Below are 113,435 nucleotides of genomic sequence, written 5' to 3' on the forward strand. Positions count from 1 at the left end.
GCTGATAGGCGCTCGGAGGGAGGTCTCGATCACACTGGCGGACTACCACAAGCGCCATGCCTTCGTCTGGAGTATCCAAGACGAGGCACGCGAGCGGTGTGGCGCCCAGATTCTCGACCCCTTGCCCTATCTGTGCGACAACGAGCTCTGCCATGGCAGCAAGGATGGGCTCCCGCTCTATGCGGACGACGATCACTTGAACGAGTTCGGCAACCGGCTGCTGATGCCGATGTTCGCCAAGGCTTTCGCATCCATGCAGGACGCCGGCGAGGCCTTGGCGCATCGGCGGGAGGAGGCGACCAGGTAAGGGCACTGGTGTGCCCTCGGTGAGTGGCGTCCGGGCGGAGCTTCCTCCTGGGAGCTCCTCTCAGCCTACCGCCCCGCTGCGCCGCGGGGCCGGCCTGGCGAGGTTCTGCTCGGGGGCGTCCCACAGGGCCTGCCAGTCGCGCCAACTGATCCGCTCGTCGCGCACCACCCAGCCGTCCTGCGGGGCGAAGCTTTCGGCCAGCCACAGGTCGCGGGTGTCGACCGGATGCAGGACACCCTGCTGCAGGGTGTAGAGCTCGTCCGCCGGGCGCCGGTCCTGGTCGAAGGGCAGCAGGTAGAGGTCCGGGCTGTCGTGGTCGATGCGGGCGATCAGGGTGCCTTCCTCCAGGCATTCGTCGGCGTGCAGCAGGCTGAGCTGGCGCAGGTTCCCCGGCATCTCCAGGCGCATGTCGTAGACCAGCTGCAGCGAAGCGGTGGGCAGGTGCACGTAGGCCCGCGGACGCTCCAGCAGGGGCATGCTGCCGCAGGACACCGGGCGCGCCGCGCCGGACAGCGGGCTCAGGCGGAAGGAGGTGTTGTCGCAGTAGTGCAGGACGTTCTCGTAGGGCGCCGGCAGCCAGGTGTCGCCGAAGCGCCCGGTCAGCCAGCACTGCGGGGTCTGCAGCAGGCATTCCTCGGCGACTTCCTGGATCGCCGTGAGCAGCGGCAGGTTCAGCTCGTGGGCCGGCACGTAGCCGGAGATCGGCTTGAGCACCACGTCGCCGCGGTCCTGGCGCTGCTGGCGTACCAGCAGCCAGTAGTCGCGGCCCTGCCAGGTCAGGGTCAGGCGCACGGAGACGCCCAGGTTGGCCAGTTCCAGGGCGAAGCGCTGGCTGTCGGCGACCTCGACCGGGCGACGCCGTTCGAGCATCTGGCTGAAGTTCAGCGGCTGGCCGAGAGCCTGGTAGCTGAGGCCTTCGGGGGAAGCTTCCACGAACAGGGGAAGGGTCTTGAAGGCGCGCGGATTGCGCTTGGCGATGATGGTCGACATGGCGGCTCCTTGGTCCTGGCCTGCCGCAGAAGCGGCAGGTCCTTATTGTCTTTGTTGGCGGATGACGGCTGCAGCTGCCGAGACATTATGCGACAGATGCAGCGGGTTGATGGTTCCGACGATCGCGCTGCCGACACCGGGGTGGTGGAACAGCAGCTCGAAGCTGGCGCGAACCGGGTCGATGCCGCTGTCCAGGCAGGCATGGCCGCTGGCCAGGGCCTTCTTGATCAGGATGCCCTTGCCGTGGGCGGCGGCGTAGTCGGCCACCGGCAGCTCGCGCTGGTCGTTGAGATTCAGGGTGATCATGGCGCAGTCGCCTTGCTCGAGGGCCAGCAGGCCGCCTTCGGCAGTCTTGCCGGAGAAGCCGAAGGCGTTGATCTTGCCCTCGCGCTTGAGTTCGGCGAGGGTCGGATAGACGCCGCTGTCCCGCAGGATGGCGACGTCGTTGCCGTCCGAGTGCACCAGGACCAGGTCGATATGGTCGGTTTCCAGGCGCTTGAGGCTGCGCTCGACGGAGAAGCGGGTGTGCGCCGAGGAGAAATCGAAGCGCGACTGGCCATGCTCGAACTCCTCGCCGACCTTGCTGACGATCACCCAGGCGTCGCGCTGGCCGCGCAGCAGCGGGCCGAGGCGCTCCTCGCTGACCCCGTAGGCCGGCGCGGTGTCGATCAGGTTGATGCCCAGTTCGCGGGCCAGGGCGAGCAGTTGGCGGGCCTCGGCGTCGTCCGGGATGCGAAAGCCGGTCGGGTACTTCACGCCCTGGTCGCGGCCGAGCTTGACGGTGCCCAGGCCCAGCGGCGAGACGGTCAGGCCGCTACTGCCCAGCGGGCGGTGCAGGTCGTGGAGGGTGGCGAGGCTCACGGCAGCAGCTCCTCCCAGGCCGGCCGCGCCAGCGGCGGGCGGGGCAGAGCGGGCAGCGGCGGATGCGTCGCCGGGCGCACGGCGTCCCGCTCGAGGGCGGCGAAGACCCGGTCGGTCAGATCCGGGGCCAGGGCCAGCTTGGTCGGCCAGCCGACCAGCAGGTGGCCCTGCTCGGCGAGAAAGGCGTTGTCCGGGCGTGCCAGGGCCGACTGCGCCGGCTCGGCGCGGTCCACCCGCAGGGTCGCCCAGCGCGCCTGGGCCAGATCGATCCAGGGCAGCAGTTCGTTCAGTTCACGGCGAGCCGTGGCGATTTGCTGCGCCTCGTCGCGGGCCACGCCTTCGGCCTCGGCCAGGTCGCCGCCCAGGTACCAGACCCACTGGCCGTCGGCGGCCGGATGGCTGGTGACGGTCAGCCGCGGCTTCGGCCCGCCGCCCAGGCAGTGGGCGTAGAGCGGCTTGAGGGTCGGCGCCTTGAGCATGACCATGTGCAGCGGGCGTCGCTGCATGGCCGGCTGGCTCAGGCCGAGCGTAGCCAGCAGTTCGGCATTGCCGGCGCCGGCGCAGAAGACGATGCGCTGGGCGCGGATCGCCCGACCGTCGACGCTCAGCCCGACCAGCTCGCCGGCCTCGCGCAGCGGGGCGATCTCCCGCGCGGCCAGCAGGCCCGGGCCTGCCAGCTCGGCGAGGCGCTCGATCAGGCCGGGCACGTCCAGCACCAGCTCGTCCAGGCGATAGACGCTGCCGCGAAAGTCCGCATGCTGCAGCGCCGCGGGCAGGGCCTCGCCCTTCACCGGCTCGACCCGCGCGCGCACCGCCTTGCTGGCGAAGAAGCTGGTGAGCTTGCCGGTCAGGGTGCCGGGCGACCACAGATAGTGGGCGTCGGACAGCCGGCGCACCCCGGAGAGGTCCAGCTCGCCGCTGCCGGCCAGCGCCTCGCGCCAGCGCCGTGGCATGTCGGCGATCGCCTCGGAGGCGCCGCTCAGCGCGCCGTGCAGGGCGTACTTGGTGCCGCCGTGGATGATCCCCTGCGACTTGACGCTCTGTCCGCCGCCCAGGCTGGCGCTTTCCACCAGCAGGGTGGCGTAGCCGGACTGGCGCAGACGGGCGTTCAGCCAGAGGCCGGCGATACCGCCGCCAACGATCAGGACGTCCGTGCTGAGGGCTGGGAACATGGCTGCTCTCGTTGAGTAAAAGAGTCGGATTATAGCGGCTGACTCGAGGTCGTGGGTTCCGGTTATCCGACGGGCTCGGACTGGGACCATAGGAGATAAGGCATAGCCAGTTTATTGATCCCGGTCAGCATGAAGCGTGCCATTCGTCAGTCTTTTATTGGCGAGTCGGTCACGACCTTGGTCGTGTAGGCGGGGCGCCGCCACCAACCCTGCAGCCGCCGGGCGCCTTGTTTTGTTAAGCTGCGCGGCCATGAATCGGACCTTCTATACCCTGCTGCTGCATCTCGCCCTCCCGCTGATCCTCCTGCGCCTGGCCTGGCGAGCCTGGCGCGCGCCGGCCTATGCGCGGCGCGTCGGCGAGCGCTTCGCCCTCGGCCTGCCGGAATTGCGCCCGGGCGGCATCTGGGTGCATGCGGTGTCGGTGGGTGAGAGCATCGCCGCCGCGCCGCTGATTCGCGCCCTGCAGGCGCGCCATCCGGAGCTGCCGCTCACCGTCACCTGCATGACGCCGACCGGTTCCGAGCGCATCCGCGCGCTGTTCGGCGACCGCGTGCAGCACTGCTACCTGCCCTACGACCTGCCGTGGGCGGCGGCGCGCTTTCTCGACCGCCTGCAGCCGCGCCTGGCGGTGATCATGGAAACCGAGCTGTGGCCCAACCATGTGCACCAGTGCGCGCGGCGCGGTATTCCGGTGGCGCTGGCCAACGGCCGGCTGTCGGCGCGTTCGGCGCGCGGCTACGGGCGCTTTGCCCGGCTCACCGGCCCGATGCTCGCCGAGATGCGCTGGCTGGCGGTGCAGAGCGAGGCCGAGGCCGAGCGTTTCCGCGCGCTGGGCGCCGGCGGCGAGGCGGTGACGGTGACCGGCTCGATCAAGTTCGACCTGGCCGTCGACCCGCAGTTGCCGGAGCGGGCGGCGGCGCTGCGCGCCCACTGGGGCGCGGCGGATCGCCCGGTATGGATCGCCGCCAGCACCCATGCCGGCGAGGACGAGATCGTCCTCGCTGCCCACCGCCAGTTGCTGGCGGGCTGTCCCGAGGCGCTCTTGATCCTGGTGCCGCGCCATCCCGAACGGTTCGCCCAGGTCTTCGAGCTGTGCCGCCGCGAGGGCTTGGCCACCGTGCGTCGCTCCGCCGGCGAGGCGGTCGAGGCCGGAACCGCGGTGCTGCTCGGCGACACCATGGGCGAGCTGCTGTTCCTCTACGCCCTGGCCGACTGCGCCTTCGTCGGCGGCAGCCTGGTCTCCAGCGGCGGGCACAACCTGCTGGAGCCGGCGGCGCTGGGCAAGCCGCTGCTCAGCGGACCGCACCTGTTCAACTTCCTCGAGATCGCCGCGCGGCTCGACGAGGCCGGCGCCCTGCGCCAGGTGAGCGATGCCGGCTCGCTGGCCGCGGCGGTCGGCGCCTTCTGGAGCGAGCCGGCGGGCGCCGCCCGGGCTGGCGCGGCCGGAAAGGCGGTGCTCGAAGCCAACCAGGGCGCACTGGAGCGGCTGCTGGAAGGGCTAGAGCGGCTGCTGATTAGGCCCTGACCGCCTTTTCCGACGAGGAGGCCTTTGCCGGTTGGTGTTCTTCGCCGGGCTTGTTTAGACTCAGCCGGTACTTGTCGGGGTGCCCCAGCGGGGGCTGAGATCGGCGCAGGCCGGATCCCGTTGAACCTGATCAGGGTGAAACCTGCGTAGGGAACAAGACGTCCTCGCCGTTCGGCGGGGGCCTCTCGATGCTTCGGCATGCCCGCGTCCGCCCCGATCGACTCCGACAATCCATGCCCCGGACGAAGTGGAGTGCCTTGATGAGCGTGACAGAACAACAGAAGAACCTGAGCGAGTCAGCCCAGGTCGACCAGCAGTCCGTACAGCCCTTCCCGCGTTCGCGGAAGATCTACGTCCCCGGCTCGCGCCCGGACATCCGCGTGCCGATGCGCGAGATCAGCCTGGACGTGACCCCCACCGCCTTCGGCGGCGAGATCAACGCCCCGGTGCTGGTCTACGACACCTCCGGCCCCTACACCGACCCCGACGTGCAGATCGACGTGCGCCAGGGCCTGGCGGACGTGCGTTCGGCCTGGATCGCCGACCGCGGCGACACCGAACTGCTCGCCGGGCTCAGCTCGCGCTTCGGCCAGGAGCGCCTGGCCGATCCGGAGCTGACCGCCATGCGCTTCGCCCACGTGCGCCACCCGCGCCGTGCCAAGGCAGGCGCCAACGTCAGCCAGATGCACTACGCGAAGAAAGGCATCATCACTCCGGAGATGGAATACGTCGCCATCCGCGAGAACATGAAGCTCGCCGAAGCGCGCGCCGCCGGCCTGCTCACTGCGCAGCATCCGGGGCAGAGCTTCGGGGCGAACATCCCCAAGGAAATCACCCCCGAGTTCGTCCGCGAGGAAATCGCCCGCGGCCGCGCGATCATCCCGGCGAACATCAACCACACCGAGCTGGAGCCGATGATCATCGGCCGCAACTTCCTGGTGAAGATCAACGGCAACATCGGCAACTCGGCGCTGGGTTCCTCCATCGAGGAAGAAGTGGCCAAGCTGACCTGGGGCATCCGCTGGGGCTCTGACACGGTCATGGACCTGTCCACCGGCAAGCACATCCACGAGACCCGCGAGTGGATCATCCGCAACTCCCCGGTGCCGATCGGCACCGTGCCGATCTACCAGGCGCTGGAGAAGGTCGGCGGCATCGCCGAGGACCTGACCTGGGAGCTGTTCCGCGACACGCTGATCGAGCAGGCCGAGCAGGGCGTGGACTACTTCACCATCCACGCCGGCGTGCTGCTGCGCTACGTGCCGCTGACCGCCAAGCGGGTCACCGGCATCGTTTCCCGCGGCGGCTCGATCATGGCCAAGTGGTGCCTGGCGCATCACCAAGAGAATTTCCTCTACACCCACTTCGAGGAAATCTGCGAGATCATGAAGGCCTACGACGTCGCCTTCTCGCTGGGCGACGGCCTGCGTCCGGGCTCGATCGCGGATGCCAACGACGCCGCGCAGTTCGGCGAGCTGGAAACCCTCGGCGAGCTGACCAAGATCGCCTGGAAGCACGACGTGCAGACCATGATCGAAGGCCCCGGCCACGTGCCGATGCACATGATCAAGGAGAACATGGACAAGCAGCTCGAATGCTGCGACGAGGCGCCGTTCTACACCCTCGGCCCGCTGACCACCGACATCGCGCCGGGCTACGACCACATCACCTCCGGCATCGGCGCGGCGATGATCGGCTGGTTCGGCTGCGCCATGCTCTGCTACGTGACGCCCAAGGAGCACCTCGGCCTGCCGAACAAGGACGACGTGAAGACCGGCATCATCACCTACAAGATCGCCGCCCACGCCGCCGACCTCGCCAAGGGCCATCCCGGTGCACAGATTCGCGACAATGCACTGTCCAAGGCGCGCTTCGAGTTCCGCTGGGAGGACCAGTTCAACCTCGGCCTCGACCCGGACACCGCGCGCAGCTTCCACGACGAGACCCTGCCCAAGGACTCGGCCAAGGTGGCGCACTTCTGCTCGATGTGCGGGCCGAAGTTCTGCTCGATGAAGATCACCCAGGAAGTGCGCGACTATGCCGCCGAGCACGGGCTGTCCGAGGAAAGCCAGGCCGTCGAGGCCGGTTTCCGGGAGCAGGCCGAGCGCTTCAAGGAAGAAGGCTCGGTGATCTACAAGCAGGTGTGAAGCGCCGCCCGGCTCTTCCCGGGGTCGGGCACGCGGTTCGCAGGGGTAGCCCGCTTGCTGGCCCTGCAGGCGGTAGGGTGGATGGCTTCGGCCATCCACCCTACCGCCTCATGCCTACCTCATCGGGGCGTGTCCCCCTGGCTCCTACTTCCTGCTGCGCGGGAAGAACTCCGGCTTGAGGATGCCGTTGAGCTGCGGGTAGGGCACCACCAGCAGCGGATGGCCCATGGCGTAGGGGGCGATGCGGTAGGTGTCGTACATCAGCAGCACGCCGACCTTCGCCAGGGCGATGTGGCGGGTCTGCTGGAACGGCCAGGTGGCGATGAACTCCGCATCCTCGCCGACGCCCTGGGCCGCCAGCCAGCGCTGGTGGGCCTGTCCGGCCTTCGCCCAGAAGGCCTCCTCCTGACCAGGCAGCAGCAGGTCGCGCAGCTCCAGGGCCTTCTGCCGGCGGCGATCGAAGTCGATGAAGGCGCGCCGCGGCATGCCGTGGGCGCCGCCGGTGAAGCGGTAGCTCGACAGCTCGACGAGAATGCGCCCATTGTTCTGCTCGAGCACCTTGGCTTGCAGGTAGCTGCTCCAGCCCGGTTTGGCGCCGGCCAGAAAGTCCCGCTCGTGGCTCTCCAGCGAGGCCGGCAGCGGCATGCCTTCGGCTTCGCGGGTCAGCTCCAGCAGGCCCTGGTCGATCAGCCGGTTCAGCGCCGGCTCGTCGGCGAAATGCACGGTGTCGATGTTCACCAGCGGGCACTCGCGCCCTTGGCATCCGGCTTGCAAATGTTCCCAGGCCGTGCGCTTGTAGACGGCCGGCGGGTTCGAGGGAGAGAGGCTCTGGCAGGCTCCCAGGAGCAGGGCGAGAGCGGCGAGGGCGAGCGATTTCATGGGGGTCACAGCGTTCATCTGGGCTTTCGGCGTCGTTGAGGAATACCTCGCCAGGCGCCCGGATCGGCGCGCTGGCGGACTGGCTAGGGTCGCAGGTCCTCGGCCGTCTGCAAAGGGGCTGCGCCGCTCGATAGGGCAGGTTAGGATGGCAGCCGACTTCGGTTCACTAGACAAGTGAGTGTGCAGGATGAGCGAATTCTTCAAGCCGGATGCGGATGCCGTGGAAATCGTGCGGCGCGAGCCCTGTTTCAGCGGTTTCTACCGACTCGAGCGCGTGCACCTGCGCCATCGCCAGTTTTCCGGCGAGATGGGCCCGGTGCTCAGCCGCGAGCTGTTCGTGCGCCACGATGCGGTCTGCGTGCTGCCCTACGATCCCGTGCGCGACTGCGTGGTGCTGAACGAGCAGTTCCGCGTCGGGGCGATGGACAAGTCGGAGAATCCCTGGATGCTCGAGATGGTCGCCGGGCTGATCGACAAGGACGAGGAGCCCGAGGAGGTCGCCCACCGCGAGGCCCTCGAGGAGGCGGGCCTCAAGCTCGAGGCGCTGTGGCCGGTGACCGTCTACTACCCGTCGCCCGGCGGCAGCAACGAGAAGGTCTACCTTTATGTCGGGCGCTGCGACAGCCTGGGGGCCGGCGGCGTTTATGGATTGCCCGAGGAGGGGGAGGACATCCGCGTGCACGTGCTGTCTTTCGAGGACGCGCTGCAGGCGGTCAGGGACGGCAAGATCAACAATGCCGCCAGCATCATTGCCCTGCAGTGGCTGGCGCTGAACCGTGTCGAGGTACGAGGACTGTGGGCGTAAGTCTGATGCGCGAGCGTTACCGGGTCGACCTGGTCGACCTGCAGGCGACCTGCGAGGCCAACTATGCGCGGCTGATGCGCCTGCTGCCGGAGATGCGCAGCACGCCCGCGGCGGCGCGCAGGGTGGGGGTGAGCCAGGGCGAGCGGCTGCTCGGCGTGCTGGCCCTGGAGGTGCTCGAGGACTGTCCCTACACCACCACCCTGAAGGTCTGCCAGGAGCACAGCCTGCCCTGGCTGCCGGCACCGCGGATGGAGGTGCGGGTCTACCACGACGCGCGCATGGCCGAGGTGGTCTGTGCGGAACAGGCCCGGCGCCTGCGCAGCCGCTATGTCTACCCCAACGCGGCGATGCACCAGCCGGACGAGAAGAGCCAGCTCAACCTGTTCCTCGGCGAATGGCTGAGCCACTGCCTGTCCTGCGGCCACGAGGTAGAACCGGTCGTCTGAGGCGGCGTCGGCCGGCAGCACCGAGCCGCCGGCGCTCACCCCGGGAAGCTGCTCTCTGCGAAAGACCCTTTGCGCCACTCCCCACTGCCGCCCGGCCCGTCCCGGCAGGCTTCGTGCGGCTACCGAACACCCTGGCCCATCATGCGATCGGCCAAGGGTGAAAATGTGCGTTCGCTCATATAATTCGTAGCCTCTATGGCGGCGACTCCAGGCGAAGGCGTGAATGGTGGGGGTGGATTGGCGCGCGCGGCGCGGGTACTGGGCCAGGTTGCTGGCGGTGGGCGGGCTTGGGGCGCTGATCTCGGTGGTCGCCTACCTGTACAGCTCCGCGCTGGAGCGGCGCGTGCAGGCTGGGGAGTTCCAGCGCCTGGCGCATGTCCAGTTCAACAATGTCCAGAATCTGCTCGATCATTCCCCCCAGGTCCTGCTGGCCTTCCGCGGCCTCTTCATCTCGGCCGAGACAGTCGAGCCTGCGGAGTTCGCGAGCTTCGCCCGCGAAGTGCTGCCGAGCTATCCGGAAATCCTGGCCGTGCACTGGGCGCCGCGGGTCCTGCACGGCGAGCGCGGCGAGTTCGAGCGCGTTCTGCTGCCGTTCCAGGAACGGCGCCTCGGCATCTTCGACGTAGCCGCCGATGCCCGGTTTCCCGTGTCGGCCCCCACCCGCGAAGAGTATCTGCCGATCCGCTACGCCGAGCCGTTCGAGATGAATCGCCAGGTGCTCGGGCTCGACGTCCTGGCGCGTCCCTATAACCGGGAGGTGGCGCGCACTGCGGCCCGCCTGGGCGTGCAGCGGACCACGCCGGTCTTTCCGTTGCTGCAGGACCCGAACGGGCCGCCGGCGGTCGCCATCTATCAGCCGGTATACCGCAAGGGCATGCCGGTGGCGGGCGCCGAGCAGCGCTGGCAGGCCCTCGAGGGCCATCTGGTCCTGATGCTGCGGCCCAGCGTGCTGCTCAAGAGTCTGTCGTTCGGGCCGCAGAGGGTGGAAGTGCGCCTCTACGACCTGGTTGACGGGCAGCCGGTCGCCATCCATCCGCGCGGCGCCGTCCCGCAGGAGCCCGGGGATGGCGTGGTCCAGCACCGGCTGAGCATCCCCGGGCGGCAGTGGCTCATCGAGTTCGTCGCACCGCAGGACTTCGGCGGTTTTCCGGTCAGCATCCTGCCCCTGCTGCTGATGTTCTCGCTGCTGGCGCTGACCCTCGTCCTGCTGCTCCTGCTCGACCGTTCCCATCGCGGCGCCATCGCCCTGGAACGGCTCAACGGCGAGCTGCTGAGCCGGCAGAAGGAGCTCGACGGCCTGGCCTACTACGATGCCCTGACCGGCCTGCCCAACCGTCTGCTGCTGTTCGACCGCATCAACATGGCGCTCGGCCTGCAGCATCGCGAGGGCGGCCGGCTGGCGGTCTGCGTGCTCGACCTGGACGGCTTCAAGGCGGTCAACGACCACTTCGGCCACCAGGCCGGCGATCTGCTCCTGAAGGAAGTCGCGCAGCGTATGCAGGCCGTGCTGCGGCCCTCCGACACCGTCGCCCGGCTCGGCGGGGACGAGTTCGTGGTGGTGCTGCCGGGGGCGAACGATCAGCCGGCGCTGGACAGCATTCTGCAGCGGCTGATCGAGCAGGTGAGCCGGCCCGTCGCCCTGAGTGCCGGACAGCTGGCGGTCGCCGTTTCCGCGAGCATCGGCGTGGCCTTCGCCGGCGCGTCCAGCGACGCCAACAGCCTGGTCCGCGAGGCCGACCTCGCCATGTACGAGGCCAAGCACGCCGGCAAGGCCTGCTACCGGATCTTCGGGGCGGGGCAGGCGACCAGCGTCTGAGTTCGGTTGGCGGTCGCTTCAGGCGGCACGCTTGAACAACTCCTTGATCCGCCGGGAGAGCTGCCTGAGCGGCCGGCGTTCGTCGATGACCACGATGAAGACCTTGCGGTAATGGCCCGGCGGGCAGCTGAGTTCGCGCACGCCGTGCCAGGAGTTGCCGCGTCGGCAGAACAGGAAGCTGTAGTTGCCGAGCGCCCGGGATTCGATGGTGCGGTCGAAGTCCTCGAAGGCCGGCGCGCTCTTGCTGTCGAAGCGGCCGTTATCGTCGAGCACCAAGGTCTGCCCGCCCCACTCGGCTTGCCAGTCGTCTTCCGTATTGAAGTAGAAGATATGCGATCCCAGCTTGTCGCGGGCATCGCAGTGCGGCGAGACCGAGCAGCCGGCCGGCGTGTAGTGCCAGTGAAAGCGCAGCCGGAAGGCGCGCGTGCCGAGCATGCGGGCCATGAAGCGCCGGTAGTGCGGACCGGTCAGCTCGTTCATGAACGCCTGCCAGTGTGGTGAGAGCGCCAGCTCCGGCGAATATTCCAGTGCCAGGCGGTCATGGGACTGCTGGCCATAACGGCGCACCTTGCCGTATACCTCGGTGAACTGCTCCATGGGGGGCAGGCTTTCGCGCAGCGCCGCATAGCCTTCAGGGGTCAGCAGGCCGGCCGGATTGGCCCAGGGGTAGGGGTGCTGTTCCTGGAACGCCCTGGCGTCCATGCGTTCCAGGGCCCCGAAATCCAGATAGCGCATGTCACGCTCCTCATTGCTGGTTCGTAGGGGGTGAGTTCGTGCCGGGTCAGGTCGCCAGCGGACGGGGTGTGCGCAGGAAGCGCAGGAACGCCGCCGGCAGGCGCCGGGCCAGCGGCGAACGCAGCAGGCGCAGATAGGCGACCGGCCCGAGCTGGCGGCGCGCCTGCAGGGACAGCTGTACCCAGCGCTCGGTCATCACGCGCAGGAGCGCTTCGGGCACATAGCGCTGCGTGCGCCGGTTGGCGGCATCGAGCCGGGCCAGCCACTGTTCGGTCCAGTCGAGATAGTCCCGGTTCAGGTCGGCGCCGAGTTTCTGCGGGCGCGACAGGGCGTAGTGGCGGTCGAGGTCGTCCTCGCTCGGCTCGATGCCGAGTTCGAGCAGCGCCCGCCGGCAGATCTCGCGCTTGCGGTCGAGGCCCAGCGCCTGGTTGTTCCGGGTGAAGCGGCCGGGGTGTTCGCGCCCGCAGACCAGCACATCGGCGAGATTGGCCATGCGCCAGGTCCGCGCCAGACGCTGGTGCAATTCGTAGTCCTCGCAGCTCGGGAAGTCCTCGCTGTAGCGGTATTCGCGCAGGATGGCGGTGCGTCCCATGATCGTGCGGTTGGTCAGCGCGCAGTAGAACGCCAGGCTGGCATCCACCTCGTCGGGGGCCAGCGGGCGGCGGCGGACCCGGTCGAGGCGCCGGCCCTCGGCGTCCATGAAATCGCAGGCGCTGCCGATCTGCACCAGCTCGGGATGCCGGTCGAGTACCTCGACCTGGCGGGCGAGGCGGTTCGGCCAGGCCTTGTCGTCGCTGTCGAGCAGCGCGATGTATTCGCCGCGGGCCAGCTCCAGGCCCCGGTTGCGGGTCCCCGGCAGGCCCAGGTTGCGCGGGTTGCATTCCACGCGCAGGCGCGGGTCCCGGTAGTGCGACAGCACCTCGAGGGTGGCGTCGGTCGAGCCATCGTCGACGACCAGCAGCTCGAAGTCCTCGAAGGTCTGCGCCAGGATGCTGTCGACGGCGGTGGCGATGTAGCGCTGACGGTTGTGTACCGGAATGAAGACGGTCACACGTGGTATTCGAGACATGGCGAGGTTTCCCGGGCGAATGGGCCGGCGCCGAAGCCGCGGGCTGCAGCGCAAACCTCGCCAGATTAACGCAACGGGGCGACGAAGTGGCCTTTGGCGACATATCCTTCGACCGCATTCATGGCATCGGAGTGAAGTGAATGAGGTTGCATGCAGAGCGCTTCGGTGCAGGCTGGCCAAGGCCGCACTTTCTCACCGCCCGGTTCGCCGGTCCGCTGGCGTTTTCCGGCTCGGGGTGGCGCTGGTGGCTGGCTGACGAAGGCGCGCAGCTACCGGCCCGGTTGATCGATCGCTACCTGCAGGACGGCGATCCGGCGGGGGTCACGCTGCTCCGCGAGCGGGCAGAGAAGGACAAGTCGCGGCGCATCTACCGGCTGGTGCCGCCGGAGCAGCCGGACTCGCCCGGCTATTTCGTCAAGCAGATGAGCCTGATCCCGCGCAAGCGTCTCGGCGCGCTGCTGGGCTGCAGCAGCCCGCTGGTGGGCATGAGCCACGGCACCGCCGAGCTGGCGCACAACCTGGCGTTGAGCGAGCGCACCGCGCACGGGGTCCGGACCTTCGCCTTCGGCGAGTACTTCCGCTGCGGTCTGCCGGTGCGGCAGGTGCTGCTGCAGGAGTATCTGGCCGGCTGGCAGGGGTTCAGCGACGTCTGGCTGCAGCACGAAGACGATGCCGCGCGCCGCCGGGCGCTGCTCTGGCAGTTGATGGACGTGCTGGCGGCGCTGCGCGAGGCCGGCATCTGCCATCTCGACCTGCATCCCGGCAATGTCATGGTGTCGCCCGATCCCCGGGCACCGCTGCGGGTGATCGACTGCGGGCAGATGTGCATGGACGCCGATCCCGCCGTCTCGGCGGCGCTGCACCTGGGCGTGTTCCTGCACGAGCTCAACGGCAAGCGCACCTCGCCGTCGCCGCGGCTGGCGCAGGCGGCATGCCAGCTGCTGCAGCGCCTGGCAGGCAGCGATGCCGGCCTGGACGGCGCCGGGCGGCTGCTGCCGCTGCTGGTGGGCTATTCGACCAAGAAGCCGTTCTCCAGGCGTCGTCTGCTGGGGCGGGATGGCCTCGACCCCGTCGCCCTCGAAAAGCGTCTGCAGACGCTGGCGCAGGAGCGGCCTCCCTCCCATCGGGCCAGCGACGCGCCGGCCCTCGGCGAGCAACGGGAGCGGCGGCTGATCGCGTCCATCGAGGACATGCTGGCGACGCCGCGCTGAGGGGGCCGGGCAGCCCTCGCTCAGCGGGGCGGCCAGTGCAGGTCGAAATGCCCGCCGAGCACGAAGCGGCCGGCCGGCGGGTGGTAGTCCCAGCGCTCGACCCATGCCTGTTTGTCCTGCGCCTTGCCCAGGTGCAGCCGGTTGAACGAGTTCGGCAGGCGGCCGCGTAGCCGCGAGGACAGCGCGGTGCCGGCCTGCACCGTCCAGATCTCCCGCGCCAGCTCGGGATACTGGCCAGTCAGCGGCAGCACATAGGGCAGGTGGATGTGCCCGCCCATCACAATGTCCAGACCCGCCTCGGCCCAGCGCGTCAGCGCCGCCTGCGCGCCATGCTGCAGGTTGCGCAGGTCCGAGGGCACTATCGAGCCGAACGGCTGATGGGCCACCACGATGCGCAGCTTCGCCGGGTCGCAGCGGCGCAGCTGCGTGCAGACCGCGCGCACCTGGGCGTCGGTCACCCGGCCGTCCTTGCGCCGCCTCGGATGGGTGGTGTTCAGGCCGATGACCAGCAGCTCGTCGTTCTCGAAGGCCGGCTCCAGCTCCGCGCCGAAATAGCGCCGGTAGTTGCGGTAGGGAGACAGGAAGCGCGCCAGCAGGTTGTGCAGCGGCAGGTCGTGGTTGCCGGGAATCACCAGGCTCTGCGGGATGCCATAGCCTTCCAGGCGCCGGACGAAGGCCTGGGCCGCATCGAACTGGGCGCGACGCGCACGCTGGGTGATGTCTCCCGACAACACCAGCAGGTCGGCGCCCTGTTCGCGCACATGCGACTCCAGGGCCTCTACCACGGGTTGCTGCTCTGTGCCGAAATGGGTATCGGAAATGTGTAAGATGCGCGTCATGGTGCCGGGAGCCGCCTGAGTGCGGAGGAAATACGCGCGCACCTGCCGGGAAGATGGCCGTGCTCCGCGAGGGGCGCCCGGACCATTGCCGCCTGTGCGCGCAATGGGCGAACTATATATTCAGCGGGGTCAGCCAGGCCAAGGCTCTGCCGCCGTACTCGCAAGGGATGAGAGGACGCATGACCTTCTTTGCACTGAAAATCAACGCGGCAGTGCGGAAACTCCTGACTTTCCACCAGCAGTCGCCAGCCTCCCGCACGCAACCGGTCGACTCCCGGCCGGGCTCCGCCGCCGCGCGCGATGGCACCGACGAGTCGCTGGCGGTGCCGAGCATCGTTCCCGTCGTGCTGGAGGCCCGGCCCGGCGCGCCAGAAGCGCCGGCGGTGCGGATCTTCCTCGGCACCCAGCCGGCGCAGCACCGCGCCGAGCGCATCTTCTTCTATTCCCTCGAGCGGGTGCGCAATCCGCTGCGGCGCTACGAGGTCTACCGCATGACCGGCCTGCCGGGGTTCGACCGGCAGGGCTGGCGCACCGGCTTCACCAATTACCGCTTCGCCATCCCGGACCTCGCCGGACGCCAGGGCCGGGCGATCTACAACGACGTCGACCAGATCTTCACCGCCGATCCCGCGGAGCTGTTCGACCAGCCCATGGGCGAGCATGGCTACCTGGCGCTGCTGCCCGAGGACACGGCGGTGATGCTGATCGACTGCGAGCGGATGGCCCGCTGCTGGACCTTCGCCAAGGCCTGCCGCGAACCCAAGAAGGCCCTGTGCGCCGAGGCGGCCGCCGAGCCGGGGCGCTGGGGCGCGCTCGATCCCTGCTGGCATGCCCGGGACTTCGAGTTCCGGCCGGGCGAGACCAAGCTGCTGCACTACACGGCCCTGCACCTGCAGCCCTGGCGGCCCACGCCCGAGCAGTACTCGTACCAGATCCATCCGCTTGCCGAGCACTTTCTCAGCCTCGAGCAGGCGGCCGAGCGGGAAGGCTATGAAATCTACACGGCGGCGCATCCCAGCCCCGGTTTCGCTACGGGCTGCGAGCAGGCGGCGCGGATGCCGGCGGAGTCATCGGCGAACTTCCGTCGCCAGGCGCAGGCGGCCGGCGTCGCGCAGTTGGCGCTGGTCGGCGCCTGGGGCGATGCCGATGCCGGCGATCCGTCCCAGGTGCGCTGGCCGCTGGAGGCGCTCGGCCGCGACGCCCTGCCGGCGCAGGAGGCGATCGCCGCGAACGGCCTCGAACGGCTGCCGGTGGAGGATCTGCCCTGGCTGGTGGACCGGCTGTTCCGGCTCGGCCGCCAGTGGGTCTTCGTCAGGGCGGAGCTGGGCGCCGAGGAGTCGATGATCGGCAGCCTGGACGGCTGGCGGACGCTGCTGCGCCGGGTGGCGCAGCGTTATCCGGACCGCTGCTGGCAGCTCGACTGCCAGGATCGCCAGGGACGCACCCACCGCTTCCGGGCGGACTTCGCGCAGCGGACCAGGGGCGGGCAGGATCTGCCGAGGGTCTGGGTGCTGCAGGGCGGGCGTGCCGGCGACAATGCGCAGCTGACGGACATCGCCGAGGCCCTCGGCTGGCCCTACGAAATCAAGCGCCCGGAGAGCCTGGCAAGCGCAGGCGCTACCGACGCCTGGCCGGACCTGGTGCTCAGCGCGGGCCGGCACACGGCCGTCGTGGCCCGCCGGATACGGCGCCAGTCGCAGGGCCATGCACGCCTGGTGGTGCTGGGCCGGCCGCGCGCGCCGCTGGCCGACTTCGACCGGGTGGTGACGACCCCGCAATACGGCCTGCCGCTGCGCCAGAACGTCGTCGACCTGCCGGCCCCCTTCATCGGCGAGCATCCCCTCGACGAGGCGACGCTGGAAGCCTGGCGGCAGCGTTTCGCCCATCTGCCGCGGCCGTGGATCGCGCTGCTGGTGGGCGGCGACAGCATCCCCTACCGGCTCGACGCACAGACCGCCGCGGCGCTGGGCCGGGAGGCCGGCGCCGCGGCCAGGGCCCGCGGCGGCTCGCTGCTGGTGTCGAGCAGTCCGCGCACGTCGGCAGGCGCGACCGACGCCCTGCTGGCGGCCATCGATGCGCCGCTGTGGAGCTACCGCTTCGGCAGCCAGGGCGACAATCCCTACCGGGCGCTGCTGGCGCTGGCCGATGCCTTCGTCGTGACCGGCGAAAGCGTCTCGATGCTGACCGAGGCCTGCATGAGCGGCCGGCCGGTGGCGGTGTTCCCCCTGCCGGTGCAGCGGCACCGCAAGGCGCGGCTGCACCATGAACTCGAACGGCGGCTGGGCGTCATCGAACGGGTCGCCGGCAGCCGCGGCGTGCCGAGGCAGCAGAACCGGCTCGGGCGCCTCTACGACGAACTGGTCGCGGCGGGCTGGATCAAGCGCGAGCGCTGCGTCGAGCAGGTGCACCAGGCCCTGGGGGTGGCGCCCCTGCCGGAAGGGCTGGATCATCCGCCGGGACTTTCTCCGGCGCTGCTTGCCGCCTCCCGCGAGCGCGCCCTCCAGGCGATCCGCGAGGTCATGCAAGCGGAGCGCCCCATTTCTTGAGCGGCAGGCGCCCGAGGCGGTTTCTGCCCGGGCGCCGCCGCTGCCCGACCGCCCACAGCCTGCAATCAGGACATCTGCATGAGTGAAATGGCTTCAGCCGAGGTAGTGAAAGACAAGGTCAAGCGCAGTGCCTTGTACCGGACCGGCAAGAAACTGCGGCCGCTGATCAACCGCTTTCTGGCGCGCAATTCCCTGGTGGGGGATCCACCGTTCTTCGACAAGCAGCTGTTCCCCTGGGTCGCGGAGCTGGAGGCCGCCTGGCCGGTCATCCGCGCCGAGCTCGACCAGTTGCTCGAGCAGCGCACGCCGATCCCGGCCCTGCGCGATATTTCCCCGGACCACCGGCGCATCGCTACCTGCAATGCCTGGCAGTCGTACTTTCTCTGGGGCTACGGCTACCGGATCGACAGCGGCTGCCAGCAGTGCCCGGAGACGGCGCGGATTCTCTCGGCCGTGCCCGGGCTCAACAGCGCCTTCTTCTCGATCCTGGGTCCCGGCGCCCATATCCCGCGGCATACCGGGGTGACCAAGCGCATCCTGACCTGCCATCTCGCGCTGGTGACGCCGACGCCCGCCGAGCGCTGCCGCATCCAGGTCGCCGAGCAGACCGCCAGCTGGCGGGAAGGCGAGTGCCTGGTCTTCGACGACACCTATCCCCACGAAGTCTGGAACGACACGGAAGAGACCCGCGTGGTGCTGCTGATCCAGTTCAAGCGCCCCTTGCGCCTGCCCGGACGACTGCTTGGCGACCTGTTTCTCGGCGCGGTGCGCCGCAGCCCCTTCGTCCAGGAGGCGCGACGCAATCTGTCGGCCTGGGAGCAGGCGCACAAGCGGCTGGACGACTGAGCCCTGCGGTTTTCCCCTTCTCCCCGGCGGGGAGGAGGGGGCAATCCGGCAAGGCGTTCTAGCGCTCCAGCCCCTGCTCCCAGGCGCGATGGTTGCGCCGCGCATCCTGGATGAAGGGCGACCAGCGAATGAGCCGGAGCACCACCTTGTTGAGCAGCCTGCCCGGCCAGGCCAGCGGCCGCTGCACGTCCAGGAACAGCACGACGCGGGTGCCGTCGGTCTCGTTCCACACCTGATGCCGGTAGGTGTCGTCGAAGATCATGCACTTGCCGGGCTCCCAGGAGCGGATCTGGTCGCCCACCCGGATCCGGCAGTTTTCCCGGGGTTCCGGCACGAGCAGGCCCAGGTGCGCCCGCAGCAGGCCGTTATAGGGGCCGCGGTGCTCGCGAATGGTCTTGCCGGGTTCGAGGATCGAGAAGAAGGCGGTGAACATCCCCGGGATCGACTCGACCAGCCTGGTCGTCTCCGGGCAGCGCTCGCAGTTGCCCTCCATCTTGTAGCCGTAGCCGTAGAGAAAGAAGGTCTTCCAGCGGTCGTCCTGGGTGAGGCTGCGCTGGTCCCTGGAGATGTCCTGGAAGTTCGGGAGGCGTTCGCGATGTTGCAGAACCTGCTCGAGTTCCTGGCGGATGGTCTCCCAGTTGGCCTCCAGCGCGGGGACCCAGGGGAACTGCCGGGTATCGAAGAACGGCGGGTTGCCCAGGATCGAATAGCGCCTGATCACATTCTCCAGGCGCTTGATGATCCAGAAGCCGATGGCCACGCTGGGACGATGCTTTCGTTTGCGTTTGGGCTCCACGGCGATCTCTTCTTTGACCTGTCCCACGTAGTACCTCCCTTCCAGGATGAATTAAGCCGAGCCGGCGATAGGTGAAGCGTTGGAGCAAGTATGCGGCAGTTAGCGCAGGCGCCGCTCCCGCAGCAGCCGCCAGAGCAGCGGCCAGCCGAAGATCAGCGGATGGCGGCGCAGGCGCGGGCTGATCTCGATGGGCTCGCCCAGATGCCGCTGCAGTTTCCAGACGACGTAGTCGACGCCCTGCTCGAAGGTGAAGGAGGCCTTCACCAGACGGACCACGTTCAACAGCCGTCCCTGCAGGCGCCGCAGTCGCCAGCGCCGGCGGCCCTGCCGGCAGGCAGCGGCAGGCAGGCGGTTGCGATAGCGGTCGGTCTCGCCGGCAATGGCTTCCAGGCCGGCCAGCGCCGGGGCGGCGGCCAGGGTCAGGCGCCGGTAATGCTCGCGGTCGTGCCGCACCAGTTGGACCGGACGGTCGGCGGCCTCCGGGCGCAGCTCGCAGCCATAGCTCAGCGCCAGCGCCTGCTGCCAGAGGCTTTCGCTGTCGAACTGCTCCGGCTGGCAGGGCAGGGCCTGCTCCAGCAGGCTCAGGACGGCCCGCGCCAGCGCCGCCTGCACCCGCCGTTCGACCTGCGCGTCCCGGCAATGGACCAGTCGCGACGGCTGGGCGAAGCGTCCCCACAGATAGCTCTGGAACCAGCAGGCGGTGCCTCGTTCGAGATCCTGCAACGACAGCACCGCGCATTTCGCCTGCAGCAGCCGGCCATCCGCCGTGTGCGTCCGCAGCAGCAGGACGTTGGGCGGCAGCCAGGCATTCGCCAGTTGCAGCAGGCGGCTGGGATGGGCGCGGGAATAGTCGTCGACGATCGCATAGAGATCGACCAGACCTTCGCCCGGGTCGCCACTGCGCAGGCAGGAGCCGTAGAACAGCAGCGCCACCAGGGCATCGCCGAAGCGGGCACGTACCTCGTCGCAAAGCTGCTGCAACTCCCCGGCGACGGGCTGGGCGCATTGGCTGGCGACTTCGGCGAGCAGGGCCGCTGGCGGTGCCGGCAGGGGGTAAGCGTCGGGTATCGGCATCGGCTGCCTCAAAAGGTCAAAAAGCGCAGCGGGGGCGTGCTGGACAGGCGAATGGGCTCGCGGGCCTGGAACAGTTCGCCATCGAGCAGGAAGTCCGCGGGGCCGCTCAGCTGCAGCGCCTCGAGATTGCGGCTGAGGTAGCCGTCGTGCTCGCGGGCGACGGCCGCACCGCGCCCGCACAGCAGGGCGGGCAGCACCCGGAGCAGACGGCGCGGGCGATGCGCGACGGCGGTGAAATGCACGGGGGCCGGTTCCGCGCCCCAGTAGGGGCGGCAGCCGACCAGCAGCCGGTCCAGGGTCGAGGCCAGCACCAGCAGCCAGTCGTTCTGCCAGTCGGCTCCTTCCGTGCTCAGCCGGGCCGGCATCGCCGGCAGCAGCGGATGCGGCCGGTTGCGCAGCAGCGAGAGCAGCATGCGGCCGAAGGCCAGCGCGGGTCCGAGCGCCCCGCGCACGCCGGTCGGCCGGATGTGCCGGTGGAAGTAGCGCACGCCGCCGAGGATGGCGCCGGCCCCGAAGAACATGCCGAACTGCGGTCCCCGGTCCGTCTCGCCGTCGACCCGCAGCACCGCCCGCTCCACCAGCCTCGGCGCCGGTCCGGGGCCCTGCAGCCAGGCGCACAGGGCGCGCAGCGCGGCCTCGGGTTTCCGGCGTGCGCCCAGGTCGGCCGCGCTCATGTTGGTGGTTCCCCCCGGCACCACCAGCAGCCCGGGCAGGCCGGCGGCCGGCTCCCGGAGGAGGGCGGTCAGGGTGGCCTGCAGGGTGCCGTCGCCGCCGAGGACCACCAGCAGGTCCTGCGGCCCGGCCTGCCAGAGCCGCAGCGCCTGCTCGATCTCCCGGGGACCGGAGACCTCCTGCAGCAGGGCGTCGGGCAGCGCGGCGGCGATCCGGCGCAGCGCCGGCAACTGCCGGCGGACGCGCCCGCTGCCGGGGTTCAGCAGGATGCCGACGCGCGCCGGCGGCGTCCGGACCTCAGGCATCGCTCAGTCCGGAGCGGGGCGCGAACAGGCGGACGATCGGGCGATGGCCCTCGGCGCGCAGGTCGATCTGGCTCAGCCAGGGCTGCAGATCCGCGCCGCGCCGGCGCAGGAGCAGCGCCCAGACCACCCGTGCGCCGAGCACCAGGGTGGACAGCACCGTCCAGAGCGCGACCAGCAGCAGGCCGACGTCGTCGGCGCCCAGCCCCCAGGCCAGGGTCAGGAGCAGCAGGTTGGGGTTGCGGCGGGCGGTCACCAGGCGATTGAGGGAGTCGAAGGGCCGCCAGAGGAACAGGGAGAAGGGCGCGGCGAACTTGAAGGCGCCTTCGCACAGGCGGCCGGCGACGTAGCCGATGAAGATGGCCCAGAGCACCGCGTCCAGGGGCATGTCGAAGCCCCAGGCCGCCCCCAGCCCCATCCCCCAGGCGATGTACCAGATCGGCGGATGCACCAGGTCCAGCGCATGGTCGAAGATGTTGCCGAAGCGGGTCGAGGTGACCGTGACGCGCGCCAGCTTGCCGTCCACCGTGTCGAGGAAGGTCATGATCCAGCCGGCGATCAGGCCCAGGCCGTACTGTCCCTGCCAGAACCAGTAGCCGGCGAGGATCGCCAGGACATAGCTCGCGGTGGTGACATGGTTGGGGCTCAGCCCCATCCGCACGCACCAGCCGGTGACCCAGCGCGCCGGCACCGGCCAGACGCAGCGCGTGACGAAGTCGGTGACGCCCTTGTAGGCGCCGTTGAACAGGGACTTTTCCAGGTGCTGGCGCTCGCTCTCGGTGATGCGGATGACCCACGGCGGGTCGAACTTGCGCAACTGCGCCTGCAGGCCCGAGGCCACCGTATCCGGGCGAACCTGGCGCAGCCTCTCGATCGCCGGGCCTTCGAGCCGGAGCGTTCCCGCCAGCTCCTCGACCGCCAGGTGGGCCGCGACGATGGTCCCGTCACGCGGGTCCTGCAGGGCGACGTCCTCCGCGTCCAGAAGCCCGCGCAGCACCCGGGGGTCGTACAGGTAGTCCTCGCGCAGGAGCAGCACGCTGCCGGTCTGCGGCAGGGGCTCGTCCGGCCCGCACAGGCGGGCCTTGGGGTTCTTGCGGAGCATTCGCTCGAGCCTTTCCCGGGAGCTCAATCCCCACAGGGGTACGTTGCAGCTGCCCACCAGATGGACGCATATCGTCATGTTTTTGCCTTGAGCGGATAATCGCGATGTGTCGACTTCATGAAAGCATGTCCGGAGCCTGAACGGCGTCCGCCGTCAGGGCCTGCTCCGATCGAACCGGCGCACCAGGGCCAGGGCCATGCCGAGCAGGACCAGTGCCGGCATCACCCCGACCAGCAGGGCGTTCAGCTTGAACAACTGGCCCAGGCTGACCAGGATCTCGTTGCTGATATAGACCAGCAGCCCCATGACCGCGCCGAGCGCCAGCCTGCTGCCGAGCCCGCTCGAACGCACCGGCTCGAAGCTGAAGGGGACCGCGAACAGGATCATCGCCAGGGTCAGGATTGGCACGCCGAGCTTCTGCCACAGGGCGATCTCGAACTGGATCGCCGGCTGACCGGTATTTTGCAGGAAGTGCACGTAGCCGCGCAGTTGCCGGGCCGAAAGGCTCTCGGGCGGAAGGGTAACCTCGTCCAGGGGGGTGTCGGGCAGAATGGCGCGCCAGGGTAGCTGCTCGAGCTGCTGGACGCTTTCCGAGTCGCCGTCCCAGCGTTTCTGCTGGACGTTGTACAGCTGCCAGATTCCGCCGGGCTGGATCTCGGCGCGCTCGGCGAGGATGTATTCCTGCAACTGGTTCCGTTCGTCGAACTGGAAGATTTCCAGGTGGTTGGGCACGCGCCCGGTACCCAGACTGCCGATGCGGACGACCTGCCCGTCCTTGCGCGCCCAGATGCCCTTGTCCTTGTCGTTGTCCGGCTTGGCGTGTGCGCGCATCTGCACGGCCTTCTGCTGCAGGGGCGAGGCCAGGAGCTCGTCGAGCGCGCCCAGCGCGCCGGCCAGCAGCGCGCCGGCGAGCAGGGTGGTGAGGCCGATCCGGGTGGCGGAGATGCCCGCCGCCCGCATGATGCTGAGTTCTTGCGACAGGGCGAGCTGGCCGAGGGCCGCGATTCCTCCCAGCAGGGCGATGAAGGGGCCCAGCTCCACGGCGCGGCGCGGCATGATCATCAGCACGACCTGGAGCGCCTGGGCCAGCCGATAGCCCTCGTCGTTGATGTCGTCGAGTTCGCCGACCAGGTCCAGGGTGCTGAACAGCGGCAGCAGCAGGGCTGCCGCGGCGATGAAGCCGAGGAAGACGTTGCGCAGGATGTACAGGTCGAGAATCTTCATGCGGTCTTCACCCGGACGATGGCCCGCTCGCGGACGATCAGGCCCATCAGCACGAGTCCCATGGCCAGGGGCACCAGCCAGAGTCCGGGCGTCGCGGGCAGCGAGCCGTTCGCCACCATGCTCTTGCAGATGGTGCCTGCATAGAAGATCACCGCATAGACGGCCGTCACCGGCAGCAGAGTGGCGAAGCGGCCCCGCCGGGGAGCGGTCCGGCTGAGCGGAATGGCCAGCAGGGCCAGGATGAAGGTGCTGACGCCGCGGGATTCGCGCCATTGCAGCTCCGCTCGCTCGGGAAGCGCCGGAGAGGCTGCGAGCTCCTGCCAGGGGGCGGCCTTCCTGCGGAATTCCTCGGTCGTTTCGAGGGGGTTGAGGTGGATGCTCATCCGCTTGAACAGGATCCGCTTGTCCTGGATACCGCTGTGCTGCAGCGAATAGGCCGTGCCATGCGTCATCTCGATGGCCGGATCGTAGGGGTCGGGGTTGGCGATCCAGGCTTCCTGGGAGCGGTACAGGCGGGTTTTCCGCTCGCCGCCATCGAAGATCAGGACGTCCTGCAGCCGGCCGCTCTGGTGATCGATGCGTTCCGCCAGGATCATCCGGCCGTTTTCCGCATTGACGTTGAAGCGCTCCGCCAGCAGGTGGTGGACGTCCAGCTCGCTCTTCGACTCCTGCTCGAGCCGGTAGGCATTGGCATAGGCCCAGGGTCGCCCATACAGCGACAGTGCGGCCACGGCCACGGCGATCGGGAGCGCCAGGATGGCCACCGCCTTGTAGATCCGCAGCGGACTCATGCCCGCGGCGGCTACGGCGGTTATTTCCGAGTCGTGATACAGGCGGCCCAGACTGAGGACCACCGATACATACAGGGCCACCGGAATCAGCACTTCCAGGGCGATCAAAACCTTGTATACGACGATGTCGAAAACCACCCTGAGAGCCAGGGTGCCATTGGCGGCTTCTGCCAGATAGCGCTCGGCGGAATAGGCCGCGAAGATGAAGACCAGAATCCCCAACATGACCAACAGCGGCCGGCGTGTCTCGGTAATGACGTAGCGCTCGATCAGCAGCATGAGTACTCGAACCTTCTCCTTGCCGGTCGTGCCATGCGTCCGGTCATGCAAGATAGGCTATCCTGAATGCCTTGGTCTATTCGAGGGGGATAACCTTGTTGTCCGAACGGAGTGGGCCGGGTTTTAGCACAATGACTGGAGATGGCATGAATCTTTTCAAGCGGAATGAGCTCCGTCGGGCCGTTATTCTGAGCGCCGGCCAGGGACGTCGCCTCCTTCCCTTCACCGAAAACAGCCCCAAGTGCCTGCTCGATATCGCCGGGCGCAGCGTCATCGAGTGGCAGATCGATGCGCTGCTGGCCGCCGGCATCGGACATGTCACGGTGGTCGTGGGATACGGTGCGGAGCAGGTCGAGCGCGTGCTGCACGACCGCTATGGGGCAGGCAGCATCACGACGCTGTACAACCCCTTCTTCGAGGTGGCGGACAACCTGGCCAGCTGCTGGATGGCCCGGCAGGCCATGCAGGACGAGTTCCTCCTCCTGAACGGCGACACCCTGTTCGAACTGGCGGTCCTGGAGCGCCTGCTGGAGGCGCCGCCGCGGCCCATCACTCTCGCCATCGACCGGAAGGCCGGCTATGACAGCGACGACATGAAGGTCTGCCTGGACGGCGAGCGGCTGACGCGGGTCGGCAAGACGTTGCCGCTGGCCCACATCGATGGCGAGTCCATCGGCATGATGTATTTCCAGCCGCAGGGCGCGGCGCTGTTCCGCCAGATCCTCGACGAGCAGATGCGCCGCCCGGAGGCGCTGCAACGCTGGTATCTCAGCATCATCGACCAGCTGGCGCAGGACACGGGCCAGGTGTTCGTGCAGTCCATCGAGGGGCTGAGCTGGGGAGAGCTGGACTTCCCGGCGGATCTGGAGGCGGTCAGGGCCAAGGCCTGCCACTGGAACATACCGATGGCCGTGGCTCAGGGCTGAACGCACTTTTCCGTGCTCCGCTGCGCCAGAATCCGTTCGACCAGGTCAAGATCCGCCCTGGAATCGACGTCGATGGCGGCTTCGGCGAAGGGCAGCACGACGGCGCCTATCTTCACGCCGAGCTTGCGCGACAGCTGCGCCAGGGCCTGTTCCAGGGTCAGGCGGCCGAGCAGGTAGCGAAGGGTGGCCGCCGGGCCCAGCGCGCCGGCGATCACCCGCCAGGGACGCTTGCGCTCCTGTTCGACCCGGCGCCAGAAGGTCGCCAGCTCGCGGCCCCGCCCGCTGGTGAAGGCGAACAGGTTGCAGCCGCAATACGGCCCGCCGCGCAGCCGGATGGCGGTGCGCCGGGTGTCGGGATAGCGCGCCTGCACGGTGTCCAGGCGGGCCACGCCGACGACGAAGTCGCAGTCGCTGGCCAGCGCCTGCTCGAGAAAGTGATCGACGATGGCCGGGCTCAGCAGGGCATGATCGGCGGTGGTCAGCAGCACTGGCTGTCCGGGGGCGGCGCCTTCCAGGGCGCGCGCCGCGCTGGCGCTCGGCGAGCTGGCGTTTTCCAGCCAGCCCAGGCTGCCGTCGGCCAGGCTGTGCTCGAGTTCGGCATCCCGGCGCAGCAGGTCGCGGGCCGGGCCGACCAGGCTGATCCGGCCGACCAGACGGCTCGTCCGCAGGCTCCGGATGACCCGGTGGACCATCGGCACGCCGCCGACCGGCGCCAGGGCCTTGCAGGCGGCGCCGGTCGCCGTCGCCACGGCGTCGTCCGCATGCCGGTCGGCCGCCAGCACCAGCGCGGCGCAGCGTCCTGCCTCAGATTCGCTTTTCATAGACCCGATACCTTTTGTAGGGATACGCCCCGATATGTTCGAGGATGTTCCGCATGCCGCGGTTGCTTTCCAGAATCCATGACATCTCCAGCGCCTCGAGCCCGCGCCGGACGAAGGGCGGCTTGAGCGCCTCGATCAGATACAGGGCCAGCACGGAGCCCAGACGGCTGCGCTGATGCGCCCGGCGCACGCCCATCAGCGGGACGCGGGCGGTGCGCAGGCCGCGGACCTTCAGCCGCCACAGCAGGCGGAGCCAGCCGAAAGGCAGCAGGCGCCCGTGCAGGGGCGCGATCGCCTCGTTGAGGTTGGGGAGGGCGACGATGAAGGCGCTGGGTTCGCCGTCGACCTCGGCGATGTACAGCAGGTCGTCTGGCACCAGCAGCTTGAGGTGATTGCCCACGGCCTCGAATTCCGCCTCGGTGAAGGGGACGAAGCCCCAATTCTCCGCCCAGGCGTCGTTGAAGATGTCGCGCAGCAGCCGGATCTCCTCCGCGAAGCGCCGTCGATCCAGCGGGCGGATGCGCACGCGGTCGCGCCAGCGCTCCATCAGCTGTCGCAGCGGGGGCGGGAAGTTCAGCTCGTCCGTGCGCATCCAGTAGGCCAGCAGGTCCGCGGCCGGGCGGTAGCCCAGGGCTTCGACCCGGGCGCCGTAGTAGGGCTGGCCGTGACCCATCATGACGGCGGGCGGCCGGTCGAAGCCCTCGACCAGCAGGCCGCTTTCCTCATTGATGGTCAGGTTGAACGGACCGGTTATCCGCCGTGCGCCGCGCTCGAGCAGCCAGTGCTCGGCGGTCGCCATCAGGGCCTGGAAGACGGCGGGATCGTCGACCGCCGCCAGCATGCCGAAATGGCCCGTATCCGGGCCGTGCAGCTGGCGATGCAGCCTGTCCACCTGCGCGCTGATGCGTCCTACGGGTTCGCTTCCCGACCAGGCGATCCAGGCCTGCCATTCGAGATGGGCGAAGACGGGGTTCTTCGGCGAAAGCTGGTCGCGACGTTCGGCGTGAAGGGGTTCCACCCAGTGCGGGTCGTTGCGGTGGAGCCTGCCCGGCAGGCCGATGAAGGTAGCGAGATCGGTCTTGTCCAGCACCGGTCTGGTAACGAGCGGTCCATGCCCTCTGAAGGGAGGTTGATTCAAACCGGGGCTCCTCTGGCTCGACTGGCCATTCCTGGCCGTTTGCCGACCGGCTGCGAAGGCGTGGTTCGGCGGCGCATGGCTTTTTCCATGTCCTCTGGAATGGTTATTTGGGGGCGCTTTGGGTAAAAGGAGGGAAGTGTAGTCGAAGTTGGGTTATATAGAGCGCCCTAACCGGGCCGGGAGGGGTAACCTCCCCGTCATCTTTTGTCTAGCCTACGGTTTGAGCGGTCGGAATGGACTACTCTGGTCTGATCGTGTTCAATCGCGCTTTGTTGATTTTTATGATTCCAGATGCTGCCGGCCTCGCTGAGCGATCCGCTGCAGGGAACGGTTGTTGCGCTGAAAAATGCCAGGACTGGAATGATGGCCAAACCCGCTATGTCTGCAACTCCTACGCAAAACGCCCTGGCTCCGCGCCTGGCAGACTTCTCGACACTGGCAGAGGCCCTCGATTACGCGGCGCTGGGGCATACCGGCCTGAATTTCTATGACGGGCGCTGCCGCCTGACGGCTGTGGTTCCCTATGCCGAGGTGAGGCGGGAGGCGCGGGCCCTGGCCAGGCGCCTGCATGGGCTCGGGTTGCGCCGGGGTGACCGGGTAGCCTTGATCGCCGACACTGAGCCGGGATTCATGGAGGCCTTCTATGGCTGCCAATATGCCGGATTCATTCCGGTGCCGCTGCCCATTCCGTCCGGGCTGGGCAGTCATGCCGCCTATGTCGAGAAACTTGCCACGCTGCTGAAGAGCTGCGAGCCCTCCGCCGTCCTGGCGCCTGCCGCCTGGCTGCCGTTCGCGCAGGAGGCGGCCGCGTCTTTCCGCACGATCTTCGTCGGCTCGGTCGAGGAGATGAAGGGGCGGGCGGTTCCGCCGGTGGAACTGGAGCCTTCCCGGCCGGACGAGGTGGCCTATCTGCAGTACACCTCGGGGAGCACCCGCTTCCCGCGCGGCGTGGTGGTGACGCAACAGGCGGCCATGGCCAACCTGCAAGGCATGATCCGCGAGGGGCTGGGCGTCCGTCCCGACGATCGCTGCGTTTCCTGGCTGCCGTTCTATCACGACATGGGGCTGGTGGGCTTCGTGCTGGGCCCGATGGCCTCGCAGTTGTCGGTGGACTACCTGCGTACCCAGGATTTCGCCATGCGGCCCCGGCAATGGCTCAACCTGATCAGCCAGAACCGCGGCACCCTCTCGTTCGCGCCGCCCTTCGGCTATGACCTGTGCGCCCGTCGCGTTCGGGAGGGCGAGGCGGCCCAGTTCGACCTCTCCAGCTGGCGCATTGCCGGTACCGGCGCGGAGCCGATTCGCGCGGAGGTGCTGGAGCGCTTCGCCGAGCAGTTCGCCCCGGCGGGCTTCGCGCGGACGGCCTTCCTGCCCTGCTATGGCCTGGCGGAGTGCACCCTGGGCGCCAGCTTCGGCCGTCGTGGCGCGGGGGTTGTGGTGGACCGCATCGAGCGCCATGCCCTGGAGTACCAGTCGATGGCCGTACCCTTCGGCGGCGAGGAAAGCCAGGCCAGCACCTTCGTCAACTGTGGTGCCGTGCTTCCCGGGCACCGCCTGGAAATCCGTGACGAGGCCGGACGCTCCCTGCCGGAGCGTCGAGTCGGGCGGGTGATGCTGCAGGGGCCGAGCGTGATGTCGGGGTATTTCCGCGACGAGGAATCCACGCAGGCGGCTCTGGACGGCGGCTGGCTGGATACCGGCGATCTTGGCTATCTGAGCGCTGGCGAGTTGTTCATCACCGGCCGGCAGAAGGATCTCCTGATCGTGCGCGGCCGGAACATCTGGCCGCAGGACGTCGAGTATCTGGTCGAGTCCCAGTCCGAGGTGCGGCCGGGCGACGTGATCGCCTTCCTCGTTCCCGCGGTTCCCGATCCCCAGGTCGTGGTGCAGGTCCAGTGCCGGGTCAGCGACCCGGAAAAGCGCGAGCAGCTGGTGCGCGCCCTGGCCGGGCTGATCAGCAGCGAATTCGGCTTCATCGCTCTCGTGGAGCTGGTTCCGCCCCATTCCCTGCCACGCACCTCGTCGGGCAAGCCCTCGCGGGCCGAAGCGCGCAAGCGTTTCCTGGTTCAGGCACAGTCTGCGTCCGGGCTGTCCATGGTCTGCGGGTAGCGGCTCATGGCACGGATCGTTGCCCTGACGGGGGCGACCGGCTTCATCGGCGGTGTCCTGCGCCGGCAGCTGATGCAGGCGGGCGTGCCGCTGCGCGCCTTGAACCGTCAGCGAGACGGTTTCGAGGACGGCACCGAATGGATACGCGGAACCCTTGAGGACGAAGACGCCCTGGCCAGGCTGGTCGCCGGGGCGGATACGCTCATCCATTGCGCCGGCGCGGTGCGCGGCGGCACGCCCGAGCATTTCAACCGGATCAATATCGACGGCAGCCTGCGCCTGATCGAGGCCGCCCGGAACGGTGGTTGCTGCGAGCGCTTCCTGTTGATGTCGTCGCTGGCGGCACGTCATCCCGAGCTGTCCTGGTACGCTCATTCGAAGTTCGAGGCGGAGCGCCGGGTCAGGCAGGCGGCCGGGGACATCGCCGTGACGGTGTTCCGGCCCACGGCGGTGTACGGGCCGGGCGACCGGGAAATGCGTCCCCTGTTCGACTGGCTGCTGCGCGGCTGGCTGTTCACGCTGGGGCAGGGCGATGCACGGCTCAGCTTTCTGCACGTCGAGGATCTGGCGCGCGCCGTGCGACAATGGGTGGATTCGCCGCAGGCGCCTGCCGCCACCTACGAACTGAATGATTGCCAGCCGGGCGGTTATGATTGGAACAGCATCGCCGCCATCGCCGCAGAGATTCGTCAGGGTCCGGTGCGCCGGATCGCGGTTCCGGCGCCGCTCCTGAAGGGGCTCGCCCGAGCCAATCTGCTCGTTTCGCAGCTGAGCGGCCATGCGCCCATGCTGACGCCGGCGAAGGTGGGGGAGTTGACGCATCCCGACTGGTCCTGCAGCAATGAGCCCATTCGCAGCGCCCTGGGCTGGGAGCCACGGATAGTGCTGAGAAACGCCTTGCGGGAGCGGTGGTTCTAGTCAGGCAAGAAGCATCTCCAGAATCGATAGAGGACCGACCATGATTTCCCAGGAACAAATACTGGAGCGGCTTTTGGCCTATCTCAGGCCTTTGGCGCCGCCCGGAACGCTGCTGCACCCGGATATCGACCTGAAACAGGAACTTGGCCTGGACTCCGTCAAGGTCATGGACCTGCTGATGGAGCTCGAGGACGAGTTCGATATCTCCATTCCCCTGAACGTATTGGCAGACGTGCACACTCCCGCCGAACTGGCACGGGCTGTCTTCTCGCTGACGGAGCATGCCGATGGCCTTGTTCGATAGGTTCGCGAAGCTGGCACAGGCGCGTGCCGATCTGGTGCAGGGCCGCCTCAATCCGTTCGGCACGCGCATCGACGAGATCCTTTCCCCCACCGAAGGGCGTATCGGCGAGCACCGGGTGATCCTGGCCGGCACCAACAACTACCTGGGGCTGACCTTCGAGCCCGCCTGCATCCAGGCGGCGCAGCAGGCGCTGGAGCAGCAGGGAACCGGGACCACCGGTTCGCGCATGGCCAAGCAGCTATGGCAGCCACATGGCCCTAGAGGCCGAGCTGGCCGATTTCTTCGCGCGCCGTTCGGCGATCGTCTTCTCCACCGGCTACATGGGGAACCTCGGCGTCATCGCCTCCCTGGCCGGTCCGGACGACATCGTGCTGCTCGATGCGGACTGCCATGCCAGCATCTACGATGCCTGCAAGCTGGGCGGCGCCCAGGTCATCCGCTTTCGCCACAACGATGCGGCCGACCTGGAGCGGCGCATGCGCCGGCTCGGTGAGCGCGCGCGCAATGCCCTGATCCTGGTGGAAGGCATCTACAGCATGCTGGGCGACCAGGCGCCCCTGCGCGAGATCGTCGAGATCAAGCAGCGCCTGGGCGGCTATCTGCTGGTCGACGAGGCCCATTCGGTCGGCGTGCTGGGCGCCCATGGTCGTGGCCTGGCCGAGGAACTGGGCGTCGAGGCGGAGGTGGACATCGTCACGGGCACCTTCAGCAAGAGCCTGGGGGCGATCGGTGGCTTCGCGGCCAGCCATCATCAGGACATGGATCTGCTGCGTTATGCGAGTCGCCCGTACATCTTCACCGCCTCGCCGTCGCCGTCCGCCATCGCCTCGGTGCGTGCCGCCCTGCAGACGATGCGCAGCCGGCCGGAGCTGCGCGAGCGGCTCTGGTCCAATGCACGGCGGCTGTACCGGGGGCTGGATGCTCTGGGATACCGGCTCGGCCCGCAGCCGAGTCCGATCGTTCCCGTGCTGCTGGGCTCGCCCGAGGAGGGCGTGGCCTTCTGGGAGAACCTCATCGAACGGGGCGTGTACGTGAACCTGGTACCTCCGCTGGCGACCCCCGGCGGCCAGGCGCTGGTGCGCTGCAGTGTCAGTGCCGCACACACGCCCGAACAGATCGAGCGCATCATCCAGGCCTTCGCCGCGCTGCGCACCTCTGCCGGCAAGGCCCTTGCCGGTGCCTGAAGGGCCCGGCCGGCCTTGCCGGCCGCTGGCTTTTTCCGCGGATGCCGGCTGTCTGTTGTCCAGCCGGGATGCCTTTTTTTCCTGAAGGATGACCATGCGTATTCTGCTTGCCTTTGGTCGGACCTATCCCGAGCGTACAGCGCTCATGCTGATCAGCCTGTTCCTGGCCGGCCTTGCCGAAGGCGTCGGCCTGACCACCCTGCTGCCCCTGCTGTCGGTGGCGCTGGGCGATGAGACGCACTCGGAGTTCTCCCTCGAGGTCATCGCGATCCTGCAGATGTTCGGCCTGGAGCCGACCGTCATGACTATGATCACCGTGATGGTGCTGGGCATGATCGTCAGCAGCGCACTGGTCCTGCTGGGCAATCGCCAGGTCGGCTATACCGTGGCGCATGTCGCCACCGACCTGCGCGTCGCCCTGATCCGTGCCCTGCTGGGCAGCCGCTGGGAGTACTACCTGCGCCAGCCGACGGGGGCGCTGGCCAACTCCGTCGCCACCGAGGCCTTCCGCGCCTCCACCGCCTACGAGCACGCCGCCAACGCCCTGGCCCTGTTCATTCAGGCCATGGTCTACGTGGTCATCGCCCTGTTCGTGTCCTGGCAGGCGGCCGTCCTCTCCCTGATTCTGGGCGTCTTCCTGCTGCTGGCCCTGCAGAAACTGGTGAAGACCTCGCGTCACGCCGGCAAGAGCCAGACCCGCCTGATGCGCGAGCTGCTGGCGCACCTGACCGACACCCTGGGCTCGGTCAAGCCGCTCAAGGCCATGGCCCGCGAGGATATCGCCGACTCGCTGCTGCGGCACCGGGCCGACGAGCTCAACCACGCCATGGAGCGCGAGGTCATGAGCCGCGAGGCGCTCAGGGCGCTGCAGGGGCCGATGCTGGCGACTCTCGCGGCGGGAGGACTCTATGCGGGGCTGGTCGTGCTGAAGCTGCCCCTGTCGTCGGTGATGGTGCTGATCTTCCTGGTGGTGCGGATCCTGAGCCTGCTGCACAAGGCCCAGCAGCGCTACCAGCGCGTCGCCTCCCAGGAAAGCGCCTACTGGGCGCTGCAGAAAGCGATCGAAACCGCGCAGGCCGATGCCGAGCCCGGCGGCGGCAACCGGGCTCCCAGCCTGCAGGACGCCATCGTCTTCGAGCACGTGTCCTTCAGCTACGGCGACCGGCCGATTCTCGATGGCCTCGACCTGACGATCCCCGTCGGCGCCTTCACCAGCCTGGTCGGGCCCTCCGGCGCCGGGAAAACCACGCTCCTCGACCTGCTCTGCGTGCTGCTGGCCCCGCAGTCCGGCAGCATCCGGGTCGACGGCGTCCCCCTGGAGGAGCTGGACCGCCAGCGCTGGCGGCGGCTGATCGGCTACGTGCCCCAGGAAACCCTGCTGCTCCACGACAGCATTCTGGCCAACGTGACCTTGGGCGATCCGGCGCTGACGGTCGCGGATGCGGAGCGGGCGCTGAGGCAGGCCGGCGCCTGGGAGTTCGTGGAGAGGTCTCCGGAGGGCATGCAGACGGTCGTCGGCGAGCGCGGCGGCAAGCTGTCCGGCGGCCAGCGCCAGCGCATCGTCATCGCCCGGGCGCTGGCCCACCGGCCCCGGCTGCTGATCCTGGACGAGGCGACCAGCGCCCTGGACCCCGAGTCGGAAGAGGCGATCTGCCGGACCATGAAGCAGCTGACCCCGGAGATCACCGTCATCGCCGTCTCGCACCGGCCGGCGCTGATCGAGGTCGCCGACCAGGTCTGGCGCCTGCAGGAGGGGCGGCTGGTGCGCATCAAGGGACCCCGCGAGACCTGCCGGCGTTTCGGCGAGCGGGCCCCGATCGGGCCGGAAGGCGGCGCACCCACGGCCTGAGGGGCAGGCAGGCGACTGCGGAGAGAGGGCCTCTCCCGCGCGAGGGGAGAGGGGGATTGCTCTCAGGCCGCTCAGGGCCGGTTGCGGAAGGGTGTGTCAGGATCGATCGGCCGGTCGCCGGCGGTTGGCCGGGTTTTGCGGATGTCGCTGTCCCTCTCGATGTCCACGTCGGTACGCCGCACCGTGTCGTGCACGGTTTCCTCGTGCTGGGTGGTTTCCTTGCCGACCATGACCTCCTCGACCACCCGGGCGGTCTTGGAGACCACGGGCTCTTCGGCAGTTTCCTGGATCTCGATGGTGCCCTCGCGGAAGGTGGACAGCTCTTCCTGCGAGGCCGGGCGATCGACCGGGCGGCGCTCGACCACGGCGTGCTGCTCGGTCAGGCTCACCGTCTCCTCGACCGGGCGCTCGGTCATCCGCGACACGATGCGGACGCGCCCCAGGGCGTTCTCCCGCTTGCCGACCTTGAGCTGCTCCTCCATGATCGGAATGGCCGTGCGCTCGGCCGTCCCGCTGGTGGTCGTGGCGGTTTCGGCCGAGCCGAGCTGTTCCGTATGCTGCAGACCCCAGCCGGCGCTGCGCTCGTCGATGTCGATGGCGCCGTTGTGCTCCATGATCTCCTCGACGACGCTAACCTGGTCGTCGTCGTTGACGGTGACGGTCACCACGGTGGAGCCGTGGCGTACCGCCTCGGCATAACGCTGGCTAGTGGCGTCCTCGTCGCTGAAGATCGAATGGAAGAACTCGCTGATCCTGTCGCCCAGGGACTGGTCCTCCCGGCGCGTGTCGTAGGTGGTGTCGGTGCGCAGTGCCGTGTCCTCGCTCATGCTGATGTCGTTCGAGGCAGCCAGCTGAATATCGGTTTGCGACACGCCGCTACTCATCAGCTCGCGCTTGACCTGTTCGGCTTCGTCGTAGTGGTCGAATGCGCCAATCAGAATGTGTTGCATGGTCCACCTCTATAAATTCGGCAGCCTGGGCTGCAAGGCGATAGCGGTGTTGCGGTAGATGTCTACCGGGTTTGGGAGGGCGGGACTTCCGCGGGGGTGCGCTCGACCGTCACCTGCTCGCGCCGCAGCGTGACGGGCACGCTGTGAGGCTCCTCGTGCACGACTCGCCGGACACGCAGCTCTTCCTTGAGTACCAGCCGTTTCTCCACGACCAGCACTTCCTCGAGCACGGGAATGACGGTGACGTCGCCCTCCTGGCGAACCTGCGGGGGATGGGCCGGATCGACGTCCGTCCCGCAGGAAACCCGCTCGACCTGTACCTCGTCGTGGAGCAGGGACTCCTCCAGGAGACAGTCCTCGGTTTCCACCGACTTGGTGATCCGCACGCGGCCGGACTCGACCTGGCGCTTGTGCAGGACGGCCTCCTCGACCATCACCGGAATCGTCTCGCTTTCCAGTCTCTTGGGTTCGTCTGCAGGCATCGTCTCCCATCCTTCGCTCGGCCGAGCGTTTCACGCCCTCCTGGGAACTAGAGTTCGCCACGGCTTTGTTGGTTCAGGAAACTTTGCAGTCGATCCGACAGGCTGTCGGATTGGCGGTGACGAATGAACGAACAGCAGAAATCGCCTGTTTCGAAGTTGCCGCCACAGGCAGGCTGAAGTTCCGCCGGACAGCGGCCCGCCTGCCTGCCGGCCACTTTCCGCACAACTTGCCTGTTGTGCAGGGACTCATTGTTTTTGATCGTTGAATACCGCCCTGACGCGGCGAAAGAGCAAGGATGGATAACGGGAAAGTTCCGGGAGACGAGTCTTGCATGGCAAGTGCAAGACCTGGAATACCCACTTTCCGGCCTGTTCTCCGAAAGGAAATTCTGCCGGGGATTCCTCAATCGTCCCGGGTCAGCACTTCCAGCAGCTCGATCTCGAAGATCAGGTTCGAATTCGGCTTGATGTGCGCGCCGATCTGCCGCTCGCCGTAGGCGAGGTGCGCCGGCACGAAGAGCCTGCGCTTGCCGCCGACCTTCATGCCCATCAGCCCCTGGTCCCAGCCCTTGATCACCCGCCCGGTACCGATGACGCACTGGAACGGCTTGCCTTTATCGTAGGAGGAATCGAACCGGGTGCCGTCCTCCAGAAAGCCGTTGTACTGGGTGGTGATCAGGGCGCCCTTGACCACGGCCTTGCCGTCGCCCAACTGGATGTCCTCAACCTGCAATTCGTCGCTCATCGCTCGCTCCGTTCAGTCGGCAGCCCGTGGGGGATGCCTGGATGGGCAGCGTTTTTCTCAGGAATTGCATGGCCTGGCAACCGTGGGGGGATGGGTGTCGGACGTTGCCAGCACTTCAGGAGCGTCTGCCTGGGAGCAACTCCGCAATCCAGATGGTGTGCCGGGTGCCCTTGTTGCCGTGGGCGAAGACCTGAACCTCTTCCGCCCGGAAGCCGGCCCTGGCAAGCCGTCCGGAAAAGGCCCGGTCGGCGGTGGCCGACCAGACGGCCAGCACGCCCCTGGGCCGCAGGGCCTGCGCGCAGGCGTTCAGGCCGTCCAGCGAGTAGAGCCAGCTGTTCACTTTCTGCGTCAGCCCCTCGGGCCCGTTGTCGACATCCAGCATGATCGCGTCATACCCCCCGGGCTCGCGCGCGAGGACTGCCGCGACGTCCTCGTTGAGCAGGGTGGTGCGCGGGTCGCGCAGCGGATGACCGGCCTTCTCGCCCAAGGGGCCGCGGTTCCACTCGATCACGCCGGGCACCAGCTCCGCCACCTGCACTTCGGCATCGGCACCCAGCGCCTTGAGCGCCGCCGCCAGGGTGAAGCCCATCCCCAGTCCCCCGACCAGCACGCGCGCCTGCGGGTTTGACGCGACTTTGCGGCAGGGGATCTGGCCAAGGGCGTCCTCCGATCCGTGCATGCGGGTATTCATCAGCTGATTGCCGCTGCCGCCCTGGATCTTGATGACGAAATCCTCGCCATATTCGTACAGGCACAGCGCACCGCCGTTTTCCGGGATGGGGGCCGTGCCGATCAGGACGAAACGTTTCATGGGCATCTCTACAGGGAGGGCGGCAGTGAGCCGGAGAGCGGGGCATTCAACGCCGCCGCGAAGAGCGTCGCCAGGATGCGGGGCGGAGGCGACGGGGGCGGCAGCTTGTCATGGACGGCTGGCGGCCTCAAGGAGAAACCGGCCCGTCCCGGCCCCGATCCGGCCTTGCAGGTTCAGGCTTTGCGCGCATGTCTGCGCTGGGCCATGAGTCCAATCATTTGTTGATTGAATGGATGGACTGCGTAGGCTCCTGCTCGGCGGCCAAAAGCTGGGGAGATCTGCAATGCCGGCTTTCGACCCGTACCGGTCTTTCACGCCCATTGATCGGCGCGGCTCAACTCAGCAGAAAGCGGCCAGTCGCACAGCTCCATCAATTGTTGATCAGCGAGGCTGACCCCCGATATGGCTGCTGCGATTCAGCACCTACGAGCAATCTCTCGAACCAATCATCGAAAAGAATAACTGCGCCTATGCGTATCAGCCCGGCTACAGGAGTTTTCGGGCATCGGCGTCTAAGCTAATAATTCATCAAGGAGCCAGAGATGCGAGTCCTATGCGATTTCGATGCATAGCATTATATGTAGTAGCGGTGTTTGCGACTCTTCCCGCCATCACCTTGGCCCAATCAGCATGTCCTGGCATTCACGTGAAGATTCTGAACATTAGAAACAGCACTGGAGTCATAGCTTGCGCGCTTTTTGAATCACCCGTCGGCTTCCCTACAGAGTTCCTGCGCTCCGCCATCAATATCATGGTGATTAAAATCAAGCATACACAGGCACGCTGTGACTTTGAGGAAATTCCGCAGGGAACGTATGCACTTGCCGTCATCCATGATGAAAATATGAACGGCAAGCTTGACACTAACCGGCTTGGGGCTCCGACAGAGGGCTACGGCTTTTCAAATAACGCAAAAGCCTTCTTGAAAGCTCCTTCGTTTGGCGCCGCCCGCTTTCCGTACGGCGGGCAAAATGTAGCCTTAACGATCAGCTTAAGTTACTGAGTGCTCGTTATATAAACATTGAAGAGTTCTATCTATCTATTTTGTTTGATCCAGCACGCCTATTCAGGGGCGCTGCGCCTAACAAGGCATATGGACTCCCCCCGCAAGTGACGAAAAGCGTGCGGCTGAGTTTGAGTGTTAAGTGTTAAATGTCCGCTATCCGGCATTCGCTAGCTGAACTCATTCTAAAGTAAATGACTGCACTTGGCCGATTTCTGCCACGCATTTCGCTGAGGTTGTTCAATGCTCAGTGAAATACCAGATACATCTTGATTCTGTCGGGTTCCACGCTCCTGCGTGGAACCCTGACTGATCGACGCTCTGCGTCCCCGGCAGCGACCTACGCAGGAGCACAGATACGATCAGTTGTTCCACCGTCCCCATCTGGCCGACGCCTGCCACCCCTTTTCACAAAGGCTCTCCGCCTCTCAGCGCAGCCCCAGATGCACCAGCAATCCCGCCAGCGCACAGCCCGCCAGCACTTCGATCACCCCGCGCCTGAAGCGGAACAGGGCGATGGCGGCAGCCAGGGCGATCAGCGCCGAGGGCCAGTCGAAGCGGCCGGCGAAGCCTTCGGGCCAGAGCACGTGGTAGCCGAAGAACAGCGCCAGGTTGAGGATCACCCCGACCACTGCGGCGGTGACCCCGGTCAGCGGGGCGGTGAACTTCAGCTCGCCATGGGTGGATTCCACCAGCGGGCCGCCGGCGAGGACGAAGAGGAACGACGGCAGGAAGGTGAACCAGGTGACCAGGCAGGCGGCCAGCGTGCCGGCAAGGAAGGCCTGCTCGGCGCCGAACAGGGGGTGGACGTAGCCGCCGACGAAGCCGACGAAGGCCACCACCATGATCAGCGGCCCCGGGGTGGTCTCGCCGAGGGCCAGGCCGTCGATCATCTGCGTCGGGGTCAGCCAGCCGTAGTGGCCGACCGCCCCCTGGTAGACGTAGGGCAGCACCGCGTAGGCGCCGCCGAAGGTGAGCAGCGCGGCCTTGGTGAAGAACCAGCCCATCTGCGTCAGGGTGCCTTGCCAGCCGAACAGCGCGGTCAGAAGGCCCATCGGCAGCAGCCAGAGCAGGGCGCCGACCAGCAGCAGCCGCGCCAGCCGCGCGCGGCTGAAGCGCGCATGGGCGGGCGGCGGGGTGTGGTCGTCGATCAGCGCCGGGCCGAAGCCCGGCTTCGCCGCCGCATGGCCGCCGGCGCCGCCGAAGCGGTCCGGCGCCAGGCGCCCGCCGAGGTAGCCGAGCAGCGCCGCACCGAGCACGATCAGCGGGAAGGGTACCTGGAGGGCGAAGATCGCCACGAAGGCGGCTGCGGCGATCGCCCACAGCCAGGCGTTGCGCAGGGTGCGCGAGCCGATGCGGTGGGCGGCGTGGACGACGATGGCGGTCACCGCCGGCTTGATCCCGTAGAACAGCCCGGCGACCAGCGGCACGTCGCCGAAGGCGAGGTAGACCCAGGACAGGGCGATCAGGATAAACAGCGAGGGCAGCACGAACAGCACCCCGGCGATCACCCCGCCGCGGGTGCCGTGCAGCAGCCAGCCGAGGTAGGTGGCGAGCTGCTGGGCCTCGGGGCCGGGCAGCAGCATGCAGAAGTTCAGGGCATGCAGGAAACGGCGCTCGGAGATCCAGCGGCGCCGCTCGACCAGTTCCTGATGGAGGATCGAGATCTGTCCGGCCGGGCCGCCGAAGCTGATGAAACCGAGCTTGAGCCAGAACAGCAGGGCCTGGCGCAGGCTGGCGGACGCATGGTCCGGGTGGGGCTGGTGCGGGTGCGTTTCGGACATCGGGATGCTCTTTGCCGGGGTGTTTGCGCTCGGAGGACCGCCGCCGGGGCCGAGTCACCGGTTTCCGGCGACGGCTGCGCAGGCGTCGCGTGGCGCATCATAGCCTGCGTTGATTGCGTGTGTCCGAGCGCCGCCCGGCTGGGAGTCGGTCGGATCGACGGGGCGACCCGCCGGCCGCTCGCCGGCGGCGTGCGGCGCTTGTTCACCAGCAGCTCGCCGATGCGGATCAGCTGTGCGCGGCGGCCTGCGGAGCTGAGCTGGCTGCGATTGGCGGCAACAGCAGAAGCATCGCGAATGAGTTCGCTCCCTTGGCCTGTTCGCCAATGGGCAAGTGCAAGACCTTGAAAGGCTGGCTCTGAAGCGTGGCGCAAGGATCCTGGAATCGTGCCCGGTCTGCGGCGCATGACCCGGTCGGGAAGGCGGGCGCCGAAGAGCCGGCGTGGCGGAGCACGCCAGCCCTGTCCGCGGGTTTTCGGCGTGTTAGTCGGCCACCATCAGGGCATCGGCGGAAACGTCTTTCACGCCCTTGATGCTCCTGGTCTTCTGGATGGCCAGCTCCTTCTCGGCCTCGGAGCTGACCGTGCCGGACAGTGACACCACACCCTGGGTGGTTTCCACCTTGATGTCCATGCCATCGAGGTCGCTGTCGGCCAGGAAGGTGGACTTCACCTTGCTGGTGATCCAGGTATCGGAAACCGCATCTCCGGCCTTTTCCATTGTTTCGCTAGCGAGAAGCATGGGTTGGGCCTGACTCTGCCGGCCATCATCGGCCGCAACGCCACCGGCCATCATCAGGCCGAGAGCGGCCGTGGCGGTAATGGCGATATAAGTCCAGGGATGCTTTTTCATGGTGTTCACTCCTGTTCTTCTTGGGGAATTACAGCGTGTCGACATAACCATGGACTTCCCCGGGGCAGGGTAAGTTCTATGCGGCAGCGGGAGGGGAGAGTGCGGCGTTCCTCTTTGTGGCGCTGTTGCAAGGGATTTGCCTGGCGCGGGAATCGGGAAAAATGCCCTGCTTGCTCCGTTCGGGAATGTGCGATGTGCGTCGGGATACCGGCCTCCCGTGACATCCGCCTGCAATCCGGCCGGGCAACAATGATGCGTTTCACAGCCGGGTATCCGGCGCGGACATTCTGTGAACCATGCCCGATGTACGGGCTTACCAGGCCGGTTTTCTGCGCCGATAATTGACCTGCTTCCGTTCCAGGAGAAGGTCTTGCCGAGCCCATCCCCTTCCGTTGCCGATTCCTCCCTGTTGCTGGTGCAGCTGACCGACAGTCACCTGTTCGCCGACATGGAGGCGCGGCTGCTCGGCATGCAGACCGAGGACAGCCTGCAGCGGGTGATCGAGCTGGTGCGCCGTGAGCAGCCGCGGATCGATCTGCTGGTGGCCAGCGGCGACATCTCCCAGGATGGCTCGGACGAGTCCTATGCCCGGTTCCGCCAGCTCTGCGCGCCGATCGCCGCACCGCTGCGCTGGACTCCCGGCAACCACGACACGCGCGAGGCGCTGAGCCGGGCCAGTGCCGGCAGCGAATGCCGCCAGCCGATCGTCGACCTGGGCAACTGGCGTATCGTGCTGCTCGACTCGGCCCTTCCCCATGCGGTGCCCGGCTTTCTCGAGCCGAGCGAGCTGGCCCTGCTCGAGCGGGCCCTTGCGGAGGCGCCCGAGCGTCATCATCTGATCTGCCTGCACCACCATCCGGTATCGATCGGCTGCCACTGGATGGAATCGATCGGCCTGCGCAACGCCGAGGCGCTGTTCGCCGTGCTGGACCGCTTCCCGCAGGTGCGCGCGCTGCTCTGGGGGCACGTGCACCAGGAGTTCGATCGGATGCGCCGCGGCGTGCGCCTGCTCGCCTCGCCTTCGACCTGCGTGCAGTTCACCCCCGGCAGCGAGGACTTTTCGGTCAGCGACCAAGCGCCCGGCTACCGCTGGCTGCGCCTGCAGGCCGACGGCCGCCTGGAAACCGGCGTGTCGCGGTTGACCGACTACCGCTTCCAGATCGACTACGGCAAGGGCGGCTACTGAGTCCGGCGGGGCGTTGCGATCCGCCGCACGGCAGCAAATGCGCCGGCCGACTTGAGACTGGCGCGCGCGGCTTGTAGCCTTCCTTCTTCCGTCACTGTTGTCCGAGATTCATGCCCAGCGCCGCGCCGTCCATCCTCTATATCCACGGCTTCAACAGCTCGTCCGCCTCCCTCAAGGCGCAGCAGCTGATCCGCGCCATGCAGGCCCTTGGCCTAGGCGCGCGCCTGCGGGTGCCCGATCTGCATCACCATCCGCGCCAGGCGATCGCCCAGCTCGAGACGGCGCTCGCCGAGCTGGGGCGGCCCATGCTGGTCGGCAGCTCCCTCGGCGGCTACTATGCGACCCATCTGGCCGAGCGGCATGGTCTGCCGGCCGTGCTGATCAATCCCGCGGTGCGCCCGCACCGGCTGTTCAACGGCCGTCTGGGGCCGCAGCTCAACCATTACAGCGGCGAGACCTGGGAGCTGACCGCCGACCATCTGGCGGCCCTCGCCGCCCTGGAGGTGCCGCCGCCGCAGGACCCGGTGCGTTACCGGGTATGGCTGCAGACCGGCGACGAGACGCTCGACTGGCGGGATGCCGCAACCTACTACCGGCACTGCGCGCCCTCCGTCGAGACGGGCGGCGATCATGCCTTCCAAGGCTTTGCCGGGCGCCTGCCGGAACTGCTCGCCTTCGCCGGCTTCGCCGCCGGGCTGTGGCGCGATTTCGATTTTTCCGAACTCTGAACTAAGGCAACCATGGCTCAGACCTACAACGCGGACGCCATCGAGGTCCTTTCCGGACTCGACCCGGTGCGCAAGCGCCCGGGCATGTATACCGACACCACGCGTCCCAACCACCTGGCCCAGGAAGTGATCGACAACAGCGTCGACGAGGCCCTGGCCGGCCACGCGAAATCCGTGCAGGTGATCCTCCATGAGGACAATTCGCTGGAAGTGATTGACGACGGCCGCGGCATGCCGGTGGACATCCATCCGGAGGAGGGCGTGCCGGGGGTCGAGCTGATCCTCACCAAGCTGCACGCCGGCGGCAAGTTCTCCAACAAGAACTACCAGTTCTCCGGCGGCCTGCACGGCGTCGGCATCTCGGTGGTCAACGCGCTGTCGACCTGCGTCGAGGTGCGCGTCAAGCGCGACGGCAACGAGTACCGCATGGCCTTCGCCGACGGCTTCAAGGCCAGCGAGCTGGAGATCGTCGGCAGCGTGGGCAGGCGCAACACCGGCACCAGCGTGCACTTCTGGCCGGACGCCCAGTACTTCGATTCGCCGAAGTTCTCCGTCAGCCGCCTGAAGCACGTGCTCAAGGCCAAGGCGGTGCTCTGTCCGGGCCTTTTGGTGAGCTTCGAGGACAGGGCCGCCGGCGAGAAGGTCGAGTGGCACTACGAGGACGGCCTGCGCTCCTACCTGGCGGATGCCGTCGACGGCTTCGCCCGCCTGCCCGAGGAGCCCTTCACCGGCAGCTTCGCCGCCAGCCGCGAGGCGGTGGACTGGGCGCTGCTGTGGCTGCCCGAGGGTGGCGAGAGCGTGCAGGAGAGCTACGTCAACCTGATCCCCACCGCCCAGGGCGGCACCCACGTCAACGGCCTGCGCCAGGGCCTGCTGGACGCCATGCGCGAGTTCTGCGAGTTCAGGAGTCTCTTGCCGCGCGGCGTCAAGCTGGCGCCGGAGGATGTCTGGGAACGCATCGCCTTCGTCCTCTCGATGAAGCTCGCCGAGCCGCAGTTCTCCGGGCAGACCAAGGAGCGCCTGTCCTCGCGCGAGGCGGCGGCCTTCGTCTCCGGTGTGGTCAAGGATGCCTTCAGCCTGTGGCTCAACGAGCACCCCGAGCTGGGCCTGCAACTGGCCGAGCAGGCCATCGGCAACGCCGGGCGCCGCCTCAAGGCGGGCAAGAAGGTCGAGCGCAAGAAGATCACCCAGGGCCCGGCGCTGCCCGGCAAGCTGGCCGACTGCGCCGGCCAGGATCCGCTGCGCGCCGAGCTGTTCCTGGTCGAGGGCGACTCCGCCGGCGGCAGCGCCAAGCAGGCGCGCGACAAGGAGTTCCAGGCGATCATGCCGCTGCGCGGGAAGATCCTCAACACCTGGGAGGTGGACGGCGGCGAGGTGCTGGCCAGCCAGGAGGTGCACGACATCGCCGTGGCCATCGGCATCGACCCCGGCTCGGCGGATCTCTCGCAGCTGCGCTACGGCAAGGTCTGCATCCTCGCCGACGCCGACTCCGACGGCCTGCACATCGCCACCCTGCTGTGCGCACTGTTCGTCCGCCACTTCCGCCCGCTGGTGGAGGCCGGCCACGTGCACGTCGCGATGCCGCCGCTGTACCGCATCGACCTCGGCAAGGAAGTCCACTACGCCCTCGACGAGGCCGAGCGCGACGGCATCCTCGAGCGCCTGGCCGCCGAGAAGAAGCGCGGCAAGCCGCAGGTCACCCGCTTCAAGGGCCTCGGCGAGATGAACCCGCTGCAGCTGCGCGAGACCACCATGGACCCCAACACCCGCCGCCTGGTCCAGCTGACCCTCGACGACTTCGACGCCACCCGCGAGGTCATGGACATGCTGCTGGCCAAGAAGCGCGCCGGCGACCGCAAGGCCTGGCTGGAAACCAAGGGCAACCTGGCCGAGGTGCTGGTCTGATGCGCCGCTGGCTGTTGGGCCTGGGCCTGCTGCTCAGCCCGGCGCTGCACGCCTCGCTGCCGGTGGAGCCACTGCGCCTGCTCGGCGAGCACCCGCTCGACGGCATGCCGAGCGGCAACTTCTCCGGGCTGGCGCGCTGCGGCGATGCGCTGTGGGCGGTTTCCGACCGCGACGACGATCGCCTCTACCGCCTGCAGCCCGGCGAGACGGCCTGGCAGGCCGAGGCGCAGACCTTCGTCGTGCCGCCGCTGCCCGACAGCGGGCTGCCCTGGGGGCTGCGGGCGCGGACCAGGCTGATGGGCACGCTGCGCGGCGGCGAGATGGATCTTGAGGGGCTGAGCTGCGACGCCCGGGGCAACCGCTATCTGGTCAGCGAGGCGCATGCCGCGGTGCTGCAGCTGCCGGAGATCGGTCAGCCGCAGTGGCTGGCGCTGCCGCCGGCGCTGCTGCGCCAGGCGCGGGCCAGCGGCATGCTGCTGAAATTCAACGCCATGTTCGAGGGCATCGCCGTCGATCCGGCTGGCGAGCGCCTGTGGCTGGCCGCCGAGCGGGAACGCCGCGGGCTGCTGGTGGCGCACCGCGTCCAGAGCGTCTGGCAGTGCAGCGGCAGCTGCGTGCTGCGCAGCGAGGACGGCCCGGCGCTGCCGCCGGCCCAGCTGAAAACCTCGCGCAGCTGGGCGAAGAGCTTCGCCGACCTGGCCTTTCACGGCGACAAGCTGTTCAGCCTGGAGCGTCTGGCGCACCAGATCTGCCGGCACAGCCCGAGCACCGGCGAGGTCGAGCGCTGCTGGTCGTTTGCCGACGCGCTGCTCACCGACGCCCGCCGCTACGCGCAGCCCTGGGGCAGCGCCGAGGCGCTGTGGATCGACGCCGAGGGCGCCTGGATCGGCACCGACAACGGCACGCTGCCCCGCGGCGACGGCGAAACCCGGCCGATGCTCTGGCATTTCGCCGCGCCGGCCGAAGGCTGGAACGGCGCGCCTTGAAGCCTGGTCACGATACCGCATTCAACTTCTTCCGGCGCCGGCTGCCTGCCGCCGCGCCGCAACCCTGGGACTGACCCATGAACGAATCCTTCGATCCCGGCCTGGACGGCGTGGAGCGCCGCTCCCTCGCGGAGTTCACCGAGCAGGCCTATCTCAACTATTCCATGTACGTGATCATGGACCGCGCCCTGCCGCACATCGGCGATGGCCTCAAGCCCGTGCAGCGGCGCATCGTCTACGCGATGAGCGAGCTGGGGCTGGATGCCGACGCCAAGCACAAGAAGTCGGCGCGCACCGTCGGCGACGTGCTCGGCAAGTTCCACCCCCACGGCGACTCGGCCTGCTACGAGGCCATGGTGCTGATGGCCCAGCCGTTTTCCTACCGCTACACCCTGGTGGATGGCCAGGGCAACTGGGGCGCGCCGGACGATCCCAAGTCGTTCGCCGCCATGCGCTACACCGAGGCGCGCCTGTCGCGCTATTCGGAAGTGCTGCTCGCCGAGCTGGGGCAGGGCACCGCCGACTGGGTGCCGAACTTCGACGGCACCCTGGACGAGCCGGCGGTGCTGCCGGCGCGGCTGCCCAACCTGCTGCTCAACGGCACCACCGGCATCGCCGTGGGCATGGCCACCGACGTGCCGCCGCACAACCTGCGCGAGGTGGCGAGCGCCTGCGTGCGCCTGCTGGACGAGCCGCAGGCGACGGTGGCGCAGCTCTGCGAGCACATTCCGGGGCCGGACTTTCCCACCGAGGCGGAGATCGTCACCCCGCGCGCCGAGCTGCTGAAGACCTACGAGACCGGCCGCGGCTCGGTGCGCATGCGCGCGCTGTACCGGGTCGAGGACGGCGACGTGGTGATCACCGCGCTGCCGCACCAGGTTTCCGGGGCCAAGGTGCTGGAGCAGATCGCCGCGCAGATGCAGGCCAAGAAGCTGCCCATGGTCGCCGACCTGCGCGACGAATCGGACCACGAGAACCCCTGCCGCATCGTCATCATCCCGCGCTCCAACCGGGTCGACGTGGAGGGGCTGATGCAGCATCTGTTCGCCACCACCGACCTGGAGTCCAGCTACCGGGTCAACCTCAACATCATCGGCCTGGACGGCAAGCCGCAGGTGAAGGACCTGCGCACGCTGCTCACCGAGTGGCTGGCGTTTCGCGTGCAGACGGTGCGCCGCCGCCTGCAGTTCCGCCTGGACAAGGTGGAGCGTCGTCTGCACTTGTTGGAAGGTTTGCTGATCGCCTTCCTCAACCTCGACGAGGTGATCCATATCATCCGCACCGAAGACCAGCCCAGGCCGGTGCTGATGGCGCGCTTCGGGCTGACCGAGGTGCAGGCCGACTACATCCTCGATACCCGTCTGCGCCAGCTGGCGCGGCTCGAGGAGATGAAGATCCGCGGCGAACAGGACGAGCTGGCCAGGGAACGCGACAAGCTGCTGGCCCTGCTCGGCAGCGAGGCCAGGTTGAAGAAGCTGGTGCGCAAGGAGCTCCTGGCGGACGCCGAGACCTACGGCGACGCGCGCCGCTCGCCGATCGTCGAGCGCGCCGAGGCCCGGGCGTTGTCGGAAACCGAGCTGCTGCCCACCGAGCCGGTGACCGTGGTGCTCTCCGAGAAGGGCTGGGTGCGCTGCGCCAAGGGCCACGACATCGACCCGGCGGCGCTTTCCTACAAATCCGGTGACAATTTCAAGGCGGCGGCCCAGGGGCGCTCCAACCAATACGCCGTGTTCATCGACTCCAGCGGGCGCAGCTATTCCCTGGCGGCCCATTCGCTGCCCTCGGCGCGCGGCCAGGGCGAGCCCCTGACCGGGCGCCTGGCGCCGCCGCCGGGGGCGAGCTTCGACTGTGTGCTGCTGCCGGAGGACGAGGTGCTCTATATCATCGCCTCCGATGCCGGCTATGGCTTCGTGGTCAAGGGCGAGGACCTGCAGGCGAAGAACAAGGCCGGCAAGGCGCTGCTGACCCTGCCGGCCGGTGCCCGAGTCATGGCGCCGCGCCCGTTGGGCGATCCGCAGAACGACTGGCTGGCGGCGGTGACCACGGAAGGGCGCCTGCTGCTGTTCCGGGTGGCCGAGCTGCCGCAGCTGGCCAAGGGCAAGGGCAACAAGCTCATCGCCATCCCCGGCGAGCGGGTCGCCAGCCGCGAGGAGTACCTCGGCGACTTCGTCGTGCTCTCCGCCCGGGCGACCCTGGTGCTGCAGGCCGGCAAGCGCACCCTGTCGCTGAAGCCGGGCGATCTGGAGTATTACCAGGGAGAGCGCGGCCGGCGCGGCAACAAGTTGCCGCGCGGTTTTCAACGGGTGGATGCGCTCTTGGTCGAGGAGCCGGCCTGATGGCAGAATGTCGCGCGAGCGCGTTGGAGGGTGCAACTACCTGCAATTAGCTGTCCGCGGCTTCCAAGACGATCACAACGGCCGGCCTGCAAGGGATTGACGGATTGGCCATATCCAAGCCGGCCTTGCCCCGGGGCCTTGCAGCTGCCCCGGTGGATGGATCCTGCCCACCCCGGGCATGGCCGTTTGAGCCACCCGGCGTGCCCTGCCAGTGCAGCGCGCCGGGCCGTGGTTTTTGAAGATGGACTATGGCTGCCTGCCGGCAGCCTACTGGGTGAACATCGATGAGATTCCCGCGCTTTCGTTTGCTGGTCCTGCTGGCTGCCCTGTCGTTGCTGGGCGCCTGTTCCTTTCGCCCGACGACCACCCTTTATCGGCTGGACGGCGGCGACCCCGCGACTCCCGAACGCAATGGCATGGCCGTGCTGCTCGGCCCGGTGACCCTGGCCGACTATCTGCAAAAGGATGCCGTCCTGGTACAGCGTCACGAGGATGGCAGCCTGAGCACGGCCCGCGATGCCCGCTGGGCCGGCGACCTGAAGGCCGATATCGACCAGCTGCTGCTGCGCCAGCTGGCCTGGCGTCTGGACAGCCACCGCCTGGTGCCCGAGCCGGGCGCGCCCGGCTTCAAGCCGGACGTGCAGGTCCAGCTGAACATCACCCGCCTGGATTCGGGACCGAAGCAGCCCGCCGTGCTGGAGGCTCAATGGCGTCTGCTGGATCGCCAGGGACGCCTCAGAGAGAGTCGCCTGATCCGTCTGGAGGAGCCGCATCAGAACTCCAGTGCCGATCAGGTGCGGGCGCAGAGCCTGGTGCTGCAACGCCTGGCCGAACAGCTGGCGGCGGCGATCCGGCCGCTGGCCAAGCAGCAGGCATCGGCTCCGGCGCCGGAGCCACGCAAGAGTCCGCGGGCGGCAGCGCCCAAAGTGGAGAAAAAACCGCCGCAGGCGCCGGATATCCCCATCGCCAGCCCGACCCGGGACGTCGAGGTGTTCCGCTTCTGAGCGGGCTGGCAGTTCAGGGCAGGTCGAACAGCAGCGCCTCGGCTCTGTCGCCGGCCTCCAGCGCGATCCCCTGCTCGCCGGTCAGCGTGGCGCCGTCGCCGGCCTTGAGGGGCACGCCATTGACTTCCAGGCTGCCACTGGCGACGTGCAGGTAGTAGGTGCGCTCGGCGCGAGTCGGCTGGCTGACCTGTTGGTGTTCTTCCAGGCGGACCAGGTACAGGCAGGCATCCTGGTGGATCGGCAGCGATCCCTCGCGACCGTCCGGCGAAACCAGCAGGCCGATTCCCTGCACGGCGGAGAAGTCCTTCTGGGCATAGCGTGGCGGCACGTGGCTCTGCTGCGGCTGGATCCAGATCTGCAGGAGGTGCAGCGGCTCGCTGGCCGAAGGGTTGTACTCGCTGTGCACGATGCCGCTGCCGGCGCTCATCACCTGGACTTCTCCGGCCTTCAGCTGACTGTTGTTACCCATGCTGTCCTTGTGCTCGACGGTTCCCTTCAGCACATAGGTGATGATCTCCATGTCGCGGTGCGGATGGGCGTCGAAGCCGCTCCGTGGCGCGACACGATCGTCGTTGATCACCCGCAGCCGCGAGACACCCATGTGGCGCGGGTCGTAGTAGTCGGCGAAGGAAAAACTGTGGCGGCTGTCCAGCCAGTCCAGGCTGGCATGGCCGCGTTCGGCGGCCGGGCGCAGGATGATCATCGGGTTTCTCCGGAAGGTTGAAGGGGCATGGCTGTCAGCAAGGCTAGTCTTCACCGGACTGGAAGAAAAACGCGGTTTTCGAAAGGAATTTATCGAAATTATGGTTGCTTTAGTGGGGGCGACCGGGAGCCGTTATTGCTCGACGGGGCTGGCCGCCCCCAAGTGCCTTGCGCCGGTCCGAGGGCCGTGAACCCGTGGCACTGGTATTTGCTCCCGCAGGGATACACGGCGGGGAAGGATAGGCAGCGACAAGGGAGACAGTCGGAAACAAGAAAGCCCGCGCGAGGCGGGCTTTTCAGGGGTGTTTCGGGTCATGTGGGAACATGTCGAAACGTTCATTTGGTGGAGCCGGGGGGATTTGAACCCCCGTCCGCCAGCTCTCTGCTATCGGTTCTACATGCTTAGCCAGTTCTACTGAGTTAACTCCGCGCCGCCCGAGTGGCAGGGTGCTTGGAGCGAGCTGTATGGGTTTTAGCCGTTACGTCTACAGCGAACTTGGCGGCGATCCTGTTCTATCTGACGATCACTTCGGGTTTACAGGCATCCCCTGATGATCGCTGGCGCCGAAGCGACCAGATGAAGGTTAGGCGGCTAGCGCGTACCCTTCGAAGTTGTCATCGTTGGCAACTATAGGTTTGCAACAGTGGATTTACGAGTTCTGTTACCAACTCGGCATGCCCCTCAAGTTTCGTTACCGGCGTCGAATCCTAATCGGCCCCAAAACCTTAGGTGTCAAGTCAAGTTTACGGCAAATAGCTCGGCACGTCGACTGTCGAGGCTGGCGAAATTCGCCGGCGGGCTGCTATATGATGCCTTTTTTGACGTCGCTGGGTGACGGGACTTTTCTATGCCTCGGGCAATGCGATACCCCTTGCGCCGGTGGATCTGGCGTGCATTCGTTCAGTGCGCATTGATTCCGTTGATATTAGTGGAATCCGTACTGATCGGCGCCTATCTGCTGAGCAATGCCGCCACACGCGATGCCCAGCTTGGACATCTCGAAGAGCGGGCGCGGCAGAGCCTGGAAAGTGATGCGCAGCGCGAGGCCGAGGTCGTCGACTGGCGCTTGTGGAGCGTCGAGAAGCAGACGCGGATCTTCCGCGAAGCCGTCGTCCATGCGCTGCAGAACGAGCGCTTCCAGCCGGATGAGGTGGAGCGGGCGCGGCATGTGCTCGGTCCGAAAGGGAGCTTCTACAGCCGCAGCGACAATGGTCGCGCGGCTTCCTTCTATGCGGAAAGCATACCGCCGGAGCGGCAGGATCGGGCCAAGGCACTGCGTCTGTCGCAGCTCGATCCCCTGATGCGCTCGATCAAGGAGGCCGACCCGCTGGTGGTTGCGGTCTATTTCCGCAGTTGGGACCACTACACCCGGTACTTCCCGTTCTTCGACGTGCTGCAGAAGGATCTCGGCGACAGGCCGTCTTCCGGGTACAACTTCTATTCCCGGGCCGCCGAGAGTCAAAACCCCGAGCGCGAGCCGGTCTGGACCTCGCCCTATCTCGACGCCTCCGGACGCTGGCGAATGGCGACGGTCGCCCCCGTATACCGCGGCAATTTCCTGGAGGGGGTGGTCGGTCTGGAGATCGACCTCGAGAGGATGCTGGCCGGAATCGGCGCCTTGGAGGTGCCGTGGCAGGGGTATGGCCTGTTGATCGACGAGGAAGGGAGTGCCATGAGTCTGCCGCGGGGGGGCGGGATGCCGAGCGCTTTCGCCGTCAATGCTCCGGAGCATCGGCGCGAGGCCGAGCATCTGCTGCAGGCGACCGGCGCCGAAGGGGAGGTGCAGACGGCGATGTTCGACGGCCACGAGCATCTGCTGGTCTGGCGGCGGATTCCCCTGACCGGCTGGCGTCTGCTGCTGGTCGTGGACAAGGACAGGATCTTCCAGCCGACCCGGGCCTTGGCGGCCCACTACCAGAAGATCGGCTACCTGTTGATCGCCGCTCTGCTGCTGCTCCATGTGCTGCTCTTGGTGCTCTGGTGGCGGCGCTCGCAGCGTCTGAGCCGCGAACTGGGGCAGCCGATCAGCGGCATCGTCGACATGCTGCGCTATCTGGGCAAGGGCCAGTGGCGTGCGGGGAGCGATCGGCCGTTGCCGCTGCAGGACAGCCGGATCGAGGAGCTGAATGCGATGGCCGATGCGGTGTACAGCAGCGACCGGCAGCTGCAGGCCAGCGAGGCCGAGCGTTCCCGGGCCCAGCGCCTGCTGGAGGTGGTGATGGAGAACACCACCGAGAGTCTCTGGGAAATCATGGCGGACAAGAGCCAGATCCGGGTGAGCAGCCGCTTTGCCAGGCGTTTCGCCCTGGACGCCGAGAACGTGACCATCGAGGAGTTCAACCGGCTGGTTCACCCGGACGACATGGAGCGTCTCAGGCAGCGGCGCGACAGCTTCTTCAGCGGAGCCGACGGCGTCTACGAGGTGGAGTATCGCTGTGTCGACCGTGCCGGCCAGTACGTCTGGCTGCTGTCCCGTGGCCAGGCGCTGGAGTGGGATGCCAGTGGCAGGGTGCTGCACTCGGCGGGTACCCATGTGGACATTTCGCGGCTGAAGGCGGTGCAGGAAGACCTGCGTCGCGCCACCCTGGAGGCTCAGGATGCGAGCCGCGCGAAGAGCCGCTTCCTGTCCAGCATGAGCCACGAGCTGCGTACGCCGCTGAACGCGGTGCAGGGCTTCGCCCAACTGATCGAACTGGAGGTGGAGGGCCGGCCCGAGGCGAACCCGATTGGCGAGTATGCCCAGGAAATCGTCAAGGCCAGTCGGCATCTCACCGCGCTGGTGGACGACATCCTCGACCTTTCCACCCTGGAAGGGCGCCGCCAGCAATTGCATGTCCGGCCGGTCGAGGTCGGCGTCATGCTGGCCAGTTGCGCCGAACTGGTGCAGCCGCAGGTCCGCGAGCGCCAGCTGCAGCTGCAGCTGATACCCATGTGCATGCCCCTCTACGTGCAGGCCGACTCCCGCCGTCTGCGGCAGATCCTGCTGAACCTCTTGTCCAATGCGATCAAGTACAACCGTCCGCAGGGCCGGGTCACGCTCGGCTACGAGGTGCGTTCGGACTGCGTGCGTCTCTGGGTCAAGGACACCGGACCGGGGCTTGATGCCGAGCAGCAGAGCCAGCTGTTCCAGCCTTTCCAGCGCCTCGGCCGGGAGAGTTCCAACATTCCCGGCTCCGGCATCGGCCTGGTGCTGTGCCATGAACTGGTCGCCATGATGAACGGCAGCATGGGCTTTTACAGCGAGCCGGGGCACGGCTGCTGCTTCTGGATCGATCTGCCGGGAGCGGCGGCACCCGAGGAGGGGCAGGCATCGTCCGACGACGCGCCGTCGGCCGGACAGGTCGAGCGGGTCAAGGGCGACTCCTGAAGGGCGGCCGGCCGGCGGGGCATCCCTGCCCCCGGCGGGATCAGGCCGGGCGGACCTTGGCACGGCTGACCCGGTCGACCAGGTAGACCAGTCCGTGGTAGTCGAGGCCGCTGTGCCGGCTGAGGCCGATCTCGCAGGTACGGCTGGTGGAGATGCCTTCCTCGCAGTACTGCACTGCATCCTTCAGGTTGCGCAGGGCGTTGGCGTTCAGCTCGGGGCTGGTGAAGCCCTTGTCGCCAGCGAAGCCGCAGCAGTGGATGCCTTCCGGGACCACCACCTCCCTGGCGCAGCGCCGGGCGATGTCGATCAGCGCCTCGGCTTCGCCGAGGTGCTGGGTGCTACAGGTAACATGCACGGCGACCGGCGTGTCCTGCGGCTCGAAGTCCAGCCGCTCGAGCAGGAAGGTGCGGATGAATTTCACCGGATCGAAGATCTGCAGGCGCGCGTCCGTCAGCTCCTTGACCAGCCGCAGGGTGCAGGGGCTGGTGTCGCAGTAGATCGGATCGAGCCCGCCGCGGCTGGCCTCGAGCAGGGCGTCGAGGGTTTCCCGGCACTTGTGCCCGGCCTGTTCGGCATAGCCCTTGGAGGCGAACGGCTGGCCGCAGCAGAGCTTGTCCAGACCTTCCGGGAAGATCACCTGGTAGCCGGCCTTCTCCAGCAGGGCGCGGGTCTTGTCGATCAGCGGCGCCTGTTCCTTGTCGTCACAGGCCGGGCCCATGGCGCGCGACACGCAGGCGGCGAGATAGACCACCCGCGGGCGCTCGTCGGGCTGCGGCGCGGCGGTCTGCTGGAGGCGCACCGGCTGCGGCATGGCCGGCGTCCACTGCGGCAGGTGCCCGCCGCTGATTCGGTGCAGGGCGGCGCTGAGCTTCGCCAGGCGCGGCGCGCCGAGCAGGCGGCGGGCGCCGTCGGCGGCGACCAGCACCAGGCGCGAGGCGCGCACGCTGGCGGCGAAGTGTTCGGCCAGCCAGTCGGCGGTGCCGCTATGGCCGGCTTCCAGGCCGCGCAGCTTGCGCACCAGATCGCCGGTGTTGATCCCCACCGGGCAGCGCTGGGCACAGAGGCCGGTGGCCGCACAGGTGTCGATGCCCTGGTAGCGGTAGGCTTTTTCCAGGGCTTCGCTGGCCGTGCCGCTGCGCCGTCTGGCCTGAATGTCGCGCCACATGACGATGCGCTGGCGCGGCGTCAGGGTCAGTCCGCGGGACGGGCAGACCGGCTCGCAGAAGCCGCATTCGATGCACTTGTCGACGATCTCGTCGGCGGCCGGCAGCAGCTTGAGGTTCTTCAGGTGGATCTCGGGGTCTTCCGAGAGCACCACGTCGGGGTTGAGGATGCCCTGGGGATCGAGCAGGCGCTTGATCTTCCACATCAGCTGGTAGGCGTCATGGCCCCATTCCAGCTCGACGAAGGGCGCCATGTTGCGCCCGGTGCCGTGCTCGGCCTTCAGCGAGCCGCCGAACTCCACCGCTACCAGTTGCGCGACCTCCTGCATGAAGGCCTCGTAGCGGGCGACCTGGGCCGGCTCGTCGAAGCCCTGGGTGAAGACGAAGTGCAGGTTGCCCTCCAAGGCGTGGCCGAACAGGATCGCCTCGTCGTAATGATGTTTTTCCAGCAACTCGATCAGCCGGTTGACGCCCTCGGCCAGGCGCTCGATCGGGAAGGTGACGTCCTCGATGATCACCGTGGTGCCGGTTCTGCGCACCGCGCCGACCGCCGGGAAGGTGTCCTTGCGGATCTTCCACAGCTGGTTGTAGACGGCCGGGTCGCTGCTGAAGTCGACCTGTTTCTCCACCGGGAAGCCGGCGATGGACGCCGTGATCCGCTCGATCTGCTCTTCCAGCAGCGAGGGGCCGGAGGCGCGGGTCTCGATCAGCAGGGCGCAGGCGGTGGCGGACAGGCTCTTCACCCAGTCCGGCATGCCTTTCATGTTCTCCACCGAGCGCAGGCTGCGCCGGTCGAGCAGTTCCACCGCCGAGACCGGCTGCTGCTTGAGCACCGGCACGGCGTTGCAGCAGGTCTCCACGTCGGGGAAGACGATCAGCGCGCTGGCCTTGTGCGGATGCTCGGGCACGGTGTCGTAGGTCACTGCGCTGATGAAGCCCAGGGTGCCCTCGGAGCCGACCATCAGGTGGGTGAGGATATCCAGCGGCTGGTCGTAGTCGACCAGGGCATTGAGCGACAGGCCGGTGGTGTTCTTCAGCCGGTACTTGTGGCGGATCTTCGCCGCCAGCGCCTCGTCGGCGCGGGTCTGCCGGCCCAGCTCGGCAAGCTGTTCGAGCAGCTCGCCGTGGCTGACCTCGAAGCTCGCCACGCTGAGCGGGTCCTCGGTGTCCAGCACGCTGCCATCGGCCAGCACCAGGCGCAGGGCGGCGAGGGTGTGGTAGCTGTTCTGCGCGGTGCCGCAGCACATGCCGCTGGAGTTGTTGGCGACGATGCCGCCGATCTTCGCCGCGTTGATCGAGGCCGGGTCCGGGCCGATCTTGCGCCCCAGCGGGGCCAGCACGGCGTTGGCGTGGGCGCCGATGACGCCGGGCTGCAGGCGGATCTGCGCGCCGCCGTTGCGGATGTCGCGGCCGTTCCAGTGTTCGCCGAGGACGATCAGCACCGAATCGGTGACTGCCTGGCCGGAGAGGCTGGTGCCGGCGGCGCGGAAGGTCACCGGCACGCGGGAGGCAGAGGCCAGACGCAGCAGTTTGACCACCTCGGCCTCGGACTCGACGCGCACGACCAGCTTGGGGATCAGCCGGTAGAAGCTGGCGTCGGTGCCGAAGGCCAGGGTGGAGAGCGGGTCGTCGAAACGCCGTTCGCGGGGGATCAGCCGCTCGACGGCGGCGAGAAAGGCAGCGGGCAGGGTCATGCGTCCTCCAGGATCAACACGATCAGATCCTTGGGTCCGTGGGCGCCATAGGCGAGCACCTGCTCGATGTCGGCGGTCTTCGAGGGGCCGGACACCAGCAGGGCGTTGGTCGGCATGCCGGCGGCCCACTGCTGCTTCTGCTGCACCTCGAGGAAGTTGTCGTGGATCTCGCTGGCCTTGAGCAGGGCGAAGTGCACCGGCGGCACCAGGCTCATCAGTCGAGGCTCCTCGCGGGTCGGCCAGAGGATCAGGCTGCCGGTGGCGGCGATCGCGCCGAGGGTGCCGGTCAGGCTCGCCGGGGTGTCGTCGAACAGCTCGGCCTTCCACTCCTCGACCGGCCGGTCGTAGGCCTTGAGCTGCGGCAGGCCCTCGCGCCCGGCGAAGTGCGCGGCGAGCTGCGCGCCGTGGGCGGTGGCCGGGGCGATCAGCAGGCTGGGCAGCTGTTTGTCGGCCAGCAGCTTTTCCAGCAGTTCCGGCCATTCGGCCGTGGTGGTCAGGTGGGTTTCGGTGTGCACCGCTTCCATCAGCTGGCGCAGGCGGGCGATGCGCTCACCGGCCGGGTAGCTCCAGGGCCGGGTCACCAGAGCCACGTCGTAGTCGTCGGCGACCGGCGCGGTGCCTTCGAGGCTCTTTCTCAGCTTGGCGAGGATATTGGCTTTGGCCGACATCATTTGCCCTCCAGGTGCTTGCGGGCCAGCTCGTGCAGCGAGCGGGCGGCCGGTTTCGGTGCGCCGTGGTTCTGCGTCCAGGGGCCGAGGTTGCCCGGCGTCAGGCCGCGCAGACGGGTGGCGAAGAAGCCGAAGGCGCGGTACAGCCACGGCGAGGTGTTGAGCAGGCGCCAGCCCTTCCACAGCAGGCGCTCGCCGGCTGAGTACTTGCTGCCCTGGCCGCGCATCACCGGGTTGGGTGCATCCGGCTTCTTGATGTTCTCCTCGCGCAGGCGGCGCAGCAGCGAGGGGATCGGGATCTTCACCGGGCAGACTTCGCCGCAGGCACCGCACAGCGAGGAGGCGGACGGGTGGTCCGGGGTATTCTCCAGGCCCATCAGGTGCGGCGAGATGATCTTGCCGATCGGCCCGGGATACACGGTGCCGTAGGCCTGGCCGCCGATCCGGGTGTAGACCGGGCAGTGGTTCATGCAGGCGCCGCAGCGGATGCAGTTGAGGGTCTGGCGCAGCTCGCCGTCGGCGAAGGCCTGGCTGCGGCCGTTGTCCAGCAGCACTAGGTGGACTTCCTGGGGGCCGTCCAGTTCGTCGGCCTTGCGCGGCCCGGAGATCAGGTTGACGTAGGTGGTGATGCCCTGGCCGAGCGCCGAGCGGGTCAAGAGCGACAACAGCGGCACCACGTCGCGCAGGTTTTCCACCACCTTCTCGATGCCGGTCACCGCGATGTGCACCGGTGGCACCGTGGTCGACATGCGGCCGTTGCCCTCGTTTTCCACCAAGAGCAGGGTGCCGGTCTCGGCCACCGCGAAGTTGACCCCGGAGACGCCGATGTCGGCTTCGAAGAACTTCCGGCGCAGGATGCGCCGGCCGGTCTGGATCAGCTGGTCGACGTCCTCGGTGTAGGCTTCGCCGAGCTTGTCGTGGAACAGCGTGGCAACCTGGCGGGCGTTCTTGTGGATCGCCGGCATGATGATGTGGGTGGGCTTCTCGTGGTCGAGCTGGATGATGTACTCGCCCATGTCGGATTCCAGGGCCTCGATGCCGTGGCCTTCGAGGAAATGGTTCATCTCCATTTCCTCGCTGACCATCGACTTGCCCTTGATCACCTGTTTGGCCCGGTGGGCCTCGGCGATCTGCAGGACGATGGCGTTGGCTTCATCCACCGTTTCCGCCCAGTGCACCTTCACGCCGTTGCGGGTCAGGTTGGCTTCCAGCCGTTCGAGCAGCTCGGGCAGCTGGGAGAGGGCGCGGGCGCGCACATGGTTGCCCATCTCGCGCAGGTGCTCGCGTTCGTAGTCGTCCGGCATCGCGGCCAGGCGCTTGGCCATCAGCGAGTCCATGGCCTTGCGCATGTTGCCGCGCAGTTGCGTATCGCCGAGGGCGTTGTGGGCGTTGTGCTTGAGGTCGCGGCTGGACAGCTCCACCGCCGGGATGCGGGCCTGGCTGTTCATCGGGCGCCTCCGGTGCGTTTCCAGAGGAAGCTGGCCAGGTGCTGGCCGCGCAGCGGTGCGTGCTGCTTCTCCAGCGCGCCGTTGATGTTGAGCAGACAGCCGCAGTCGGCGCTGACCACTTCGGCGGCGCCGGATTCCTGCAGGGCACGGGTCTTGTCGGCGACCATGGCGCCGGAGATGTCCGGCATGCGCACGCTGAAGGTGCCGCCGAAGCCGCAGCATTCGCTCTCGTGGTCATGCTCGACGCGCTCGATCTTCTCCAGTTGGGCGAGCAGGGCGCGGCCGTGCAGGTGGGTGTTCATCTCGCGGCGTGCCGAGCAGGAGGTGTGCAGGGCGACCTTTTGCTGGGAACCCTGGTCCTTGAACTCGACCTTGCAGACGTGGAGGAGGAACTCGGCCAGCTCGAAGGTGCGCGCGGCTAGGGCCTGCACCTGGCGCAGGGTGGCCGGCTCGTCCTTGAACAGCTCGGCGTAGTGATGGCGGATCATCCCGGCGCAGGAGCCGGACGGCACCACCAGCGGCCAGTCCTCGGCGAACAGCGCCAGCTGGGCGCGGGCGACCTCACGCGCTTCGTCGGTGTAGCCCGAGGTGTAGGCCGGCTGGCCGCAGCAGCTCTGCTCCTGCGGGAAATGCACCTGAATGCCTTCGCGCTCGAGCAGGCGGATGGCGTCGAGGCCGGCCTCGGGGAAGAACAGGTCGAGCACGCAGGTGCCGAACAGGTAGGCGTGGCCCGGTTTCTGCGCTGGGTACTGGCGCGGCTCGGGCAGGGGCGGCGCCACGCGGGTGGCGTTGGGCGCGGCGTTGTAGAAGGGTTCGCTCATCAGGCATGCCTCCGGGTTGGCCCGGTTATCGGATGGCAGGCGCCGGGGAGTCCCCGGCGCTGCATGGCTTACGCAACAGCTTGTTCAGTGCACCAGCATGCCGGTGAACACGTAGGCCTGGGCTAGGGTGATCAGGCCGACGAAGGCGGCGAAGATCAGGCTGTGCTTGAGGGTGAAACGGAACAGGTCCGACTCCTTGCCGACCAGGCCGGTGGCGGCGCAGGCCACGGCGATCGATTGCGGCGAAATCATCTTGCCGGTCACGCCGCCGCTGGTGTTGGCCGCCACCAGCAGGGTGTCGTTGACGCCGATCTGGTGCGCGGTGGTGGCCTGCAGCGAGCTGAACAGGGCGTTGGCCGAGGTATCCGAGCCGGTGAGGAACACACCCAGCCAGCCCAGGAAAGGTGAGAAGAACGGGAACAGCGCACCGGTTCCGGCCAGTACCAGCGCCATGGTTGCTGACATGCCGGAATAGTTGGTGACGAAGGCGAATCCCAGCACCATGCCGATGGACAGGATGGGCCATTTCAGCTCCAGCAAAGTCTCCTTGAAGCTGGTCAGACCAATTTTCGGAGCGATTTTCAGTACTGCCATGGAAATCAGGGCGGAGAAGAAGATCGCCGTGCCGGTGGCCGAGATCGGATCGAACTTGAACACCGCCGCCATGGGCGCCGGTGCGGTGACGATCGGAGTCATCTTGATCACCAGCTGATCTAGGTGCGGAATGGGCAGCAGCAGGACCAGGCTGTCCAGCGCTCCGCCCGGTACGAACAGGGCCTTGAAGGGTTTCAAGGTCCAGAGGGTCACCAGGGCGGTGAGGATCAGGAACGGCGACCAGGCCTTGAAGATCTGGCTCAGGGTGTAGGGGGATGGCTCGGTGGGACGGCTGCCGCCGAAACCTCCCATCACTGCCGCACCTCCGGCGGAAATGCCGACCACTTCGGTTTCTTCGGCAGACTTGGGTTGCCAGACCTTGAGGAACAGGGTCAGGCACACCAGGCTGACCAGTGCTGAAGTGATATCGGGCAATTCCGGGCCGATGTAGTTGGAGGTGAAGTACTGAGTGATGGCGAAACTGGCGCCTGCCATCAATGCGGCCGGCCAGGTCTCCTTGATGCCGCGCCAGCCGTCCATCATCGCCACCAGCCAGAACGGCACGATGATCGACAGGAAGGGCAATTGGCGCCCGGCCATGGCACCGATGTCAAAGGCATCGATGCCGGTGACTTGGCCGGCGACGATGATTGGGATGCCGAGGGCGCCAAAGGCTACCGGTGCGGTGTTGGCGATCAGGCACAGGCCGGCGGCATACAGCGGATTGAGGCCGAGGCCGACCAGCAGGGCGGCGGTGATCGCCACCGGCGCGCCGAAGCCTGCCGCGCCCTCAAGGAAGGCGCCGAAGGAGAAGCCGATCAGCAGTACCTGCAGGCGCTGGTCGCCGGTGATCGAGAGCACCGAACTGCGGATGATCTCAAACTGACCGCTTTTCACTGTCAGCTTGTAGAGAAAGACGGCGGCGACGATGATCCAGGCGATCGGCCACAGACCATAGGCGAAGCCATAGCCGGCGGCGGCTAGGGCCATGTCGGTCGGCATGCCGTAGGCGAAGATGGCGACCAGGATGGACAGTGCCAGGGTGATGCTGCCTGCCACGTGCCCCTTGAGGCGGAACACGGCCAGGGCGAGGAAGAAGAAGATGATCGGGATAAGGGCGGCCAGTGCCGATAGGCCGAGGCTGCCAAGTGGCGTGTAGAGCTGTTGCCAGGCTTGCATAGGGTTTCCCCCTTGATTGTTTTTGGATGGGATCGACGATTCGGGTTGTTGCGGCTTGACTAAATTGGTAATACCAATTTACATTGTCGCCGGACAAGATTAGTTTTTGAGCAGGTGCTGTGTCAATTTGTCTTATGGTGGCTTTCATCGTGAGCCTGCGCCAATTCTTGGTATTGCTGGCACCAGGCTAGCTGGTTAGGCTTGGCGGAAGAGCTGGGCGGGTCGCGGCAGTTGGGCTGTGGGCTGGTCAAGCCAGTGGAGAGAGCAATGGGATTCGGTCCGGTTCGGCAGCGTCGCCTGTCGGATGACATCGTCGAGCGGCTCGAGGCGATGATCCTCGAGGGTTCGCTCAAGGCCGGCGAGCGCCTGCCGCCGGAGCGTGCGCTGGCCGAGCAGTTCGGCGTATCACGCCCCTCGCTGCGCGAGGCGATCCAGAAACTGGCGGCACGCGGCCTGCTGGTCAGTCGCCAGGGCGGCGGCACCTATGTGGTCGAGGCGCTGGGCTCGACCTTCAGCGATCCGCTGTTGCAATTGCTGGAAGGCAGTGCCGAGGCTCAGCGCGACCTGCTGGAGTTCCGGCACACCCTGGAGGGCGCCTGTGCCTTCTATGCGGCGCAGCGCGCCACGCCGCTGGATCACGAGCGCCTGCGCGCTGCCTTCGAGCGGCTGCAGCGATGTTACGAGGCTTCGCTGCCCGGTGGCGGCCCCGAGGAGGGGCTGGCCGATGCGCATTTCCACCTGGCGATCGCCGAGGCCAGCCACAACGCCGTGCTGCTGCACACCATCAAGGGGCTGTTCGACCTGCTCCGGCGCAACGTGGTGACCAATATCGGCGGCATGTATGCGCAGCGCGGCGAAACCCGCGACATGCTGATGCAGCAGCACCGCGAACTGTACGAGGCGATCATCGAGGGGCGGGCCGAGGAAGCGCGGGCGATTGCCAGTCGGCACATCCACTACGTGCAGGAGGTGCTGGCCGAGGTGCAGCAGGAGGCGCAGCGCGAGGCGCGGGCGCGGCGGCGTCAGGGGCTGGCCGAGGGCTGACCGGGAGGGGCGGCGTCATGGATGGCACCGCCGCGGGCTCAGTCTTCCTTGCCCTTGCTGCGTATGGCGCGCTGGATTTCCCGGTCGGAGTCGCGGACCTTCTCGGTGTCGCGCTTGTCGTATTCCTTCTTGCCCTTGGCCAGGGCGATCTCGCACTTGATCAGATGTTTCTTCCAGTACAGTGACAGGGCGACGCAGGCGTAGCCCTTCTGCTGGACGGCACCGAACAGCTTGCCGAGCTCGCGCTTGTGCAGCAGCAGCTTGCGGGTGCGGGTCGGATCGGCAATCACATGGGTGCTGGCTGTCGTCAGGGGCGTGATGTGGCTGCCGAGCAGCCAGGCCTCGCCATCCTTCAGCAGCACGTAGCTGTCGACCAGTTGTGCCTTGCCGGCACGCAGGCTCTTCACCTCCCAGCCAGCCAAGGCCAGACCGGCCTCGAACTTCTGTTCGATGAAATAGTCGTGCAGCGCCTTCTTGTTTTGCGCGATGTTGCCCTGAGGGTGTTTTTTTTGCTTAGCCATAGGGCGCGCATTATAGGCAGTTGCAAGCGAGCTGGCGACACCGAGCTTGAGGGGTGGCTGCTAATTTCGGACAATGCCCGATCGCTTTTGCATGCAGCTGTGGCCAGGGTGCACTGGTTTCGTCGACCGTGTCCTTGCCTGAGCCCCCGGCATCCCTTCGCAGGGGGTTGTGGGCGCCAGGCGTGCTGCCGTGTTTGCCGGCGAATTGACGAAGTAACCGAGAGTTCATTGAATGGCGACTCGCATACACCGCTCGGCACTGCTGCCCTTTCCGGCGCGTGCTCTTTATGATCTGGTCAACGACGTGGCGCACTATCCGGATTTTCTTCCCTGGTGCAGCGCCGCCGAGGTGCTGGAGGCCAGCGAGACGCATATGCGTGCCAGGCTGGAAGTGGCCAAGGGGGGCTTGAGTCAGCGCTTTCTCACCCGCAACAGCCTGCAGCCGGGGCAGAGCATCGAGATGAACCTGGAGGAGGGACCCTTCGCCCACCTGCATGGGCTCTGGGAGTTCAAGGCGCTCGGCGAGAAGGCCTGCAAGATCAGTCTCGACCTGACCTTCGACTACTCCGGGCCGCTGGTCAAGGCGACCCTCGGGCCGCTGTTCAACCAGGCGGCCAATACCCTGGTGGATGCCTTCTGCGAACGGGCCAAGCAGCTGTATGGATAGGCAGATCATTGCCGTGGAGGTGGTCTATGCCCTGGCGGACCGGCAGAGGCTGGTCGGCCTGAGTGTGCCGCGTGGCACCACGGTGCGCGAGGCGGCGTTGCGTTCCGGGCTCGATCGGGACTTCCCCGATCTGGATCTGGCGAACAGTCCCCTGGGGATTTTCGGCAAGGTGGTGGCCAGGCCGGAGGAGCGCGTGCTGGAGGAGGGCGAGCGGGTGGAGATCTATCGTCCGCTGATCGCCGATCCGAAGGAGGTTCGTCGGCAGCGGGCCGCCAAGGCTGCCAGGGCCAAGGCGGGCGAAGAGTCGCCCGAGCCCGAGTAGGGCTGGCGCCCTCTCTTCTGTGCGGCGGGCGGCAGGTTTACAGTGGGGCGGGTTACAGGGGCTCGACCGTCGGTACGGGCATGCTTTCCGCCTCGTCCACTTCGCGCTGGATCTCATCGAGCAGGGAGCCGGGTTTGGCCGGTTCTTCGCCTTCCTCGGTTGGCGCTCTTTTGATGACGGTGCCGCCGCTGCGGCCCATGATCTCTTCTTCGCGCGTGGTGCCGGGGAGGAAGTCGCCGGCCAGGCCGACCAGCAGATCGTTGCTGTCGAACACCAGGCTGACCCGCTCCTGCAGCCGCTGGCCGCCACCGGGCTTGATGCTGTACAGATAATCCCAGCGATCAGGGTGGAAAGTGTCGGTGATCAGTGGGCTGCCCATGACAAACCGGACTTGCCGGCGGGTCATTCCGGGACGCAACTGGTCTATCATGTCCTGCGTCACGACATTGCCCTGCTGAATGTCGATTTTGTACACCCCGGGAATCGTGCAGCCGGCAAGAGCGAGCAGGCCCACGAGGGGTAGACTGGTCAGCATGAGCTTGGTGTTTTGCATTGCTGGGAGAGTTCCGCTATCTGCTGGGGCAACTAATCCCTGATAATACCTGCATTGAAGGAGGCTGCGAAGCAGCAGCACGAAAGCCGACCATGGTTGAAAATAACGAACTGCGTAAAGCCGGTCTGAAGGTTACCCTGCCGCGCGTCAAGATCCTGCAGATGCTCGACTCTGCCGGACACCGTCACATGAGCGCGGAGGATGTCTACAAGTCGCTGATGGAGGCCGGGGAGGACGTGGGGCTGGCGACGGTCTATCGGGTGCTGACCCAGTTCGAGGCGGCTGGGCTGGTGGTCCGACACAACTTCGATGGCGGACATGCGGTGTTCGAGCTGGCCGACAGTGGTCATCATGACCACATGGTCTGCGTGGACTCCGGCGAGGTGATCGAGTTCTACGATCCGGACATCGAGAAGCTGCAGCGCGAGATCGTCAAGCGGCACGGCTTCGAGCTGGTCGATCACAATCTGGTGCTCTACGTGCGCAAGAAGTCCTGAGGCTCGGGGCAAGTCATCGCGCAACACAGAGAAGGCGACCGAAAGGTCGCCTTCTTGGTTTTGGCCGACAGTGTCGCTCAGACCTGGACGCTGCCGATCATTCGGCGGGCGTGGGCCAGGGACTCCTCGGTCAGCTCGAGCCCGCCAAGCATGCGGGCGAGCTCCTCAATGCGCGGATCGCCTTCCAGGCGGGTGACTGCCGTGCGGGTTTCGTCGACTCCGCGCGCCTTGTGCACGAAGAGGTGGCGATGCCCTTGGGCGGCCACCTGGGGCAGGTGGGTGACGGTCAGCACCTGGCCGTGCCGGCCGAGCTGGCGCAGGAGCTGGCCGACCACTTCGGCGGTCGGGCCGCCGATGCCCACATCGACCTCGTCGAAGACCAGGGTCGGGGTGCGCGAAGTCTGTACGGTGATCACCTGGATCGCCAGGCTGATGCGCGACAGTTCGCCGCCCGAGGCCACCTTGGCCAGGGGCTTCAGCGGCTGGCCGGGGTTGGCGCTGACCAGAAACTCGAGCTGTTCGAGTCCCTGGGGATGAGGCTCGCTCGAGGCGGAGGGATGCAGTTCGATGGCGAAGCGCCCGCCGGGCATGCCGAGGCGCTGCATCTGCTGCTCCACGGCCATGCTCAGGCGCTCGGCGGCCTGGCGCCGCAGGCCGCCGAGCTCTTCGGCCTTTTCCTGGTAATGCCGTGCGTAGGCCGCCAGCTCCCGGTCGAGGCGCTCGAGCGTTTCGTCGTCCGCGCTCAGTCCGGTCAGCTCGTCCAGCAGCCGCTGTTGCAGGGGGATCAGCTCGTGCGGCTGGACCCGGTGCTTGCGCGCCAGGCTGTAGATGGCATCGAGACGTTCCTCGATACTCTGCTGGCGCTGCGGGTCGACATCGAAGTGGTCGAGAAAGCGGTTCAGTTCGCCGACGGCTTCCTCGACCTGGATCTGTGCGCTGGCCAGCAGGCCGATCGCCTCGCCGAGCGGGCCGGGCTGCGCCTGCAGGCTGGTCAGGCGCTGCAGGCTGGCGGTCAGGGCGGAAAGTACGTTGCCGGCATCGCTCTCGCTGCACAGGTCGATGACCTGGCGGCAGTTGCCGAGCAGGTGTTCGGCGTTGGCCAGGGCCTTGTGTTCCTCCTCCAGTTCCTCCAGTTCATGGTCGCCGAGGGCGAGATTCTCCAGCTCTTCCAGCTGGTAGCTGAGCAACTGCTGGCGGGCGCGCTGTTCGTCGCCGGCGCTGCAGCGCCTTTCCAGCTCCTGGCGGGTCTGCCGCCAGCGCTGTGCGGCCAGTCGCACCTGGCGGGCCAGGTCGCTGGCACCGGCATATTCGTCGAGCAGGCGTCGCTGGGTGTCGTTCTTCAGCAGGGACTGGTGTTCGTGCTGGCTGTGGACGTCGATCAGCAGTTCGCCGAGCGCCCGGAGATCGGCTTGGGGGCAGGGCGCACCGTTGATGTAGGCGCGCGAACGGCCTTCGGCGGTGATCACCCGGCGCAGGATGCACGGGCCCTCGCGTTCCAGGTCGCGCGCGGCGAGCCAGGCCTGTGCCTCGGGGATCGCCGTCAGGTCGAAACTGGCGAGGATGTCCGCCTTGTCCGCGCCCGGTCGCACGGCGCTGCTGTCGGCCCGGTCGCCCAGCGCCAGGCCGAGGGCGTCGAGCATGATCGACTTGCCGGCGCCGGTTTCGCCGGTGATGACGGTCATGCCCGCATCCAGCTCGAGGTCCAGGTGTTCGACGATGGCGTAATTGTGGATCGACAGGTGCGCCAGCATGGCGAGGCTCCCGGAATGCGTTTTCTGTGCGTATATACAGTAGCCGGTTTTGTGCCGACAACCTGCTGGCGTGCGAAATGCCGATGGGCTGCGCAGTTCCTCTTGAAGCGCTGAATTGCATCCCCATATAGGGCGGCAGAAACACGAGCCGCGCCCGTGGCCGCTTTTTGAAAGGAGAGATGCATGGCTGACGAACAGAACCTCGATAACCAGACGCCCGAGGCGACCCCGGCCGCCGAAGGTGCCCCTGCCGGCGAGGACCTGGTTGCTCGCGTGCAGGCGCTGGAGGAGCAGCTGGCTGCCGCCCAGGATCAGTCCCTGCGTGCCGCGGCGGAGTTGCAGAACGTGCGTCGGCGCGCCGAGCAGGATGTGGAGAAGGCGCACAAGTTCGCCCTCGAGCGCTTTGCCCAGGACCTGCTGGGAGTGGTCGACAGCCTCGAGCGGGGAATCGAGCTGTCCGATCCGGCCGACGAGTCGATCCGGCCGATGCGCGAAGGCATGGAGCTGACCCTGAAGATGTTCCATGACGTGCTCAAGCGTTACCAGCTCGAGCAGCTCGATCCCCATGGCGAGCCCTTCAATCCCGAGCACCACCAGGCGATGGCCATGGAGGAAAGCACCAGTGCCGAGCCGGGCAGCGTGCTCAAGGTGTTCCAGAAGGGCTATCTGCTCAGCGGCCGCCTGCTGCGTCCGGCGATGGTGGTGGTCAGCAAGGCGCCGACGCCCTCGAGCGACGGGCAGGCTTGAAATGGGGCGGCCCGCCCCCATCTGTAAGGGCATGCATTTATAGGCTTTCGCGCCTGGCCCTGCGAGGTCGGCGACAGGCCAGTGGAAGGGTTAGCGCAGGGGTTTTCAACGGCCTGCTGAATCAAAGTTTCGGAGAATGAATATGGGCAAAATCATCGGTATCGACCTGGGCACCACCAACTCCTGCGTATCCGTGCTGGAAAACGGCGTGGCCAAGGTCATCGAGAACGCGGAAGGTGCGCGCACCACGCCGTCGATCATCGCCTACAGCAACGACGGCGAAACCCTGGTCGGCCAGAGCGCCAAGCGCCAGGCGGTGACCAACCCGCAGAACACCCTCTATGCGGTCAAGCGCCTGATCGGTCGCCGCTTCGAAGAAGACGTGGTGCAGAAGGACATCAAGCTGGTGCCCTACAAGATCGTCAAGGCCGACAACGGTGACGCCTGGGTCGAGGTGAAGGGTCAGAAGATGGCCCCGCCGCAGATCAGCGCCGAAGTGCTGAAGAAGATGAAGAAGACCGCCGAGGACTACCTGGGCGAGCCGGTCACCGAGGCGGTGATCACCGTGCCGGCCTACTTCAACGACAGCCAGCGCCAGGCCACCAAGGATGCCGGCCGCATCGCCGGTCTGGACGTCAAGCGGATCATCAACGAGCCGACCGCCGCGGCGCTGGCCTACGGTATGGACAAGGCCAAGGGTGACCACACCGTCATCGTCTACGACCTGGGCGGTGGTACCTTCGACGTGTCGGTGATCGAGATCGCCGAGGTCGACGGCGAGCACCAGTTCGAGGTGCTGGCCACCAACGGCGACACCTTCCTGGGTGGCGAGGACTTCGATATCCGCCTGATCGACTACCTGGTCGACGAGTTCAAGAAGGAAAGCGGTATCGACCTCAAGGGTGATCCGCTGGCCATGCAGCGCCTGAAGGAGGCCGCCGAGAAGGCCAAGATCGAGCTGTCCTCCAGCCAGCAGACTGATGTCAACCTGCCGTACATCACGGCCGATCAGACCGGTCCGAAGCACCTCAACGTGAAGATTTCCCGCGCCAAGCTGGAGGCCCTGGTCGAGGAGCTGGTGCAGCGCACCATCGAGCCGTGCCGCATCGCCCTGAAGGACGCCGGTATCGATGTAGGCAAGATCGACGAGGTGATCCTGGTCGGTGGCCAGACCCGTATGCCGCTGGTGCAGCAGAAGGTCGCCGAGTTCTTCGGGAGGGAGGCGCGCAAGGACGTCAACCCGGACGAGGCCGTGGCGATGGGCGCTGCCATCCAGGGCGCCGTGCTGGCCGGCGACGTCAAGGATGTGCTGCTGCTCGACGTGTCCCCGCTGACCCTGGGTATTGAGACCCTGGGCGGCGTGATGACCGCGCTGATCGAGAAGAACACCACCATCCCGACCAAGAAGTCCCAGGTGTTCTCCACCGCCGACGACAACCAGAATGCCGTGACCATCCACGTCCTGCAGGGCGAGCGCAAGCAGGCGGCGCAGAACAAGTCGCTGGGTCGCTTCGACCTGGCCGACATTCCGCCGGCGCCGCGCGGTGTGCCGCAGATCGAGGTCACCTTCGACATCGACGCCAACGGCATCCTGCACGTGTCCGCCAAGGACAAGGCCACCGGCAAGCACCAGTCCATCGTGATCAAGGCCAACTCCGGCCTGTCCGAGGAAGAGATCCAGCAGATGGTGCGCGATGCCGAGGCCAACGCCGAGGAAGACCGCAAGTTCGAGGAGCTGGTTTCCGTGCGCAACCAGGGCGACCAGCTGGTGCATGCCACCCGCAAGATGATTTCCGAGGCGGGTGACAAGGTCGGTGCGGACGAGAAGGTCGCCATCGAGAAGGCGGTCGCCGATCTGGAGGCCGCGCTCAAGGGTGACGACAAGGCCCAGATCGAGTCCCAGATGAACGCCCTGTCCCAAGCTACTGCGCCGCTGGCGCAGAAGATGTATGCCGAGCAGGCGGAGTCCGGCGAGGCTGCCCAGGGCGGCGAGAAGGCCAAGGCCGGGGACGACGTGGTGGACGCCGAGTTCGAAGAGGTCAAGGACAGCAAGGGCAACAAGTAAGCATCACGCTTGCTTCCGTCCCGGCCCATCGCCTGCGATGGGCCTGAACCGCCGCGCGGGAGCTTGCTCCCGCGTCGGCGTGTCTGGGGCAGACGAATCCGGAGTTCATGAGATTTATGGCAAAGCGTGACTATTACGAGGTGCTGGGGGTCGAGCGGGGCGCCGACGAGGCGGAGCTGAAGAAGGCCTACCGCCGTCTGGCCATGAAGTACCACCCCGACCGCAATCCCGACGACAAGTCGGCCGAGGAGAAATTCAAGGAGGCCAACGAGGCCTACGAGGTGCTCTCCGATGCCGGCAAGCGGACGGCCTACGACCAGTACGGGCATGCCGGGGTCGACCAGAGCATGGGCGGCGGTGCGGGTTTCGGCGCCGGCGGGGCTAATTTCTCCGACATCTTCGGCGATGTATTCAGCGATTTCTTCGGCGGTGGACGCGGCGGTGCCCGTGGCGGGCCGCAGCGCGGCAGCGATCTGCGCTACACCCTGGAGCTCAACCTGGAGGAGGCGGTTCGCGGCACGACGGTGACCATTCGTGTGCCGACCCTGGTGCACTGCAAGACCTGCGATGGCAGCGGTGCGAAGAGGGGCACCGCGCCGGTCACCTGCACGACCTGCGGCGGCATTGGTCAGGTGCGCATGCAGCAGGGCTTCTTCTCGGTGCAGCAGACCTGCCCGCGTTGTCACGGCAGCGGCAAGATGATTGCCGACCCCTGCCCGGACTGTCACGGCCAGGGGCGCGTCGAGGAGCACAAGACCCTGTCGGTGAAGGTGCCGGCCGGGGTCGACAGCGGCGACCGCATCCGCCTGGCCGGCGAGGGCGAGGCGGGTACCCTGGGCGGGCCGCCCGGCGATCTCTATGTGGTGGTCAGTGTCCGCGAGCACCCGATCTTCCAGCGCGACGGCAAGCATCTGTACTGCGAGGTGCCGATCAGCTTCGCCGATGCGGCGCTCGGCGGCGAGCTGGAGGTGCCGACCCTGGATGGCCGGGTCAAGCTGAAGATTCCGGAAGGCACCCAGACCGGCAAGCTGTTCCGCCTGCGCGGCAAAGGCGTGGCCCCGGTGCGTGGCGGTGCGGCGGGCGACCTGATGTGCCGGGTGGTGGTGGAAACACCGGTCAACCTGAGCAAGCGCCAGCGCGAACTGCTCGAAGAGTTTCGCAGCAGTCTGCAGGGCAACAGCAGTCACTCGCCCAAGGCCAGCGGCTGGTTCGAGGGCATGAAGCGCTTCTTCGACGATCTTTAACCGAACAGGACGGCGGCGTGGCATGGCCCGCCCGCCTTCCGGAGCAGAGTTATGCGACGTATTGCAGTGATGGGCGCCGCCGGGCGCATGGGCAAGGCTCTGGTCGAGGCGGCGCGGCAGGCGCCGGGAGCCTGTCTGACGGCGGCCGTCGGGCGGCCGGACAGCACGCTGGTGGGGGCCGATGTCGGCGAGCTGGTCGGTCTGGGGCGTACCGGAGTGCCCTTGTCGGGCAATCTGGAGGCGGTGCTGGACGCATTCGATGTGCTGATCGATTTCACCCATCCGACCGTGACCTTGAAGAATCTGGAAATCTGCCGCCAGGCCGGCAAGGCCATGGTGATCGGCACCACCGGCTTTTCGGTCGACGAGCGGCAACTGCTGAGCGAGGCGGCCTGGGAGATTCCGATCGTTTTTGCCGCCAACTTCAGCGTCGGCGTCAACCTGTGCCTGAAGCTGCTGGATACCGCAGCGCGGGTGCTTGGCGACGAGGTCGACATCGAGATCATCGAGGCGCATCACCGGCACAAGGTCGACGCGCCGTCCGGCACCGCCCTGCGCATGGGCGAGGTGGTGGCCAGTGCCCTGGGGCGCGACCTGCAGAAGGTGGCGGTATACGGCCGCGAAGGCCAGACCGGGGCGCGGGCGCGGGAAACCATCGGCTTCGCCACCGTGCGCGCCGGCGATGTGGTGGGGGATCACACCGTGCTGTTCGCCGCCGAAGGCGAGCGGGTCGAGATCACCCACAAGGCTTCCAGTCGCATGACCTTCGCCAAGGGGGCGGTGCGTGCCGCGCTCTGGCTGGAGGGGCGTGCTCCGGCACTGTACGACATGCAGGACGTGCTTGCGCTGCGTTGAAAGACCGAGTGAAATAGTCGGTTGCTAGACCGGGAGGGCCTTTTCCTGTAGCCTAGCAATCCAATGTGTCTACCTAAAAGCACGCAGACAATCTGAAAAAGAGCGGGATGATGTGTCTACACGTCATTCCGCTTTTTTACAACCTGCGTATGCCCTATCAGGCTTGATTTACGGGAGGTCTTCTTGACTAAGCCAGCCATTCTCGCCCTTGCTGATGGCAGCATCTTTCGTGGCGAATCCATCGGTGCCGATGGACAGACCATCGGCGAGGTGGTGTTCAACACTGCCATGACCGGCTATCAGGAAATCCTCACCGATCCTTCATATGCGCAGCAGATCGTCACCCTGACCTACCCGCACATCGGCAACACCGGTACCACGCCGGAGGACGCCGAGTCCAATCGCGTGTGGGCCGCCGGCCTGATCATCCGTGACCTGCCGCTGCTGGCCAGCAACTGGCGCAACAAGCAGTCGCTGCCGGACTACCTCAGGGAAAACGGCTGTGTGGCCATCGCCGACATCGATACCCGCCGCCTGACCCGCATCCTGCGCGAGAAGGGCTCGCAGAACGGTTGCATCCTGGCAGGCGACGACGCCACCGAGGAAAAGGCCCTGGAACTGGCGCGCAGCTTCCCCGGCCTCAAGGGCATGGATCTGGCCAAGGTGGTCAGCTGCGCCGATTCCTACGAGTGGCGCTCCAGTGTTTGGGAGCTGGCAACCGACAGCCATCCGGAAATTCCGGCCGGCAAGCTGCCCTACCATGTGGTGGCCTACGACTTCGGCGTCAAGCTGAACATCCTGCGCATGCTGGTGGCACGTGGCTGCCGCCTGACCGTGGTGCCGGCGCAGACCCCGGCCAGCGCGGTGCTGGCGCTGAGTCCGGACGGCGTGTTCCTGTCCAACGGCCCGGGCGACCCCGAGCCGTGCGACTATGCGATCCAGGCGATCAAGGACATTCTCGAGACCGAGATCCCAGTGTTCGGCATCTGCCTCGGCCACCAGTTGCTGGCTCTGGCCTCCGGGGCGAAAACCGTGAAGATGGGCCATGGCCATCATGGCGCCAACCACCCGGTGCAGGACCTCGACACGGGTGCAGTGATGATCACCAGCCAGAACCACGGTTTCGCCGTGGACGAGAGCACACTGCCGGCCAATCTGCGGCCGATCCACAAGTCACTGTTCGACGGCACCCTGCAGGGCATCGAGCGCACCGACAAGTCGGCCTTCAGCTTCCAGGGCCACCCGGAAGCCAGCCCGGGCCCGCATGACGTGGCCCCGCTGTTCGACCGCTTCATCGCCGAAATGGCCAAGCGTCGCTGAGCCTGCCGACAGATCAACGGATTCGTGTGAGAGACCATGCCAAAACGTACAGACATTAAAAGCATCCTGATCCTCGGTGCCGGCCCCATCGTCATCGGCCAGGCCTGCGAGTTCGACTACTCGGGCGCCCAGGCGTGCAAGGCGCTGAAGGAAGAAGGCTTCCGCGTCATTCTGGTGAACTCCAACCCGGCCACCATCATGACCGACCCGGCCATGGCCGATGCCACCTACATCGAGCCGATCAAGTGGCAGACCGTGGCCAAGATCATCGAGAAGGAGCGCCCCGACGCCCTGCTGCCGACCATGGGCGGCCAGACTGCGCTGAACTGCGCCCTGGCGCTGGAAAAGCACGGCGTGCTGGCCAAGTTCGGCGTCGAGATGATCGGCGCCAACGCCGATACCATCGACAAGGCCGAGGACCGCTCGCGCTTCGACAAGGCCATGCGCGCGATCGGCCTGGAGTGTCCACGCTCCGGCATCGCCCACAGCATGGACGAGGCCTACGGGGTGCTCGACAAGGTCGGCTTCCCCTGCATCATCCGCCCCAGCTTCACCATGGGCGGCACCGGTGGTGGCATCGCCTACAATCGCGAAGAGTTCGAGGAAATCTGCACCCGCGGTCTCGACCTGTCGCCGACCAGCGAGCTCTTGATCGACGAATCGCTGATCGGCTGGAAGGAATACGAGATGGAGGTGGTCCGCGACAAGAAGGACAACTGCATCATCGTCTGCTCGATCGAGAACTTCGATCCGATGGGCGTGCATACTGGCGACTCGATCACCGTGGCTCCGGCGCAGACCCTGACCGACAAGGAATACCAGATCATGCGCAACGCATCGCTTGCGGTGCTGCGTGAGATTGGCGTGGAAACCGGCGGTTCCAACGTGCAGTTCGGCATCAATCCGGTCGACGGCCGCATGGTGGTGATCGAGATGAACCCGCGCGTGTCGCGCTCCTCGGCACTGGCCTCCAAGGCCACCGGCTTCCCGATCGCCAAGATCGCCGCCAAGCTGGCGGTGGGTTATACCCTCGACGAGCTGTCCAACGACATCACCGGCGGCCGTACCCCGGCCTCCTTCGAGCCGGCCATCGACTACGTGGTCACCAAGGTGCCGCGCTTCGCCTTCGAGAAGTTTCCCAAGGCCGATGCCCGCCTGACTACCCAGATGAAGTCCGTGGGCGAGGTGATGGCCATCGGCCGTACCTTCCAGGAGTCGGTGCAGAAGGCCCTGCGTGGTCTGGAGGTCGGCGTCGCCGGTTTCGATCCCAAGCTGGATCTGGGCAACCCGGAAGCCGAGAGCATTCTCAAGCGCGAGCTGATCGTGCCGGGCGCCGAGCGCATCTGGTATGTGGCCGACGCCTTTCGCGCCGGCAAGAGCGTCGATGATGTCTTCGCGTTGACCAAGATCGATCCCTGGTTCCTGGTGCAGATCGAGGATCTGGTCAAGGAAGAGGAGCGGGTCAAGACGCTCGGTCTCTCCAGCATCGACCGCAACCTGATGTGGAAGCTCAAGCGCAAGGGCTTTTCCGACGCCCGCCTGGCCAAGCTGCTCGGTGTGACCGAGAAGAACCTGCGCAGCCACCGGCAGAAGCTGAAGGTGCAGCCGGTGTACAAGCGTGTCGATACCTGTGCCGCCGAGTTCGCCACCGATACCGCCTACATGTACTCGACCTATGAGGAAGAGTGCGAGGCCAATCCGTCGTCCCGCGACAAGATCATGGTCATCGGCGGCGGGCCGAACCGTATCGGTCAAGGCATCGAGTTCGACTACTGCTGCGTGCATGCTGCGCTGGCCATGCGCGAAGACGGTTACGAGACCATCATGGTCAACTGCAACCCAGAAACCGTCTCCACCGACTACGACACGTCCGATCGCCTGTATTTCGAGCCGGTGACCCTGGAGGACGTGCTGGAGATCGTCCGTGTCGAGCAGCCCAAGGGCGTCATCGTGCAGTACGGCGGCCAGACCCCGCTGAAGATCTGCCGCGCCCTGGAAGAGGCTGGCGTGCCGATCATCGGTACCAGCCCGGATGCCATCGACCGCGCCGAAGACCGCGAGCGCTTCCAGCAGATGGTCGAGCGTCTCAACCTGCGCCAGCCGCCGAACGCCACCGCCCGCAGCGAGGACGAGGCCATCGCCGCCTCGAAGGTGATCGGCTATCCGCTGGTGGTACGTCCGTCCTATGTGCTGGGCGGCCGGGCCATGGAAATCGTCTATGAGGAAGACGAGCTCAAGCGCTACATGCGCGAGGCGGTACAGGTGTCCAACGACAGCCCGGTGCTGCTGGATCACTTCCTCAATTGCGCCATCGAGGTCGACATCGACGCGGTCTGCGACGGCGAGGACGTGGTGATCGGGGCGATCATGCAGCATATCGAACAGGCCGGCGTGCACTCCGGCGACTCGGCCTGCTCGCTGCCGCCCTATTCGCTGCCGGCACACATCCAGGACGACATCCGCGAGCAGGTCAAGAAAATGGCCCTGGAGCTCGGCGTGATCGGCCTGATGAACGTGCAGATGGCCGTGCAGGGCGAGGATATCTACGTGCTGGAAGTGAACCCGCGCGCCTCGCGTACCGTACCTTTCGTCTCCAAGTGCATCGGCGAGTCCCTGGCCAAGGTCGCGGCCCGCGTGATGGCTGGCAAGACGCTCAAGGAAATCGGTTTCACCGAGGAAATCATCCCACCGTTCTTCAGCGTCAAGGAAGCGGTGTTCCCGTTCGCCAAATTCCCTGGTGTCGATCCCATCCTCGGCCCGGAAATGAAGTCCACCGGCGAGGTGATGGGGGTCGGCGACAGTTTCGCCGAGGCTTTTGCCAAGGCCCAGCTGGGGGCCAGCGAGACGCTGCCGACTGGCGGCTGCGCCTTCATCAGCGTGCGCGAAGACGACAAGCCGTTCGTCGCCGATGTGGCGCGCAACCTGGTCGCCCTCGGCTTTGAAGTGGTGGCCACTGCCGGTACCGCTCGCATGATCGAGGCGGCCGGCCTGCCGGTTCGCCGGGTGAACAAGGTGACCGAGGGGCGTCCTCATGTGGTCGATATGATCAAGAACGACGAGGTCACCCTGATCATCAATACCACCGAGGGGCGTCAGTCAATCGCCGACTCCTTCTCGATCCGTCGCAACGCTCTGCAGCACAAGATCTGCATCACCACCACCATCGCCGGTGGTCAGGCGATCTGTGAGGCGCTCAAGTTCGGTCCCGAGAAGACCGTGCGCCGTCTGCAGGATCTCCATGCAGGAATCAACGCATGACCAAGTTTCCGATGACTGTCCAGGGCGCGCGCGCCCTGGAGGAAGAGCTCAAGCATCTGAAAACCGAACTGCGCCCGCAGATCACCCAGGCGATCGCCGAGGCGCGCGAGCTGGGCGACCTCAAGGAGAACGCCGAATACCATGCCGCCCGGGAACAGCAGGGCATGGTCGAGGCGCGGATCCGCGATATCGAGGGGCGTCTGCAGAACGCGCAGGTCATCGATGTGACGGCCATTCCTCATACAGGCAAGGTGATTTTCGGCGTCACCGTGGAAATCGCCAACGTCGAGACCGACGAAACCGTGGTCTACCAGATCGTCGGCGACGACGAGGCCGACATCAAGCAGGGCAAGCTGTCGGTCAGTTCACCCATTGCCCGCGCCCTGGTGGGCAAGGAGGAGGGTGATGTGGTGGTGGTGAAGACACCGAGCGGTACCGTCGAGTACGAGATCATCGAGGTTCGCCACATCTGATCCGAGGGCGTCGCCAAAGGTGGGGCTACCTTCCCGGGTTGCCCTGCCTGGCGTGCGGTGCTTGGTGCGATGTCGGCGTCGGCTGGTGCTGCGGGCTACCGCTGTGCTGGGCTTTCGGCGGGCCTGCAGTGACCCGCCCGTTGCCTCAAGCCTGGAGGAAGCGGCTGATGTTCGAGAGGTTCTTGTTCGGCTTGGGGTTCTTGCGGTAGAGCAGGGCGACCTTGCCGATCACCTGCGCCAGTTCGCTTCCGGATGCCTCGCAGAGCTCGGCAACCACAGCTTGTCGGTCGTCGCGTTCGGCGAGGTTGATCTTCACCTTGATCAGTTCGTGATCGTTCAGAGCCCGCTCCAGTTCGGCCAGAACACCTTCGGTCACGCCATTTTCGGCCACGATCAAGACAGGCTTCAGGTGATGGCCGATGGATTTGAAATGTTTCTTCTGCTCCTGAGTGAGCGCCATAATCTGACCCCTGCGTCCGATCTTGTTGAAAAGCGGCCTAGTCTACCCGAGCGACCCGGGGCCGCCCAGCCAAACGCGAGGTACCTGTGGCCCGATCCAAGACTAGTCAACGCTGGTTGAAAGAGCATTTCGATGACCCCTACGTGAAGATGGCGCAAAGGGACGGTTATCGCTCACGTGCCAGCTACAAACTGCTGGAGATCCAGGAGAAGGACCGCATTCTGCGACCGGGCATGACCGTCGTCGACCTGGGTGCTGCGCCGGGCGGCTGGTCGCAGGTGACCAGCCGGCTGATCGGCGACCGCGGTTGTCTGATCGCTTCGGATATCCTGCCGATAGACAGCATTCCGGATGTGACCTTCATCCAAGGGGATTTCACCGATGATATGGTATTTGCCCAACTCCTCGAAGCGATCGGCGAGCAGCCGGTCGATCTTGTGATTTCCGACATGGCACCCAATATGAGTGGCGTAAAGGCGGCCGACCAGCCGCGGGCCATGTATCTCTGTGAACTGGCGCTGGATCTGGCCGGGCGGGTCCTGCGTCCGGGAGGCGATTTTCTGATCAAGATCTTCCAAGGTGAAGGTTTCGATCAGTATCTTCGCCAGGTGCGCGAGGATTTCGACAGGGTGCAGATGCGCAAGCCGCTCTCTTCCCGCGACCGTTCCCGCGAACAATATCTGCTCGCGCGCGGCTTTCGCGGAGCCTAGACTGCTGATGAGCCGCACGCGTGTGCAAAATACGGCACACAAAGGGTTACAGAGAGGCCTGCCGGGGGCGGGGGTTGTGTATTAAGTTAGGCGGGTAGCTGTACCAGCCGTCATACAGGGACTGGCGCCGTCCCAGAGGGTAGTTAATTGAACGATATGGCAAAGAACTTGATTCTGTGGTTGATCATCGCGGCCGTTCTGGTGACCGTGATGAATAACTTTACCAATCCGAGCGAGCCGCAGACGCTGAATTATTCGGACTTCATCCAACAGGTCAAGGACGGCAAGGTCGAGCGGGTTACCGTGGATGGCTATATCATCAGCGGCCAGCGGATAGGCGGCGACAACTTCAAGACGATCCGTCCGGCCATTCAGGACGGGGGCCTGATAGGCGATCTGATCGACAACAATGTCCAGATCGAAGGCAAGCAGCCCGAGCAGCAGAGCATCTGGTCGCAGTTGCTGGTGGCCAGCTTCCCGATCCTGGTGATCATTGCCGTATTCATGTTCTTCATGCGTCAGATGCAGGGTGGTGCGGGCGGCAAGGGTGGGCCGATGAGCTTTGGCAAGAGCAAGGCGCGGCTGCTCTCGGAGGATCAGGTCAAGACCACCTTTGCCGATGTCGCCGGCTGTGACGAGGCCAAGGAAGAGGTCAGCGAGCTGGTCGAATTTCTCCGCGATCCGGGCAAGTTCCAGCGCCTCGGCGGGCGCATTCCTCGCGGCGTGCTGATGGTCGGCCCGCCCGGTACCGGCAAGACGCTGCTGGCCAAGGCGATTGCCGGGGAGGCCAAGGTTCCGTTCTTCACCATCTCCGGTTCGGATTTCGTCGAAATGTTCGTCGGCGTCGGTGCCTCGCGTGTCCGGGACATGTTCGATCAGGCCAAGAAACATGCTCCCTGCATCATCTTCATCGACGAAATCGATGCTGTCGGTCGTCATCGCGGTGCTGGGCTTGGCGGCGGGCACGATGAACGGGAGCAGACGCTCAACCAGTTGCTGGTGGAGATGGACGGCTTCGAGATGAACGATGGCATCATCGTCATCGCCGCGACCAACCGCCCGGACGTGCTCGACCCGGCGCTGCTGCGTCCAGGTCGCTTCGACCGTCAGGTGGTAGTCGGCCTGCCGGATATCCGTGGTCGCGAGCAGATCCTCAAGGTGCACATGCGTAAGGTTCCGGTAAGCGAGGATGTCAACCCGACGGTCATCGCCCGTGGTACTCCCGGCTTTTCCGGTGCTGATCTGGCCAACTTGGTAAACGAGGCCTCGCTGTTTGCCGCGCGTGCCAACAAGCGCATCGTCGAGATGCGCGAGTTCGAGCTGGCCAAGGACAAGATCATGATGGGCGCCGAGCGCAAGACCATGGTCATGTCCGAAAAGGAAAAGCTCAACACGGCATACCATGAAGCGGGGCATGCGATCGTCGGGCGACTGGTGCCCGAGCATGATCCTGTCTACAAAGTATCGATCATTCCGCGCGGACGCGCTCTGGGTGTGACCATGTTCCTGCCGGAAGAGGATCGCTATAGCCTGTCCAAGCGGGCATTGGTCAGTCAGATCTGTTCGTTGTTTGGCGGGCGCATTGCCGAGGAGATGACCCTGGGCTTCGAGGGGGTCACCACGGGGGCATCCAACGACATCATGCGTGCCACCCAGATTGCCCGGAACATGGTGACCAAGTGGGGTCTGTCGGAAAAGTTGGGGCCGTTGATGTATGCGGAAGAGGAAGGAGAAGTGTTCCTTGGTCGCAGCGCAGGGGCCCAGCACTCCAACGTCTCGGCGGAAACTGCCAGGCTGATCGATCAGGAAGTCCGCAGCATCATCGACCAGTGCTACGGCACGGCCACGCAGTTGCTGAGGGACAATCGTGACAAGCTGGACATGATGGCGGAGGCATTGATGAAGTATGAAACCATCGATGCCGATCAGATCGACGACATCATGGCAGGGCGCACTGTTCGCGAGCCGAAGGACTGGCAGGGTGGTTCCGGTACCTCTGGTACGCCGGCCTCCCAGGGAGGCAACCGGGCCGAGTCTCCGATCGGAGGGCCGGCTGGCGAACATTAAGGCTTGAAAATGACCTTGTTGCCTCCGACCCGGTTGCCTTGTGGCAACCGGGTTCTTGATTTGTCGCGCTCCCATGTGATGGGAATTCTCAATGTAACGCCAGACTCCTTTTCCGATGGGGGGCGCTTCAGCGGACTCGATGCTGCGTTGAGCCATGCGCGAAGCATGGTCGCCGCTGGAGCCACGCTGATCGATGTCGGGGGGGAGTCGACTCGTCCTGGTGCTCGCGTGGTGTCGGCGGAGGAGGAACTGGACCGAGTCGCGCCCGTCGTCGAAGCCATTGCCGCCGAATTGGATGTCATCATTTCGGTGGATACCTCGACTCCGGCGGTGATGTGCGAGACAGCCCGGCTGGGCGCTGGCCTGATCAATGACGTCCGCTCACTGCAGCGGGACGGTGCTCTGGAGGCGGCGGTGGAGGCGGGGCTGCCTGTCTGTCTGATGCACATGCTGGGAGAGCCGGTCACCATGCAGCAGGATCCCTGCTATGTGGATCTGCTGGGTGAGGTGCGCAGCTTTCTGCTCGGGCGTATGCAGGCCTGTGCTGCGGCGGGGATTCCGACCGAGCGTCTGCTGCTGGATCCGGGCTTTGGGTTTGCCAAGACGCTGCAGCACAATCTGCTGCTGTTCAGGCACATGGAAATACTGCATGAACTTGGTCGTCCGCTGTTGGTCGGTGTCTCCCGCAAAAGCATGATTGGTCAGGTATTGGGGCGCGAGGTTGGTCAGCGCCTGAACGGCAGCCTGGCCCTGGCGGCATTGGCGGTAGCCAAGGGTGCGCGCATCGTGCGGGTGCATGACGTGGCGGAAACGGTCGAGGTGGTACGAATGATCGATGCCGTGGAGACGGCAGAATGGGGGGAGGGGAAGCGTTGAGCAAAAAATATTTCGGCACTGACGGCATTCGTGGGCGGGTAGGTGAATACCCCATCACGCCGGACTTCATGCTCAAACTGGGATGGGCTGCCGGCAAGGCCTTCCGTCGCCAGGGCATATGCCGTGTGCTGGTCGGCAAGGATACTCGTATATCCGGCTACATGTTCGAGTCGGTACTGGAGGCGGGGCTCTCCGCTGCGGGTGCCGATGTGCTGCTGCTCGGCCCCATGCCGACACCGGCCATCGCCTACCTCACGCGAACCTTTCATGCCGAGGCCGGTATTGTCATCAGTGCCTCGCACAACCCCCATTATGACAATGGCATCAAATTCTTCTCCGGGCAGGGAACCAAGCTGCCCGACGAACTGGAGCTGATCATCGAGGAGCTGCTCGATACGCCGATGACGGTGGTCGACTCGGCCCGGCTGGGCAAGGTTTCCCGTATCAACGATGCGGCCGGGCGCTATATCGAATTCTGCAAGAGCAGTGTGCCGACCGGCACCAGCTTTGCCGGCCTCAAGATCGTCGTGGACTGCGCCCATGGCGCGACCTACAAGGTCGCTCCCAGTGTGTTCCGCGAGCTGGGTGCCGAGGTGGCGGTTCTGGCGGCCCAGCCCAACGGGCTGAACATCAACGACCGTTGCGGCTCTACCGATATCGTTGCATTGCAGGCCGAGGTGCTCATGCAGCGTGCCGATCTCGGTATCGCTTTCGATGGCGATGGCGACCGTGTGCTGATGGTTGACCATACAGGAGCGGTGGTCGATGGTGATGAGCTGCTCTTTCTCATCGCGCGCGATATGCAGGAGCAGGGCAGTCTGCAAGGGGGGGTGGTCGGCACTCTGATGAGCAACCTGGGGCTGGAGCTGGCTCTGCAGGACATTGGCATTCCGTTCGAGCGAGCCAAGGTCGGCGATCGTTATGTCATGGCCGAGCTGCTGACCCGCAATTGGCAACTGGGTGGCGAGAGTTCCGGACATATCGTTTGCTGTCATCATGCAACGACGGGCGATGGCATTATCGCTGCGCTGCAGGTGCTGATGGCCTTGAAGCATCGTGGGCAGAGGCTTGCCGAGGCGCGCCAGGGGATGCGCAAATTTCCGCAGGTGCTGGTCAACGTGCGTTATGCGGGTGACAAGGATCCTGTCGGGCATCCGTCCGTGCTGGAGGCCTGCGAGCGCGTGACCGAGCAAATGGCGGGGCGAGGACGGGTACTGCTGCGCAAGTCGGGTACCGAGCCCTTGGTGCGGGTGATGGTCGAGGGTGACGACGAAAGCCAGGTGCGACTCCATGCGGATCACCTAGCAAAGATTGTTGCAGATGTATGTGCTTGATTCGCTTGCGAGTTCATTCTGTTTCGTATAACATCTGCGCCCACTTTGAATGATCAGGTGGGCATGCGTTGCCCATGGTTTGTGAGTGGCGAGCATGCTGCCCGTGTCCGCAGTTTGCGGGGCTGGTTGGGTGTATTCGCTGGTGGTCGCTCATGGGTGGTAAGTGCGGCCGATTCGTTTGGTGCGCTTGATGTTGATGGGGTTCGTTGATGAGCCTCGATGCGGATGAGATCTGGTGCGATCTGTCGCGCTGCGGGTAACTGAAGATGCTGGAAACGGAAACGATCGTTATCGTCTTTCACCTGCTGGCTGCGCTGGGTGTGGTCGCGCTGGTTTTGATTCAGCAGGGTAAGGGGGCGGAAGCAGGTGCTTCTTTTGGTTCTGGTGCGTCGGCTACGGTTTTCGGTAGTCAAGGTTCCTCTACCTTTCTGAGTCGCGTTACTGCTATACTCGCCACCGCTTTTTTCCTGACCAGTTTAGGGTTGGGGTTTTTGGCAAAGGAAAAAGCTGACTCGTTGAGTCAGGCTGGGCTGCCGGATCCGGCGGTGCTGGAGATCCAACAGAAAAAGCCGGCAGTAGAAGATGTGCCGGTGCTTGAGGAGAAAGGGGCTGCAGGCAATGCCATAGACGTGCCGCAGGCTCCGGAGCAAAAGTAAAGGTTTTTGCCGAGGTGGTGGAATTGGTAGACACGCTACCTTGAGGTGGTAGTGGCCATAGGCTGTAGGGGTTCGAGTCCCCTCCTCGGTACCAAATCAAGAAGGCCCGCTAATCAGCGGGCTTTCTTGTCGGTGGAAGTTAGGTTGACTGGGAGTTGAGGTCATGCGTATACTTCCGCTCCAGCTTTTGACGCGGGGTGGAGCAGTCTGGTAGCTCGTCGGGCTCATAACCCGAAGGTCGTTGGTTCAAATCCAGCCCCCGCAACCAGTTGTCGCATAAGCCCCTTTCCAAGGGGCTTTTTGCTAGCTAGATAGAAGCAAGTGCCGGTAAGCGGCGCACATGGCGAAGATGATAAAGGGAATGGGCGTTTCGCCCATTTTTTATTTGCACAGCATGCGCGAGGGGTTCAGGTGTCGAGCAAGCTAGAACAGTTGCAGGCCTTGTTGGCCCCGGTAGTCGAGGCGCTCGGCTATGAATGTTGGGGCATTGAGTTCCTGTCGCAGGGGCGGCACTCGCTACTGCGGGTCTATATCGATCACGCCAACGGCATCCTCATCGATGATTGCGAAAAGGTCAGTCGCCAGATCAGTGGCGTGCTCGATGTGGAAGATCCGATCAGCAATGAATACACCCTTGAGGTTTCCTCTCCAGGCATGGACCGGCCCCTGTTCACTCTTGAACAGTTTGCCCGCAGCGCCGGCGAACAGGTGAAGATCAGGCTGCGCTCCCCCTTTGAGGGGCGGCGCAACTTCCAGGGGCTCCTGCGTGGCGTCGAGGATCAGGATGTGGTCGTGCTGGTGGACGACCACGAATACCTGTTGCCGCTCGATCTGATCGATAAGGCCAATATCATTCCCCGTTTTGACTGAGACGCGGATCCCGCGGATCCCAATGGATTGCGAAAGGCGAGCGTACGATGAGCAAAGAAGTACTGCTGGTAGTTGAGTCGGTGTCCAACGAAAAGGGCGTCCCGGCCGGTGTGATTTTCGAAGCCTTGGAGCTGGCGCTGGCCACTGCCACCAAGAAGCGCTACGAGGACGAAGTCGATCTGCGCGTGCAGATCAATCGCCAGAGCGGTGCGTACGACACTTTTCGTCGCTGGACCGTCGTCGAGGACGATTTGCTGGAAAATCCGGCTGCCGAACTGACGCTCGACGAGGCCCGCGAGCGCGAGCCGGATGCCAAGCTGGGCGATGTGGTCGAGGAAAAGATCGAATCCATCGAATTCGGACGCATTGCCGCGCAGACTGCCAAGCAGGTGATCGTGCAAAAGGTGCGGGAGGCCGAGCGCGCCCAGGTGGTGGATGCCTACCGCGAACGTGTGGGTGAGATCATTTCCGGTAGCGTGAAGAAGGTGACCCGGGACAATGTCATCGTCGATCTTGGCAACAACGCCGAAGCGCTGCTGGCGAGGGAGGACATCATTCCGCGCGAAACCTTCCGGGTCGGTGCGCGGGTACGAGCCCTGCTGAAGGAGATTCGCCCGGAAAACCGCGGCCCCCAGCTGATCCTGTCGCGTACTGCGCCGGGCATGCTGATCGAGCTGTTCCGCATCGAGGTGCCGGAGATCGCCGAAGGTTTGATCGAAGTGAAGGCTGCCTCCCGTGACCCGGGGTCGCGCGCCAAGATCGCCGTGCGCTCCAAGGACAAGCGTATCGACCCGCAGGGTGCCTGCATCGGCATGCGCGGCTCGCGCGTGCAGGCCGTTTCCGGCGAACTGGGGGGCGAGCGTGTCGACATCGTGCTGTGGGACGACAACCCGGCGCAGTTCGTGATCAACGCAATGGCGCCGGCCGAAGTGGCGGCGATCATTGTCGATGAGGACGCGCATGCAATGGATGTCGCCGTGGCCGACGATAACCTGGCCCAAGCTATTGGTCGTGGTGGACAGAACGTGCGGCTGGCCAGCCAACTGACCGGTTGGACCCTGAACGTGATGACCGAGGCTGACATCCAGGCCAAGCAACAGGCCGAGACTGGCGGCATTCTGCGCTCCTTCGTCGAGGAGCTGGAGGTCGACGAGGAACTGGCGCAGGTGCTGGTGGAGGAAGGCTTCACCAGCCTGGAAGAGATTGCCTATGTACCGATGGAGGAGATGCTCGCCATTGATGGCTTCGATGAGGAGATCGTCAACGAGTTGCGCGCACGCGCCAAGGATCGCCTGCTGACCAAGGCCATTGCTACTGAAGAAAAGCTGGCGGAAGCCCATCCGGCCGAAGACCTGCTCTCGCTCGAGGGCATGGACAAGGAGCTGGCGGTTGAGCTGGCGATGCGCGGAGTGATTACCCGCGAAGACCTGGCCGAGCAGTCGATCGACGACCTGCTCGACATCGACGGCATGGATGAAGAGCGTGCCGGCAAGCTGATCATGGCCGCCCGAGCCCACTGGTTCGAGTAAGCATTAGCGGCCTGAGGAGAGAGATGCATGACGCAAGTCACGGTGAAAGAACTGGCCCTGGTGGTCGATACACCGGTCGAGCGCCTGCTGCAGCAGATGCGTGAGGCAGGGCTGTCGCATACCAGCGCCGAGCAGGTAGTGACCGATAATGAAAAGCAGGCCCTGTTGGCTCACCTCAAGAGCAGCCACGGTGTGAAGCTGGAGGAGCCGCGAAAGATTACCTTGCAACGCAAGACCACGACTACCTTGAGGGTCGCCGGTAGCAAGACCATCAGCGTCGAGGTGCGCAAGAAAAAGACTTATGTCAAGCGCAGCCCTGACGAGCTCGAGGCCGAGAAGCAGCGCGAACTTGAGGAGCAGCGGGCTGCCGAGGAGGCTGCCGTGCGCCAGAAGGCAGAGGAGGAGGCCAAGCGCCGTGCTGCCGAGCAGGAGGCGCAGCGCCAGGTCGAGCAGGCCGCTGCTACAGCTGCTGCTGCGAAGGAACCGGCACTCGGCGTAGCGGCCGAACCCGTGTCTGCTCCGGCTGCCGGCGAAGAGCGCAAGCGGGAAGAGCCGCGTCGTGTCGAGAAGGAGAAGGTGCGCAACGTCGACGATGAGCGGCGCGAGCGCAAGAATGCCCAGCATCGCCCCTCCGTCAAGGACAAGGCTCCGGTTGCCCGTGCAGCGGTGCGCAATGTCGACGAAGAAGGCGAGGGTTTCGGCCGTCGCGGTGGTCGCGGTGGCAAGTCCAAGCTGAAGAAGCGCAATCAGCATGGCTTCCAGAGCCCGACCGGCCCCCTTGTGCGCGAGGTGACCATCGGCGAAACCATCACGGTCGCTGAACTGGCCCAGCAGATGTCGGTCAAGGCGGCCGAGGTCATCAAGTTCATGTTCAAGATGGGCACGCCGGTGACCATCAACCAGGTGCTCGACCAGGAAACCGCGCAACTGCTGGCCGAAGAGCTGGGGCACAAGGTCAAGCTGGTCAGCGAGAACGCACTGGAAGAGCAGCTGGCCGAATCCCTCAAGTTCGAAGGCGAAGCCGTATCGCGTGCGCCGGTGGTCACTGTCATGGGGCACGTCGACCACGGCAAGACCTCGCTGCTCGACTACATCCGTCGCACCAAGGTGGCGACTGGCGAGGCAGGTGGCATTACCCAGCACATCGGTGCCTATCACGTGGAAACCGATCGCGGCATGGTTACCTTCCTCGACACCCCCGGCCACGCTGCGTTCACCGCGATGCGTGCCCGGGGTGCCAAGGCCACCGACATCGTCATCCTGGTGGTGGCGGCCGATGATGGCGTGATGCCGCAGACCGAGGAGGCCATCCAGCATGCCAAGGCGGCCGGCGTGCCGATCGTCGTGGCGGTCAACAAGATCGACAAGCCGGCAGCCGACCTGGACCGGATCAAGAACGATCTGGCCGCACGCGACGTGATCCCGGAAGAGTGGGGTGGCACCACCCAGTTCGTCCCGGTTTCGGCAAAGGTCGGTACCGGTATCGACGAGCTGTTGGAAGCGGTGCTGCTGCAGGCCGAGGTGCTTGAGCTGACCGCTACGCCGAGTGCTCCGGGGCGCGGCGTGGTGATCGAGTCGCGTCTGGACAAGGGGCGCGGTCCGGTGGCGACCGTGCTGGTCCAGAACGGTACCCTGCGCCAGGGTGACGTCGTCCTCGCCGGTGTAAACTTCGGCCGTGTGCGGGCCATGCTGGACGAGAACGGCCAGCCCCTCAAGGAGGCGGGCCCGTCGATTCCGGTGGAAATTCTCGGCCTGGATTCCACCCCGGATGCGGGCGACGACCTGACCGTGGTCACCGACGAGAAGAAGGCGCGTGAAGTGGCGCTGTTCCGTCAGGGCAAGTTCCGCGAGGTCAAGCTGGCCCGTCAGCATTCGGCCAAGCTGGAAAACATCTTCGAGACCATGGGTCAGGACGAGAAGAAGACCCTCAACATCGTCCTCAAGTCCGACGTGCGCGGCTCCTTGGAGGCCTTGCAGGGCGCTCTGGGCGAACTCGGCAACGAGGAGGTCCAGGTCCGCGTGGTCGGTGGCGGCGTCGGCGGCATCACCGAGAGCGATGCCAACCTGGCGCTGGCCTCCAACGCCGTGCTGTTCGGCTTCAATGTGCGCGCCGATGCCGGTGCGCGCAAGATCGTCGAGCAGGAAGGTCTGGACCTGCGCTACTACAACGTCATCTACGACATCATCGAGGACGTCAAGAAGGCGCTGTCGGGCATGCTGGGCAGCGAGGTGCGGGAGAACATCCTGGGCATCGCCGAGGTGCGCGACGTGTTTCGCTCGCCGAAGTTCGGCGCCGTTGCCGGCTGCATGGTGGTCGAGGGCAACGTCCATCGCAACCGTCCGATTCGCGTGCTGCGCGACGACGTGGTGATCTTCGAGGGCGAACTGGAGTCCCTGCGCCGCTTCAAGGACGACGTGTCCGAAGTGCGGGCCGGCATGGAGTGCGGTATCGGCGTGAAGAGCTACAACGACGTCAAGGTCGGCGACAAGATCGAAGTGTACGAGAAGGTCCAGGTGGCGCGCTCGCTTTGACGCGCGCGCAAGCACGAAGCTGGAAGCATGAAGCTGGAGGCCGCAAGGCTTCCGGGTTCGGCTTCCAGCTTTTGGCTTATTGAGAGGCGAAATATGGCCAAAGACTACAGTCGCACCCAGCGCATTGGTGATCAGATGCAGCGTGAGCTGTCTCTGCTGATCCAGCGCGAGATCAAGGACCCGCGCCTCGGCATGGTCACCATTACCGCTGTCGAGGTCGCTCGCGATCTGTCCCATGCCAAGGTGTTCATCACCGTCATGGGCAAGGAAGACAGCGCCGAGGAAATCAAGCGGAACCTCGATATCCTCAATGAGGCGGCCGGTTTTCTGCGCATGCAGCTGGGCAAGGCGATGAAGCTGCGCAGCATGCCGCAGCTGCACTTCAGCTATGACGCGAGCATTCGTCGGGGCGTCGAGCTGTCCGCATTGATCGAGCGCGCCGTGGCCGAAGACCGGCTGCATGCCGGCAAGGGCGAGGAGTAAGGCGTGGCGCAGGGCAAACGTATCCGCCGCAAGGTCGATGGCATCCTGATTCTCGACAAGCCGCGCGGGCTGACCTCCAATGCCGCGCTGCAGAAGGTCCGCTGGCTGCTGAATGCCGAGAAGGCCGGACATACCGGCAGTCTCGATCCTCTGGCCACCGGCGTGTTGCCGCTGTGCTTCGGCGAAGCCACCAAGTTTTCCCAGTACCTGCTGGATGCCGACAAGGGTTACGAGACCCTGATGCATCTCGGCGTGACCACTGCCACCGGGGACGCCGAGGGCGAAGTGCTCGAGCGGCGCGATGTGCAGCTCGGGGGGGATGCGCTGGAGGCGGTGCTGGCGGACTTCCGTGGCGAGATCAGCCAGGTTCCGCCCATGTACTCGGCACTCAAGCGCGATGGGCAGCCGCTCTACAAGCTGGCCAGGGCCGGCGAGGTGGTGGAGCGCGAGGCGCGTTCTGTTACTATTGCGCGCCTGGATCTGCTGGCCTTCGAGCCACCGTTCGCACGGTTGGCGGTGGCCTGCAGCAAGGGAACCTACATTCGCTCCCTGGTCGAGGACATCGGCCGGACGCTCGGACTCGGTGCGCATGTCGCGGAGTTGCGCCGGACCCAGGCCGGGCCCTTCGGGCTGGCCCAGACGGTCAGCCTGGAGGCTCTGGAGCAGGCCCATGCCGAGGGTGGCTGCGAGGCGCTGGACCGCTTCCTGCTACCGGCGGACAGCGGTCTGGAGCACTGGCCTGTGCTCCAGCTCTCCGAACACAGCAGCTACTACTGGCTGCATGGGCAGCCGGTTCGCGCGCCGCAGTCGCCGAAGTTCGGCATGGTGCGGGTGCAGGATCATACAGGCCGCTTTATCGGTATCGGTGAGGTGGGTGACGACGGGCGCATCGCGCCGCGTCGACTGATTCGGTCGGAATGACCGATGCGAGGGTGGCTGTCAGCAGGCACGGTCATACCTCTTTCTCAAACACGGGAAGATGTTCCCGGCCTGCTGAAATCATTCGGTGCCACGGCCTGAATGGTTTCCCGACAGAGAGGATGCCCATCATGGCACTCACCGTTGAAGAAAAAGCCCAGATCGTCAACGAGTACAAGCAAGCTGAAGGCGATACCGGTTCCCCGGAAGTGCAGGTTGCCCTGCTGACCTTCAACATCAACAAGCTGCAGGATCACTTCAAGGCCAACGGCAAGGATCACCACTCCCGTCGTGGCCTGATCCGCATGGTCAACCAGCGCCGCAAACTGCTGGATTACCTGAAGGGTAAGGACACCACTCGTTACAGCGCCCTGATCGGTCGCCTGGGCCTGCGTCGCTAAGGCGCGCGCCAAGCTGGAAGCGGGAGGCTGGAAGTGAGACATCGTGCTTGCTTCCAGCCTTTTGCTTTCGGCTTCTCCCTTTTCAGGAAGCCCTCCGGGTCCGACTCCCACCTTCCTGAGGATTTCCCCCGAGCAACAAAGAGAAGGAAAATACCGTGAATCCGGTTATCAAGACATTCCAGTTCGGTCAGTCGACCGTCACCCTGGAGACCGGCCGCATCGCCCGCCAGGCCTCCGGCGCCGTATTGGTCACCGTCGACGAGGACGTGACCGTACTGGTCACCGTGGTCGGCGCCAAGCAGGCCGATCCGGGCAAGGGGTTCTTCCCGCTGTCCGTGCATTATCAAGAGAAGACCTACGCCGCCGGCCGAATCCCGGGTGGTTTCTTCAAGCGCGAAGGCCGCCCCAGCGAGAAGGAAACCCTGACCTCGCGCCTGATCGACCGGCCGATCCGCCCGCTGTTCCCGGAGGGCTTCATGAACGAGGTGCAGGTGATCTGCACCGTGCTTTCCACCAGCAAGAAGACCGATCCGGACATCGCTTCGATGATTGGCACCTCCGCCGCCCTGGCGGTCTCCGGGATTCCCTTCAGCGGCCCGATCGGCGCCGCCCGTGTGGGTTACCACGAGGAGACCGGCTACCTGCTGAACCCCACCTACGAGCAGCTCAAGGCCTCGCGCCTGGACATGGTGGTGGCCGGTACGGAATCCGCCGTGCTGATGGTCGAGTCCGAAGCCGAGGAGTTGACCGAGGACCAGATGCTGGGCGCCGTGCTGTACGCCCACGAGGAGTTCCAGGCGGTGATCCGGGCCATCAAGGAGTTCGCCGCCGAGGCTGCCCGTCCGGCCTGGAGCTGGGAGCCGCCGACCGAGCCGAGCGTGCTGCTCGAGGCCATTCGCGCCGGGTTCGGCGAGGCGATCTCGCAGGCCTATACCATCACCGTCAAGCAGGAGCGCTACAACCGCCTCGACGAGCTGCGCGCCCAGGCCGTGGCTAGCCTGGCCGGCGAAGCCGAGGGCCAGCCGTCCGTCGGCGAGGTCAAGGATGCCTTCGGTCTGATCGAATACCGCACCGTGCGCGAGAACATCGTCGACGGCAAGCCGCGCATCGACGGTCGCGACAACCGCACCGTGCGCCCGCTGAAGATCGAGGTCGGCGTGCTGCCGAAGACCCACGGTTCGGCCCTGTTCACCCGCGGCGAGACTCAGGCGCTGGTGGTGGCCACTCTGGGTACCGCGCGTGATGCCCAGGTGCTCGACACCCTGGAAGGCGAGCGCAAGGACAGCTTCATGCTGCACTACAACTTCCCGCCGTTCTCGGTGGGCGAGTGCGGCCGCATGGGCAGTGCCGGCCGTCGCGAGATCGGCCATGGCCGCCTGGCCCGCCGCGGTGTGCAGGCCATGCTGCCGAAGGGCGACGAGTTCCCCTATACCGTGCGTGTGGTCTCGGAAATCACCGAGTCCAACGGCTCCAGCTCCATGGCTTCGGTCTGCGGTGCCTCCCTGGCGCTGATGGATGCCGGCGTGCCGATGAAGGCGCCGGTAGCCGGTATCGCCATGGGCCTGGTCAAGGAAGGCGAGAGGTTCGCCGTGCTGACCGACATCCTCGGCGACGAGGACCACCTGGGCGACATGGACTTCAAGGTGGCCGGTACCGCCAAGGGCGTCACCGCGCTGCAGATGGACATCAAGATCCAGGGCATCACCGAGGAGATCATGGAGATCGCCCTGAACCAGGCGCTGGAAGCCCGCCTGAACATCCTCGGCCAGATGAGCCAGGTGATCGGCCAGTCGCGCAGCGAGCTGTCGGTCAACGCCCCGACCATGCTGGCGATGAAGATCGATCAGGACAAGATCCGCGACGTGATCGGCAAGGGCGGTGCCACCATCCGTGCCATCTGCGAGGAGACCAAGGCCTCCATCGATATCGAGGACGACGGCTCGATCAAGATCTTCGGCGAAACCCGCGAGGCGGCGGAGGCAGCCAAGCAGCGCGTGCTGTCCATCACCGCCGAGGCCGAGATCGGCAAGATCTACGTCGGCAAGGTCGAGCGCATCGTCGACTTCGGCGCCTTCGTCAACATCCTGCCGGGCAAGGATGGCCTGGTGCACATCTCGCAGATCAGCGACCAGCGCATCGAGAAGGTCACCGACGTGCTCAAGGAAGGCCAGGAAGTGAAGGTGCTGGTGCTCGACGTGGACAACCGCGGCCGCATCAAGCTGTCGATCAAGGATGTCGCCGCTGCGGAAGCGTCCGGCGTCTGAGGTCGCCACTTCCCAGCTGGAAAAGACGAGGGCCCTGCGGGGCCCTCGTTCGTTTCGGCGGGAGGACGCCAGCCGTCACTGGACGCGGCGGCTGTCGATCCCGACCAGACGGTTGCCCTCGAAGCGCAGGAAGTAGTACATGCCGTTGCGCGGGCCGTAGACCCATTCCTCCACCACCAGTTCATGGTGAAAGCCCCAGTCGTCGCGCCGTTCGCGATAGCCGAGCAGATCGCGGCTGGCCGGCTCGCCGCATTTGGCCAGGACTTCGTGGGTGGAGTCACCGGTACTGATCAGATGGTTTTCGCAGCGCAGGCTGGCGGCCAGGAGCAGGGCCGGTGCCAGGCCGAACAGTGCGGTGAGCAGGCGGAGAAGGTTCATGGGCGCTCCTATCCGCCGGCCAGCTGCAGGGGAACGCTGACGTGCGCGGCCGGCGATGCTTCGCTGATGCCGACATCCAGCTGGTAGATGCGCTGGTCGTCCAGGCCGGCCTGTTCGACCAGGTAAGCCTTGATGCTGGCGGCGCGCGCCTGGGCCAGTTGGCGGAGCAGCAGGGTGCTGTCCTCCCAAGAGCCCAGCACGGCTTCGCGCAGCCGGGCCGCGCGCTGTTCCTGGCCCAGTCCGTCCCATTCCGTCGGCGGTAGCTGCTTCAGGCGGCTGCGGTAGATGCTCTCCAGCAGCGCGGCTTTCTCCCCGTCGGGCACCCGCAGCTCGTCGGCGCCGGCTGGCAGGCGCTCGCTCCGCTGCTGCAGGAGGCGGTAGTAGAGGTTCCGGTATTCGCGCTCCAGACGCTGCTCCGCCAGCAGGGGGCCGTCGCTGGCCAGGGCGCTCGTGCCTTCGACCTCCAGGCGCAGCTGCGGACGCTCCTTCAGGGCCTTGCCGAGGAGATCCAGATTGCGCCGCGCGGCGGCATCCAGTTTGCTGCTGCCCGGGCTGAACTCGACCTGGCTGAGGTCGGCCTCGCCGTCGGCAAGCCCGGCAATGAACTTGAAGGGTGCCTGCGCCGCGCGCACCACCAGGTTGCGCAGGGTCTGCCAGACGATGGGCATGACTCTGAATTCGGGATTGTTCAGGTCGCCCTTGACCGGCAGGTCGATGGCGATCCGTCCCTGACGGTCCTTCAGCAGGGCCACCGCCAGATGGACCGGCAGGTCCACAGCATCCGGGCTGTCGACCCGCTCGCCCAGTTGCAGCTGCTCCAGGACCAGGCTGTTCTCGGCGTTCAGCTGGCCCTTGTCGATGCGGTAGTGCAGGTCCAGGTTGAGCCGCCCCTTGCGGATGCGGTAGCCGGCGAACTTGCCGGAGTAGGGGGTCAGGGTAGTCAGCTCGACGCGCTGGAAGCGGGTCGCGATGTCCAGGCTTTCGAGCGGGTCGAAGGGGTTCAGGCTGCCCTTGATGCTGACCGGCGCGTAGCGGTCCACCTTACCCTTGATGTCCACCGTGGCCGGCTTCGGCTGGCGGTTGTCCAGGCTGCCGATGCGCCCGTTGAGCTGCTGGACGGCGGCGGCGAAATTGGGGTTCAGGCTGAAGTCGGCGAAGTTGGCCGAGCCGTCCCTGATCGCCACCGCGCCGATGTGGATGCCCAGCGGCGGGCGGGCCGGTTTCTCCGCCGGTTGCGCCGTGTTCTTCTGTGGCGTCTGCGCTGGCTGCTGTTTCCCCTGGGCGATCAGCAGTTCGCTGACGTTGGTGCTGAGGTTCTCGTTGACGATGAAGCGGGCATAGGGCTGGTCGAGTTCGACCCGTCCGATGGCCAACTGCTCGCCATGTCGGTAGCTGAGGTTCTCGAGAGTCAGCTGGCGCCATTTGACGAAATCACGCTGCTTCAGGGTATCCAGGGTGTGCAGCTGTTTGATGGTGGCGCGGCCGTCGATCTGCAGGGCCAGCTTTTCAGCGCCTTTCAGGTCGATCTTCAGGGCGCTGTCGAGCTGCCCGCTGCGCAGCTCCAGGCGGATGAAGGGGGCGATGTAGGCCTGCGCCGGGCGCAGGTCGAGATCGCGGGTGTCGACCTGCAATTGCGCGGCGAGCGGGCTCACCTGTACCTGGCCGGCAGCCTTGAGCCGGCCCTGGCGGCCGATGCCGCTGTCCAGTTCGAGGCGGAAGGGCCTCTGGCCGCGGTTGTCGAAGTCGCGCAGGGCAAGATCCAGCGGGCCGACCTGGAGCTCCACGTCCTGCTCCGGCACCCGGTCGGCCAGATGCAGGCGACTGCCGCGCAGGCGGACATCCGCCAGCAGGATCTGCCAAGGCTTGCCGGGTTCTTTGTCGGGTTTGTCGGGCTGCTTATCCTTGGTTTTGGCGTCGCTCTGCTGTCCGGACGTGCTGGGGGCGAACAGTTTCTGCCAGTCCAGCTCGCCATCGGCCTCGCGGGCCGCCCAGGTTTCCAGTCCCTGGCCGAGCACCTGGCCGATCGACACCTGGCGCCTAGTCAGATCGAGCGAGGTCTTGCCGATCTCCAGGCTCTTCAGGCGTGCCAGGGGACGGCCATCCGGCGCCGCGAGGGCAAACGGGGCGAGCTTGAGGGCGGCGTTCTGCAGTCGCAGGCGGAGGCCGTCGGCCAGTTCCAGCCGGTAGTCGCTGCTGAGGCTGAGCGTACCGTCCTCCAGCTCCAGGGGGGCGGCATCCCGCACGTAGGGCCACCAGGTGCGCAGGCCGGCCTGGTCGATGTCCAGCCTGCCGCTGGAGCGCAGCGGCATCAGGCTGAACTGGCCGCTCCAGTCGATCCGCCCGGCGTTCGGGCCGCTAGCCTGCAGCTTCAGTTCGGCGCTGTCGTCCGGCAGGGTGCCGAGCTGGCGCAGTTCGAGGTCGAGGGCGTCGTAGCGGGCCTCGACCGGCACACTCGGTCGCAGATCCCGGAAGTGCACCTGGCCGCCGCTCAGCCGGAGGCGGTCGAGGCGCAGCGGAAAGGGCTCGCCGGCGGGTTCTTCCGGCTTGTCGGGGGAAGCCGGGTGCTTGAACAGGCGGGTCAGGTTGAGCCCACCCCGCCGGTCGAACAGCACGGCCACCTGCGGGCGTTCCAGATGCACTTCGGCCAGATGCAGGTGGCCGCGCCACAGGCTGTCCCAGTTCAGCTTGCCGTACAGGCGTTCGAAGGCCAGTTGCTCGCTGCCCGCCTTGCCGAGACGCAGCCGGTGCAGGGTCAGCTCGAGGGTGAAGGGGTTGAGCTCCAGGCGCTCGAGACTGGCCGGCTGGGTGACGAAGCGGGGCAGCTGGCGGTTGATCACCTGCAGGGCGGCGCCGGGGAGAACGAGGAAGCCGAGCAGGCCGTAGAGGGCGGGCGCGATCGCCAGGGTGGCGAGGGTGGGTTTCAATCCCTTGGGCATGGAGGCACATCTTTTCCGGCAAGACATGCCTCGGAGTATGGCACGCCAGGTACGCTCCCCGAAGCCGAGCCGGCCCGCGTTGGTCTAGCCGGGGCGGGCAGGGCACCGCGCCCTGCCGCCCCGGCGTCTGCCTCAGCGGTTCAGGCGACGGTCGATCAGCTCCTGGAGCACCGAGGGATCGGACAGCGTCGAGGTGTCGCCCATGTTGTCCAGTTCGTTGCAGGCGATCTTGCGCAGGATGCGCCGCATGATCTTGCCCGAGCGGGTCTTCGGCAGGCGCGGCGCCCATTGCAGGAACTCGGGTTTGGCGAAGCCGCCGATCTCCCGGCTGACCTGGGCGATCAGCTCCTGCTTGAGCGCGTCGTCGGGCTGGCTGCCGGTCACCAGGGTGACGAAGGCGTAGACGCACTGGCCCTTGACGTCGTGCGGACAACCCACCACGGCGGCCTCGGCGACGCCGTCGTGGAGCACCAGGGCGCTTTCCACTTCGGCGGTGCCGATGCGATGCCCCGACACGTTGATCACGTCGTCGACCCGGCCGGTGATCCAGTAGAAGCCGTCCTCGTCGCGGCGCGCGCCGTCGCCGGTGAAGTAGTAGCCGGGGTAGGGTTTGAAGTAGGTGTCGATCAGGCGCTGGTGATCGCCGTAGATGCTGCGGATCTGGCTCGGCCAGCTGGCCTTGATCGCCAGGATGCCGGCGCCGGGGCCTTCGATCTCCTTGCCCTTGTCGTCGAGCAGCACCGGTTGCACGCCGAAGAACGGGCGGGTCGCCGAACCGGGCTTGAGCAGGGTGGCGCCGGGCAGCGGGGTGATCATGATGGCGCCGGTCTCGGTCTGCCACCAGGTGTCGACGATCGGGCAGCGGCTCTCGCCGACCACGCGGTAGTACCACTCCCAGGCTTCCGGATTGATCGGCTCGCCTACCGAGCCGAGCAGGCGCAGACTGGCGCGCGAAGTCTTCCTGACCGGGGCCTCGCCGTCGCGCATCAGCGAGCGCAGCGCGGTGGGGGCGGTATAGAAGATATTCACCTGATGCTTGTCGATCACCTGCCAGAAGCGCGAGGCGTCCGGATAGTTCGGCACGCCCTCGAAGATCAGGGTGGTGGCGCCGTTGGCCAGCGGGCCGTAGACGATGTAGCTGTGCCCGGTGATCCAGCCGATGTCGGCGCTGCACCAGTAGATGTCGCCGTCGTGGTAGTCGAACACGTACCGGTGGGTCATCGCCGCCTGCAGCAGGTAGCCGCCGGTGCTGTGCAACACGCCCTTCGGCTTGCCGGTGCTGCCGGAGGTGTAGAGGATGAACAGCGGGGCTTCGGCGTCCATCGGCTCGGCCGGACACTCGGCGCTGCAGCCCGGCACGGCCTCGTGGTACCAGAGGTCACGTCCTGCGTCCCAGTCGACGGTTCCCCCTGTGCGGCGTACCACCAGCATGCTGGAGACGTTCGGACAGCTCTGCAGAGCCTTGTCGGCGTTGCGCTTGAGGGGGATGGCCTTGCCGCCGCGCAGGCTTTCGTCGGCGGTGATCAGCAGGCGGCAGTCGGCGTCGAGGATGCGGTCGCGCAGCGCCTCGGGGGAGAAGCCGCCGAACACCACCGAATGGATGGCGCCGATGCGGGTGCAGGCAAGCATGGCGTAGGCGGCTTCGGGAATCATCGGCAGGTAGATGCAGACGCGGTCGCCCTTGCCGACGCCGAGGCTTTTCAGCAGGTTGGCCAGGCGGCAGACCTGTTCGTGCAGCTGGCGGTAGGTGATCCGCGCCGAATCGGCAGGGTTGTCGCCCTCCCAGATGATCGCCACCTGATCGCCACGCTGCTTCAGATGCCGGTCGATGCAGTTGTGGGCGACGTTCAGCTGGCCGCCCTCGAACCAGCTGGTCTGGCCCTTGCTCATGTCCCCGCGGTGGACGCTCTGCCAGGGCTTGAGCCAGTCGAGGAAGGCCCCGGCCTGTTCGGCCCAGAAGCGCTCCGGCTGCTCGACCGATTGCCGGTACAGGCGCAGGTAGTCGTCGTTGTCCAGCCAGCTGTGCTGGAGCGACGCTTCGCTGACGGGATGGTTGGCGATCTTGAACATGGCGGTTCCTTGTTATTGTCTGTCCGCGGGTGTCCGTAAGCGTGGACCGACAGGTCGCCGGGTTCAAGTCTCCCAAGGGGTGGGAAGAGGGGCGCAGGCCGGGCGGAGCCTGCGCCGGGCTGGCTCAGCCGCGGTGACGGCCGCGGAAGTAGTCGATCAGGCCCTGGGTCGAGGCGTCCTCGGCCGGCGCCTCCTCATGGCCGGTCAGGCGCTGGTAAACGCTCTTGCCGAGTTCCTTGCCGAGCTCGACGCCCCACTGGTCGAAGGCATTGATGCCCCAGATGACGCTCTGCACGAACACCTTGTGCTCGTAGAGGGCGACCAGCGCGCCGAGGCGCCGCGGGCTGACACGCTCCATCACCAGGGTGTTGCTCGGCCGGTTGCCGGGGATCACCTTGTGCGGTGCCAGGCGCTGCACCTGGTCCTCGCTCAGGCCCTTGGCGCGCAGCTCGGCCTCGGCCTCCGCGGGGGTCTTGCCGCACATCAGCGCCTGGCTCTGCGACAGGCAGTTGGCGTACAGCCACTGGTGGTGGTCGGCGACCGGGTTGTGGCTGACCACCGGCACGATGAAGTCCGCCGGGATCAGCAGGGTGCCCTGGTGCAGCAGCTGGTGGTAGGCGTGCTGGCCGTTGCAGCCGACGCCGCCCCAGATCACCGGGCCGGTGTCGCAGGATACCGGCTTGCCGTCCTGGCGCACGCTCTTGCCGTTGGACTCCATGTCCAGCTGCTGCAGGTGCTGGGTGATGTTCCGCAGGTAGTGGTCGTAGGGCAGGATGGCGTGGCTCTGCGCACCCCAGAAGTTGCCGTACCAGACGCCGAGCAGGGCGAGCAGCACCGGCATGTTGCTTTCGAAGGGGGCGTTCAGGAAGTGCTGGTCCATGCTGTAGGCGCCGGAGAGCAGGTCCTTGAAATTGGCCATGCCGATGGCCAGGGCGATCGGCAGGCCGATCGCCGACCACAGCGAGTAGCGCCCGCCGACCCAGTCCCACATCGGGAAGATGTTCTCCTCGCGGATGCCGAAGGCCACCGCTGCCTCGATGTTGCTGGAGACGGCGATGAAGTGGCGGTGCAGCTCGCTTTCCGTGCCGCCCTGGGCCAGGTACCAGGTGCGCGCGGCTTGGGCGTTCTTCAGGGTTTCCAGGGTGCCAAAGGATTTGCTGGAGACGATGAACAGGGTGGTTTCGGCGCGCAGGCGGCTGGACAGCTCGTGGAACTCGCTGCCGTCGATGTTCGCCAGGTAGTGGCAGCGCACGCCGCGCTGGGCGAACGGCAGCAGGGCTTCGGACACCAGCTGGGGGCCGAGGAAGGAGCCGCCGATGCCGATGTTCACCACGTCGGTGATGGGCTTTTCCGAGTAGCCGCGCCACAGCCCGTCGTGGATGCGCCCGACCAGCTCGGTCATCTGGTTGAGTACCCGGTGCACCTGGGGAATCAGGTTCACGCCGTCGACCAGCAGGCGGTCGCCGACCGGGCGGCGCAGCGCGGTGTGCAGTGCCGGACGGCCCTCGGAGGCGTTCACCGCCTCGCCCTCGAAGAGCGCGTGGATGGCCCTTTCCAGTCCGGCTTCCCGCGCCAGGCGTACCAGCAGGTCACGGGTTTCGTGGGTCAGCAGGTTCTTCGAGTAGTCGAGAAACAGGCCGCCGCTGCTCAGGGAAAACTGCTCGAAGCGGTGCGGATCGTTCCGGAAGGCCTCGCGCATGCTGAAGGACTGCATGGTCTGGCGGTGCTGACGGAGCGCCTCCCAAGAGGCCAGGGTCGTCACGTCGAGGGGGTGCTGGTGGTGCGACATGGGATTCTGCTTCCTTTGCATCGGGGCGGATAGCAAAAAGCCCGGAGCATTCCGGGCTTTTGGAGATGACGCATGCAGCGGACGAGGCCAGGATGGGCGATCCGCTGACTGGCGCGGGCGATTCAGGCGACTTGGACCGGGATCGCGTTGCTGGTATGGCTGAGCACGTTGCCGGGAGCCATGTACAGCATGCGTGGCTTGTGGCTGGCCAGTTCCGCCTCGCTGTAGTGGGCATAGGCGCAGATGATCACGCGATCGCCCTTCTGCGCCTTGTGCGCGGCGGCGCCGTTCACCGAGATCATCTTCGAGCCGTCCTCGGCGCGGATCGCGTAGGTGGTGAAGCGCTCGCCGTTGTCGACGTTGTAGATCTGGATCTGTTCGTACTCGCGGATGCCTGCCAGATCCAGCCATTCCCCATCGATGGCGCAGGAGCCTTCGTAATCGAGCACCGAGTGGGTCACCTCGGCACGGTGCAGTTTGGCCTTGAGCATGATGGCATGCATGGCGATTCCTCTTCAGGTTCCACAAGCGGCGGTCGAGTGTGCCTCAACCGCATAGGGTGATCAAGAAAGCGACCTATCAGACCTTAGTCGTTCAGGCGCCGGCGAGCTCGACGCTCAGGTTGTCGATCAGGCGGGTATTGCCCAGATAGGCGGCACCCAGCACCACCAGGCGGCGGTCCTCAGGGGACGCCGGGCGCAGGCTGGCGGCCTCGCGGATTTCCAGGTAATCCGGGCGGAAGCCGGCCTGCTGCAGTGCCTCCAGACCCCGTGCGCAGAGCCTGGCGAAATCCCGCTCGCCGGCCTGAAGGGCGGCGCTGGTGTCGCACAGGATGCGGTACAGCGCCGGTGCCACGCTGCGCTGCTCGTCGTTCAGGTAGCCGTTGCGCGAGGACAGCGCCAGGCCGTCGGCGGCGCGCACGGTGGGTTCGCCGAAGATCTGGATCGGCATGTTGAGATCGCGCACCAGGGTACGGATCACCGCCAGCTGCTGGAAGTCCTTCTCGCCGAACAGGGCGATGTCCGGCTGGGCGATGTTGAACAGCTTGGCCACCACGGTGGCGACACCCTCGAAGTGGCCGGGGCGCGTCGCGCCGCAGAGTCCCTCGGAAACGCCGGAGACGGCAATGCGCGTCTGTCCCTGTATGCCGCCCGGATACATCTCCTCGACGCTGGGGGCGAACAGCAGGTTGCAGCCGCCTTCGAGCAGCTTTTCCTGGTCGGCGGCGAGGGTGCGCGGATACTTGTCCAGATCCTCGGCAGGACCGAACTGCAGGGGGTTGACGAAGATGCTGGCGACCACGAAGTCGGCGCGCTGGCGGGCCTTCTCCACCAGGGCGATGTGGCCGGCGTGCAGGTTGCCCATGGTCGGCACCAGGGCGATGCGCTTGCCTTCGCCGCGGGTCCGGGCGATGGCGGCACGCAGTTCGCGGACGGTCTTGAGGGTGATCATGCAGAAAATCCATGTTCGACTGCGGGGAATTCGCCTTGCTTGACCGCGCTGACGTAGGCGGCGAAGGCCGCCTGGATGCTGTCCTGGCCGACCATGAAGTTTTTCACGAATTTCGGCGTGCGTCCGCTCAGGGACAGGCCGAGCATGTCGTGCATGACCAGCACCTGGCCATCGGTGGCGGCACCGGCGCCGATTCCGATGACCGGGACACCCGCCGCCTGGGTGATCTGCTCCGCCAGCGGGCTGGGCACGCACTCCAGCAGCAGCATGGCCGCGCCGGCCCGCTCCAGGGCCTCGGCGTCGGCGCGCAGCTGGCGCGCCCGGCCCTCGTCGCGGCCCTGCACCTTGTAGCCACCGAACAGGTTCACCGACTGCGGGGTCAGGCCCAGATGCACGCACGCCGGGATGCCGTTCTCGGCCAGGCGCGTCACGGTCTCGCACAGCCAGGCGCCGCCTTCCAGCTTGACCATGTGGGCGCCGGCGCGCATCAGCGCGGCGCTGCTGTCCAGCGCCTGTTGGAGGGTCGCGTAGGCCATGAACGGCAGGTCGGTGACCACCAGGGCGCCGTGGTTGCCGCGCTTGACGCAGGCGGTGTGGTAGGCCATGTCGCTCACGCTGGTCGGCAGGGTGCTGTCATGACCTTGCAGGACCATGCCGAGGGAGTCGCCGACCAGCAGCACCTCGACACCCGCCTGGCAGGCGGTCTGGGCGAAGGTGGCGTCATAGCAGGTCAGCATGGCGATCTTTTCGCCGCGCTGCTTGAGGCCTTGCAGGGTGGTCAGGGTTACATCGGGCATGTTCGGTTTCGTCCTGGTCGGCATCGGCGGGCGCCGGTGCGGAGCAATGGGAGGCCTATAGTCCAGATGGGGGGGCCTCAAGTCAATTGGCGCTTGGCCCGCCCGGCTCCCGGTCATCGCGGCGGCGCAGCCCCTGCAGCGGGCAGGTGGCGAGCAGTTCGTCGAGCGGACGGCCGTCCGGCAGACGCAGTCCGGGGGCGATCTCGGCCAGTGGATAGAGCACGAAGGGGCGCGCATGGAGGTGGTAGTGGGGCACGATCAGGCGCTCCCCGTGCAACTGGTGGTTGCCGAACAGCAGGATGTCCAGGTCCAGGGTGCGTGGCCCCCAGCGCTCCGCCTTGCGCACCCGGCCCTGCGTCCGCTCGATCGCCTGCAGGGCGTCAAGCAGTTCGAGAGGCTCCAGTGCCGAGTCGAGCGCGGCGACGGCATTCACGTAGCTCGGCTGGTCGGCCGGTCCCAGCGGTTCGCTGTCATAGAAGGAGGAGACAGCCACCAGGTGCGTACGCGGCAATGCCTGCAGGGCGGCGAGGGCGGCACGCAGCTGTGCGGCGGGATCGGCCAGATTGCTGCCCAGGCCGATATAGACGCGCTCCATGTTCAGTCCCGGTCCGGCGCGCTGCCGGAGCTGCGGCGCCGCCGGCCGCCGCTGCGACGGCGCTTGCGCGGGGCGGCCCCGGTTTCGTCCTGACTGGCGAGGGCGCGGATCATGCCGCGCCTTTCGCTGTCGCTGACCTCTTGGTAGTCGGTCCACCAGTCGCCCAGCCCACCGGTTTGCTCGCCGGCCTCTTCGCGCAGCAGGAGGAAGTCATAGCCGGCGCGGAAGCGCGGGTGCTCGAGCAGCAGATCGGCGCGCTTGCCCTGGCGGCGCGGCAGGCGCTCCTGCAGGTCCCAGATCTCCCGGGCGGGTAGGGTGAAGCGCTTGGGAATCGCGGTGCGCCGGCACTGTTCGGTGATCACCAGGTGGGCCGCCTCCTGCAGTGCCTGGATCGGCGGCATGCCACGCTCCTGCAGTTCCAGGGCGCGCGGCGGCAGGGCCGGCCAGAGCAGGGCGGCGAACAGGAAGGCCGGCGTCACCGTCTTGCCCTGCGCGATGCGCTCGTCGGTATTGGCCAGCGCCTGGCGGATCAGCCGGCCGGCGTAGCCCGGGCTGCGCTCCAGGGCTGCCGCGCTGGCGGGGAACAGCGGGGCGAACAGGTCGTATTCGAGCAGCAGCTCGAAGGTGTCCTCGGCATAGCCGGACAGGAACAGCTTGAGCACCTCGTCGAACAGGCGGGGCGCGGGGATGTCGCGCAGCAGCGGGGCGAGCCGGCGGATCGGTGCGGCGCTGTGCTGTTCGATGTCGAAGTCGAGCTTGGCGGCGAAGCGCACGGCGCGCAGCATGCGCACCGGGTCTTCGAGGTAGCGCTGTTCGGGGTCGCCGATCAGGCGCACCAGATGGTTGCGGATGTCGTGCACACCGTGGGCGTAATCGAGGATGCGCTCGTGGCTGACGTCGAAATACAGGGCGTTGATGGTGAAATCGCGGCGCTGGGCATCCTCTTCCAGGGTGCCGTAGACGTTGTCGCGCAGGATCCGGCCGCTTTCGTGGCGCGCCGCCAGGTGGCTGTCCTCGTCGTCCTCGTCGTCGTCCGGGTGGTGAGCGCGAAAGGTGGCGACCTCGATGATTTCCCGGCCGAAGTGCACGTGGACCAGCTTGAAGCGGCGGCCGATCACCCGCGCATTGCGGAACTCCGCGCGAACCTGTTCGGGGGTGGCGCTGGTGGCGACGTCGAAGTCCTTCGGCTCGATGTCGAGCAGCAGGTCCCGCACGCAGCCGCCGACCAGATAGGCCTGGTAGCCGGCATTCTGCAGGCGCTCCACCACGCTGACGGCATGGCGGCTGATGTCGGCACGGCGCAGCGGGTGCTGCTGGCTGCCGAGGACCTCCGGCGTGCTGCGCGGATGGGGGCGGTTCAGGGATAGGCGAAAGGACTTGAACAGCTTCTTCAGCATCGGGGGTGCACTGCTTGACGGGGTGGTCGGCCAGAAATGAGCTTGACCGCGGAATGGCTGCGGATTCTAGCATCGGCGCCGGAGGATGTACGAAGCCGGAGTGGCTCTCGAACGCAGAAAGGGAGCCGAAGCTCCCTTTCAAATCGAAGTGCGTGCGTTGTTCTTGTTCTGTTCCGGGCGTGTTGTTCTTGTTCTATGCCCGTCCCGGTTGGCTCGTTGGCTCCGGGATGGCCCCCAACAGGGGAGCCAATAGCAAACGGATTTCTTTGGTCGCTGATGTCGCCTGGGTCGTGTCGACCCACCAGTTCGGGTACTGCCTCGGGGCAGTTTTGTTGTTCTCGGCCTGGCTGCGGGCTTCGCCCGACGGGCATGTTTCTACTCCAAAAAAATCGGTTGGCCCCGTCTCCGCATCGTTGTTCTTGTAAGGCTGGAGTCGTGTCAATCGTTCTTATTATGGGTGGTACGTCTTGTTATTGTTGTTGTACGAATTATAAAGCAGATGTCGTGCCATGATTTTAAATTACTTTAAAAACATATACTTAGATTTTTGTCGTTAGAGGGTGGGAGGTGGATAGACGAGTTTTGGTTACCTGTCGACCCGGTTTCTGTTACCACCTTTGTAGGGGGGTAACAGCCTGTTCCCGTCCGGCTGTTACCCGCGCGCGGCTCAGGAGTTGCTGGGCGCGCTGGACTTGCGGCGCGGAATGCCGAGGCGCTGGCGGCGTTCCCACAGGCACTTGCGGCTGATGCCGAGCTTGCGGGCCAGCTCGGTTTCGGTCATGTGGTCCTGATGCTCCAGGACGAAATGCTGGAAGTAGTCTTCCAGCGAGAGGTCCTCGGTGGGCTCGTGGCCGCCGCCGACGTCCGGGCCGGGGAGTTCGGCGAAGTCCTCGTCCTCCAGCTCTTCCAGCTCGATGTCGACGCCCAGCAGGTCGGCGGGTATCGACTGGCCCTCGCAGAGGATCACCGCACGCTCGATGGCGTTCTCCAGTTCGCGCACGTTGCCCGGCCAGGTGTACTGGCCGATGGTCCGCTCGGCCTCGGGGGAGAAGCGCATCTCGCCGCGGCCCATGCGCTGGCTCTGGCGCTTCAGGAACGCCCGGGCGATTTGCAGGACGTCGTCTTCGCGATCACGCAGGGCCGGCAGCTTCAGCGAGATGACGTTGAGCCGGTAGAACAGGTCTTCGCGGAACTGGCCGGTCTTGGACAGCGCCTTGAGGTCGCGGTGGGTGGCGGCGATCAGGCGGACATCGACCTTCTGCGACTGCACCGAGCCGACCCGGCGGATCTCGCCTTCCTGCAGCACGCGCAGCAGGCGCGCCTGGGCCTCCAGAGGCAGTTCGCCGATCTCGTCGAGGAACAGGGTGCCGCCGTCGGCGGCCTCGACCAGGCCGGTGCGCCCGGCGACGGCGCCGGTGAAGGCGCCCTTCTCGTGGCCGAAAAGTTCGGATTCGATCAGGGTTTCCGGAATGGCTGCACAGTTCACCGAGATCAGCGGCGCCTTGGCGCGTTTCGACAGGTTGTGCAGGGCGCGGGCGACCAGTTCCTTGCCGGTGCCGGATTCGCCCTGGATCAGCACCGTGGAGTCGGTCGGGGCGACCTTGCGGATCTTGCCGAACAGGTCCTGCATGGCCGGGCAGGAGCCGATGATGCCGATCTCGCCCTCGACCGGCGCGGGAGACTGCGGCGCCGGCTCGGCGGAGACGGCCGCTGCTGGCGTCTGGCGGGGCTCGCTGAGGATGCGCGCCACGGTCTGGAGCATCTCGTCGTGGTCGAAGGGCTTGGCGATGTAGTCCATCGCGCCCATCTTCATCGAGTCCACCGCCGAGCGCAGGCTGGCGTAGCTAGTCATGATCAGCACCGGCGTGCCCTCGGCCAGGCGGATCAACTCGGTGCCGGGGGCGCCGGGCAGGCGCAGGTCGCTGATGACCAGGTCGAAGCCGGGGATGCTGTAGCGCTCCTGGGCTTCCTGCACCGAGCCGGCCTCGCTGACCTGGTAGTGGTTGCGTTCCAGCAGGCGACGCAGGGCGGAGCGGATGATGGTTTCGTCTTCGACGATCAGAATGTGTGGCATCGGGCAGGCTCTCTCGACGGTCTCACGGCGCCGGCGCTGTATCGACATGCCGTGGCAGGGTGACCCGGATACGGGTCCCGCGTTGCCGCTCGGGGTCGGCCGGGCTGTCGATGGTGATCCGGCCATAATGCTCTTCCACGATCGAATAGACCAGTGCGAGGCCCAGACCGGTGCCCTTGCCAGGGTCCTTGGTGGTGAAGAAGGGTTCGAACAGGCGGCCGGCGATGGCCTTGGGGATGCCGCTGCCCTCGTCCTCGACGATCAGGTCGACGCTGTGTTCCTCGGCCTCGCTGCGTACCCGGATGGCGCCGCCGGACGGGGAGGCGTCGCGGGCGTTGGAGAGCAGGTTGACCAGCACCTGGATCAGCCGCTGGGGATCGCCGACCACGCAGTGGGCAGGGTCGCAGAGGTTGAGGAACTGGACCTCGACGCCTGCGCGGTTGAGCGACAGCAGGCCGATCGCCTCGCGGGCCATGTCGGCCAGGCACACCGGCTCGCTGGCCTGCTTGTGGCTGCCGGCGTGGGCGAAACTCATCAGCGAGCGGACGATGCGCGTCACCCGCTTGGTCTGGTCGATGATCTGGCTGCTGATCTCACCCAGCTCGGCGTCGTCCTCGTGCTCCTCGCGCAGGTTCTGCGCCAGACAGGCGATGCCGGTGATCGGGTTGCCGATCTCGTGGGCCACGCCGGCGGCCAGGCGGCCGATGCTGGCCAGGCGCTCGGAGTGCGCCAACTTGTTTTCCAGCAGCTGGGTTTCGGTGAGGTCCTCGACCAGCAGGACCAGGCCGCTGCTGCCTGGCGCCAGGGGTTCGTCGATCGCCGCCTTGTGCAGGTTGAGCCAGCGCATCTGGCCGTCCAGCGACAGCCGCTGCTTGTGCAGGTGCTCGTCGGAGCGCTGGATGAAGTCTTCCAGCAGGCCCTTCCAGGGCGCATCGAGGGTCGCCAGGCAGGAGCCGACCACGCGCTCGGCGGGAATCCCGGTGAGTTCCTCCATGGCCCGGTTCCACATGAGGATTTCCCGGTCCTTGGACAGCGAGCAGACGCCCATCGGCAGCTCCTGCAGGGTCTGGCGGTGGTAGCGGCGCAGTGCGTCGAGCTCGGCGGCCAGGCCGGTCAGGCGCGAGCGGTAGTCCTCCAGGCGGCTTTCGATGAAGTGGATGTCCTCGGTGATGTAGTCTTCGCTGGCGGTCTTGTAGGGCAGGAAGGTTTCGACGATGTCCTGCGCCACGCTCGGTCCCATCAGGCCGGACAGGTTGGCCTCGATGCGGTCGCGCAGGCGGCGCAGGGCGAAAGGGCGGCTTTCGTCGAACGGCAGGTGCAGGTCGCGCAGGGCCTGCTTCACCTCGCGCTGGGCGATCTTCGCGCCGAGGGGGCGGGCCAACTGGGCGGCGAACTCCTGGGCGGAGGTGGCCAGCAGCTCACGGCGCTGCGGCCGGCGCACGTTGTCCACCGCGCAGGCCTCGCCGGCGCTGCGCTCCTCGGGGCTTGGCTCGGTGAATATCGACACCAGGGAGAACACCAGCACGTTGGCGGCCAGCGAGGTGATTGCCGCCAGGTGCCAGCTGGTGTCGTCCAGCACGTAGACGAAATCCAGCAGCGGCAGGTGCACGTCCTGCAGGTTGCCCAGCATGGGCAGCATCATGCCGCCCAGCCACACCGCCATGCCGACCAGCAGCCCGGCGATGAAGCCGCGGCGGTTGGCGGTCTGCCAGTAGAGGGTCGAGAGCACGCCGGGGAGAAACTGCAGGGTGGCGACGAAGGCAGTGACGCCGAGGTTGGAGAGGTTCTGGCTGGCGTCCAGCAGCCGGTAGAAGGCATAGCCCGCGGCGATGATGGCGAAGATCAGCGTGCGCCGCGTCCACTTCAGCCAGCGGTAGATGTTGCCCTCGGCCGGCGGCTGGTACAGCGGCAGCACCAGATGGTTGAGGGTCATGCCGGACAGGGCGAGGGTCAGGACGATGATCAGTCCGCTGGAGGCGGACAGGCCGCCGACATAGGCCAACAGGGTGAGGGGGGCGTTTTCCAGCGCCAGGCCCACGCCCAGGGTGAAGTATTCCGGGCCGGCGGCGACCTCCAGGCGCATGCCGGCCCAGAGGATCAGCGGCACGGCCAGGCTCATCAGCAGGAGGAACAGCGGCAGGCCCCAGCTGGCGCTGGCCAGGCCGCGGGGGTTGAGGTTCTCGGTAAAGGCCATGTGGTACATGTGCGGCATGACGATGGCCGAGGCGAAGAACAGCAGCAGCAGGGTGCGCCAGGGGCCCTCCTGCAGCGGGGTGTGCAGCGTGCCCAGCACTTCCCGCTGCTGCAGCAGCCACTGCTCCAGGCCCTGGGGACCGTCGAACACCCGGTACAGGGTGTAGATCCCGATGCTGCCGAGGGCCACCAGCTTGACCAGCGACTCGAAGGCGATGGCGCAGACCAGACCCTGATGTTTCTCGCGGGTGGCGATGTGCCGGGAGCCGAAGAGGATGGTGAAGAGGATGATCAGGGCGCAGAAGCCCAGCGCCACGCGCTCTTTCACCGGCTCCTGGGTGAGGATGCCCACCGAGTCGGTGACCGCCTGGATCTGCAGGGCCAGAAGCGGCAGCATCGCGACCAGCATGAACAGGGTGGTCAGCGCGCCGGCCCAGGTGCTGCGGAAACGGAAGGCGAACAGGTCGGCCAGCGACGACAGCTGGTAGGTGCGGGTCAGGCGCAGGATCGGATAGAGCAGCACCGGCGCCAGCATGAAGGCGCCGGAAACCCCCAGGTAGCAGGCGAGAAAGCCGTAGCCGTACTGGTAGGCCATGCCGACCGCGCCGTAGAAGGCCCAGGCGCTGGCGTACACGCCGAGCGACAGGGTGTAGACCAGCGGGTGGCGGACTACCCGCTGCGGAATCAGGCCCTGCTCGCTGAGCCAAGCGACACCGAACAGGGTCAGCAGGTAGGCGGCGCTGATCAGCAGCAGTTCACTCAGGCTAAAGCTCATCGGCGTCGGGCTGGCTCTGCAGGATGAAGGTCACCACGATGAGGATCAGCCACAGCAGGTACGGGCGGTACCAAGCGCCGTTGGGGTCGATCCACCAGTCCATGATGGCGGGGGAGAACAGGTAGATTCCCACCACCAGCAGCAGGACCAGCCGGTAGATGTACATGGCATGTTTCTCTGTCGATGGGGAAGGGCGTCGGCGATGGTAATGGATGCGCGCGCCGGCGCAAGCGTGACGGCCTCTTTTCCGGCCGGGCGGGGATGCCGGCGCTCAGTCCAGCGCGGCCTCGGCCAGGGTCCGGCAGCGCGGGATGCCCCCGGCATCCCAGTGGGCGATGGCCCAGTCGAGCAGCTGCCGCGGGCGGGCCTTGCCCAGTTCGGCCGGCGGGCGCTGACCGAGCGCGCGCAGGGCGCGCAGCAGCAGCGGGCCGGCCTGCTCGGCGGGGAGCGGGGGGGAGCGGTAGGCCTTGCCGAGCTTGTGGCCGTCGGGCTGGATGATCAGCGGCACGTGCAGGTAGCGCGGCCGGGGCAGGCCGAGCAGCTCCTGCAGGTAGAGCTGGCGCGGCGTCGAGTCGAGCAGGTCGGCGCCGCGCACCACGTCGGTCACCCCCTGCCAGGCATCGTCGAGGACCACTGCCAGCTGGTAGGCGTAGAGACCGTCGCGGCGGCGGATCACGAAGTCGCCGACCTCGCGGGCGAGCTGCTGGGCGAAGGCACCCTGCACCCGGTCGACGAAGGCGTAGGTGCGCGCCGGCACGCGCAGGCGGATGGCGGCGTCATGGGGCGGGCGCCCGGCCTCCCGGCAGAAGCCCGGATAGATCCCGGAAAAGCCTTCCAGCCGCTTGCGCGAGCAGGTGCAGGCATAGGCCAGGCCCCGCTCGAGCAGGTGCTCGACCACTTCGCCGTACAGCCCCAGGCGCTCGCTCTGCCGCACCAGTGCACCGTCCCACTCGAAGCCGTAGTCTTCCAGGGTCTGCAGGATGGCCGCCTGGGCGCCCGGCACCTCGCGGGGCGGATCGAGATCCTCCATGCGCAGCAGCCAGCGGCCGCCGACACTGCGGGCATCCAGATAGGAGGCCAGGGCGGCGATCAGCGAGCCGAAATGCAGGTAGCCGCTGGGCGTGGGTGCGAAACGGCCGACGTAGGCGGCGGGCGGAAGGGCGGTCATGCGGCGCTCGGAGGGAGCTGGCGATCGGACGGCGGCAGTCTGCCGGGCTGCAGATGCGCCGCGGGGCGCCGTGGCGCCCCGCTGGCAGGATCAGCTGCCGATCTGCTTTTCCTTGATCTCCGCCAGGGTCTTGCAGTCGATGCACAGGGTGGCGGTGGGGCGCGCCTCGAGGCGCCGGATACCGATTTCCACGCCGCAGGAGTCGCACCAGCCGTACTCGTTGTCCTCGATCAGCTGCAGGGTCTCGTCGATCTTCTTGATCAGCTTGCGCTCGCGATCACGGGCGCGCAGCTCCAGGCTGAACTCCTCTTCCTGACTGGCCCGGTCGGCGGGGTCGGGGAAGTTGGCGGCCTCGTCCTGCATGTGGTGCACGGTACGGTCGACCTCTTCCATCAACTCCTGTTTCCATTTATTGAGGATGTTGGTGAAATGAGCGCGCATGTTGTCGCTCATATACTCCTCGCCCGGAGTTTCCGGGTAGGGTTCGAAACCGCGAACCAGTTGGTTGTTCTGCTTTGCTTTGGTGGGCATGGATGACCGCCTCGCTCTCTCTAATCCATACACGCAGGCACATGTTCCCTGCCGACGGCGTCGGCCCTGCGACCGCAAGCGGCCGAACTTACCAGAAGCCATCCGGCCGCGCCACTCCCTGCCGCCTGCCACGGCAGCTGCCAGAGCGGTTTCGTGTGGGTAGAATCCATCCTCCGCCCCGTCTTGATGGAAGGCCCATGTCCTACAGTGCGCGCAGTCGCGCCATCGAACCCTTTCATGTCATGGCCCTGCTGGCCCGTGCCAACCAGCTCCAGGCCGAGGGTCACGACGTGATCCACCTGGAGATCGGCGAGCCGGACTTCACCACGGCAGCGCCCATCGTCGCCGCCGGGCAGGCGGCCCTGGCGGCCGGGCATACCCGCTACACCACCGCCCGCGGCCTGCCGCAGTTGCGCGAGGCCATCGCCGGCTTCTACGCGCGGCGTTATCGCTTGACTATAGACCCCGAGCGCATCCTGATCACCCCCGGCGGTTCGGGTGCCCTGCTGCTGGCCACGAGTCTGCTGGTCGATCCGGGCCGGCACTGGCTGCTGGCCGATCCCGGCTATCCCTGCAACCGCCACTTCCTGCGGCTGGTCGAGGGCGGCGCACAGCTGGTGCCGGTCGGGCCGGAAGAGCGTTACCAGCTGACCCCGGAACTGGTGGCGCGGCACTGGCGTGCGGAAAGCGTCGGCGCCCTGGTCGCCTCGCCGGCCAACCCCACCGGGACGCTGCTGCGCCGCGACGAGCTGGCGGCGCTGTCCGCCGCCCTGCGCGCGCGCGGCGGCCATCTGCTGGTGGACGAGATCTACCACGGCCTGACCTACGGCGTGGACGCGCCCAGCGTGCTGGAAGTGGACGACGACGCCTTCGTGCTGAACAGCTTTTCCAAGTATTTCGGCATGACCGGCTGGCGGCTCGGCTGGCTGGTGGCGCCCGAGGCGGCGGTGCCCGAGCTGGAGAAGCTGGCGCAGAACCTCTACATCAGCGCCTCGACCCTGGCCCAGCATGCCGCCCTGGCCTGCTTCGAGGAGGAAACTTTGGCGATCCTCGAAGAGCGCCGCGCGGAGTTCGCCCGGCGCCGCGACTACCTGCTGCTGGCTCTGCGCGAGCTGGGCTTCGGCATCGCCGTGGAGCCCGAGGGAGCCTTCTATCTGTATGCCGATATCGGCGCCTTCGGCGGCGACGCCTTCGCCTTCTGCCGGCACTTCCTGGAGCGCGAATTCGTCGCCATCACCCCGGGCGTCGATTTCGGCCGCCATCTGGCCAGCCGCCATGTACGCTTTGCCTATACCCAGAGCCTGCCGCGCCTGGAGCAGGCGGTCGAGCGCATCGCCCGCGGCCTGCAGAGCTGGCAGCCCGATGCGCTTTGATCCGTCGCTGGAGGAGGGGCGCCTGCTGCGCCGCTACAAGCGCTTTCTCGCCGACATAGAGACGCCGGCCGGCGAGATGTTGTGCATCCACTGCCCGAATACCGGGTCCATGCTCAACTGCATGGCGGAGGGCGGGCGCATCTGGTTCAGCCGCTCAAGCGACCCCCGGCGCAAGCTGCCGGGTACCTGGGAGCTGAGCGAGACGCCGCAGGGGCGGCTCGCCTGCGTGAATACCGCGCGGGCCAATCCGCTGGTGGAGGAGGCGCTGCGCGCCGGGCTGATCGTCGAGCTGGACGGTTTCACCACGCTGCGCCGGGAGGTCCGCTACGGCGCGGAGAACAGCCGGGTGGATTTCTGCCTGGACTATCCGGACGGAACGGCCTTCGTCGAGGTGAAGAGCGTCACCCTGGGCTTCGCCGACAGCCCGGTTGCCGCCTTCCCCGATGCGCGCACCGAACGTGGCGCCAAGCACCTGCGCGAGCTGGCGGCCTTGGCCCGGCAGGGCGTGCGCGCGGTGCAGCTGTACTGCGTGAACCTGTCCGGCATCGCGGCGGTGCGCCCGGCGGCGGAGATCGACCCGGGCTACGCGCAGGCGCTGCGCGAGGCCGTGGCGGCGGGCGTCGAGGTGCTCGCCTACAGCGTCGAGCTGTCGCCCGCGTCGATCCGCCTGACGCGCCGGCTCGAGGTGTGGCCCTAGGCCCGGCAGGAGGGGAGGGCGCAGGTTACAACTGCACCCAGATGCCGGCTTCGTCCTCGCGGCAGTCGATGCGCGGCAGGTGCTCTCCGGCGCAAGGGCCGGCCACGCATTCGCCATTCTCGATCAGGAATAGCGCGCCGTGGGTGGCGCACTGGATCAGGCTGCCGCTGGCGTCGAGAAAGCGGTCGGTCTGCCACTCCAGCGGAATGCCGCGGTGCGGGCAGCGGTTGGCGTAGACGAAGATCCGGCCGTCCCGGCGGACCGCGAGGAGTTTCCGCTCTTCCAGCAGGAAGCCGCGGCTTTGTCCTTCGCCGAGGGCATTCCCGGCACAGAGAAACTGCATGGCATCTCCCGAAAAGCCCGGGATTATCCACGCCGGCAGCCGGCGGCGGAAGCCGTGCGCTGGCGGTTGGCCGGGCCGCCTCTTATGCTTGCCGCCACCTTTGTTGCCAGATCCCTTCATGAGCGCCTTCGTACGCCGCCCCCGCGTCCTGCTGATCGCCCTGACCCTGTTGCTGCTGCTCGCCTTCTGGCTGTCGCTGGCGCTGGGCCCGCTGCGCCTGCCCCTGGTCGACTCCCTGCTGGCCCTGCTGCGGCTGGCCGGCGTGCCGCTGTCCGGGGCGGGGCTCGAGCAGGCCGAGCTGATCGTCGGGCAGATCCGCCTGCCGCGGGCCCTGCTCGGTTTGGCGGTGGGTAGCGTGCTGGCGCTGAGCGGGGTGGCGATGCAGGCGCTGTTCCGCAATCCGCTCGCCGATCCCGGTCTGATCGGGGTGTCCAGCGGCGCGGCGCTGGGCGCGGCGCTGGCGATCGTCGGCGGTTCGCTGTTCGGTGCTGGAGTACCGCCCGAGGAGTCGCCCTACCTGTTGTCGGCGAGCGCCTTCGCAGGTGGTCTGGCAGTGACCGCGCTGGTCTACCGGCTGGGGCGGCGCGACGGCCAGACCCGGGTAGCCACCATGCTGCTCGCCGGACTCGCCCTCAGCGCCCTGGCCGGCGCGGCGATCGGCCTGTTCGGCTATCTGGCCGACGATGCCGCGCTGCGCCGGCTGACCTTCTGGAACCTGGGCAGCCTGAGCGGCGCCAGCTATGCCCGGCTCTGGCCGCTGCTGCTGGCGACCCTCGGCGTGGCGCTCTGGCTGCCGCGTCGGGCCGGTGCGCTGAACGCCCTGCTGCTGGGCGAGTCGGAGGCGCGCCATCTGGGTTTCGAGGTGGAGCGGCTGAAGCGCGAGCTGGTGCTCTGCACAGCCCTGGGCGTGGGCGCGGCGGTGGCGGCGGCGGGGCTGGTCGGCTTCGTCGGCCTGCTGGTGCCGCACCTGCTGCGCCTGCTCTGCGGGCCGGATCACCGGCTGCTGCTGCCGGCGGCCATGCTCGGCGGCGCCAGCCTGCTGCTGTTCGCCGACCTGCTGGCGCGCCTGCTGCTGGCCCCGGCCGAACTGCCGCTCGGCATCGTCACGGCGCTGCTCGGCGCGCCCTTCTTCCTCTGGCTGCTGCGGCGGGAGCCGCTCTGATGCTGCAGGCCGAGCGACTGGCCGTGCAGCGCGGCGGCAGGCGGGTGCTGAGCGGCATCGACCTGGAGGTGCGGCCCGGCGAGCTGCTCGGCGTGCTGGGGCCGAACGGCGCGGGCAAGTCCTCGCTGCTGGCGGCGCTTTGCGGCGAGCTGCGCCCGTTGGAGGGGCAGGTCCGCCTGGATGGCCGGCCGCTGGCCGGCTGGCCGGGGCCGGAGCGGGCGCGCCGGCTGGCGGTGCTGCCGCAGAGCCCGGCGCTGGAGTTCGCCTTTCGCGTCGAGGAGGTGGTCGGCTTCGGTCGTCTGCCGCATGCCAGCGGCCGGCGGCGCGATGCCGAGATCGTTGCCCGGGCGCTGGCGGCGGCCGACGCCACCCATCTGGCCGGGCGCAGCTACCTGACCCTGTCCGGCGGCGAGCGCCAGCGAGTCCATCTGGCGCGGGTGCTGGCGCAGCTCTGGCCAGGCGGAGCGCAGCAGGTGCTGCTGCTCGACGAGCCGACCTCGATGCTCGATCCCCTGCACCAGCACAGCATCCTGCAGGCGGTGCGGGAATTTGCCGGACAGGGCACGGCCGTGCTGGCGATACTCCATGACCTGAACCTGGCGGCGCGCTACTGCGACCGCCTGCTGCTGCTGGCCGAGGGCTGCATGCAGGCGCTCGGCTGTCCCGAGGAGGTCCTGCGTGCCGGGCCGCTGAAGGCGGTCTTCGGTCTCGATGTACTGGTGCAGCGCCACCCGGAGCGGGGGCATCCGCTGATCGTGGCGCGCTGAGGAGAGTCCATGCGTTCATTGCTGTTCATCTGCCTGACCTTGCTGGCCGCCTGCCAGACGCTGCCGCCATTGCCTGCCTGGCAGGAGGGCGGCGGCGGGCGGGATGGCCAGCCCAGCTTCATCCTCGACCTGCGCAGCGGTGCCCGCCTGACACCGGCGCAGCTGGTCGAGCGGCTGGCCGTGGCGCCGCGGCTGCTGGTTGGCGAGAAGCACGACAACCCCGATCATCATGCCCTTGAGCTGTGGCTGCTCGAGGCCCTGGCTGGACGGCGGGCGCAGGGCAGCCTGCTGCTGGAGATGCTCGAGCCTGCTCAGCAGGCCCGGGTGGCGGCGACCCAGGCTGTGTTCGCCGCCGGCCGCGCGCCGGCGGATCTGCCTGCGGCACTGGCCTGGCGCCAGGGCTGGGACTGGGCGCTGTACGGCCCGCTGCTG

General features: G+C 66.6%; 97 protein-coding genes, 2 tRNA genes, 1 other RNA gene and 1 riboswitch (2 of these 101 only partly in view). Of the genes, 53 read left to right on the top strand and 47 right to left on the bottom strand.

What is annotated here, in order from left to right:
• Positions 1–307, top strand: partial view of an acyltransferase family protein gene (locus ACG10_RS03655; protein WP_232487181.1) — the 3' end only. The gene continues 1,721 nt to the left of window position 1, outside the view; the window shows 307 of its 2,028 coding nt (coding positions 1,722–2,028); the start codon falls outside the window, past its left edge; the stop codon is at positions 305–307.
• A 60-nt stretch (positions 308–367) separates the two neighbouring features.
• Here the strand turns inward: ACG10_RS03655 and ACG10_RS03660 are convergent, their stop codons facing one another.
• From ACG10_RS03660 to ACG10_RS03670, 3 genes are read right to left on the bottom strand one after another with little or no spacing between them, the layout of a single operon-like run.
• Positions 368–1,297, bottom strand: coding sequence for a hypothetical protein (locus ACG10_RS03660; protein ID WP_039801940.1), 930 nt, complete (start codon positions 1,295–1,297; stop codon positions 368–370).
• Positions 1,298–1,339: 42 nt separating this feature from the next.
• Positions 1,340–2,158 carry an aldo/keto reductase gene (locus ACG10_RS03665; RefSeq protein WP_089167172.1) on the bottom strand — a complete coding sequence of 273 codons (819 nt, stop codon included), beginning with the start codon at positions 2,156–2,158 and terminating at the stop codon, positions 1,340–1,342.
• Positions 2,155–3,330, bottom strand: a complete 1,176-nt coding sequence (locus ACG10_RS03670; RefSeq protein WP_089167173.1) for an NAD(P)/FAD-dependent oxidoreductase — start codon at positions 3,328–3,330, stop codon at positions 2,155–2,157. The genes ACG10_RS03665 and ACG10_RS03670 overlap by 4 nt, the downstream gene beginning before the upstream one ends.
• A gap of 250 nt (positions 3,331–3,580) precedes the next feature.
• Between ACG10_RS03670 and waaA the strand changes: the two genes are divergently transcribed.
• Positions 3,581–4,855, top strand: a complete 1,275-nt coding sequence (waaA, locus tag ACG10_RS03675; protein WP_089167174.1) for a lipid IV(A) 3-deoxy-D-manno-octulosonic acid transferase — start codon at positions 3,581–3,583, stop codon at positions 4,853–4,855.
• Positions 4,856–4,920: 65 nt separating this feature from the next.
• A riboswitch (TPP riboswitch) is annotated at positions 4,921–5,025 on the top strand.
• A 90-nt stretch (positions 5,026–5,115) separates the two neighbouring features.
• Entirely contained in the window at positions 5,116–7,002 is a 1,887-nt protein-coding gene (gene thiC, locus ACG10_RS03680; protein WP_089167175.1) for a phosphomethylpyrimidine synthase ThiC, read from the top strand.
• 144 nt (positions 7,003–7,146) lie between these two features.
• On the opposite strand, the gene ACG10_RS03685 is transcribed toward thiC, so the two are convergent.
• A complete protein-coding gene (locus tag ACG10_RS03685) occupies positions 7,147–7,890 on the bottom strand; it encodes a DUF3298 and DUF4163 domain-containing protein (protein ID WP_232487249.1) in 744 nt (247 codons plus the stop codon).
• Positions 7,891–8,068: 178 nt separating this feature from the next.
• On the opposite strand from ACG10_RS03685, the gene ACG10_RS03690 reads away from it, so the two are divergent.
• The 3 genes from ACG10_RS03690 to ACG10_RS03700 all read left to right on the top strand — a co-directional run bounded on the left by ACG10_RS03690 (position 8,069) and on the right by ACG10_RS03700 (position 10,948).
• Positions 8,069–8,686: an NUDIX domain-containing protein gene (locus tag ACG10_RS03690; RefSeq protein WP_089167177.1), complete on the top strand. Its 618-nt coding sequence runs from the start codon at positions 8,069–8,071 to the stop codon at positions 8,684–8,686.
• Positions 8,677–9,132 (top strand): DUF1249 domain-containing protein, encoded by a 456-nt coding sequence (locus ACG10_RS03695; RefSeq protein ID WP_089167178.1) that lies wholly within the window; start codon positions 8,677–8,679, stop codon positions 9,130–9,132. Before ACG10_RS03690 ends, ACG10_RS03695 begins: the two co-directional genes overlap by 10 nt.
• 223 nt (positions 9,133–9,355) lie before the next feature.
• Positions 9,356–10,948, top strand: coding sequence for a diguanylate cyclase domain-containing protein (locus ACG10_RS03700; protein WP_232487182.1), 1,593 nt, complete (start codon positions 9,356–9,358; stop codon positions 10,946–10,948).
• An 18-nt stretch (positions 10,949–10,966) separates the two neighbouring features.
• Here ACG10_RS03700 and ACG10_RS03705 read toward each other — a convergent pair whose 3' ends face one another.
• On the bottom strand, positions 10,967–11,683 hold the full coding sequence (locus tag ACG10_RS03705) for a hypothetical protein (protein WP_089167180.1): 717 nt from the start codon (positions 11,681–11,683) through the stop codon (positions 10,967–10,969).
• A gap of 46 nt (positions 11,684–11,729) precedes the next feature.
• Entirely contained in the window at positions 11,730–12,752 is a 1,023-nt protein-coding gene (locus ACG10_RS03710; protein ID WP_089167181.1) for a glycosyltransferase family 2 protein, read from the bottom strand.
• 140 nt (positions 12,753–12,892) lie between these two features.
• Between ACG10_RS03710 and ACG10_RS03715 the strand changes: the two genes are divergently transcribed.
• Positions 12,893–13,963: a phosphotransferase gene (locus ACG10_RS03715; protein ID WP_089167182.1), complete on the top strand. Its 1,071-nt coding sequence runs from the start codon at positions 12,893–12,895 to the stop codon at positions 13,961–13,963.
• A 20-nt stretch (positions 13,964–13,983) separates the two neighbouring features.
• On the opposite strand, the gene ACG10_RS03720 is transcribed toward ACG10_RS03715, so the two are convergent.
• The gene (locus ACG10_RS03720; protein ID WP_089167183.1) at positions 13,984–14,802 is read right to left on the bottom strand and encodes a metallophosphoesterase family protein; all 819 of its coding nucleotides are present in this window, start codon (positions 14,800–14,802) and stop codon (positions 13,984–13,986) included.
• Between the two features lie 179 nt (positions 14,803–14,981).
• Here ACG10_RS03720 and ACG10_RS03725 point away from each other — a divergent pair, with 179 nt between their 5' ends.
• Positions 14,982–17,348, top strand: a complete 2,367-nt coding sequence (locus ACG10_RS03725) for an ELM1/GtrOC1 family putative glycosyltransferase (RefSeq protein WP_089167184.1) — start codon at positions 14,982–14,984, stop codon at positions 17,346–17,348.
• Positions 17,349–17,426: 78 nt separating this feature from the next.
• On the top strand, positions 17,427–18,194 hold the full coding sequence (locus ACG10_RS03730; protein ID WP_089167185.1) for an aspartyl/asparaginyl beta-hydroxylase domain-containing protein: 768 nt from the start codon (positions 17,427–17,429) through the stop codon (positions 18,192–18,194).
• A 58-nt stretch (positions 18,195–18,252) separates the two neighbouring features.
• Here ACG10_RS03730 and ACG10_RS03735 read toward each other — a convergent pair whose 3' ends face one another.
• The 6 genes from ACG10_RS03735 to lptF all read right to left on the bottom strand — a co-directional run bounded on the left by ACG10_RS03735 (position 18,253) and on the right by lptF (position 24,434).
• Positions 18,253–19,017: an aspartyl/asparaginyl beta-hydroxylase domain-containing protein gene (locus tag ACG10_RS03735; protein WP_089167186.1), complete on the bottom strand. Its 765-nt coding sequence runs from the start codon at positions 19,015–19,017 to the stop codon at positions 18,253–18,255.
• Positions 19,018–19,089: 72 nt separating this feature from the next.
• Complete coding sequence (locus ACG10_RS03740; RefSeq protein WP_089167187.1) at positions 19,090–20,064, bottom strand: hypothetical protein; 975 nt, start codon at positions 20,062–20,064, stop codon at positions 19,090–19,092.
• Positions 20,065–20,072: 8 nt separating this feature from the next.
• Positions 20,073–21,041 (bottom strand): diacylglycerol/lipid kinase family protein, encoded by a 969-nt coding sequence (locus ACG10_RS03745; protein WP_089167188.1) that lies wholly within the window; start codon positions 21,039–21,041, stop codon positions 20,073–20,075.
• The gene (locus ACG10_RS03750) at positions 21,034–22,140 is read right to left on the bottom strand and encodes a CDP-alcohol phosphatidyltransferase family protein (RefSeq protein ID WP_232487183.1); all 1,107 of its coding nucleotides are present in this window, start codon (positions 22,138–22,140) and stop codon (positions 21,034–21,036) included. Before ACG10_RS03750 ends, ACG10_RS03745 begins: the two co-directional genes overlap by 8 nt.
• Before the next feature lie 153 nt (positions 22,141–22,293).
• Positions 22,294–23,364 (bottom strand): LPS export ABC transporter permease LptG, encoded by a 1,071-nt coding sequence (lptG, locus tag ACG10_RS03755; protein ID WP_089167190.1) that lies wholly within the window; start codon positions 23,362–23,364, stop codon positions 22,294–22,296.
• Complete coding sequence (gene lptF, locus ACG10_RS03760; RefSeq protein ID WP_089167191.1) at positions 23,361–24,434, bottom strand: LPS export ABC transporter permease LptF; 1,074 nt, start codon at positions 24,432–24,434, stop codon at positions 23,361–23,363. Before lptF ends, lptG begins: the two co-directional genes overlap by 4 nt.
• 146 nt (positions 24,435–24,580) lie before the next feature.
• On the opposite strand from lptF, the gene ACG10_RS03765 reads away from it, so the two are divergent.
• Positions 24,581–25,360 carry a phosphocholine cytidylyltransferase family protein gene (locus ACG10_RS03765; RefSeq protein WP_232487184.1) on the top strand — a complete coding sequence of 260 codons (780 nt, stop codon included), beginning with the start codon at positions 24,581–24,583 and terminating at the stop codon, positions 25,358–25,360.
• On the opposite strand, the gene ACG10_RS03770 is transcribed toward ACG10_RS03765, so the two are convergent.
• Positions 25,351–26,181 (bottom strand): nucleotidyltransferase family protein, encoded by an 831-nt coding sequence (locus ACG10_RS03770; RefSeq protein ID WP_089167192.1) that lies wholly within the window; start codon positions 26,179–26,181, stop codon positions 25,351–25,353. The two genes, ACG10_RS03765 and ACG10_RS03770, sit on opposite strands and share 10 nt — an antisense overlap.
• Complete coding sequence (locus ACG10_RS03775) at positions 26,165–27,319, bottom strand: GNAT family N-acetyltransferase (RefSeq protein ID WP_232487185.1); 1,155 nt, start codon at positions 27,317–27,319, stop codon at positions 26,165–26,167. Before ACG10_RS03775 ends, ACG10_RS03770 begins: the two co-directional genes overlap by 17 nt.
• Before the next feature lie 363 nt (positions 27,320–27,682).
• Between ACG10_RS03775 and ACG10_RS03780 the strand changes: the two genes are divergently transcribed.
• The 5 genes from ACG10_RS03780 to ACG10_RS03800 all read left to right on the top strand — a co-directional run bounded on the left by ACG10_RS03780 (position 27,683) and on the right by ACG10_RS03800 (position 33,683).
• Complete coding sequence (locus ACG10_RS03780; protein ID WP_089169786.1) at positions 27,683–29,428, top strand: fatty acyl-AMP ligase; 1,746 nt, start codon at positions 27,683–27,685, stop codon at positions 29,426–29,428.
• Positions 29,429–29,434: 6 nt separating this feature from the next.
• Positions 29,435–30,346 carry an NAD-dependent epimerase/dehydratase family protein gene (locus ACG10_RS03785; protein WP_089167194.1) on the top strand — a complete coding sequence of 304 codons (912 nt, stop codon included), beginning with the start codon at positions 29,435–29,437 and terminating at the stop codon, positions 30,344–30,346.
• Positions 30,347–30,386: 40 nt separating this feature from the next.
• A complete protein-coding gene (locus ACG10_RS03790) occupies positions 30,387–30,650 on the top strand; it encodes an acyl carrier protein (RefSeq protein WP_089167195.1) in 264 nt (87 codons plus the stop codon).
• 251 nt (positions 30,651–30,901) lie between these two features.
• Positions 30,902–31,834, top strand: coding sequence for an aminotransferase class I/II-fold pyridoxal phosphate-dependent enzyme (locus ACG10_RS03795; protein ID WP_232487186.1), 933 nt, complete (start codon positions 30,902–30,904; stop codon positions 31,832–31,834).
• 94 nt (positions 31,835–31,928) lie between these two features.
• The gene (locus tag ACG10_RS03800) at positions 31,929–33,683 is read left to right on the top strand and encodes an ABC transporter ATP-binding protein (RefSeq protein ID WP_232487187.1); all 1,755 of its coding nucleotides are present in this window, start codon (positions 31,929–31,931) and stop codon (positions 33,681–33,683) included.
• Positions 33,684–33,754: 71 nt separating this feature from the next.
• Here the strand turns inward: ACG10_RS03800 and ACG10_RS03805 are convergent, their stop codons facing one another.
• The 4 genes from ACG10_RS03805 to ACG10_RS03820 all read right to left on the bottom strand — a co-directional run bounded on the left by ACG10_RS03805 (position 33,755) and on the right by ACG10_RS03820 (position 36,671).
• Complete coding sequence (locus ACG10_RS03805) at positions 33,755–34,633, bottom strand: YsnF/AvaK domain-containing protein (protein ID WP_089167196.1); 879 nt, start codon at positions 34,631–34,633, stop codon at positions 33,755–33,757.
• 62 nt (positions 34,634–34,695) lie between these two features.
• Positions 34,696–35,115: a YsnF/AvaK domain-containing protein gene (locus ACG10_RS03810; protein WP_089167197.1), complete on the bottom strand. Its 420-nt coding sequence runs from the start codon at positions 35,113–35,115 to the stop codon at positions 34,696–34,698.
• A 403-nt stretch (positions 35,116–35,518) separates the two neighbouring features.
• Complete coding sequence (locus ACG10_RS03815; RefSeq protein ID WP_089167198.1) at positions 35,519–35,860, bottom strand: FKBP-type peptidyl-prolyl cis-trans isomerase; 342 nt, start codon at positions 35,858–35,860, stop codon at positions 35,519–35,521.
• Between the two features lie 115 nt (positions 35,861–35,975).
• Positions 35,976–36,671: a spermine/spermidine synthase domain-containing protein gene (locus ACG10_RS03820; protein WP_089167199.1), complete on the bottom strand. Its 696-nt coding sequence runs from the start codon at positions 36,669–36,671 to the stop codon at positions 35,976–35,978.
• 646 nt (positions 36,672–37,317) lie between these two features.
• On the opposite strand from ACG10_RS03820, the gene ACG10_RS03825 reads away from it, so the two are divergent.
• On the top strand, positions 37,318–37,674 hold the full coding sequence (locus ACG10_RS03825; RefSeq protein WP_198319011.1) for a DUF2141 domain-containing protein: 357 nt from the start codon (positions 37,318–37,320) through the stop codon (positions 37,672–37,674).
• A 428-nt stretch (positions 37,675–38,102) separates the two neighbouring features.
• On the opposite strand, the gene chrA is transcribed toward ACG10_RS03825, so the two are convergent.
• The gene (gene chrA / locus ACG10_RS03830; RefSeq protein ID WP_089167201.1) at positions 38,103–39,458 is read right to left on the bottom strand and encodes a chromate efflux transporter; all 1,356 of its coding nucleotides are present in this window, start codon (positions 39,456–39,458) and stop codon (positions 38,103–38,105) included.
• Between the two features lie 480 nt (positions 39,459–39,938).
• Positions 39,939–40,307, bottom strand: a complete 369-nt coding sequence (locus ACG10_RS03835; RefSeq protein WP_039801997.1) for a BON domain-containing protein — start codon at positions 40,305–40,307, stop codon at positions 39,939–39,941.
• 370 nt (positions 40,308–40,677) lie between these two features.
• Between ACG10_RS03835 and cpdA the strand changes: the two genes are divergently transcribed.
• From cpdA to ACG10_RS03865, 6 genes are all read left to right on the top strand, one after another.
• Positions 40,678–41,493, top strand: a complete 816-nt coding sequence (gene cpdA, locus ACG10_RS03840; RefSeq protein ID WP_039801999.1) for a 3',5'-cyclic-AMP phosphodiesterase — start codon at positions 40,678–40,680, stop codon at positions 41,491–41,493.
• A gap of 110 nt (positions 41,494–41,603) precedes the next feature.
• Entirely contained in the window at positions 41,604–42,221 is a 618-nt protein-coding gene (locus tag ACG10_RS03845; protein ID WP_089167202.1) for a YqiA/YcfP family alpha/beta fold hydrolase, read from the top strand.
• 12 nt (positions 42,222–42,233) lie between these two features.
• Positions 42,234–44,126 carry a DNA topoisomerase IV subunit B gene (parE, locus tag ACG10_RS03850; RefSeq protein ID WP_089167203.1) on the top strand — a complete coding sequence of 631 codons (1,893 nt, stop codon included), beginning with the start codon at positions 42,234–42,236 and terminating at the stop codon, positions 44,124–44,126.
• Positions 44,126–45,112: an esterase-like activity of phytase family protein gene (locus tag ACG10_RS03855; protein WP_089167204.1), complete on the top strand. Its 987-nt coding sequence runs from the start codon at positions 44,126–44,128 to the stop codon at positions 45,110–45,112. The genes parE and ACG10_RS03855 overlap by 1 nt, the downstream gene beginning before the upstream one ends.
• Positions 45,113–45,189: 77 nt before the next feature.
• Complete coding sequence (gene parC / locus ACG10_RS03860) at positions 45,190–47,448, top strand: DNA topoisomerase IV subunit A (RefSeq protein ID WP_089167205.1); 2,259 nt, start codon at positions 45,190–45,192, stop codon at positions 47,446–47,448.
• Between the two features lie 284 nt (positions 47,449–47,732).
• The gene (locus tag ACG10_RS03865) at positions 47,733–48,452 is read left to right on the top strand and encodes a PqiC family protein (protein ID WP_089167206.1); all 720 of its coding nucleotides are present in this window, start codon (positions 47,733–47,735) and stop codon (positions 48,450–48,452) included.
• Positions 48,453–48,465: 13 nt separating this feature from the next.
• On the opposite strand, the gene ACG10_RS03870 is transcribed toward ACG10_RS03865, so the two are convergent.
• On the bottom strand, positions 48,466–49,155 hold the full coding sequence (locus tag ACG10_RS03870; protein WP_089167207.1) for a pirin family protein: 690 nt from the start codon (positions 49,153–49,155) through the stop codon (positions 48,466–48,468).
• 340 nt (positions 49,156–49,495) lie between these two features.
• Positions 49,496–49,874: a transfer-messenger RNA gene (gene ssrA / locus ACG10_RS03875) on the bottom strand.
• Positions 49,875–50,083: 209 nt separating this feature from the next.
• Here ssrA and ACG10_RS03880 point away from each other — a divergent pair.
• Positions 50,084–52,522: an ATP-binding protein gene (locus ACG10_RS03880; protein WP_232487188.1), complete on the top strand. Its 2,439-nt coding sequence runs from the start codon at positions 50,084–50,086 to the stop codon at positions 52,520–52,522.
• 40 nt (positions 52,523–52,562) lie between these two features.
• On the opposite strand, the gene ACG10_RS03885 is transcribed toward ACG10_RS03880, so the two are convergent.
• The 5 genes from ACG10_RS03885 to ACG10_RS03905 form a co-directional block, all read right to left on the bottom strand.
• Positions 52,563–55,379 carry an FAD-binding and (Fe-S)-binding domain-containing protein gene (locus tag ACG10_RS03885; protein WP_089167209.1) on the bottom strand — a complete coding sequence of 939 codons (2,817 nt, stop codon included), beginning with the start codon at positions 55,377–55,379 and terminating at the stop codon, positions 52,563–52,565.
• On the bottom strand, positions 55,376–56,047 hold the full coding sequence (locus ACG10_RS03890) for a LutC/YkgG family protein (RefSeq protein ID WP_089167210.1): 672 nt from the start codon (positions 56,045–56,047) through the stop codon (positions 55,376–55,378). The genes ACG10_RS03885 and ACG10_RS03890 overlap by 4 nt, the downstream gene beginning before the upstream one ends.
• Positions 56,047–57,495, bottom strand: a complete 1,449-nt coding sequence (locus tag ACG10_RS03895; protein WP_089167211.1) for a LutB/LldF family L-lactate oxidation iron-sulfur protein — start codon at positions 57,493–57,495, stop codon at positions 56,047–56,049. The genes ACG10_RS03890 and ACG10_RS03895 overlap by 1 nt, the downstream gene beginning before the upstream one ends.
• Entirely contained in the window at positions 57,492–58,316 is an 825-nt protein-coding gene (locus ACG10_RS03900) for a (Fe-S)-binding protein (protein WP_089167212.1), read from the bottom strand. Before ACG10_RS03900 ends, ACG10_RS03895 begins: the two co-directional genes overlap by 4 nt.
• A gap of 84 nt (positions 58,317–58,400) precedes the next feature.
• Positions 58,401–60,089, bottom strand: coding sequence for a lactate permease LctP family transporter (locus ACG10_RS03905; RefSeq protein ID WP_089167213.1), 1,689 nt, complete (start codon positions 60,087–60,089; stop codon positions 58,401–58,403).
• Positions 60,090–60,356: 267 nt separating this feature from the next.
• Here ACG10_RS03905 and ACG10_RS03910 point away from each other — a divergent pair, with 267 nt between their 5' ends.
• Complete coding sequence (locus tag ACG10_RS03910) at positions 60,357–61,133, top strand: FCD domain-containing protein (RefSeq protein WP_089167214.1); 777 nt, start codon at positions 60,357–60,359, stop codon at positions 61,131–61,133.
• Positions 61,134–61,171: 38 nt separating this feature from the next.
• Here ACG10_RS03910 and smpB read toward each other — a convergent pair whose 3' ends face one another.
• Positions 61,172–61,654, bottom strand: a complete 483-nt coding sequence (smpB, locus tag ACG10_RS03915; protein ID WP_039802028.1) for an SsrA-binding protein SmpB — start codon at positions 61,652–61,654, stop codon at positions 61,172–61,174.
• A 232-nt stretch (positions 61,655–61,886) separates the two neighbouring features.
• Between smpB and ACG10_RS03920 the strand changes: the two genes are divergently transcribed.
• Together ACG10_RS03920 and ACG10_RS03925 are read left to right on the top strand one after the other, a co-directional pair.
• On the top strand, positions 61,887–62,321 hold the full coding sequence (locus tag ACG10_RS03920; RefSeq protein ID WP_039802030.1) for a type II toxin-antitoxin system RatA family toxin: 435 nt from the start codon (positions 61,887–61,889) through the stop codon (positions 62,319–62,321).
• Positions 62,314–62,643, top strand: a complete 330-nt coding sequence (locus tag ACG10_RS03925; RefSeq protein ID WP_089167215.1) for an RnfH family protein — start codon at positions 62,314–62,316, stop codon at positions 62,641–62,643. Before ACG10_RS03920 ends, ACG10_RS03925 begins: the two co-directional genes overlap by 8 nt.
• Before the next feature lie 52 nt (positions 62,644–62,695).
• On the opposite strand, the gene ACG10_RS03930 is transcribed toward ACG10_RS03925, so the two are convergent.
• Positions 62,696–63,196: an outer membrane protein assembly factor BamE gene (locus tag ACG10_RS03930; RefSeq protein WP_089167216.1), complete on the bottom strand. Its 501-nt coding sequence runs from the start codon at positions 63,194–63,196 to the stop codon at positions 62,696–62,698.
• 92 nt (positions 63,197–63,288) lie between these two features.
• Between ACG10_RS03930 and fur the strand changes: the two genes are divergently transcribed.
• Positions 63,289–63,693 (top strand): ferric iron uptake transcriptional regulator, encoded by a 405-nt coding sequence (gene fur / locus ACG10_RS03935; RefSeq protein WP_039802036.1) that lies wholly within the window; start codon positions 63,289–63,291, stop codon positions 63,691–63,693.
• A gap of 77 nt (positions 63,694–63,770) precedes the next feature.
• On the opposite strand, the gene recN is transcribed toward fur, so the two are convergent.
• The gene (gene recN, locus ACG10_RS03940; RefSeq protein WP_089167217.1) at positions 63,771–65,444 is read right to left on the bottom strand and encodes a DNA repair protein RecN; all 1,674 of its coding nucleotides are present in this window, start codon (positions 65,442–65,444) and stop codon (positions 63,771–63,773) included.
• A 183-nt stretch (positions 65,445–65,627) separates the two neighbouring features.
• On the opposite strand from recN, the gene grpE reads away from it, so the two are divergent.
• The 7 genes from grpE to greA all read left to right on the top strand — a co-directional run bounded on the left by grpE (position 65,628) and on the right by greA (position 75,406).
• Positions 65,628–66,191 carry a nucleotide exchange factor GrpE gene (grpE, locus tag ACG10_RS03945; RefSeq protein ID WP_089167218.1) on the top strand — a complete coding sequence of 188 codons (564 nt, stop codon included), beginning with the start codon at positions 65,628–65,630 and terminating at the stop codon, positions 66,189–66,191.
• Positions 66,192–66,333: 142 nt separating this feature from the next.
• A complete protein-coding gene (gene dnaK / locus ACG10_RS03950; RefSeq protein WP_089167219.1) occupies positions 66,334–68,256 on the top strand; it encodes a molecular chaperone DnaK in 1,923 nt (640 codons plus the stop codon).
• A gap of 116 nt (positions 68,257–68,372) precedes the next feature.
• Complete coding sequence (gene dnaJ / locus ACG10_RS03955; RefSeq protein WP_089167220.1) at positions 68,373–69,500, top strand: molecular chaperone DnaJ; 1,128 nt, start codon at positions 68,373–68,375, stop codon at positions 69,498–69,500.
• A gap of 51 nt (positions 69,501–69,551) precedes the next feature.
• The gene (dapB, locus tag ACG10_RS03960; RefSeq protein ID WP_089167221.1) at positions 69,552–70,355 is read left to right on the top strand and encodes a 4-hydroxy-tetrahydrodipicolinate reductase; all 804 of its coding nucleotides are present in this window, start codon (positions 69,552–69,554) and stop codon (positions 70,353–70,355) included.
• Positions 70,356–70,538: 183 nt separating this feature from the next.
• Positions 70,539–71,675 (top strand): glutamine-hydrolyzing carbamoyl-phosphate synthase small subunit, encoded by a 1,137-nt coding sequence (carA, locus tag ACG10_RS03965; protein ID WP_089167222.1) that lies wholly within the window; start codon positions 70,539–70,541, stop codon positions 71,673–71,675.
• A gap of 36 nt (positions 71,676–71,711) precedes the next feature.
• A complete protein-coding gene (carB, locus tag ACG10_RS03970; protein WP_089167223.1) occupies positions 71,712–74,933 on the top strand; it encodes a carbamoyl-phosphate synthase large subunit in 3,222 nt (1,073 codons plus the stop codon).
• The gene (gene greA, locus ACG10_RS03975) at positions 74,930–75,406 is read left to right on the top strand and encodes a transcription elongation factor GreA (protein WP_039802052.1); all 477 of its coding nucleotides are present in this window, start codon (positions 74,930–74,932) and stop codon (positions 75,404–75,406) included. The genes carB and greA overlap by 4 nt, the downstream gene beginning before the upstream one ends.
• A gap of 145 nt (positions 75,407–75,551) precedes the next feature.
• On the opposite strand, the gene yhbY is transcribed toward greA, so the two are convergent.
• Complete coding sequence (gene yhbY / locus ACG10_RS03980; protein WP_089167224.1) at positions 75,552–75,866, bottom strand: ribosome assembly RNA-binding protein YhbY; 315 nt, start codon at positions 75,864–75,866, stop codon at positions 75,552–75,554.
• Between the two features lie 86 nt (positions 75,867–75,952).
• On the opposite strand from yhbY, the gene rlmE reads away from it, so the two are divergent.
• From rlmE to pnp, 14 genes are all read left to right on the top strand, one after another.
• The gene (rlmE, locus tag ACG10_RS03985) at positions 75,953–76,576 is read left to right on the top strand and encodes a 23S rRNA (uridine(2552)-2'-O)-methyltransferase RlmE (protein WP_089167225.1); all 624 of its coding nucleotides are present in this window, start codon (positions 75,953–75,955) and stop codon (positions 76,574–76,576) included.
• A gap of 156 nt (positions 76,577–76,732) precedes the next feature.
• Entirely contained in the window at positions 76,733–78,643 is a 1,911-nt protein-coding gene (gene ftsH / locus ACG10_RS03990) for an ATP-dependent zinc metalloprotease FtsH (protein WP_089167226.1), read from the top strand.
• A gap of 9 nt (positions 78,644–78,652) precedes the next feature.
• Positions 78,653–79,519, top strand: a complete 867-nt coding sequence (gene folP / locus ACG10_RS03995) for a dihydropteroate synthase (RefSeq protein WP_089167227.1) — start codon at positions 78,653–78,655, stop codon at positions 79,517–79,519.
• Entirely contained in the window at positions 79,516–80,853 is a 1,338-nt protein-coding gene (gene glmM, locus ACG10_RS04000) for a phosphoglucosamine mutase (protein WP_089167228.1), read from the top strand. The genes folP and glmM overlap by 4 nt, the downstream gene beginning before the upstream one ends.
• A 266-nt stretch (positions 80,854–81,119) precedes the next feature.
• Positions 81,120–81,509 (top strand): preprotein translocase subunit SecG, encoded by a 390-nt coding sequence (gene secG, locus ACG10_RS04005; protein WP_089167229.1) that lies wholly within the window; start codon positions 81,120–81,122, stop codon positions 81,507–81,509.
• A gap of 8 nt (positions 81,510–81,517) precedes the next feature.
• A tRNA-Leu gene (locus ACG10_RS04010) sits at positions 81,518–81,603 on the top strand.
• A gap of 97 nt (positions 81,604–81,700) precedes the next feature.
• A tRNA-Met gene (locus ACG10_RS04015) sits at positions 81,701–81,777 on the top strand.
• A 143-nt stretch (positions 81,778–81,920) separates the two neighbouring features.
• Positions 81,921–82,379 (top strand): ribosome maturation factor RimP, encoded by a 459-nt coding sequence (rimP, locus tag ACG10_RS04020; protein ID WP_089167230.1) that lies wholly within the window; start codon positions 81,921–81,923, stop codon positions 82,377–82,379.
• Positions 82,380–82,426: 47 nt separating this feature from the next.
• Entirely contained in the window at positions 82,427–83,908 is a 1,482-nt protein-coding gene (gene nusA, locus ACG10_RS04025) for a transcription termination factor NusA (RefSeq protein WP_089167231.1), read from the top strand.
• Positions 83,909–83,935: 27 nt separating this feature from the next.
• Positions 83,936–86,440 (top strand): translation initiation factor IF-2, encoded by a 2,505-nt coding sequence (infB, locus tag ACG10_RS04030; protein WP_089167232.1) that lies wholly within the window; start codon positions 83,936–83,938, stop codon positions 86,438–86,440.
• A 93-nt stretch (positions 86,441–86,533) separates the two neighbouring features.
• Complete coding sequence (gene rbfA / locus ACG10_RS04035) at positions 86,534–86,923, top strand: 30S ribosome-binding factor RbfA (protein WP_089167233.1); 390 nt, start codon at positions 86,534–86,536, stop codon at positions 86,921–86,923.
• 3 nt (positions 86,924–86,926) lie between these two features.
• Positions 86,927–87,844 (top strand): tRNA pseudouridine(55) synthase TruB, encoded by a 918-nt coding sequence (truB, locus tag ACG10_RS04040; protein WP_089167234.1) that lies wholly within the window; start codon positions 86,927–86,929, stop codon positions 87,842–87,844.
• A 128-nt stretch (positions 87,845–87,972) separates the two neighbouring features.
• Positions 87,973–88,242 (top strand): 30S ribosomal protein S15, encoded by a 270-nt coding sequence (gene rpsO / locus ACG10_RS04045; protein ID WP_039802075.1) that lies wholly within the window; start codon positions 87,973–87,975, stop codon positions 88,240–88,242.
• A 155-nt stretch (positions 88,243–88,397) separates the two neighbouring features.
• Positions 88,398–90,506, top strand: a complete 2,109-nt coding sequence (pnp, locus tag ACG10_RS04050; RefSeq protein ID WP_089167235.1) for a polyribonucleotide nucleotidyltransferase — start codon at positions 88,398–88,400, stop codon at positions 90,504–90,506.
• Positions 90,507–90,581: 75 nt separating this feature from the next.
• Here the strand turns inward: pnp and ACG10_RS04055 are convergent, their stop codons facing one another.
• From ACG10_RS04055 to dksA, 14 genes are all read right to left on the bottom strand, one after another.
• The gene (locus ACG10_RS04055) at positions 90,582–90,884 is read right to left on the bottom strand and encodes a DUF2845 domain-containing protein (RefSeq protein ID WP_089167236.1); all 303 of its coding nucleotides are present in this window, start codon (positions 90,882–90,884) and stop codon (positions 90,582–90,584) included.
• Positions 90,885–90,892: 8 nt separating this feature from the next.
• Positions 90,893–93,820 carry a DUF748 domain-containing protein gene (locus ACG10_RS04060; RefSeq protein ID WP_089167237.1) on the bottom strand — a complete coding sequence of 976 codons (2,928 nt, stop codon included), beginning with the start codon at positions 93,818–93,820 and terminating at the stop codon, positions 90,893–90,895.
• A gap of 132 nt (positions 93,821–93,952) precedes the next feature.
• Complete coding sequence (gene acs / locus ACG10_RS04065; RefSeq protein WP_089167238.1) at positions 93,953–95,890, bottom strand: acetate--CoA ligase; 1,938 nt, start codon at positions 95,888–95,890, stop codon at positions 93,953–93,955.
• Positions 95,891–96,014: 124 nt separating this feature from the next.
• Positions 96,015–97,679 carry a glucose-6-phosphate isomerase gene (gene pgi, locus ACG10_RS04070; RefSeq protein ID WP_089167239.1) on the bottom strand — a complete coding sequence of 555 codons (1,665 nt, stop codon included), beginning with the start codon at positions 97,677–97,679 and terminating at the stop codon, positions 96,015–96,017.
• 122 nt (positions 97,680–97,801) lie between these two features.
• Positions 97,802–98,182 (bottom strand): aspartate 1-decarboxylase, encoded by a 381-nt coding sequence (panD, locus tag ACG10_RS04075; protein WP_089167240.1) that lies wholly within the window; start codon positions 98,180–98,182, stop codon positions 97,802–97,804.
• A gap of 91 nt (positions 98,183–98,273) precedes the next feature.
• The gene (panC, locus tag ACG10_RS04080; protein WP_089167241.1) at positions 98,274–99,131 is read right to left on the bottom strand and encodes a pantoate--beta-alanine ligase; all 858 of its coding nucleotides are present in this window, start codon (positions 99,129–99,131) and stop codon (positions 98,274–98,276) included.
• Positions 99,128–99,928, bottom strand: coding sequence for a 3-methyl-2-oxobutanoate hydroxymethyltransferase (gene panB, locus ACG10_RS04085; protein ID WP_089167242.1), 801 nt, complete (start codon positions 99,926–99,928; stop codon positions 99,128–99,130). Before panB ends, panC begins: the two co-directional genes overlap by 4 nt.
• An 82-nt stretch (positions 99,929–100,010) precedes the next feature.
• Positions 100,011–100,523 carry a 2-amino-4-hydroxy-6-hydroxymethyldihydropteridine diphosphokinase gene (folK, locus tag ACG10_RS04090; RefSeq protein ID WP_089167243.1) on the bottom strand — a complete coding sequence of 171 codons (513 nt, stop codon included), beginning with the start codon at positions 100,521–100,523 and terminating at the stop codon, positions 100,011–100,013.
• 2 nt (positions 100,524–100,525) lie between these two features.
• Positions 100,526–101,920, bottom strand: coding sequence for a polynucleotide adenylyltransferase PcnB (locus ACG10_RS04095; RefSeq protein ID WP_089167244.1), 1,395 nt, complete (start codon positions 101,918–101,920; stop codon positions 100,526–100,528).
• Positions 101,921–102,587: 667 nt separating this feature from the next.
• Positions 102,588–103,994 (bottom strand): sigma-54-dependent transcriptional regulator, encoded by a 1,407-nt coding sequence (locus ACG10_RS04100; protein WP_089167245.1) that lies wholly within the window; start codon positions 103,992–103,994, stop codon positions 102,588–102,590.
• 22 nt (positions 103,995–104,016) lie between these two features.
• Positions 104,017–106,962, bottom strand: coding sequence for a sensor histidine kinase (locus ACG10_RS04105; protein WP_089167246.1), 2,946 nt, complete (start codon positions 106,960–106,962; stop codon positions 104,017–104,019).
• A complete protein-coding gene (locus tag ACG10_RS04110) occupies positions 106,952–107,128 on the bottom strand; it encodes a hypothetical protein (RefSeq protein ID WP_012702757.1) in 177 nt (58 codons plus the stop codon). Before ACG10_RS04110 ends, ACG10_RS04105 begins: the two co-directional genes overlap by 11 nt.
• Positions 107,129–107,233: 105 nt before the next feature.
• Positions 107,234–108,130 carry a tRNA glutamyl-Q(34) synthetase GluQRS gene (gene gluQRS / locus ACG10_RS04115; RefSeq protein ID WP_089167247.1) on the bottom strand — a complete coding sequence of 299 codons (897 nt, stop codon included), beginning with the start codon at positions 108,128–108,130 and terminating at the stop codon, positions 107,234–107,236.
• A gap of 90 nt (positions 108,131–108,220) precedes the next feature.
• Positions 108,221–108,661: an RNA polymerase-binding protein DksA gene (dksA, locus tag ACG10_RS04120; RefSeq protein ID WP_089167248.1), complete on the bottom strand. Its 441-nt coding sequence runs from the start codon at positions 108,659–108,661 to the stop codon at positions 108,221–108,223.
• A 197-nt stretch (positions 108,662–108,858) separates the two neighbouring features.
• Here dksA and ACG10_RS04125 point away from each other — a divergent pair, with 197 nt between their 5' ends.
• The gene (locus ACG10_RS04125; RefSeq protein WP_089167249.1) at positions 108,859–110,034 is read left to right on the top strand and encodes a pyridoxal phosphate-dependent aminotransferase; all 1,176 of its coding nucleotides are present in this window, start codon (positions 108,859–108,861) and stop codon (positions 110,032–110,034) included.
• Positions 110,024–110,731, top strand: coding sequence for a DNA/RNA nuclease SfsA (sfsA, locus tag ACG10_RS04130; protein ID WP_089167250.1), 708 nt, complete (start codon positions 110,024–110,026; stop codon positions 110,729–110,731). Before ACG10_RS04125 ends, sfsA begins: the two co-directional genes overlap by 11 nt.
• Before the next feature lie 25 nt (positions 110,732–110,756).
• On the opposite strand, the gene ACG10_RS04135 is transcribed toward sfsA, so the two are convergent.
• Positions 110,757–111,074, bottom strand: coding sequence for a Rieske (2Fe-2S) protein (locus ACG10_RS04135; RefSeq protein WP_039802097.1), 318 nt, complete (start codon positions 111,072–111,074; stop codon positions 110,757–110,759).
• A gap of 118 nt (positions 111,075–111,192) precedes the next feature.
• Here ACG10_RS04135 and ACG10_RS04140 point away from each other — a divergent pair, with 118 nt between their 5' ends.
• The 3 genes in view from ACG10_RS04140 to ACG10_RS04150 are tightly spaced (at most 9 nt apart) and all read left to right on the top strand, a layout consistent with a single transcriptional unit that may run on beyond the window.
• Positions 111,193–112,236, top strand: a complete 1,044-nt coding sequence (locus ACG10_RS04140; RefSeq protein ID WP_089167251.1) for a FecCD family ABC transporter permease — start codon at positions 111,193–111,195, stop codon at positions 112,234–112,236.
• Complete coding sequence (locus ACG10_RS04145) at positions 112,236–113,003, top strand: heme ABC transporter ATP-binding protein (RefSeq protein ID WP_039802102.1); 768 nt, start codon at positions 112,236–112,238, stop codon at positions 113,001–113,003. The genes ACG10_RS04140 and ACG10_RS04145 overlap by 1 nt, the downstream gene beginning before the upstream one ends.
• Before the next feature lie 9 nt (positions 113,004–113,012).
• Positions 113,013–113,435: the 5' end (the start) of a ChaN family lipoprotein gene (locus ACG10_RS04150; RefSeq protein ID WP_089167252.1), read on the top strand. Its footprint extends 504 nt past the window's final position; only the first 423 of its 927 coding nucleotides appear in the window; it begins with the start codon at positions 113,013–113,015; its stop codon lies beyond the right edge, outside the window.

Source organism: Azotobacter chroococcum, assembly GCF_002220155.1.
GTDB lineage: Bacteria > Pseudomonadota > Gammaproteobacteria > Pseudomonadales > Pseudomonadaceae > Azotobacter > Azotobacter chroococcum.

What these genes read in the sequence shown, in the direction of transcription:
- ACG10_RS03745 (WP_089167188.1), bottom strand. Translation starts at nt 21,041, where the DNA reads ATGCCTGAGGTCCGGACGCCGCCGGCGCGCGTCGGCATCCTGCTGAAC.
- ACG10_RS03795 (WP_232487186.1), top strand. Translation starts at nt 30,902, where the DNA reads ATGGCCCTAGAGGCCGAGCTGGCCGATTTCTTCGCGCGCCGTTCGGCG.
- carB (WP_089167223.1), top strand. Translation starts at nt 71,712, where the DNA reads ATGCCAAAACGTACAGACATTAAAAGCATCCTGATCCTCGGTGCCGGC.
- ACG10_RS03710 (WP_089167181.1), bottom strand. Translation starts at nt 12,752, where the DNA reads ATGTCTCGAATACCACGTGTGACCGTCTTCATTCCGGTACACAACCGT.
- ACG10_RS03890 (WP_089167210.1), bottom strand. Translation starts at nt 56,047, where the DNA reads ATGTCGGCCAAAGCCAATATCCTCGCCAAGCTGAGAAAGAGCCTCGAA.
- sfsA (WP_089167250.1), top strand. Translation starts at nt 110,024, where the DNA reads ATGCGCTTTGATCCGTCGCTGGAGGAGGGGCGCCTGCTGCGCCGCTAC.
- ACG10_RS03730 (WP_089167185.1), top strand. Translation starts at nt 17,427, where the DNA reads ATGAGTGAAATGGCTTCAGCCGAGGTAGTGAAAGACAAGGTCAAGCGC.
- ACG10_RS03725 (WP_089167184.1), top strand. Translation starts at nt 14,982, where the DNA reads ATGACCTTCTTTGCACTGAAAATCAACGCGGCAGTGCGGAAACTCCTG.
- thiC (WP_089167175.1), top strand. Translation starts at nt 5,116, where the DNA reads ATGAGCGTGACAGAACAACAGAAGAACCTGAGCGAGTCAGCCCAGGTC.
- ACG10_RS03810 (WP_089167197.1), bottom strand. Translation starts at nt 35,115, where the DNA reads ATGCCTGCAGACGAACCCAAGAGACTGGAAAGCGAGACGATTCCGGTG.
- folK (WP_089167243.1), bottom strand. Translation starts at nt 100,523, where the DNA reads ATGGAGCGCGTCTATATCGGCCTGGGCAGCAATCTGGCCGATCCCGCC.
- greA (WP_039802052.1), top strand. Translation starts at nt 74,930, where the DNA reads ATGACCAAGTTTCCGATGACTGTCCAGGGCGCGCGCGCCCTGGAGGAA.
- ACG10_RS03815 (WP_089167198.1), bottom strand. Translation starts at nt 35,860, where the DNA reads ATGAGCGACGAATTGCAGGTTGAGGACATCCAGTTGGGCGACGGCAAG.
- ACG10_RS03920 (WP_039802030.1), top strand. Translation starts at nt 61,887, where the DNA reads ATGGCGACTCGCATACACCGCTCGGCACTGCTGCCCTTTCCGGCGCGT.
- ACG10_RS04105 (WP_089167246.1), bottom strand. Translation starts at nt 106,962, where the DNA reads ATGAGCTTTAGCCTGAGTGAACTGCTGCTGATCAGCGCCGCCTACCTG.
- secG (WP_089167229.1), top strand. Translation starts at nt 81,120, where the DNA reads ATGCTGGAAACGGAAACGATCGTTATCGTCTTTCACCTGCTGGCTGCG.
- waaA (WP_089167174.1), top strand. Translation starts at nt 3,581, where the DNA reads ATGAATCGGACCTTCTATACCCTGCTGCTGCATCTCGCCCTCCCGCTG.
- nusA (WP_089167231.1), top strand. Translation starts at nt 82,427, where the DNA reads ATGAGCAAAGAAGTACTGCTGGTAGTTGAGTCGGTGTCCAACGAAAAG.
- ACG10_RS04110 (WP_012702757.1), bottom strand. Translation starts at nt 107,128, where the DNA reads ATGTACATCTACCGGCTGGTCCTGCTGCTGGTGGTGGGAATCTACCTG.
- acs (WP_089167238.1), bottom strand. Translation starts at nt 95,890, where the DNA reads ATGTTCAAGATCGCCAACCATCCCGTCAGCGAAGCGTCGCTCCAGCAC.
- ACG10_RS03835 (WP_039801997.1), bottom strand. Translation starts at nt 40,307, where the DNA reads ATGAAAAAGCATCCCTGGACTTATATCGCCATTACCGCCACGGCCGCT.
- dksA (WP_089167248.1), bottom strand. Translation starts at nt 108,661, where the DNA reads ATGCCCACCAAAGCAAAGCAGAACAACCAACTGGTTCGCGGTTTCGAA.
- ACG10_RS03905 (WP_089167213.1), bottom strand. Translation starts at nt 60,089, where the DNA reads ATGCAAGCCTGGCAACAGCTCTACACGCCACTTGGCAGCCTCGGCCTA.
- parC (WP_089167205.1), top strand. Translation starts at nt 45,190, where the DNA reads ATGAACGAATCCTTCGATCCCGGCCTGGACGGCGTGGAGCGCCGCTCC.
- ACG10_RS03820 (WP_089167199.1), bottom strand. Translation starts at nt 36,671, where the DNA reads ATGAAACGTTTCGTCCTGATCGGCACGGCCCCCATCCCGGAAAACGGC.
- lptG (WP_089167190.1), bottom strand. Translation starts at nt 23,364, where the DNA reads ATGAAGATTCTCGACCTGTACATCCTGCGCAACGTCTTCCTCGGCTTC.
- grpE (WP_089167218.1), top strand. Translation starts at nt 65,628, where the DNA reads ATGGCTGACGAACAGAACCTCGATAACCAGACGCCCGAGGCGACCCCG.
- ACG10_RS03805 (WP_089167196.1), bottom strand. Translation starts at nt 34,633, where the DNA reads ATGCAACACATTCTGATTGGCGCATTCGACCACTACGACGAAGCCGAA.
- ftsH (WP_089167226.1), top strand. Translation starts at nt 76,733, where the DNA reads ATGGCAAAGAACTTGATTCTGTGGTTGATCATCGCGGCCGTTCTGGTG.
- ACG10_RS03925 (WP_089167215.1), top strand. Translation starts at nt 62,314, where the DNA reads ATGGATAGGCAGATCATTGCCGTGGAGGTGGTCTATGCCCTGGCGGAC.
- ACG10_RS03700 (WP_232487182.1), top strand. Translation starts at nt 9,356, where the DNA reads ATGGTGGGGGTGGATTGGCGCGCGCGGCGCGGGTACTGGGCCAGGTTG.
- dnaK (WP_089167219.1), top strand. Translation starts at nt 66,334, where the DNA reads ATGGGCAAAATCATCGGTATCGACCTGGGCACCACCAACTCCTGCGTA.
- recN (WP_089167217.1), bottom strand. Translation starts at nt 65,444, where the DNA reads ATGCTGGCGCACCTGTCGATCCACAATTACGCCATCGTCGAACACCTG.
- ACG10_RS03800 (WP_232487187.1), top strand. Translation starts at nt 31,929, where the DNA reads ATGCGTATTCTGCTTGCCTTTGGTCGGACCTATCCCGAGCGTACAGCG.
- chrA (WP_089167201.1), bottom strand. Translation starts at nt 39,458, where the DNA reads ATGTCCGAAACGCACCCGCACCAGCCCCACCCGGACCATGCGTCCGCC.
- ACG10_RS03895 (WP_089167211.1), bottom strand. Translation starts at nt 57,495, where the DNA reads ATGAACAGCCAGGCCCGCATCCCGGCGGTGGAGCTGTCCAGCCGCGAC.
- ACG10_RS03785 (WP_089167194.1), top strand. Translation starts at nt 29,435, where the DNA reads ATGGCACGGATCGTTGCCCTGACGGGGGCGACCGGCTTCATCGGCGGT.
- ACG10_RS04095 (WP_089167244.1), bottom strand. Translation starts at nt 101,920, where the DNA reads ATGCTGAAGAAGCTGTTCAAGTCCTTTCGCCTATCCCTGAACCGCCCC.
- dapB (WP_089167221.1), top strand. Translation starts at nt 69,552, where the DNA reads ATGCGACGTATTGCAGTGATGGGCGCCGCCGGGCGCATGGGCAAGGCT.
- folP (WP_089167227.1), top strand. Translation starts at nt 78,653, where the DNA reads ATGACCTTGTTGCCTCCGACCCGGTTGCCTTGTGGCAACCGGGTTCTT.
- infB (WP_089167232.1), top strand. Translation starts at nt 83,936, where the DNA reads ATGACGCAAGTCACGGTGAAAGAACTGGCCCTGGTGGTCGATACACCG.
- ACG10_RS03740 (WP_089167187.1), bottom strand. Translation starts at nt 20,064, where the DNA reads ATGCCGATACCCGACGCTTACCCCCTGCCGGCACCGCCAGCGGCCCTG.
- ACG10_RS03705 (WP_089167180.1), bottom strand. Translation starts at nt 11,683, where the DNA reads ATGCGCTATCTGGATTTCGGGGCCCTGGAACGCATGGACGCCAGGGCG.
- ACG10_RS03790 (WP_089167195.1), top strand. Translation starts at nt 30,387, where the DNA reads ATGATTTCCCAGGAACAAATACTGGAGCGGCTTTTGGCCTATCTCAGG.
- ACG10_RS04135 (WP_039802097.1), bottom strand. Translation starts at nt 111,074, where the DNA reads ATGCAGTTTCTCTGTGCCGGGAATGCCCTCGGCGAAGGACAAAGCCGC.
- ACG10_RS04125 (WP_089167249.1), top strand. Translation starts at nt 108,859, where the DNA reads ATGTCCTACAGTGCGCGCAGTCGCGCCATCGAACCCTTTCATGTCATG.
- ACG10_RS03670 (WP_089167173.1), bottom strand. Translation starts at nt 3,330, where the DNA reads ATGTTCCCAGCCCTCAGCACGGACGTCCTGATCGTTGGCGGCGGTATC.
- ACG10_RS03770 (WP_089167192.1), bottom strand. Translation starts at nt 26,181, where the DNA reads ATGAAAAGCGAATCTGAGGCAGGACGCTGCGCCGCGCTGGTGCTGGCG.
- smpB (WP_039802028.1), bottom strand. Translation starts at nt 61,654, where the DNA reads ATGGCTAAGCAAAAAAAACACCCTCAGGGCAACATCGCGCAAAACAAG.
- fur (WP_039802036.1), top strand. Translation starts at nt 63,289, where the DNA reads ATGGTTGAAAATAACGAACTGCGTAAAGCCGGTCTGAAGGTTACCCTG.
- ACG10_RS03780 (WP_089169786.1), top strand. Translation starts at nt 27,683, where the DNA reads ATGGCCAAACCCGCTATGTCTGCAACTCCTACGCAAAACGCCCTGGCT.
- ACG10_RS04140 (WP_089167251.1), top strand. Translation starts at nt 111,193, where the DNA reads ATGAGCGCCTTCGTACGCCGCCCCCGCGTCCTGCTGATCGCCCTGACC.
- yhbY (WP_089167224.1), bottom strand. Translation starts at nt 75,866, where the DNA reads ATGGCGCTCACTCAGGAGCAGAAGAAACATTTCAAATCCATCGGCCAT.
- rpsO (WP_039802075.1), top strand. Translation starts at nt 87,973, where the DNA reads ATGGCACTCACCGTTGAAGAAAAAGCCCAGATCGTCAACGAGTACAAG.
- ACG10_RS03720 (WP_089167183.1), bottom strand. Translation starts at nt 14,802, where the DNA reads ATGACGCGCATCTTACACATTTCCGATACCCATTTCGGCACAGAGCAG.
- ACG10_RS04145 (WP_039802102.1), top strand. Translation starts at nt 112,236, where the DNA reads ATGCTGCAGGCCGAGCGACTGGCCGTGCAGCGCGGCGGCAGGCGGGTG.
- ACG10_RS04055 (WP_089167236.1), bottom strand. Translation starts at nt 90,884, where the DNA reads ATGAACCTTCTCCGCCTGCTCACCGCACTGTTCGGCCTGGCACCGGCC.
- ACG10_RS04100 (WP_089167245.1), bottom strand. Translation starts at nt 103,994, where the DNA reads ATGCCACACATTCTGATCGTCGAAGACGAAACCATCATCCGCTCCGCC.
- panD (WP_089167240.1), bottom strand. Translation starts at nt 98,182, where the DNA reads ATGCATGCCATCATGCTCAAGGCCAAACTGCACCGTGCCGAGGTGACC.
- ACG10_RS03855 (WP_089167204.1), top strand. Translation starts at nt 44,126, where the DNA reads ATGCGCCGCTGGCTGTTGGGCCTGGGCCTGCTGCTCAGCCCGGCGCTG.
- gluQRS (WP_089167247.1), bottom strand. Translation starts at nt 108,130, where the DNA reads ATGACCGCCCTTCCGCCCGCCGCCTACGTCGGCCGTTTCGCACCCACG.
- ACG10_RS03930 (WP_089167216.1), bottom strand. Translation starts at nt 63,196, where the DNA reads ATGCAAAACACCAAGCTCATGCTGACCAGTCTACCCCTCGTGGGCCTG.
- ACG10_RS03690 (WP_089167177.1), top strand. Translation starts at nt 8,069, where the DNA reads ATGAGCGAATTCTTCAAGCCGGATGCGGATGCCGTGGAAATCGTGCGG.
- ACG10_RS03870 (WP_089167207.1), bottom strand. Translation starts at nt 49,155, where the DNA reads ATGATCATCCTGCGCCCGGCCGCCGAACGCGGCCATGCCAGCCTGGAC.
- ACG10_RS03660 (WP_039801940.1), bottom strand. Translation starts at nt 1,297, where the DNA reads ATGTCGACCATCATCGCCAAGCGCAATCCGCGCGCCTTCAAGACCCTT.
- ACG10_RS03885 (WP_089167209.1), bottom strand. Translation starts at nt 55,379, where the DNA reads ATGACCCTGCCCGCTGCCTTTCTCGCCGCCGTCGAGCGGCTGATCCCC.
- panB (WP_089167242.1), bottom strand. Translation starts at nt 99,928, where the DNA reads ATGCCCGATGTAACCCTGACCACCCTGCAAGGCCTCAAGCAGCGCGGC.
- ACG10_RS04060 (WP_089167237.1), bottom strand. Translation starts at nt 93,820, where the DNA reads ATGCCCAAGGGATTGAAACCCACCCTCGCCACCCTGGCGATCGCGCCC.
- ACG10_RS03845 (WP_089167202.1), top strand. Translation starts at nt 41,604, where the DNA reads ATGCCCAGCGCCGCGCCGTCCATCCTCTATATCCACGGCTTCAACAGC.
- ACG10_RS03765 (WP_232487184.1), top strand. Translation starts at nt 24,581, where the DNA reads ATGAATCTTTTCAAGCGGAATGAGCTCCGTCGGGCCGTTATTCTGAGC.
- rbfA (WP_089167233.1), top strand. Translation starts at nt 86,534, where the DNA reads ATGGCCAAAGACTACAGTCGCACCCAGCGCATTGGTGATCAGATGCAG.
- ACG10_RS03900 (WP_089167212.1), bottom strand. Translation starts at nt 58,316, where the DNA reads ATGAGCGAACCCTTCTACAACGCCGCGCCCAACGCCACCCGCGTGGCG.
- ACG10_RS03750 (WP_232487183.1), bottom strand. Translation starts at nt 22,140, where the DNA reads ATGCTCCGCAAGAACCCCAAGGCCCGCCTGTGCGGGCCGGACGAGCCC.
- panC (WP_089167241.1), bottom strand. Translation starts at nt 99,131, where the DNA reads ATGATCACCCTCAAGACCGTCCGCGAACTGCGTGCCGCCATCGCCCGG.
- lptF (WP_089167191.1), bottom strand. Translation starts at nt 24,434, where the DNA reads ATGCTGCTGATCGAGCGCTACGTCATTACCGAGACACGCCGGCCGCTG.
- pgi (WP_089167239.1), bottom strand. Translation starts at nt 97,679, where the DNA reads ATGTCGCACCACCAGCACCCCCTCGACGTGACGACCCTGGCCTCTTGG.
- ACG10_RS03715 (WP_089167182.1), top strand. Translation starts at nt 12,893, where the DNA reads ATGAGGTTGCATGCAGAGCGCTTCGGTGCAGGCTGGCCAAGGCCGCAC.
- ACG10_RS03865 (WP_089167206.1), top strand. Translation starts at nt 47,733, where the DNA reads ATGAGATTCCCGCGCTTTCGTTTGCTGGTCCTGCTGGCTGCCCTGTCG.
- dnaJ (WP_089167220.1), top strand. Translation starts at nt 68,373, where the DNA reads ATGGCAAAGCGTGACTATTACGAGGTGCTGGGGGTCGAGCGGGGCGCC.
- parE (WP_089167203.1), top strand. Translation starts at nt 42,234, where the DNA reads ATGGCTCAGACCTACAACGCGGACGCCATCGAGGTCCTTTCCGGACTC.
- ACG10_RS03910 (WP_089167214.1), top strand. Translation starts at nt 60,357, where the DNA reads ATGGGATTCGGTCCGGTTCGGCAGCGTCGCCTGTCGGATGACATCGTC.